The following is a 115,343-nucleotide window of genomic DNA, read 5'->3' on the forward strand; positions in this document are numbered from 1 at the left end:
ATAGACGGCTCAATAGCAAAAATACCAGCAATAGCAACTTTTCTTTGTTGCCCTTCGGATAATTTAAAAGGAGAATTTTCGAATAAATCTTCATCAATTCCGACTTGTTTTAAAGCTTTGACAGCTTTTTTTTTCGCTTCTAAATTATTCTTATTAAAATTTTTAGGACCAAACATAACATCTTTTAAAATAGTGTTTTCAAAAAGTTGATATTCTGGAAATTGAAAAACCAAACCTATTTTTTTTTTCAAAGAAGTTAAAATGTTTGGCGATGTCTTTTTATTTATTCTCTTCCCGAAAATATCTATATAACCTTCTGAAGGGACTAATAAACTATTCATTAATTGAACTAAAGTTGATTTTCCTGAACCTATTTTGCCAATTACAGCTATAAAATCGTTCTCAGGATTTATAGATAAATTGATATTACGTAAAGCTGCTTTTTTATTTTTATTATAATAAAAAGTTACATCTTTAAATTGTATTGCCACAAAAAATCCTTTAATTGTTCGATTTTTTTTTGATTTATCTCTGATAAATCTTTTTCTTTTTGTAAATCATAATAGAGTTTTAACTCTAAAGGAAAATGATTAGAATAATTTTGTAAAAATAAAGAATCTGTAATTAAATTAGAAGGTTTATCGTATTTAATTAAATCACCTTTATCTAAAACCATAATTTTATCACTTTTCAAAGCAAAAGATAAATCGTGAGTTATAGTGATCAAAATTTTATTTTTTTGTTTATGAATATCTTTGATAATATCATAAATTTCTTCTGATCCTTGTGGATCTAAAAAAGATGTAGACTCATCAAAAATAATAATATCTGGTTCCATAGATAAAACAGAAGCTATAGCCACTTTTTGTTTTTGGCCACCTGATAATTCTTGAGGTTTAGATTCTAATAAATGTTGAATATTCAACATATTAGAATATTTCAATATTTTAGATTCGATTGTGTCACGAGATAATAATTGATTTTCTAAACCGAAAGCAATATCACTCTTAACATCGAAACCTACAAATTGATAATCAGGATTTTGGAAAATGATACCAATTAAAGAACGTAATTCTGTTAAATTATTTTCATTTAATTCAATATTATTAATAAAAATTTGGCCTTTATTTTTTTTTAATAAACCAACTAATATTTTAGCTAAAGTAGTTTTTCCTGAACCATTATCTCCGATAATAGAAATCCATTCACCCGAAGAAATTTCAAAACTTAAATCATTAAAAATTTGTTTATCTTTATAATTAAAACTTAAATTTTTAACAATTATCATCTTTTATTCCTATTTTCTTTTAATTTAGAATATTTTTTGATTTTTTAAAAATATTAAACAAATAAAATAAGGGCCGTAGCAGCAGAATCGCCTCTTCGACATTCGCTTTTAATAATTCTTGTATAACCGCTTGTTCTATCTTTATATTTAACAGATATTTCTTTAAATAATTTCTGTAAAACAGTTTTATCTGAATCAATTCTTTTATTAAATAAAAAAGTTGAAGCTAATCTGTGAGCATCTAAAGTGTTTTTTTTGCTTAAAGTAATCACTTTATCAACTACTTTTCTAATTTCTTTAGCTCTAGATTCAGTAGTAAAAAGACGTTCGTTCATAATAAAACTAGCAACTAAATTTTTTAATAAAGATTTTCTATGAGATGTATCACATCTTAATTTACTATAAGCCATATTATTGCACCTTTTTAATTATTAAAAATATTTTTATATAACTCTTTATTTATAAAAAAATTATAAATTACTTTTTTTATAAATAAAAAATTCAAAAATATAAAACTTACTTAAATAAAAATAAAAAACTTTTTTGTATTTTATATTATTTGTATTATTTTCAAAATCAATTATTATCTTTAAAATGAAGATCTAATTCTTTCATTTTTTCTTTCAATTCTTCGAAAGATTTTTTTCCTAAACTATTTAATTTTAAAATATCTTTTTCATTTTGGTTCACTAATTCTTGAACCGTATTAATTCCTGATTTTTTTAAACTATTAAATAATCTAACTGATATTTCTAATTGATCTAACCTTAAATTCAAAGCATGATTATAACTTTCTAATGTAGGTTCATAAACAAAATCTTGATTTTGAACTTTATCACATAAATTAACTAAAACATTTAAATGATCAATTAAAATTTTAGACGCTATTGATAAAACTTCTTTAGATGAAACAGATTTATTTGTTTCTATTTCTATAACTAATTCTTCTTTACTATTGATTTTTTGTTCTATATTATAATTTACTTTTACAACTGGGGTGTATAAAGAATCAATTGCGATAACTCCAAATTGATTTTTACTATAAATTTTATTATCATCAGCAGATGAATAACCAATGCCTCTTTTGATAGTTACTTCCATTTTAAAAGAAACATCAGGAGATAAATGAGCTATTATTTGATCTTTATTACAAACATCAATTCCTTCAACAGTTTCGAAATCGGCAGCTGTTACTGCTTTTTCGCCAACAACATCTATTTTTAATTTTTCTTCAAAATCTTCTTCTTGTGAAGTAGTACTAATAACAACTTTTTTTAAATTTAAAATAATAGACATAACATCTTCGTAAACACCTGGTATTACGCTGAACTCATGATCTACGCCTTCGATTTTAACATTTACAATAGCAACTCCTGGTAAAGAAGATAATAAAACTCTTCTTAAAGAATTACCTATTGTAATCCCTAAACCTTTTTCTAAAGGTTGAATAATAAATTTACCAAAAGATAAATCTGAACCTTCTTGTTTGATATTCATGTTAGGTTTTATAAATTTCAATTTTTTCATTATAACATTAACCTCTTCAATAAGTTTGTTTTTTTATCCACGAGGACGTTTAGGGGGTCTGCAGCCATTATGCGGCACAGGAGTGACATCTCTTATAGCAGTAATTTCTAAATCAGATTCTTGTAAAGAACGAATAGAAATCTCTCTACCAACACCAGGTCCTTTAACAAAAACTTCAATTTGTTTCATTCCTTTATCTTTTGCCAAAGAAGAAACTTTTTTAGCTACTTGTTGAGCGATATATGAAGTAGATTTTTTACTATTTTTATAACCTAATAATCCTCCGCTGCACCAAGCGATAGTATTTCCTTCTAAATCTGTAATAGTTATAATAGTGTTATTAAAAGTAGCTTGAATATGAGCTATCCCTACAGGAACATTCTTTTTACTTTTTTTTACTTTAACTCTTTTTTTTGATTTAACTTTTTGAGACATAATTAAAACACTCTTCCTTTAAATTATTTAAATTTTTTATCTCCTGCGGAAGTTCTCTTACGACTTTTTTTAGCTGTTTTAGCGTTATTTCTAGTTTTTTGACCTCTCACCGGTAATCCTATACGATGACGGATTCCTCTCTCGCATCCTATTTCTTTTAATCTTTTGATATTTAAAGCAATTTTTCTTCTTAAATTACCTTCTATATCATATTTATTGCATTCACTTTTGATAAGAGTTATTTGTTTTTCGCTTATTTCATCTTGTTCGTTGATATTTAATTTTTGTAATATCTTTCTAACAGTTGCTGGACCGATACCGTATATACTTCTACTTAAATCGAAAACAATATTTCTCTTTTTTTTATCTTTTGATATCTTTGTCATTTACCAAACTCCTTTGTTTAACCTTGTCTTTGATTATGACGACGTTTTTTCTTATTTATAACGTAAACTCTTTTTTTACGACGTACAACGATATCATCGTCACTACGTTTTTTAACAGAAGCTTTAACTTTCATTTTACATTATCCTTTTGTAAAAAACGATAAATAATACGACCACTATGATCAACTTTCACTTTATCACCTAATTGTATATGAATTCTACGAGTACGTATTTTACCAGAGATAAATCCTTCAATGATTCTTTGATCAAGAAGTCGTAATTTAAATCTTGCATTAGGTAACTTACCAACAACTACAGCTATAGCATCAGTAGAAAAGTTATTATCAATCGTTTTAGAACTCTTATTATCTACCATTATTTAAGTATTTTCCTTTTTTATTCATTTTTATAATTAAAATTATTAATATTTATTTCGTTTTATATCTTTATGTTAAAATTTCATATCCTGTATCAGTAACTAAAACCGTATGTTCAAAATGAGCGCTTAAACTCAAATCAGAAGTAACAGCAGACCAACCATCTTTTAATATTTTAATCTCTTTAGTTCCTAAAGTGAACATAGGTTCGATACAAAAAGTCATACCTGGTTCCAAAACATAATCTTCCGGAGTAAAATCGAAATTAAAAATATAAGGTTCTTCATGTAATTTCTTTCCGATACCATGACCTGAAAAAACTTCTATGATGCCGTAATTATGTTTAGTGCCGATTTTACCAATAGCACGAGAAATATCTGAAATCTTATTACCAGGTTTCACTTGTTCTATTCCTAAAAATAAAGATTTTTTAGTATTTTCCATCAATTGCTGAACTTTATTTGAAACTGGACCCAAAGAATAAGTCCAAGCTGAATCTACACAATAACCTTTATGTTTGATACCTATATCTAAAGTGACAATATCACCTAATTTAAGAATTTTTGTTTTAGAAGGTATTCCATGAACTACAACTTCATTCACTGAAATACAAATATAACCCCTGAATCCTTGATAACCTTTAAAAGCAGAAATAACTCCGTTTTTTTTCATCAAATCAAAAGCAATCATATCTAAATCAAAGGTAGAAATATCTACTTTTAAAAATTTTAATAATTCTTTTCTTATGAAAGATAAAATCTTTCCTGCCTCTTTCATTATAACGATTTCATCTGATGATTTAATTGATAACATACAAAAAAATAAACAACCTCTAATTATTCTGATTAATTTTTTTTAAAATAAAAAAATTTATTTAAAAAAATTTATTATAAGTTCTTTTGACATTATTTTTCGCTTTCATATCTTGTATCGATTCTAAAGCGACACCGACAATAATTAAAAGACTAGTCCCGCCAAACGGAATATTTTGAGATATTGTACTTCCTGCTAAATAATTAATTATATCAGGTGTAGAAGCTAATAAAGTCAAAAAACAGCTTCCAAGGAAAGTAATTTTAAACATTTCGCGAACTATTTTTTTAACAGTAGGTAATCCAGGTTGAACATCTTTTAAATAAGCATTTTGTTTTGATAAATGTTCCGCGACATCTTTCGGATTGATAGTCATAAAAGATGAAAAAAACGAAAATAACATAATTAATAAAATATAAACAAAAAAATATATTCCTAATTCTGATCGTGATTCTACAAAAATCCCAATATATTCATTAACTTTTCCATTTTTCGAAAACAACATTGATATTTGTTGTATTACATTTAATAAAGTATCCGCAAGAATAATTGGTAAAATGCCAGATGTATTTAATTTAATAGGAATATATTTATCAATTTTATCATTATTTCTATTTATAGCGTAATTAATAGGTATTTTTAAATAAGCTGAAGATAGGATAATTGTTAATATTAATAAAACAAAATAAGAAATTAAAATTAATATACGCTGTGTTTCGAAACCATTTGAATTAGATAACAAATATTTAAAAGTTTTAAATAATTTATCTACCATCCCTACAGCTATTAATATAGAAATTCCATTTCCTAAACCCTTAGAAGTTATTAAATCAGCTAGCCAAATAGATATAAAAACCCCGACTGTTAAAAAAAAGAGTGTTGAAAACAGAAGAGAAGGTCCTAAAACGAATTTTTCAGTTTGACACAAAGCCCATCCATGACCTAAAGATAAAAAAATAGTTAAAACTCTAGTAACTATATTAATTTTACGTTTTCCTTTTTCTCCTTGTTCTTGCCATTCTTTCATAAAAGTGAATACCTTTTGACTCAATTGAATAACAATAGAAGCGGTAACATAAGGAATAACTCCCAAAGATAAAATACATAAAGAATTATTATTAGATAATAATGATTTATTGAATGATGATCCTAATTGTCGCAAAACAGAAATTGCTTGATATTCAGATTTACTTAAAAAAGGAATATAAATACTAGTACCAATAACATAAATAAAAATAATAAATAAAGTGAAAAAAATTTTGTTAATTATCTTTTTTTTATCTACTAAAAAATTAATTAATTTTGTCATATAAAGCTACCTTATTATTTCTATATTACCACCATTTTGTTCGATAATATCTTTTGCTTTTTTAGAAAATTTACAGGCTTGAACAGTTAATTTTTTAGTTAAATCACCTTTAGCTAAAACTTTAACCAATGACTTATTATTTTTAATTATTTTCTTTTTAAATAATAAATCTTTTGTTATTAAAGAACCATCTTCGAACAGTTCTAATTCTTTTAAATTAACTATACAATATTTAATTTTATTAAAATTATTAAATCCTCTTTTAGGAATTCTTTGAAAAAAAGGTGTTTGACCACCCTCGAAACCTAATCGAGTACCGCCACCAGTACGAGCTAACTGACCTTTATGACCTTTACCAGAGGTTTTACCGTTTCCGCTTCCAGGACCACGTCCTAAACGTTTAATTGTTTTTCTAGCGCCTTTAACAGGTTTTAATAAATGTAACATCTTAATTGCTCTCTTTATCAATAATTTCTTCAACTACAACTAAATGATGAATTTTTTTAATAATGCCTCTGATAACTTCAACATTATCTTTTATAACTTTTTGATTAATCTTTCTCAAACCTAAAACATTAGCGTTTTTAATTTGATTTGGCGTTCTTCCGATTAAACTTTTTTTTAATGTAATTGATAACTTTTTCATTTTTGTTTACCTTTAAATCTTGCTATCAAATTAATGCCTCTAGTTTTTTCTACATCCTTGATAGTTCTTAATTTTTGTAATCCAATCATTAAAGCTCTTAAAGTATTTATAGGTGTTCTTGAACCTAAAGATTTTGCTGAAATATCACGAATACCTACTAGTTCGAAAACAGTTCTAGCTGCTCCTCCAGCGATAATACCTGTACCTTTTGCTACAGGTTTTAATAAAGTTTTAGAGGCGCCGTACTCACCGACAACTTCATGAGGAATAGTAGTTCCTGCAAGCGGAATTTTAACCAAATTATTTTTTGCTTTTTCCAATGCTTTTTTTATAGCATCTAAAATTTCTTGAGCTTTAGCGCTTGCAAAACCTACTCTACCTTTTTTATCTCCAACAACAACTAAAGCAGAAAAACGTAAACGGCGTCCACCTTTTACAACTTTAGTAATTCTATTAATTAAAATTACTTTTTCTTGAAAAATACTATTTACTTTTTTAAAATTAGTTTTGTCTCTTGAATTGCTTGTATTAATCAAAATATTAATCCCTCTTCTCTTGCAACATTCGCTAAAGTTTTTATTCGTCCGTGATACAAACGTCCATCACGATCAAAAACAACTTTACTAATACCTTTTTGTAAAGCTTTACGAGCGATAATTCTTCCGATATCTGAAGCTACTTTATTATTAATTATACTAGCTTTAATCTCTTTACTATGAGCACTACATAAAGTAACTTTGTTTTTGTCATCGATTATCTGAACATAAAAATATTTTTTCGAATAAAAAACATTAAAACGAGGTCTTTCTGAAGTACCTATTATTTTTTTTCTTAAACGTAAATGACGTTTTTTACGTAAAGATGTTGATGATTCTTTATTTATCATTATGTAAATAAATATCCTTTCTTATTTTTTAGCACTTTTTCCTGCTTTACGATGAACATAAGCGCCAGCTAAACTAATTCCTTTACCTGTATAAGGTTCTGGTTTACGTAATTTTAATATTTTAGCGGCAACTTGTCCTACAAATTGTTTGTCTATACCTCGAATAATAATTTGTTTATTCTTTATAATCTCTATTTCGACATCAGAAGGAATAGGTAAAACAACAACATGAGAAAAACCTAAATTAAAAATTAAATTAGAATCTTCTTTTTTAACAACATAATCTAAACCAACAATTTCAATTTTTTTTACAAACAAATTAGTTAAACCTGAAATCATATTAAACAATAAAGCACGTGTAGTGCCATGAATTTTTTTCATAAAAACTTCATCAGTTGGCCTCGAAATTTTAATTAAATTATCTTTAATATCGATATTTAATGAAGGATTTATTTGATATTTTAATTTATGCGAAGAAGATGCGATATAAATTAAATTTTGTTCTCCAATTTCGACTTTGATTCCCTCAGGAATTAAAATGGATCTTTTTCCTATTCTTGACATTATAGTCCCCTTATATAAATTACCAAATATAAGCTAAAACTTCTCCACCTATATTATTAGCTAAAGCTTCATAATCTGTCAAAATACCCTTTGAAGTAGAAATTAAAGCTATTCCTAAACCATTTAAAACTCTAGGTATTTTTTTAACAGAAACATGTTTTGATACTCTTTTTAAACCTAAAATAGTTCTTTGTTTATTACCATGATATTTTAAAGAAATTGTAATATTTCTTCTTGATCCGTCTACAATAAAACCTTTAATAAAACCTTCTTTTCGTATAACTTCTAACATTTTTACTTTTAATTTAGAAAAAGGAACCGAAACTTTTTCATAACACATTGTATTAGCATTACGTATTCTTGTTAATAAATCAGCAATAGGATTCGTCATCATAATTTTTCTTATTCTCTCTTTTACCAACTAACTTTCTTAACGCCAGGTAATTCACCTTTGTTAGCTAATTCACGAAATTTAATTCTAGATAAACCAAATTTTCTAATATATCCTCTTGATCTACCATCAATTTGATCTATATTTTTAAGACGAACTGGCGAAGATTGGACTGGAAGTTTAGATAATCCTTTGTAATCTTTTTTTCGTCTTAATTCAAGACGTTTTTCTATATATTTCGCAAATATTTCTTTTTGTTTTTGATTTTTAACAATTTTAGATTTCTTTGCCATTCTATAACCCCTTATTTAATTTTTTTATATTTATTAAAAATTTTATTTTCTAAAAGGCATTCCATAAAATTCTAATAATTTTTTAGCATCTTTATCGTTTTTAGCTGTAGTAACAATACAAATATCCATACCACAAACTTTTTTAACTTTGTCTAAATCAATTTCAGGAAAAACAATTTGTTCTTTTAACCCTAATGAGTAATTTCCTCTACCATCGAAAGATTTAGAACTAATACCTCTAAAATCTCGAGTTCTTGGTAAAACTATTTTAATTAACTTATTTAAAAAAAATTCTTTTTTATGACCTCTTAAAGTAACTTTTAAACTAATAGGCATTCCTTCTCTTAATTTAAAATTAGAAATGGATTTTTTAGCTTTAATAATTACAGGTATCTGTCCGCTAATTAAAGTTAACTGTTCATACAATTCGTCTAAAATTTTAACATTAGAAATAGCTTCGCCTGCGCACATATTAATAACTATTTTTTCTATCTTAGGAACTTGCATTACTGATTTAAAATTAAAAATTTCTTTTAAAGCCAAAAATGAATTTTTTGCGGTCAAATCAATATTTTGTTTTTTCATTTATTATCTACCTTTTTTTATATTAGGATACATCCAACAAAACACCAGTTTTTTTTGAATAACGAACTTTTTTACCTGATTCATTACGAAATCCGACACGAGTTGGAATGTTTTTTTCAGGATCAATTAAAGCTACATTAGAAATATGAATAGGCATTTCTTCTTTAACTATATTTCCTTTTTTTTCATCTTTAGAAGGATTTTTATGTTTTGTAGCTATATTTACACCTTCCACTAAAACTTTTTGTTCTTTAAAAAAAATTTTTATTACTTTTCCAGTTTTAACAGTTTTATTACCTCTTTCATCAATAAAAAAACGATCTTTTCCAGAAATAATAGCTACTGTGTCTCCTACTTTAATATACATCATATTTCCTCATATTACAAAAACTTTTTCAGCTAAAGAAAGAAATTTAGAAAATTTACTATCTTTTAGTTTTTGATTTTTAACTACAGGTCCAAAAATCCTTGTCCCTTTTAAAGTCATATCATCTTTAATAATAACTACTGCGTTATCATCAAATTTAATATAAGAACCATTTTTCCCTGCTAAACCTTTTTTAGTACGTAAAATTAAAGCTTTAGATTTTTCTCCTGCTTTTACCATACCAGATGGGATACTTTTTTTAATAGCGACCACAACAACATCGCCTATCTGAGCATAACGTCTTTTACTTGAACCAGGAATATTAATAACTAAAACTTCTTTGGCACCACTATTATCAGCTACTTTTAAACGGCTATTTATTTGAATCATATTATTCTTTTACCTTATTTTTGCTCAAAATAACATTTAATAAACGAAATTTTTTAGTTTTAGATACAGGTCTTCTTTCTACAAAAGAAACAAGGTCACCTAGTTTAGCAATTTCATGTTCGTCATGAATATAAAATTTGCTAGTTTTTTTAATTCTTTTTTTGTATAACGGATCTTTGTTATAATAATTAACAGCTACAACAACTGTTTTTTGCATTTTATCAGAAACAACAACACCTGAAAAAACTTTTCTATTATTATCGCGCATAATTTCCTCTCTTTTTTTTAAAAATGTTTCAAAAATCAAAAATATATTAATTTATTTTTTTATTTATCAAGTATGTAAATAAAATTAAAATTCAAAAAATATTTTAATTTTATTTAACAAATTATTCATTTGAATAACAAATTATTCATTTGAATCGCTTGATACTGAATTTGTATTTAGATCGCTTGATGATGAACTTTCATTTAAATCGCTTGATACTGAATTTTTATTTAGATCACTTGATGCTGAACTTTCATTTGAATCGCTTGATACTAAACTTTTATTTAGATCACGTGATGATAAACTTTCATTTTTATTATTAATTTTAGAAATTTCTTTTTCACGAATAATTGTTTTAATTTGTCTAATATTTTTTTTTATCTTACGAATACGAGATGTATCTTTTAATTTAACTAAATTCAAATTTAATTTAGCATCAAATAATTCTTCTTTTAAATTAAGAATTTTTTTATCCATTTCGTCATCAGACATTTTACGAATTTCTTTGATCGTCATTATTCTTGACCTCTTTTAACTATTTTTGTAGTAATAGGTAATTTATGTGAAGCTAATCTTAAAGCTTCTATTTCCATTTTATCTAAATTATTAGCATCACTAACTTCGAATAGAACTTTTCCTTTTTTAACAACTGCAACCCATAATTCAGGATTACCTTTACCAGAACCCATTCGAACTTCTAAAGGTTTTCTTGTTAAAGATAAAAAAGGGAAAATATTAATCCAAACTTTTCCTTCTCTTTTCATATGACGTGTCATCGCTATACGAGCAGATTCTATTTGTTGACTAGTAATCCATGCTCCTTTTTTTGCAATCAAACCATAATTACCATTAATAATTCTATTTTGTCCTTTTGATTTGCCTTCGTAACTTATACGATGAGGACGACGATATTTAGTCTTTTTTGGCATTAACATAATATATTATGTACCTCTTTTGATTATATTAAGACGTGCTTTTTTTAAAATTTTTCTTATCAGCAAAATGTCTTTTATTATTATTTTTTTTATTTTCATATTGAGAAGAAAATATTTGTCTAGTATCTGCTATGGTTTTATTAGGTAAAACCTCACCATGATTAATAATTACTTTAACGCCTAAAACACCATAAGTAGTATGGGCTTCTTCAAAAGCGTAATCAATATCAGCTCTCAAAGTATTCAAAGGAACGACTCCCATCGAAATAGAATCTCTTCTGGCTTTTTCAGCTCCGCCTAAACGGCCTGTAATAATAATCTTAATGCCTTTAACGCCGCTTTTTAAAGCTTTTTGAATAGCTGATTTTAAAACAGCTTTATAAAAAGCTCTTTGTTGTAATTGCATAGCGATATTTTGAGCAACTAAAACAGCAATTTTATTAATTGCTTTTACTTCGAAAATATTAATTTGAACTTTTTTATTAATTAATTTTTCTATTTTATTAATTAAACTATTTTTATTCTTATTTTCTGGACCTTGAATGATACCTATTTTTGAAGTATATAAATCGATTTCAATAAATTCATCATTTGATTTTTTTAAACGTTTAATTTCTATTTGAGAAATAGTTGATTTAGGATAATGATTTTTAATCAAAGTTCTAATTTTAAAATCTTCACCGACTAAAAAAGGAACTTTTTTATCAACATCATACCATTTAGATTCCCAAGTCCTAATTATTCCTAATCTCAAACCATTAGGATTACTCTTTTGACCCATTTACTTACATCCCCTGAATTTCTTTTTTAAATGAAGAAAGAAATATTTTTACACGACTCATTCTTTTTTTTCTTTTATCTGTTTTACCTTTAGCTCTCGGAAACAAACGAGGTAAGCGTAAACCTTCATCAACAAATATTTCTTCGACAAATAAATCATCTTTATTAAAATTAAAATTATGAACAGCATTTGCAACAGCACTTTTTAATAACTTAAAAATAACAGGAGCGGCTGATTTAGAAGTAAACATTAAAATAGCTTCTGCTTCTTTAACATGCTTACCACGTATTAAATCAACAACTAAACGTGTTTTTCTGGGCGCAATAGGTATTTGACTTGCGACAGCTTTAACTTTCATATAAATACCTTCTTTAAATTATTTTTTTGAAACTTTTTTATCGCCTTTCGCATGACCGCGAAAAGTACGAGTACGCGAAAATTCTCCTAATTTATGATTAACCATATCTTCAGTAATAGAACAACTAATATACTCTTTACCGTTGTAAACATCAATTTTATGACCAACAAAAATAGGCAAAATCACGCTTCTACGAGAACGAGTTTTAATAGGTTTTTCAGTTTTATTTTTATTTTGTTTCATTACTTTAAGTAAAAGAGATTCATCACAAAAAGGTCCTTTTTTAATTGAACGAGTCATATTTTATACACCTATAAATCTATTTTTTAGAATTTTTTAAAATTAACTTATTAGAATTTTTATTTTTCTTACGTGTTTTAACACCGAGAGCTTTTTTACCCCAAGGAGTCATAGGCGCTTTGCGTCCTATAGGAGCGCGACCTTCACCACCACCATGCGGATGATCATTAGGATTCATCGCTGAACCTCTAACAGTAGGTCTTATAGATAAATAACGAGTTCTTCCAGCTTTACCATTACGAATTAATTTATGAAATTCATTTCCTAATGTTCCTATTGTAGCTCTACATTCAGATAAAAATTTTCTTGTTTGACCAGAAGATAAACTTAAAACAACATATTTACCCTCTTTTTTAATAATTTGAGCTGAAGTACCAGCGCTACGAGCTAATTGTCCGCCTTTACCAGGTTTTAATTCGATATTATGAACTAAAAAACCTTCAGGAATATTTTTTAAAGGTAAACTGTTTCCGACTCTAATATCAGATTTTTCTCCTGAAAAAATTTTATCTCCTACTTTAACATCTTTTGGAGTTAAAATATATCTTTTTTCTCCGTCAACATAATTAATTAAAGAAATATTACAATTACGATTAGGATCATATTCTATAGTAGATAAATTTCCAGGTATATTATCTTTATTACGTTTAAAATCAATAAGACGATATTTTTGTTTAACTCCGCCACCGCGATGTCGTACTGTTATTTTACCTTGGTTATTTCTTCCGCCTGTACTCTTTTGAGGAACTAATAAACTTTTTTCAGGAGTAGAAGTTGTAAGTTCTCTGAAATCTTGTAAACTCATGTTACGATGTCCATTAGAAGTAGGCTTATATTTTTTAATAGCCATAATAAGTTTCCTTTCTTTAAATTTAAAAATTATACTAAATTATTTTTGTTTTTCTTCATTAAAAACATTTATTCTTTGGCCTGGAACCAATTTAACAATTGCTTTTTTACAACCAGAAGTATAACCTTGAAATTTACCTTTTTTTTTAAATTTAGGTAATACATTAATAACATTAACAGAAAAAACTTTTACTTTAAAAATATGTTCTATAGCTTTTCTGATTTCTATTTTATTAGATTCTTTTTTAACCTTAAAAGTATATTCATTATTAATTTCCATTTTTTTACTAGTAGATTCAGTAATAATTGGATCATGAATCACATCATAATATTTAATCATTATCTAGCGGTCTCCTCTAAATAATCAATAGCTTTTTTATCTATAATAAGATGTTTAGCATTTAAAATTTGATAAACACTAACATGCATAACAGTTTCTAAAGTTACATTAGATAAATTATTAGTAGAACGAACTAAATTATCATTTAATTCATTAACTATTATTAAAACTTTGTTTTTACCAATTTTAATTTGTTCTAAACATTTTTGAAAATATTTTGTTTTATGACTTTCTATATTAAAAAAATCAATTACCATTAAATTATTTTGTTCTTTTTGTAAAGATAAAGCTGAGTTCATAGCTATTTTTCTAATCTTAGCATTAACTTTGAAAGAATATTTTCTTGGTTTCGGACCAAAAGCAACTCCTCCGCCTCTCCATAAAGGAGAACGAATAGAACCATGACGTGCATTACCTGTTCCTTTTTGAGCCCAAGGTTTTCTTCCTCCTCCTGAAACAACTGCTCTATTTTTGGTACAATGTGTACCTTGGCGCATCGCTCCTCTTTGTTGATTCACGACATCATACAAAACTTGTTGATTAATTTTGGCGCCGAAAACATTTTCAGATAAAGTGATCTCTGATACAATTTCACCTTGTTGATTAAATAAATTACATTTAGGCATCATGATACTTCCTTATTTTTTTTAACAGCAGATTTGATAATTACAAAACTTTTATTAGGGCCTGGAATGCTTCCTTTAATCAAAAATATTCCTTTATCTGAATCAACACTATAAAGAGTTAAATTTTGTAAAGTAACTTGTTCATGCCCTAATTGACCAGGTAATTTTTTACCTGTAATATTACCTTTAATAGGACCCATAGAACCCGGTCTTCTATGATATCTAGAACCATGACTTTCAGGACCGCGACTTTGATTATGTCTTTTAATAGAACCTGAAAAACCTTTTCCTTTGTTGATGCCTGTAACATCTATAATTTCTTTAGAAGAAAATAAGTTTTTTTCTAAAATAGTGCCTTCTGGTAAATCTGATAATTCATTAACTATATTAGAACCAAAAGAAATTTCTCTAACAAAATATTTAGGTTCGATTTGATTCTTTTTAAAATGTCCTAAAAGAGGTTTTGTCATTAATTTTTCTTTTTTAGAATCAAATCCTAATTGTGTTGCTTGATAACCATCTTTTTCCAAATTTTTTTGTTGTAAAACAACATTATTAGACACATCAACTACAGTAACAGGAATTAAAAATCCTTCTTCAGTGAAAACCTGAGTCATTCCTATTTTTTTTCCTAAAATTCCCTTAGCCATTTCATCCTCTTTCTTAAATTTAAAAAAACAAAAATTATTTTAAAAAATATTTTTAAATATTTTTCTTTAAAAAAATATTGACAGTAGAAGGTAATTTGATATGCGTTAAAGCATTTATTATTTCAGGACTAGGATTAACAATTTGAATTAAACGTTTATGAGTGAAACGTCCAAATTGTTCTCTACTATCTTTATTCACAAATGGAGAACGAATAACAGTAAAAATTTCTCTTTTTGTTGGTAATGGTATTGAACTTATTCTTTCAGCGCCTATTTTCGTAATACTATCAGTAATTTTTTGGGCCGCTTGATAAGTTACATTACTATCATAAGATTTTAAAATAATCTTTATAACTTCTTTATTTTGTACCTTTTCTTTAACCATTTTTCAATAACACCTTTCGTGGCAACTATGATTAAAATATAAAAAAATATGTAAACATTTTTTTAATTAAAAAAATAATTTATAATAAAAGTTTTCTTTAATAAATAATAAATAATTTTATATTTTTTAATATTTAATAAATTACAAAAAATTAAATATTACAAAATATAAAATAATATTTAACTCAAAAAAAATAAACTTATTAAAAAAAGACAATCATTTAGATTATATATTAAATAACATATCATTACAATATAAAAATTATTATTTATCATTATTAAAAGCTGTAAAAAAACATATCGTGTCTTAATATAACAAAATATAACAAAAAAATCTATTTAATGAAAAAATATTTTTAAAATTAACAAATTCATATTTAAAAATTTTTAACAGCAACTCTTAATTTGGCAGAACAACTTCTAGGATTAGATTTTATTTCTTCTTCGCTAGGATAAATAATTTTTTTATTAACAAGACTTAAAGGAGTGAGAGGGATATTTTTTTCTAAAAAAGGTAATTTAGGATGTATTTTAGATTGACTATTGTTTTTAAAAAATTTTTTAACTAAACGATCCTCTAAAGAATGAAAACTAATAACAACAATTCTACCATTTGGTTTTAATAAATCAAGACTTTGTTGTAAAGCTTCTTCTAAAAATTTTAATTCTTGATTGACTTCTATCCTTAATGATTGAAAAATTCTTTTGGCACTATGACCTCTCTTTTTTTTCATATATAAAGGGTAAAATTTATCTGTTATTTCTACTAATTCTAAAGTTTTAGTTAAAGGTCTTCTTTTGATAATTTCTCGAGCTATTAATCCAGCTTTATACTCTTCTCCATAAAATAAAAAAATTTTTTTTAATTCTGCAAAACTGTAATTATTAACAATATAAGAAGCATCTATTTTTTGTTTAATATCCATTCTCATATCTAACAAAGAGTTTTGTAAATAACTAAATCCTCTTGTGTTATCTTCTATTTGAAAAGAAGACAAACCTAAATCAAAAACAATACCATCAATTGAAGAAATATTTCTTTTTGATAATTCTTCTTTTAAAAAAGAAAAATTATTATGAATCAAAAATATTTGTTTTTTATTTTCAAATTTCTTTTGACATTTTTGAATTGCATAAAGATCGCGATCAAAAGAATACAAAAAACCTTCCTTAAGTTTATTTAAAATAGATTCACTATGACCGCCACCGCCCAAAGTAGCATCTACATAAATTCCTTTAGGATTTATATTTAAATATTCTATAATTTCTTTATTTAAAACTGGAATATGTTTTAATAATGACATTTTATACGACCTCTAAAAAATAATAATTTATTTTCGTTGAATTAAAATATATTTTTTTAATTAAAGGTAATATTAAAGTTTCCATTCACAATTTCTGATAAAGCTTTACTTAATATTTTATTACCTTCGATATCATCAACATTTAATTTATGTTCTTCTATAACATGGGCGATTTTACTAGACAAATAAGCTAATTTATATTTAGAATCAATTCTTTTTAATAATTCATCAATGGAAGGATAATTTAGACCTTCTTTTTTATTTTCAAACATAAAAATGTCAATTTCCTTTTTTTAAAATTTCTTTTGAATAAAAATTAATAATATTTTTTATTTTATGACGTTCGGCAGTAATAATAGACATAATGTTATTTACAGAGTTTTGAATTTCATCATTAAAAACAATATAATCACATTTGTAAGCTAATTTCATTTCTTCTGAAGCTCTCAATATTCTTTTTTCGAGTTCCTCTTCTGTTTCGGTATCTCTTTTTCTCAAACGTTCTTTCAAAACTTCTTTATCGAGGGGTGAAATGAAAATGAAAACACTATCTTTATTAATTTTATGTTTTTGAATTTTCAAAGCGCCTTCAATATCGATTTCTAAAAGAACTTCTTTACCTTCTTCTAATTTTTTTAAAGTTTCTTTATAAGGAGTACCATAATAATTATTTACAAATTCACTATGTTCTAAAAAAAAATTTTCTTTAATTTTTTTTTCAAAATCTACTTTATTTGTGAAAAAATAATCTTTTCCTTCTTGTTCTCCTTTTCTAGGTTTTCTTGTAGTATAAGAAACAGAATAACAAAAATTATTATTAACTTGATTTAATAAAGCTGTTTTAATCGATCCTTTCCCGACGCCAGATGGTCCTGAAATTACTATCATCAAACCTTTACTATGTAATTTCATATATAAACCTATTGTAATTTTCCTAATTTTTCAAATTAAATAACTAAATTTAATAATTTATTTTTAATATAAATAACTTTCAAAATTTTACGATCTTGAAGTAAAAAATTAATTTTAGAATTTTGTAAAGCGTTTTTTAAAATAACATCTTGTATTTCGTTTTTTAAAACAAAAATTTTTGATTTAAATTGTCCATTTATTTGAATAACAATCTCAACTTTTTCATTTTCTATCTCTATTTCTTGATAAGAAGGCCATTGAGAATAAACTAATTCTTCCGCAGAAGATAAAAATTTTTCATTTAACTCTTCTGTTAAATGTGGCGCAATAGGGTTCAATAATTTTAAAAAAATTAGAATTTGATTAGAATTTATTTTTTTATCTTTATAAACTTTATTAATAAAAATCATTAATTGACTAATAACTTTATTAAATTTTAATTTCTCATAATTCTCAGTTACTATTTTAATAGTTTGATTTAATATTGGTTCTAAAATAGAACAATCATCATCTATCAAAAACAATGAAAAAATATTATAAATCCTATTTAAAAAACGCTGAATTCCTTTGAAACCGCTTTCTGACCAAACCTTATTATCTTCTAAAGGTCCCAAAAACATAATATAAAGTCTTGTGACATCAGCGCCATATTTCTCTAAAACTAAAGAAGCATTAACACTGTTGTCTTTGGACTTGCTCATTTTGAGATTATCTTCGCCTAAAATCATTCCTTGATTAACTATTTTATGAAAAGGTTCTAAAGATGAAACTAATCCTAAATCATATAAAAATTTATGCCAAAAACGAGAATACAATAAATGTCCTACAGCATGTTCTTTTCCACCTATATAAAGATCTACAGGCAAAAAATAATCTAAAGCTTTTTTAGCCTCATCAGTATTAATATCTTGTATACCTAAAGTATTTCTTAAGATATATCCTATATAATACCAAGAACTACCAGCCGTTTGTGGCATAGTGTTAGAATCTCTTTTATATTTTTTACCATCTTTTTCAAAATATAACCATGAAATTACTTTGGATAAAGGAGATTGTTCATCGTTCGAATTTTCAATTTTATCTAATGAAGGAAGTTCTAAAGGAAAAGTTTTATCTTCTTCTAGGTAAATATTATTATTTGCGTCATAATAAACTGGGAAAGGTTCGCCCCAATATCTTTGACGAGAAAAAACCCAATCACGCATTTGATAAGCATAATGAACATGACCTAAATTATCTTTTTCAGATATTTCAATAATTTTATTATTAGCTTCTTCAACACTAAGACCGTTTAAAAAAGAACTATTTATAAATGTATCTTTTTCTGACATCGAACGATAATGATCAAAATTATTAACATTAGATTCTGATTCATCAAATTTTAAAATAGGAATTATTTCTAAATTATATTTTTTAGCAAAATAAAAATCTCTTTCATCGCAAAAAGGAACTGACATAATAGCTCCTGTAGCATAAGAAGGGAGGACGTAATCAGATATCCAAATAGGAATTTTTTTCTTATTAAAAGGATGAACAACGTAACTGCCAATAAAAACACCTGTTTTTTCCTTATTAATATTTCTGTTTAAATCTGTTTTTTTCTTTGTCTCTTCTAAATATAATTTAACAGAATCCATAAATTCTTTTTTAGTTAAAATATCAACTAAAGGATTTTCTGGCGCCAAAACTAAAGCGCTTACTCCAAAAATAGTACTTGGTTTAGTTGTGAAAACTTTTAAAAAATGATTATTTTCTGATAAAACAGGAAAGGAAAAAATAAAACCTTTTTTTTTACCTATCCAATTTTTTTGAATATCTTTTAATTGAACAGGCCAATCTAATAAATCTAAATCTTTTAGCAACCTATCGAGATAATTAGTAATTTTTAAAACCCATTGTTTTTTTTTCTTTTTGACGACTGGATAATTACCTCTTTCAGAAAAAATACCTTTTTCTGTAAAAATGATTTCATCATTAGCCAAAACTGTTCCTAATTTTTCACAAAAGTTAACTTCTACATCTTGTAAAACAGCTAATTTATGTTCATAAAATTTTTTAAAAAACCATTGAGTCCAACCATAAAAATAAGGATCTGAAGTAGATAATTCTTTATCCCAATTAACTCCTTTACCTAACATCTTTATTTGTTTTTTAAAATTTTCTATATTCTCATAAGTAAAATATTTAGGATTTTTTCCTGTTTTTAAAGCATACTGTTCAGCAGGTAATCCAAAAGAATCCCAACCAAAAGGATGAAAAACATTATATCCTTGCATTCTTTTAAATCTATTAATAATATCGCTGGCAGTATAACCTTCGATATGCCCAATATGTAATCCAGAAGAAGAAGGATAAGGAAACATATCTAAACAATAAAATTTTTTCTTACTAAAATCATAACTTGTTTTAAAAGTTTGTTTTTTTTCCCAATTCAACTGCCATTTTAATTCTATTTTACGAAAATCATAAATTAACATAATAAAACCTTTATTTTGATATTTATTTAAATAAATAAAATAATTAAATTATGATAAATTACTTTCGACATAACTAACGATATCTTTTACAATTTTAAATTGTTGCATAACTTCGTCACTAATTTTAAGATCAAAAATTTTTTCTAATTCAATTACTAATTCGACAGCATCGAAAGAATCTAAAGCTAAATCTTCTTTCAATCTAGTTTCTAAAAAAATTGTATCTTCTTTTATAGATTTTTTTTCACAAATAAGCTTCTTAATCTTATCAAAAATCATTTAAACTCCTATATAATATAAATAAATTATTACTTATTTAAATAAATTAAACAAAATAAAAAATTAAACATAAAACTATATAAAAAATTAATTATATATAATTATATAATATTTTTTATATATTTTTATATGTTTAATTGATATAATTAACATTTTTTAATTTATTTAACAAAAAATATATCTCATGATAAAAACAAAAATTTTTAATTATATAAATAATTAAAAAAAAAAAAAAATCAAAGTTTCTTTTTATTATTTTTTAATTGATTCAAAATTTGTTGTGCTTCTTTAAAAAGTTTATAAAAAATAAGACATTCTTCGTACATTTTTTCAATAAATATCGGATCTCTTTTGATCTCTTGCACTTTGGCATTTTGATAACTTTGGAATACCAAAAAAAAAGCTTTTTCAGAAGAAGAACAATACATCTGTGCTTGTACTTGTGCATAATAATACATAGGAATTTGATCTTTAAGAAAAAAATTTTGCCAAGTTTTAGAATTAAAAGATATGGGACATTTAATTTCTAATAAACTTTTTGTTTCGCTATTCCAACCATCTAAAGATGCTGAAAAAAATTCTTTAACACAAACTAAAGGTTTAAATTCTGTTTTATTCACGTCATTAAAAAAATTTCTAGCTTGCGGTTCTAAAGCTCTGCCATGACGCATAAAATCATTATCTTCTATTTTCTCATCAAAAAGTTTTCTTTTAAAAAGATTTTGTTTGTTTTCGAAAGGATTTAAACCCATAATTGTTGCTACTTCTGAAGCGTTAATATATTTTTTTCTATGTTCAAACCAATCGCTAGAATTTTGTTCTAAATCAAAACTATTCATAAAAAACCTTTCTTTTGCGTAATTTCAAAATTTATTAAAATAATAAAAATAATTCTAATTATAATATAAAATAAAAAAATATTTTAGACAAATTTATTTTTATTAAAAAATAATTAATATGTCTTTTAAAATTATTTTTTAATAATAAAAAATATAAAAAAAGAAAAAAATAAATAAAATATTTTTTTAAAAATAAAAAAATTAACTAAATTTTCTACATTTTTTCTAAAATAGGCACTCCTAAAATTTTTAATCCTTCTTTTAAAATAATTAAAAGACTTTTAATCAATAAAATATTAGCATATTGTAATTTTAAATCATTATTATTTAAAATTTTTTCTTTTTCATAAAATTTATTAGCATTTTTAGCTAATTGAAAAAGATATCTAGCTAAAATACTTGGCATATTAGACTCTTGAACTTTTTCTAATACAGAATCAAATTGATCCATTAATCTAATCAAAACATAATAATGAAATTTTTCATAATAAGGATTTAAATCATTTTTTGTTAATTCATTAATATTAAAATCTTGTTTTTGAATAATAGAATTTAGTCTAACTACCGTATATTGTAAATAAGGACCTGTATTACCTTCAAATTTTAACATTTTTTCTAAATCGAATTCTATATCTAAATGACGATCGTTTTTTAAATCATTAAAAATAATAGCTCCAATAGATATTTGACGAGATATTTCGTTTATCTTTTCTGGAAAAAAATTTCTATCTTTTATTATATTTTTAACTTCTATTTCTGCTTTATAAATTATATCTTTTAATCTAAAATTATTATTTTCTCTTGTAGATATTTTCATATTTTGAAATAAAATTAAACCAAAATTAACATGTTCTAATTGTAAATTTTCGTAACCAATCTTATTAATTACTAATTTTAATTGTTGATAATGTAATTTTTGTTCATTACCTACTACATATAAACATTTAGAAAAATTAAATTTTTGATAACGATATAAAACACATGCTATATCTCTTGTTAAATAAAGAGTACTTCCGTTTTTTTTCTGTATTAAAGCTGGTGATAAATCATTTTCTAAAGGAATAACATAAGCTTCATCATCTAATACAAGTATTTTTTTATTCTTTAGTTCTTCTAATAATTGAATCGCTTTATCATGAAAAAAAGATTCACCAATATAATAATCAAACGAAACACCTAATAAATCATAAATTTGATGAAATTCGTTTAAAGAAATTTCTTTAAAATATTTCCATAATTCATTTATTTCTTTATCTTTATTTTCCAAAAGATAAAAAATTTGTCTTGCTTGTTCATCTAATTGTGGATTTTTAATCTCTTCTTGATGAAATAAAATATAAACCCTTTGTAATTCATTAATAGGGTCTTTTAACATATTTTCTTTTTTGGCCCATTTTTGATAAGCTACAATTAATTTTCCAAATTGAGTGCCCCAATCGCCTAAATGGTTAATGCTAACAGTTTTAAAACCTAACTTTTGATAAACTTTTTTTAAAGCATTACCGATAACTGTAGAACGTAAATGTCCAATAGAGAAGTTTTTAGCTATATTCGGAGAAGAATAATCTAAAACTACTATTTGATTATTAAATTCTTTTTGACAATAACTCTCATCGCTATTTAAAATATTCAATAAAATGTTTTGAGTGATTTTTTTTCTATTTAATTTAATATTTAAAAAACCATTTTGAAAAAAAACATTTTCTATTTGTTCCAACTCTATTAAATCTTTTTTAAAAACTTCAAAAATTTCTAATAAATTTTTTTTTAAAATTTTAACATAACTAAACAAGGGTATAAAAAAATCAAATTTATCTTCATTCAAATTATTTTGTAAAAATATAGAGCAAACATATTTATCATTTAAAATTTTTTCTATTTTTGTTTTAATTTTTTTTAAATACATAAAAACTACCCTTGATTATTTATTATTTTATAATTTATTTAATTTGATTCTATTTTATTCAAAAATTCTTGAAACTGTAAAGGTAAAGAGGTTTCGAATTTTAATTTTTCACCAGTGAAAGGATGAGTAAATTCTAATTTTTTGGCATGTAATAACTGTTGTTGTAACGTTTGTTTTTTTGGACCATATAAACAATCACCGACAATAGGATGTTTTAGATAAGATAAATGAACTCTAATTTGATGCATCCTACCTGTTTCTAATTTTAATTCTAATAAAGAAAATTTTTCAAACTTCTTTAAAATTCGAAAATGAGTAATAGAAGGTTTTCCTTGTAAAGAAACTTCCATTTTTAAACGATTATGAATACTTCTTCTTATAGGAATATCACAGGTACCACAATCATAACCTAAAAAACCATAAATCAAAGCCCAATAAATTCTTTTTATTTCTCTCTTTTTAATTAATTTTTGCATTCTAATCACAGCTTCTTCTGTTTTTCCTACAACTATTAAACCTGTAGTATCTTTATCAAGACGATGAATAATTCCAGGTCTGTTTCCTTCTGAAAATTGAAAATCTTTAATTTGATAATATAATCCATTAATTAAAGTAACTCCAGAATAACTAAGAGAAGGGTGGACTATTAAATTTTGAGGTTTATCAATAACAACTAAATACTGATCCTCATAGATTATTTTTAATTTTAAATTAATAGGTTCAAAAATATTAGAAGAAAAATTTTTTTCAATATTAGGAACTTTTATTGTATCATTTGTTTTTAATAAATAACTTTTTTTAGATATTTTATCATTAACAATAATCTGACCAGAATCAATTAAAGAACCACAATATTTTCTGCTAATATTTAATTTTTGTGTCAAAAAAAGATCTAAACGTATATTTTTTTCTTTATCTTGAACGATTAATAATCTCATAATTCACCACAAAATTCCAAAAGAAATTCAATTTTACTAAAATAAAGAAAAAATGTACCATGTCAAAAAACATAAATACATTTTTTATTATAAAACTATCTCAATATCTAATTTAAAAGAAATATATTTTATATTTTTTTAAATTTATTAAATTATTTATTTATTTTTTTAATTCAATAATTTTCAATTTAATGAATTAATATCGTCTTTTGTATCTGAAAATTTTTTTGGATCAGAATCATTAATTTCATAAACTTTTTCTTCTTGTTTCTCTTCTTCTGATTGTCTTTCGATGTCTTTTTGTTTTTGTTCTTCTGCTTGTCTGTCTTGTTCTTTTTGTTTATCAAACCAGCTCAATTTATTCGTTTCTGCTATTTCTTGAATATCTTTTTTATTAAGAGTTTCGATCGCTAATAAATATTCTGTAATCTTAATAAATAATTCTTTATTTTCGGAAATTATTTTTTTAGCTTTCTCATAACAATTAAATATAATTTTTTGTATAGTTTGATCGATTTCTAAAGCTTTAGGATCTGAAAAGTTTTTATGAAAATTATTACCTTCTTCAAATTGAACTAAACCTAAATCACTCATTCCGAATATAGTAACCATTTTTTTAGCAATATTAGTTGCCATTTTAAAATCTTGATAAGCTCCATTAGAAACATCATCTAAAAATAATTCCTCTGCTGCGCGCCCACCTAAAAAAGAAGTAATTTCTGCTAATAATTGTTGTTTAGATGAAAAAAAGCTATCCTCTTCGCTAGAAAATAAATTATAACCACCCGAATTACCACGCGGAATAATAGTTACTTTTTCTACTTTTCGGGAATCTTTTAATTTTAAACCAATAATAGCATGTCCTGCTTCATGATAAGAAATCATTTTCTTTTCTTTTTCAGAATATTTAACGCTTTTTTTAGCTGGGCCCATTAAAATACGATCTATAGCTTCACTGATAGTTTTTTTATCGATAACATCAGCATTATTTCTAGTAGTTAATAAAGCTGCTTCGTTTAAAATACCTTCTAATTGGGCTCCACTAAAACCAGAGGTAACTCTAGCTACTTCTTCTAAATTAACATCAGGAGAAATTTTTTTATTTAAAGAATGTAATTTTAAAATAGCTTCTCTATCTTTAACGCTTGGTAAATTAACAATAAAACGACGTTCTAACCTTCCTGGTCTCAATAAAGCAGGATCTAAAAAATCAGGTTGATTTGTAGCAGCTACAACAATAACTCCTTGATTTTGATTATATCCATCTAATTCAATTAATAATTGATTTAAAGTTTGTTCTTGTTCACTATTACCGCCATAAGAATTCATTCCTCTTTTGCGAGCAAGTGTTTCGATTTCATCTATAAAAATAATACAAGGAGCATGTTCTTGAGCTGATTTAAATAAACTTCTAATACGTGCAGCTCCTAATCCTACAAACATTTCGACAAATTCTGAACCCGAAACAGCAAAAAAAGGTACTTTAGCTTCTCCGGCAAGAGCTTTCGCTAATAATGTTTTACCAGTTCCAGGAGGTCCAGATAATAAAACTCCTTTAGGAATTCTAGCGCCCATCAAATAATATTTTTTAGGATTTTTTAAAAAATCTACTAATTCGGCTAATTCTTCTTTTTCTTCTTCGGCGCCTGCGACATCTTTAAAAGTTAATGTAGGTTGTTTAAATGAACTTTTATTTTTTTGTGTTTTAATTTTATCTCTATCGGAAAAATGTTCAACTAATTGGCCTGTAGCACCAGTTAAATATTTTAATAAAAAATACACAATATAAACAGCAAAACATATACGCAATGCGCTTAACAAAGGTCCGAATCCTCGAAACTCTTGATATTCAATAGGTCCTTTGAATTTGTATTGGAATTTGTCTTGTAATTTTTCCTTTGCATCTGTTATAAATTTTTCATATTGGTCATTTGACACAAATTCGTAAATGTCTGTTGATTTCGAACTATTTTTATATTTAATATGTATATTGTAAATAGGATTAAAAGGACTAATTAAATAAGGTTGTATTTCTTTTATATCATCGAAATTCGAATATTGAAAAGAACTTATATCTTTATTTTGGTTTTTCCAAGTAACATTGTATAAAGAACATACAACACCTATTATTAAAATAATTCCAATTAAGCCCCAAACAGCTTTTGATAAATATTTTTTCATATTCATACTTTTTTTGTCCTTATAAATACAAGTTAATAATTATAAAATAAATTGATAAATTGATTTTTATTTAATCAAATCTATACCTATATAACTACGTAAAACTTCAGGTATAACAATATTTCCGTTTTCATTTTGATAATTTTCCATAATCGCCATCATTGTTCTACCTATAGCTAAAGCAGAACCGTTCAAAGTATGTAAATATTGTCTTTTTGTTTTTTTATCTCGAATAAATTTAATATTTGCTCTTCTAGATTGAAAATCTTCCGCATTGCTTATAGAAGCTATTTCACAATATTTTTGCTGTCCAGGTAACCATACTTCAATATCATAAGTTTTGCTCATACTAAAACCTAAATCACCAGTAGATAAAACAACCACTCTATATGGCAAATTCAATTGTTGTAAAATATATTCAGAATCTTTCAACATTTGTTCTAAAACTGCATAAGAATTATCAGGTTCTACCAATTGGACTAATTCTACTTTATTAAATTGTTTTTGTCTTAAAATGCCTCTTGTGTTTTTTCCAGCTGCTCCAGCTTCTTGCCTAAAACAAGTAGTATAACAAACATATTTTAAAGGTAATTGATTTACATCTAAAACATCATCTCGATGTAAATTAATCATAGGAACTTCACCTGTAGGATTTAAATACCAATTTTGTTTATCTAATTTTAATTGAAAAATTTCTTGTTTAAATTTTGGAAGTTGTCCTGAAGAAAACATAGATTTTTCGTTCACAATAAAAGGAGGAAAAATTTCTTTATATCCTTTTGATACATGAGTATCAATCATAAAGTTAATTAATGCTCTTTCTAATTTAGCGCCAATTCCTTTTAAAACAACAAATTTACTTCCTGTAATTTTAACAGCTTTTTCAAAGTCTAAAATATCTAGTTTCTTTCCTAACTCTAAATGATCTTTTATAGAAAAAGACATTTCTTTAGGTTCAGAAAAACGTAATATCTCAATATTATCTTCTGACGTAGTTCCAAAAGGGACAGAATCATGAGGCAAATTAGGAATATTTGATAAAATATCTAAAATTTGCTTTTCTACTTCTTGAAATTTTTGTTCAAATTCTTTTAAATTTTTTTTAAAAATTTGTTCTTTTTGAAAAAAATGTTCATCCAAATTATCTTTTAATTTCGATTCTGAAATTTCTTTTGATAAATTGTTTTTTTGAAATCTTATTTTTTCTATTTCATTAATTAATTTTTTTCTATCTTTATCTAAATGAATAAGTTGCTTTAAAAAAAATGAATCTGTTTGTCTTTTTTTCATTTTATCTAAAACTAAATCCATATTACTAAGAACAAATTTCAAATCTAACATAAAAAATCCTTTTTATTATGATAATTATTTTCTTTTTTTAATTAAAATTATTAAAAAAAGAAAAAAATTATCTTTATTTTAAAATACTATTTAATAATTTAGATATTTTAGATTTATTTCTAGATACAAAATTTTTATGATAAATTCCTTTAGATACACCTTTGTCTAAAGCTCCATTCATCTTATTAAAAAAAATAATAGCTTGTTCTTTATCCGCAGAAGCAATGAATTTATTAAAATTATTATCTAAAGTTCTCATTTTTGATTTATAAGATTTTCTTTTTAATCTGCGTTTCGCATCAGTTTTAACACGTTTTTTTTGTTGTTTAATATTTGCCATATTTTTATATCCTTTTTTTATAAAATTTAAATTATTAATACACACATTAATATTTTATAATATTAATATTAATTTATGATAATTAAATATTATATAACTATTATATTAAAAAGAATTATATAACTATTATATTAAAAAGAATTATATAACTATTATATTAAAAAGAATTATATAAAGAACTTTATATAACTATTTTTAATAACCTTTTTAGAAATAAAATAAATATTGTTTTAATCAATAAAAAATTAATAATAAATCTTTTTTTTAACAAACCAAAAAATAATTTTAATTTTTCAAAAAATCAAAATTATTTTGGAGAATTTATTTTCTTTTTCAAACGAAGAATACAATAAGATAAAAAATAAAAAACAATAGCTAATAAAAAAATATTTAAAAAGAGATAAGAATAACCTTGTTCTTTTCTATGCGATCCTAAAATATCTCCTAAAATTCCTTTTCGCTTAGGATTAATCATACCATAAGGATAATATTCTGACTTCCATAAAAAATTCGCAAACAAAAAAAAGAAAAAATAACATAAAGGATGAATTAAACCCAAATAAGTTTTTTTCAGACTTAAACCATGATTAATTTTAAAAAAATAAAAAAGAATATACAAAAAAGGAATAAAAGTATGTTGAAAATGTTTAATCTGGAAAGGTTTACTTATTAAATCATCTTTTTCTTCTGGTCGGTCAATAAAATGAGTAACAGTGCAAGTCAATAAAATATCAATTACAGCAACGAACATTAAAATAGAAAAAATTTTTTTACAACGAATTGAGGTGAAAAACAACAACATCACTATCAAAATCAAAATATTACTTTGAGAAGTAAAATGATGTATCAAACGGAAACAAAATGAAAATCTGTCTTTTTCATCATTTTGATAACATTTATAAAAACGAACAATAAAAGTAATTAAACAAATTAATGCTAAAACAAAAGCATAACACATAATTAAAAAATTATCATTTGTTTTAAATCTTTTAGTTATATCGTTTTTTTTAAATCTTTTTGTTTTCATATTATTTCTTATATACCTATTTAAATTTAGATTAAGCATTTAAAAATAAAAATATATTTATTTATAAAATAAATTATTTATACAATTACAATTTATTTTAACATAAAAAAATATATTTATCTTTAATTTGCGCTTTCATAAGTAAATTAAAAAAATTTTATTTTAATTTTAATAATACAATCAAAAAAAATATTTTATTAAATTATTTATTTTTACAAATACCTTAGCCCTAAAAACAACGAAATAATCCAAATTAATCCTAACAACCAAACTTAAATTTGGTTATATCGTTTTTTAAGCTAGAGATTATTAAAAAACATTATTTTAAAAAACCATAAAATAAGGTTATAAAATTTAAAAAATACCCAAAATAAATTAGGTATTTTTTAAATTAATTATATATTTGAATATTATTGTGTATTCTTGCTTTTCGTTTCCTTTACTAGATAATTGTTCTTATTTGATCATTAATATAAAATGAGAGATATGAAAATAAATAAAAAAACCAAAAAACAAAATTAAAGGGTCTATAATAAACATTGTTACACTTAATAACTTATCTTTTTGAAAAATTTTTTTGAATTTATTGTATTTCGAGATTATGAGATATTTCTTCTTTTGATATTTTGACTAGATTTTTAACTAATTCATCTTCTGTATCTGAGAATTTTTTGTTTACGTAAACATTATATAATTTAACTTGTAAAAAGTAATATAACAATAAAAAGAAAAAAAATAGGATTAATTCTGTTCGTTTGTTATTATTTATTTATTGATTTGTAATTAAAATTAATTCAATAATAAAAATTAAAATAAACATTAAAATAAGATTTATAATCAATAATCTTTATAACATTGTTTTTTTGATTAATAATTTTTTGTTGTTTGTTACGAATTTAAAAAGTTATTTCTATTTTTCTTTTTAAAGATTATTTTTGATTTTTTTAAATAAATATATTTTTTGTTAAATTAAGATAATTAATTTTAAACAAAATGATTAAATATTTTCGAAAAAATTATTTAATAAAAAAGTTCTTTAAATTTTAAATTTATATTTTAATATTTTATCTTTATATTCTTGATATTTTTCGTCTGATTCCAAAAATATTAATAAACACTTATTAAATAAATCAAATATTTCTTTTATATTTATCAATGTTTCTTCGATGGGCGTCATAAAATCATTAAATATATTTAAAAACTTTTCTATTTTGTCATATTCTTCCGAAATTTGTTTTATATTTTTAATTATGGTTTGTTGAGTTGCTGTATTATCATCTGTTTCACCTTTAGATAACAAAATTTTTGTTTGTGTTTTTGAAAAATTATCAAATAATTTAGTTACATGAGAATTTATTTGTTTTATCATTGCTCCTACGTAATTTGTAAGAGTTTCTTTAATTATTTTATTTATGTTTTTTTTTATTTTTTTATTTATCATAAAAAGATTTAAAAATTTGTTATTGTTTGGTTTTTGTCTTATTTCGTTAATTGTTTCGTTAATTTTTGTTTCCATGATACATTTGTCCGAAATTCCTTTGATTCTATTAATCAATAATTCTCGCAAGTTTATCATTTCCTTTTTATATATGTTTTCTATTTTTTTATCAATTTCATCTAATAAATTTAATTTATTGATTTGATCATCCGAATAATCTTTTATTATTTCTATTCTTTTATTTTTGGAATCTATTGTTTCTAGTATTATTTTATCTTTATAATGTTTTTTGTATATTTCATTATATGTTGTTTTTATGTTTTCTAAAAAATCTAATATTTCTTTTAATTGCGATGATGTTTCTTTATCTTTTTTTTCTATTATTTTGTCGTTCTCAATTTCGTATTTAACATCTGGTTTTAATTCCTCTATTAATTCCTCTATTTTTTTTCAATTGTTTCCTTTTGTTCATTTTCATCTTTTGTTTCATCTATATCGTTAAATATATCTATACAACATAAATATAACCTTCTTAGAAGGTATGAATTTGTATTTTCTTTTTTATTAGATTCTTTTTTATTCGAACATTCGAAAAAAATTTCTATAATTTTTTCTGCTATATGTTTTTTAACTGCTTCATTAGAAATTTTTTTATTAGAATACGATAATTCTTTTATATCTTTATTTTTATAAATTTGTTGAATTTTAAAATTAATTTCTGGATATTTATTATATAAATATTTCCATAATTCTTTATGTGGTTTTTCAATATCTTTTTGAATTTCTTCAATATCTTTTTGAATTTTTACATCTTGTTTTTGTAATTCTTTTATTTTTTCTGAATTTTTGCAATTCGAATAATTTATTTCTTCGGACCCAGATATAAAATCTATTCCATCATCATTAAATAATTTTTCAATTTTATTTTTTACATCTTGTTTGTTTAATTCTTTTATTTGTTCTAAATTTTTGTAATCAAAATATTTTTTTTCTTTAAACAAATATATGAAATTTATTTCATCATTATCATAATTTTCAGATATGTTTTTATATAATTTGTAAATATTTCTATAATTAACATTATTTTTTCATTATATACAAAATCTAAAATATCTTCATTGCTGGTATCTAAAACAATTTCTAAAATTTTTTTAATTATAGAAAAATCGTATTTTTTTATTTTTTCTTTTAAATTTGTTCTAGTTAAATTTATGCATTGTTTTAAAACAAATTTTTTTGAAACATCATTTGGCGAACATTCTTTGATTTGCTCTTTTAAATCTCTTTTGTATTCCGAATTGTTTTTAAATTCTATGTATTCTTTTAAAAAATCATTTAATGAATATTTTTTTAATTCATTTTTGGTATCATATTGCTTCATTTTTTCTATATAAAAAGTTTTATTATTATTATTTATATATTCATCATTAATTATTTTATAATTAGAAAGTTCGTTATTTATATGAACGACATCGCATCTTAATTGATAAAAATCTTTTGCTTTGGCAGACCAAAAAGCTTTTGATTCATTATTTGCAACAATGTTTTTAAAAACAACTTCATATTGGACACCATGATTTTTTTTATTTTGAATGAAAATATCCGGAATAATAACTATATTTAATAAAATATTAAAATAATTATTTGAAGATGTTTTGACTTTGAACATATTTTTGATATTTTTAATCATAAATATTAATATATTTCTTTGTTCGTTGAATAAATCTAATTTTTGAAATATATTATCTTCAACTGCGTCTTCCATTAAATATGCACAATCAGGATATTGATATTGATGTTTGTTTGATATCCATCGAATACATAATTTTTTATTTTCATTAATATCAAATTTAATACCAATGATTTTATAATTTATTTTTTCCCATTCTTCTTCATCCTTTTGCCGTTCTTCTTCGTCCTTTGCTCGTTCTTCTTCATTCTTTTTCCGTTTTTTTTTCGTGCTTTTCATAAATTGTTTTTAATTTATTAGGTAAGTTGTTGTTTTCGAGATTAATTTCAGACTTAAAATACCAATAACTATATTCTTTATTTTTTTCCAAATATTCTATAATATTTTTTTCCAAATGTTCTATAATTTCATCTATCTTATTTAAAGGTTTATTATCGTCATTAGAAAATAAATTTGCTTTTTGAAAGTGTTCTATAATATTTTTTTTAAAATGTTTTATAATTTCATATATATTATCTAAAGGTTTATTATCTAAAGATTTATTATCATTATTAGAAAATAAATTTGATTTTTGAAAGTGTTCTATAATATTTTTTTTAAAATGTTTTATAATTTCATATATATTATCTAAAGGTTTATTATCTAAAGATTTATTATCATTATTAGAAAATAAATTTGCTTTTTGAAAGTGTTCTATAATATTTTTTTTAAAATGTTTTATAATTTCATATATATTATCTAAAGGTTTATTATCTAAAGATTTATTATCATTATTAGAAAATAAATTTGCTTTTTGAAATTGTTCTGTAATTTCATCTATCTTATTTAAAAGTTTATCATTATCATTAGAAAATAAATTTGCTTTTTGAAATTGTTCTGACATATTTTTTACTCCATTTATTTTTTTAAAAATAAAAATAATATTCCATAATAATCAAAAAATAATATAATATAAAATTTATTATTTTTTAAATTTTATATTAAAAAAACAAAAAACAATTTTTATGTGCTGTTAATAAAAAACCAAACTTAATTTTAATAATTAAGTTTGGTTGTTATGTATAAACACGAATTAAGTTAAATTAAAAATCTTTAATTTTTCCGTCTTTTTTTACTTTGCTGATTGCAAAAAAGATCATACAAAGGATCAATAAATAGATTCAGCAACTGTTAAATTTTTTTGAATTAATAATTAAAATCATTTTCATTTATTTAGTGTTATTTTAATGATGAATAAAAAAATATTATAAACGCATAATTTTATAAAATATAATAAAATATAGTATATGTAATAAATTTCTATGAAAAAACTTTTTTCTTTAAAATTTATATAAAAAGGTAAAACAAATGCAATATAATGATTTTATAAAAATTGTTTCAAATTGTTTTATTTATTATTTAATAGGATCTATTCCGATGGGTTTAATAATAAGTAAAATTTTTAAAAATAAAGATTTACGTTTATTAGGTTCTAAAAATATAGGTTCTTCTAATGCAACTAGAATTTTAGGATTGAAATATGGTTTTGTTGTTTTTTTATTAGATTTTTTAAAAGGTTTTTTGGTTATTATAATTAAGCCAGATTATCGATTATTATGCGCGATAGCAACCATTTTAGGACATATGTTTTCTGTTTTTAACAAATTTAAAGGAGGCAAAGCGATAGCAACTTCTGTAGGCGTTGTTACAGTTATAGACCCTCTTATTGGAATCTTAGGAATCGTATTTTTTATTTTATTTATAAGAATTTCGGGTTATGCTTCTTTAGCTTCTTTATTATCGACTTCATTAGTTAATGTTTTTTTATGGATTTCGTATTTAATAAATAGAAACAAGATTAACATTGATTTTTGGACACTTTTAGGATTTCTCATTATAACTATTTTAATTTTTGTAAAACATTCTAGTAATATACAAAATTTAATCAAAGGAACAGAAAACAGATTTAATTTTGGTTCCAAAAATATTCTTAAAAAAATTAATAATAAAAATATTAGTTAATTTTTTTTAATATTTATCATTTTATTAATTTCATATTTAAAAATATTTCCATTTAAAAAAGCATTTTTGAAAAATCAAAATATATTCGATTTTTCAAAAATGCTTTTTATTTTATTATATAAATTATTTATAAATTAAAGATTAATTTTGGAGGCCCTGGGCGGATTTGAACCGTCGATCAAGCTTTTGCAGAGCCATGCCTTACCACTTGGCTACAGGGCCCCAATGTATCAAAATAAAAAATTTAAAATTTAATAAAAATATTTATTCTTGAATCATTAAAAGTTCGATATCTTCTGTTTTTCTAGGAATATTTTTAGTTAAATTAATATTACCATCTTTTTTGATTAAAATGTTATCTTCAATTCTAATACCTAAATTCAATTCTTCAAAATATAAACCGGGTTCTACAGTAATAACACTGTTTTCTTTGATAGGTTCGTAAACATTTCCCACATCATGAACATCTAAACCTAAATAATGACCTAATCCATGATAACAATATTTTTCTATATTCTCGTCTACTTTCATAAAGCCGTTTTTTTGCAATCTTGTTTTTAAAATATCTTTTCCAAATTGATTCATTTCTTGAAAAGTATATCCTGGTCTAATCCATTCAATAATTTTTCTATTAACTTCTAAAACTATATCATAAATAATTTTTTGTTGAGATGTAAATTTTCCACTAGCAGGGAAACAAAAAGAAATATCAGAAGCATAATTATTATATTTTACACCTAAATCTAGCAATACTAAATCATTTTGTTTAATTAGATCTTTTTGTTTATTATAATGCAAAATAATAGCATTCTTTCCAGAAGCTATAATAGTATTAAAAGAAGGATGTAAATCATGATTAGCTAAAAAATAATGATAAAATGCTGATATTTGATATTCATACATACCAGGTTTTAAAACTTTAGCAATTGCTCTTAAAGCTTTATCATTAAAAGCAATTGCTTTTTTTATCAAATCAATCTCTGTTTCGTTTTTAATAACTCTCATATTTATTAAAAAATTACAAGAATCATAAATATTTATATAAGGATAATTTTTTTGAATCCATTCGGCTCTCAATAAAGACAAATTAAATTTGTTATTTAAATCAGTATTTGATAAATCTAAATAAAAATTTTCAATAAGGCCATATTTAGAATTTTGAGCAGTATTCAATAAACGAGTTAAAAAAGAATTTAAAACATCAATATTTAAAATATTCATTAATGGAATACAACTTGCATTTGATGCTTTTTCAAAACTCAAACTTTCTCCATCCCATTTTTGTTTTAATACATCATGATATTTTAAAAATAAAAAAGATTCTTCATTACCATAACAATCCTTAATAATTAATAAAACAGAATTATCTTCTTCTATACCTGTCAAATAATGAAAATTTTTGTTTAAGGCAAAATTTAAATCAAGAGAAAAATCATTTAAATTCGAAAAGAATAAAGAGATACTACCTTTTTTCATTTTAGATAACAATAAAGAACGATTTTTTTGATAAAAAGACATTTTGTTAAAACTCCATTAAAATTTATTTTTTTTCTCTGTGGACAGTATGTTTGCGTAAAAAAGGACAATATTTTTTAAATTCTAAACGTCCAGGAGTTTTTTTCTTATTTTTATAAGTATGATAATTTTCTCTACCACATTCTGTACAAATTAATTTTACTAAATCACTCATTTTTTAAACCTTTTATTTTTGTTATTATTATATTTGTTTTCTAGGCGCAATTAGAAATTATTTTTTTTAAAATAAAAACTATAAAAAATCATTTACTCTAAAAATTTTCAAATATTTATTTTAAATTTCTTCCGAAGTTAAATCTTTAAATGTTTTGCTTATTTTAAATACTGGAACAAATCTAGCTGGAAGAGTTACAACTTTATCGCTTTTTGGAACTTTACATACTTTTTCTTTTCTATGTCTTAAATGTACTGCTCCTAAATTACCAATAACTACTTTAATTACTTTTGAATCAGGACTTTCTTGTCTCTCTTCTTTTAAGCTTTCTACCACAACATCACTTAAACAAGACAAAAATTCTCCTACTTGTTCTGCTTTAACATTTAACTTTTTAGACATCTTGCTAATTAATTGTAACTTATTCATTTTAATTCCTCTAATTTTCATTAATTTTTAAAAATTTTGTAAAATCTATTAGAATTTTAACATAAAAAAAAATATTATCAACATAAATATTACAATAAAAAAATATTTTTGTTATTTTAACATTTTTCAAAAATATTTAATAGAATAAAATCAACGGGTTTATGTTCAAAAATAACCTTATAAGCGCTTTCTATAATTGGTAAACAAATTTTATTTTTAATTGCTAAATTATAAAAAACTTTTAAATTATAAATTCCTTCGATTACTTGAGTAGCTTGATTCAAAATTTGATCTAAATTTTTGCCCATTTGAATTTTTTTGCCGGCTTGATAATTACGAGAATTTTCATTAAAAACAGTAACCGTCAAATCTCCTAATCCTGTCAAACTCAAAACAGTTTCGATAGAATTCGATTTAGAAAACAAAAATAAAATCTTTTTCATTTCAGCAATTCCGAAAGTAATAAACGCTGAACGAGCATTAGAAGCGAAATTAACGCCATCTAGCATGCCACTGACAAAAGCCAAAGCATTCTTAAAAGAAGCGCATATCTCAGAACCTATTACATCATTAGAGACAGAAACTTTTAAATAATTTTTATTAAAAAATATTTTAGCAATTTTTAAAGCAAATTCTTGATTTAAAGAAGAAGCTGTTAAAAAAGTAATTTTTCTCAAAATAACTTCTTCAGCGTGAGAAGGGCCAGCAAGAAAAACATAATTTTTAATTTTATCAGCAGATATTTCTTCTGTAATAATCTGAGAAATAATTTTATTACTTTGAAATTCGATACCTTTAGAAACATTGATAAAATTTTTACTTGAAATTAAAATATTATTAATTTTTTTGAATAAATTTCTCATATTTTGAGCAGGAACAGATAAAAAAATATAATCAGAATGGAAAAGCGCTTTTTCTAAATCATTAGTTGCTTTAATTTGATCAGATAAACGAACATCAAAAAAAGGATGTTTTTGTTCGTTTATTTTTTTAATATATTCAATGTTATTGTCATAAATTAATACTTTATTCGAATTATCATCTAAAACTTGAGCTAAAGTCGCTCCCCAAGCTCCGCCACCAATAATAGTAATTTTTTCCATTACAAAAAAACTTCTTTCTTTTTAAAAATTATTTTCAAAGGAATTCCGCTCAATTCTAAATTTAATCTTAATTGATTTTTTAAATATCTTTCGTAAGAAAAATGAATAAATTTAGGATCATTAACTAAACAAACAAATTCTGGACATTTCGTAGCTGTTTGTTTTAAATAATAAAATTTGGCTTTACCTTGATTAAAAAAAGATGGAGGATTAATTTGAGTAGCTTCGTGTAAAATATCATTTAATAAATGAGAAGAAAAAGTTTGTTTATAATTATTAAAAACTTTGTCTAAAGCTTGAAACAAAGTATGAATTCTTTTTATATTTTTCGCAGATAAAAACACTATTGGAACATGATTAAAAAATTTAAATTCTGTTTTAACCATTAATTCGAATTTTTTTATGTCTTTGTCAGAAGGTTCTAATAAATCCCATTTATTCAAAACAATAATACAAGGTTTTGAATAATTAAAAATAATAGCAGCGATATTTCTATCTTGCTCGGTAATATTATAACTTATATCTAACAAAAAACAAACAATATCGCTTCTTTGAATAGCATCCAAAGCTCTTAAAAAACTATACTTTTCATGTTTTTCATAAAATTTTTTTTTTCTTCGCATACCAGCGGTATCTATTATATGATATCTTTGATTATTTTTTTCAAATATAGTGTCAACGGCATCAGTTGTAGTCCCTGGTAATTCAGATACAATCATTCTTTCCTGCGACAACAAGGCATTAGTTAAAGTAGATTTTCCAACATTAGTACGACCTACTAAACAAAATCTTAAATCTTCTGTTTCATCATTTTCTATTTTTTTATTACGTGGCAAATAAGACACAACTTTATCTAATAATTTACCGATACCAATTCCATGTTGTGTACTAATTCCTATGATATCACTAAATCCCAAAGAATAAAATTCATAAACATTTTCATATAAATTTAAATTATCTATTTTATTAACAGCTATAATAACTTTTTTATGACTACTATATAACATTTTGGTTATTTCTAATTCTTCTTTAGTTAATGTAGTAGTTTGACCATCAGTAACCCAAATAATTAAATTAGATTCAGAAATAGCTAATTCGGCTTGATGTTTAATTTGTTGAATTAAAGGAACATTATCAAAAACAATTCCTCCAGTATCAATAATAAAAAATTTTTGATTTAACCATGTAGCTTCAGCATAAATACGATCTTTAGTCGTCCCGGCCTCTTCATAAACAATCGCTAATCTTTTATTTAAAATACGATTAAATAAGCTTGATTTGCCTACATTAGGTCTTCCTATAATAGCTACTTTAAAATTCATATTTTACTCTTATTAATGATTATTGTCAAAATATATTAAAATAAAAAATATCAAAATATTTTTATTTTTTATATCAAAAAAAATTATAAATAAATAAACTCAAAAATTTTTAAAAATTAAAAATTTTATTTAAATCAAACAACATATTAATTATATCTTTTTTTATATAATTCAAAAAAATTATAATATTCATCAAATCAAATTAAAAAACTTTGAAAAAATAAAAAAAATTATTTTAAATTATTTTTATTAATAAAAAATAATGACATAAAATTTTAATAAGCTCTAGCGAATAAAATAGTTTGATTAGCTTTCTTTTTAGTTACAGGGCATATTTTAGTAATTAATTTTTGTGAAACAATAACTCTAGCTGTCGCTCCTGTTTCTTCTTTGATAATTTTTTCTGCTTCATTCTCATAAACACTCATTTTAATATAGCCTTTATTTTTAAGATTTTTTTTAAAATCTTCATAAGTTTCAACTTCTAATATGTTTTCATTTAAAAAATTCAAAGCTTTTTGAAACATTTCTTGATGAATAGTTTTTAATAAAATACAAATTTCTTTCAATAAAGACTCTTCTTTGATTATTTTTTTTTGAAAATTATGTCTTGTAAAGATTGTAATGTTATTTTCTTTTAAATCTCTTAATCCTAATTCTATTCTCAATGGAATACCTTTTAATTCATAATGACTAAATTTCCAACCAATATTTTTATTTTGATTATCTAAAACAACTCTATATTTTTTAGATAATTGTTTATATAATTGATTAGTTTTTTCTAAAACTTCTTCGTTTTGAGATTGAACAGGAATAATAACTATTTGGATAGGGGCGATATAAGGAGGTAAAACTAAACCTTCATCATCTCCATGAATCATAATCATAGCTCCTATTAATCTTGTAGAAATCCCCCAAGAAGTTTGTTCAGCAAATTGAGTTTCTAAATTAGAATCTTGAAATTTAATTTGAAAATTTTTAGAAAATTTATTTCCTAAATAATGTGAAGTTCCGGCCTGAAGAGCTTGTTTATCGTGCATTAAAGCTTCAATAGAATAAGTCCATTCAGCACCTTTAAATTTTTCTAATTGTGTTTTTTTTCCTGAAACAAAAGGAATAGCTAATAATTCTTTTCCTAATTTTTTATATAAATTCAATATTGTAATAGTTTCTTTAATAGCTTCTTTTTTAGTGGCATGAACTGTATGTCCTTCTTGCCATAAAAATTCTTTACTTCTTAAAAATGGTTTAGTAGTTTTTTCCCAACGTACAACATTACACCATTGATTAAATAATTTTGGTAAATCACGATAAGAAAATATTTTTTTTGCATAATATTGAGAAAATAATACTTCTGAAGTAGGTCTTATAATTAATTTATCTAATAATTTTTCTTTATTAACTTCTTCAATTGTAATAACTTCTGGAGAAAAACCATCAATATGTTCTTTTTCTTTTTTAAATAAATTTTCAGTAAATAATAAAGGGAAATAAACATTTTGATGATTAAGTTTTTTTAATCTTTTATCTACGAATTCTCTAATAAATTCCCATATAGCATATCCATAAGGTAGATAAATAAAAAAACCTTTAATATCTGAATAGTCAAGCAATTCTGCTTTTAAACAAATTTCTTGATACCATTTGCCGAAATCAAGAGAACGTGGAGTTATCTCTTTAACAAATTTAGAATTTTTCATATAAAATAATTTCCTTTTTTATTATCAAAAATCAAATTAATTAAAAAATCAGAACAATATTTGCTGACTAAAGATATTAATCAAAAAAATTTCTAAATAATATAAATAATTTTTAAAAATAATTAATTAATTTTGTTCTTTCAATAATTTAGAAAAAAGAGGAACTTGATCTATTTTTTCCCAAGAAAATAAATTATCATTATGTCCAAAATGACCTTCACGAGAAGTTATTTGGAATAAAGGTTTTTTCAAATTTAATATTTTAATTATTCCTTGCGGAGTTAAATCAAAATTTTGTTCAATCGTTTCAAGAATTAAATTTTCCGGAACTTTGTTCGTGCCAAAAGTATTTATAAATAAACTAACAGGTTTATCAAAAGATATGATGTAAGATAGTTGTATTTCACACTTATCACATAAACCAGCAGCAACAATATTTTTAGCTAAATATCTAGCCATATAAGCACCACTTCTGTCAACTTTAGAAGCGTCTTTGCCGCTAAAACAACCGCCTCCATGACGCACTTCTCCACCATAAGCATCTTGAATTATTTTTCTTCCTGTTAAACCTGTATCAGCAGCGGGGCCTCCAATAACAAAACTTTTAGAAGGATTAATAAAAAAATTAGTTTTTTCATTAATTAAAACGGGATTAATTATCGGTTCGATAACATATTTTAAAATATTCTTTTTTAAAAATTCTTGTTCAATATTTTCTTCGTGTTGAGTAGACACAACAATAGAGTCTATATAAAGTGGATTATTATTTTCATCATAAACTAAAGTAATTTGAGTTTTACCATCTGGTCTTAAAAAAGGTAAGATTTGTTTTTCTCTAACTTCAGTTAATCTTAAAGATAAATTTCTAGCTAACAAAAAATTTAAAGGTAAAAAAAGATCAGTTTCTTTTGTTGCATAACCAAACATTAAACCTTGATCTCCTGCTCCTTTATTTTTGACAATTTTTGTTAATTCTCTTGATTGTTCATGAATAAAATTTAAAATAGATATTTTTTGATAACAAAAATTTTCGCTTTCTTTATTATATCCAATTTCTTTAACAACATTTTTGATAACATTTTCAATATATTCTGAATCAAACTTAAATAAAGTTTTTATTTCTCCTAAAACAATAACTATTTGTTTTGTTACTACGGTTTCGATCGCTACTTTAGATTCAGGATCTTCTTTTAAAAAAGAATCTAACAAAGCATCTGAAATTTGATCCGCTATTTTATCCGGATGACCTTTTGTAACTGATTCGCTACTAAATTTTTTCATAAAATATTCCTAATTATTTTAATTCTTTTTTTAATTAAAAAAAATTTTAATAAATTCTTTTTAATTAAAAAAAGATTCATTGAATCTTTTTTTAATTAAATATTAATTTTAATACAAAAATTAAACTACAACTATTAAACAAGCTTGTTCTTTACCATTTACTAATTTGATAAAAAATTCTACTTTATCATTTTCTTTTAATTTTTTATATTTGCTATTTTGATAATGTCCTGGAAGTGGTTCTGTATTACCTTGTACAATGTTATTAGAGTGACAAAATAAATCATCTTCTTCTCTTGCTCTTTTGTCAACTAACTGTTCTATTTCTGAATTGTCAATCCCAAATTGTTCAGCGATTTCGCTAAATGGTAATTCACCGATAGGTGTTACTGATTTAATAAAACCAAAACTTTTTTCGAAATTGTACCATTTTACGCAACCTTGCCATTGAACTTTTGTTTTATTTTTCATTAATTAATTTTAAAACTCCTTTTTTTATAATTAGATGAAACACCTTTTTTATTATATAATAAATACTAATAAAATAAACATTTTATTATATTTTAAATTCATTTAATATGATAAAATTAATTATAATTAATATTATAAACAAAAGCCTTTATAGTTTAATGGAAAAACATGTCAATGGTAATGACAAAATACAAGTTCGATTCTTGTTAAAGGCACCAGTATAATTTGATATTATAAAATATTTTTTTATGTTATAATTTAAAAGTAACCATTTTTATAAATTAAAAAATCGCGAATGTCGTATAGTGGCTATTACTTATGCTTGCCAAGCATAAGACGGGGGTTCGATTCCCCTCATTCGCTCCAAGAAATAAAAATAATAAAAAATAAAAATCATAATTATAAATAAAAAAGCTATCTTAAAATTTTAAGATAGCTTTTTTATTTATAATTTACTTTTAGATTTTAAATATTTAAGAAAAATAGTTCTTTTTTTATTTTTAGTTAACAAACCACGTTTAGAATGAAAATCAAATGGATGTTGTTTTAAATGTTTATTTAATTCTTCTATTTCATTAGATAATAAATCAATTTGTGCTTGTATGGAGCCAGTATTAATCTCAGAATTAGTAGCCTTTAAAATAATCTCTTTTTTTTGTTCTTTATTTAAAGCCATATATCATTTTTTCCTTTCAAAACTCTTCTATGCAATGAATTAAATTTATATTTTTAAAAATTGTTCTATATCTAAAATAAAAACAGTAACTCCTCCAATAGTAACTTCGGAAGATAAAGGAGCGAAAACACTCATTTCATTTAAAATATTATTAGGAATTAATTGTGTTTTAGTTTTAGAAAATTTTCTAAAAATATCTAAAACTTTTTCAACCTTTTCCTTTTTTATACCGATAACAAAAGTAGTATTAGTTTCTTTTAAAAAACCGCCTTTAGTAGTTAATCTAGTATTAAAAATATTTTCTTGATTTAAAGATGTTTGTACTTTATTAGCGTTTTCATTAGAAATTATAGCTATAATTAATTTCATTTCATTATCCATATTAATATTATATATTATTTTTTAAAATAAAACAATTCATTAAATTAGTTCAGTAACAAATGAATAGAATAAACATGACATAAATTACCTAAAATTACAAATAAATGCCAAATAAAATGATAATATTTTTTATATAATTCGTTATAAAATAAAATTCCGGCACTATAAAAAACACCTCCTAAAAATAAAAATAATAATATATTATTATCTTTCTTTACAATGTCCCATGAGTCGAATATAACCCATATACCACTCCAACCTAATAATAAAAATAAAATCAAATGAATTTTATCGCCTTTGTTAAATTGAAATATTTTCAAAAATATTCCGATCAATATTACAAAAGATTGCGAAATACAAAAAATTAAATTAAATAAATTTGTATTTTTTGAAGAAAATAAAAAAGGTAAAAAACTACCCCATATTAATAAATAAATACAAATATGATCGAATCTTTGAAAATGTCTTTTAGCTTTTGTAAAAGATAAAGAATGATATAAACAACTCATTAAATAAAGCATAAACATAGTAAATGTTAACAAAAATAAAGGAAATTGAAAACCTTTGTTATTACAAAAAACACAAAAAATAACAATACTAAAAGGAACCATTACACCATGAGAAACAGCATTAAAAATTTCTTCAAGTATAGTTTGTTTTTCGGTTTTTCTTTTTGGCCATTTCATAATTTTTTAAACCTTTTCAAAATTTTTTTATAATTTTTATTTAAAATTATAAATTTATTTTTCTAAATTCATACAGAATGTTTGTTACAATCGTTTGATAATCATTTTCTTTCATTTTATTAATATTATCAGGTAAAATAATTTTAATTTCATCACTAGAAAAACGAGGTAATAAATGAACGTGGTAATGGAATACTCTTTGCCCTGATATAAAACCATTATTATTTAACAAATTAATGCCCTGACAATTAAAAGTTTTAATTAAAATTTTACTTATTTTTTGGACCACGCCAAATAAATGTCGAAAAACATTTTCAGGAACTTCTTCAATAGTTACGTATTCCTCTTTAGTAACAACTAAAGTATGACCTTTAGTAGCTTGCATAATATCTAAAAAAGCAATAACTAATTCATCTTCATAAATAATGTAACCTTTAATTTCTTTTTTAATAATTTTAGTAAAAATAGTAGACATATTTATACCTCTAATTTTATATAAAAACTTTATTTTAATAAATAATAAAAATTATTTTTTTTATTATTTATTAAAATAATGTAAATTCATAATTACTTTTAAAATTTTGATATTTCAATTTCAATAAATAAAAATATTTTTTTATTTAAAATATCTTTTGATATTTTTAAAATTACATTTGGCTATTTTTTGAAAAAAAATAAATTCTTTATTTTTTTGATAAATTTCATTTATTTGTTGATCTACTGTATAACCTGCTCCTAAACGTAATTTTATACCTATTTTATTACTTAATTTATCCATTTCCTCTAAAAAAATATTTCTAGCTATAATAGAAGCTAAAGCTACACTTAAATATTTAGATTCGGCTTTAATTTCGAATATAATTTTTTTATATACTTTTTTTTCATTTTTTAAATAATTAAAATAATTTTGAGGACTAGCAAACTGATCTAATACAACCATTGCATCTTTATTTATTTTTTTTAAAAGATCTAAAATAGCTTTATTATGTAATAAAGCTTTGATATTATTTAAATTATATTTTTGATTTAAAATATTATATTCAGAAGGAGATAATATTTGAACTGAATAAGAAATTTTATCTTTTACCATCAACATTATTTGTTGAATTTTACAATTTGAAATTTTTTTAGAATCTCTTACCCCTATTTGTTGTAAAAAAGGAATCTGTTCTTTTGTTACCAAAGCGGAACAAACAATAATAGGACCAAAAACATCTCCTATTCCTACTTCATCTGAACCAATAATGTTTTTATCGTTTATATCATCTATTTCTTCATTAAAATGCATAATATCTTTATTATTTGGAATTTTAAAATTAGTCAAATTATTTAATGATTTATCAAAATTTAAATACAAAAGTTTTCTTATATATTCGATTTCATCACTAACATCATTTCCTTGAATTAAACAAGTGCCGTTATTATAACATGTTATTCTAATTTTTGATTTTTTTATTATTAAATAAATATCCTTTTGAGACCCAGACAAAATAAATTTTTCATAACTTTTTTTTAATGTTTCGAACTGTTCTAATTTTAAATTTTTAAAAACATGTACTCTTCTCATACAAAAACCACCTTTAAACAAATTAAGATAAATAATAAAGTTTTATTTTATTTATTCAAATCCCAATCAATAGGTAAGATTTTATTTTTGATTAAATAAGAATTAGTTTTAGAAAAAGGTTTAGAACCGAAAAAACCTTTATAAGCTGAAAGGGGTGAAGGATGCGGACTTTTTAAAATATAATTATTCTCTATATCAATATATTTAATATATTCTTGGGCTAATTTTCCCCACAAAATATAAACTATTTTTTCTTTTTTATTTAAAAATTTAAAAATATTTTTAGTAAACTCTTGCCATCCAATATTTTGATGACTTAAAGGTTTACCTGCTTCAACTGTTAAAATACTATTTAATAAAAAAACACCTCTTTTAGCCCATAAAGTTAAATTATTAGTTTTAGAGATTAAATTCACATCATCTCGTAATTCTTTAAAAATATTTTTCAAACTAGAAGGAGTTTTTTCATTTTTAACACTAAAAGATAAACCATGAGCTTGATTTATATTAAAATAAGGATCTTGCCCTAATATAACTACTTTAACATCTTTAAGAGGAGTCATAACAAAAGCTTCGAAAATGTTTTTCAAAGGAGGATAAATTTGTTTTTTTATTTCCGATTCAACTTCTAAAAAATTAATTATATTTCGAAAATATTTTTTTTGTCTTTCTTGATAAATGAATTCTTTCCACGTCATTTTATCACTATTATTTATAAAGATTATTTTTTTTCTTCGAACTTAAAAATAAATTTTTCAATAAAAAAGGCATATTAGAGAATATAAACAAAATCAAAAAGAAAAAACATAAAAATGTTTTAAAATAAGAAATAGTAAAAATATGTTTCGCTAAAATACCATCGTATTTCGTAGAGGAACTATCTTTCTTTTGATTATTATCTCCTTTTGTTTCAATTGTTTTTAATTTAGTATTATTGGATACAACCCTATGAATAATAGGTATACCATCAGTCATATTTTTATTTTGAAAAATGACAATATCGCCTATGACAATATTTTCTTTTTCTTTATCTGGAATTTTCTTAACTACAACAATATCCTCTTTTTTTATTAAAGGTTCCATACTTCCGCTTGCAACTTTATAATAATCAATTCTAAAAATGTCCAAAATTTTCTCAGGACCCCAATAGATTCTGCAAATAGATACCACAAATAAAAAAAGACAAAAAATATTTAAAATTAAATTAATAACAAACACGACGCTTCTTAAAAAATAATAAATATATTTTTTATAATCATTTGTATTTTGAAACATATATTTTTATTTCTACTTTCATAATCTAATTATATTAAATAAAAGATGTTAATATAAATAATTTAATAATATTTTTTCATAAATAATAAAAAAATTATTATTAAAAATAATATATCGAAAGTTAAAAAAGAAAAAATATCAAAAATAAATTCTAAAATTTATAATCTGAAATTCAATTTAACTACTTAAGCTAATCTATATTAAACTTTATAAAATAAAAAATAATTTAAATAATAAAAAATTAATATAAAAAAATAAATTTTTTTGTCTCAAAATTTAAATTATACAAATAAAATCATAATAACAAAAATAATTATATAAACATTTATAAAACAATATTAGAAATCTAAAAGTGAATATATTTTAAATTTCTTTTATAAAGTTTTCTACAATAGCATAATTTTTATCTTTAACAACAATTAAATTAGTTTTGACGTGAGGTAAAATATTGAAAATTCTTTGAGGAGGAATTGCAATAAAAAATTGTATTTTTAAACTATTGAAAAAAGACATCATAGCATCTATTCTATTTTCGTCCATATTATTAAAAGCTTCATCAAAAAATACTAAACATCCTTTGGATTCACCATTTTCTGCTAATAATTGTTCAAAACAAATAGCGATAATAATATAAAAAGGTACTTGAGTTTCTCCTCCTGATTTTTCTCTAAAAATTTTAGAAAAAAAAGAAAAATTACCATCTTTATCATAAATTTTAATATCATAATTTAAATAATTACGATAATCTAAAAATTGATAAGATATATTCTCATATTCTTGTTCAAAAGACATAATCTTTTGAAATAATTCATTCAAAACAATATCTTTATAAGATAAATTATTTTCATCCAATAAATCATTTTGTTCTAATTGATGTTCTTGTATATCTAATTTATTTTCTTGTATAAACAAAGAATAATATTTGTGATATTCAGGTTCCTCAGAAGGTTTAGTAATAATCTGATAATAATCTTCTCCGAAGGGTCTATTTTTTAAAATCTGATTTAAATTTTGAATTTGTTGTTGTGATTCTATAATACTTTTTTTTAATTTATTAATAAATTCTTCTTTAAAAATAATTTCTGTTTTTATAGTTAATTCTTTGGCTTCTTGTTCATATTTAACTAAATTTTTTGAACTAATTAAATTGTATTCTTTCGCGAAAAAATCAAAACTTTCTGGCTTAGCTTCGATATTTAACAAATTATAATTATCAATATATGTTTTCATAGCAAATATAAGATCAGTATTTAAAATATTTTTTTGTTTTTCGATGCTTTTTAAATTTTCTTGAATACTTTTAGAAATCATTTCATAATTATTCGGATATTCATTTAAATAATTATGAATTTGCACAGAAGCAGCTTCAATATTCAAAATTTCTTTTTTTTCTTCTTCAAATAATTGTTCTTTATAAAAAATTAACTCTTCTTCTAAATTATTAATTTGAACAATATTTATTTTTTCTTTATTTTGATATTCCGCAATTTGCAATAAAATTTGTTCTAATTTTTGAGTTTTTATTTTTTTTTCTTCTTGAGTTTCAAAGATATTATCTTCTAATTTAGTTAAATCAGGATTTAACTGTAATTGTGTTATTTTTTCTTCAATATTAACTATATTTTCCTCTTTTTCTTTTTGTTGTTGAAAAAAAGACGAAAAATCCCAATTAACAATAGAAGACATTTTACTTTTTTTTATAAAAGAAATAATATTTTCATTCTCTCTAAAATAATTTTGTTTATTTAAGAATTCTTCAGTTTGTAAATTTAACTCATTTAAAATAATATCCTTACGTATTTTAAAAGAATTAAAACCTATATAAGGAATTTTATAAATTTTAGGATTTAATTTTTTAGCAGTATAATTACTATAAATCATTCCAGAAGGAGTAATAGCTGTTTTATGATTTTTTAAATTCTCAATATTTAATTCACATTTTATATGTGATAATAATATCTTAACATACTTTAAAACATCTTTATTATCACTAGAAATATGTGAAGCCAAACTATCCAAATTATTAGGTATATCAGGTATTTTTTCGATATTAACTAAACCTACATCATAAATTTTCAAATCATCTTGTAATTTTTCATAAATTTTTAAAGCTGAATCGAAATAACGATGATCTATAATTAAATTGAATTTTCTAACACCTAAAAAACCTTCTATAGCGTTTCTCCATAACTCATCTTTGATTTCGATCAACTCGCACAAAGGATAAACAAAAATATTTTTATTATATTTATTTTTTAATTTTTCTTTTAATAAATTATTGATTTTAAAAAAATGATCATTTTTAGAAACATAATTTTGATTAATCATTTCTAATTCATAATTATTTTTATTAATTTTCTCTTTTAAAAGAATCATTTCTTTATTTAAAATATTTTGATTAATATTAATATTAATTATTTTTTGAGATAAATAATTAGATATTTCAGCAAAATCTTCTTTTAATATAAAATTTTTTTGTTGTCTAGAATTTTGCAAAAAAGAATTTATTTTTTGAATACTCTCTTTTAAAAAATTTTCTGGATTTAAAGCAAACAAATTTTCTAAAATGACAATTTCTTCTGCTAATTGTTTTTTTAAAATATCTATTTGTTCTTGACTTTCTTTAACAAATCTTTGATCCTTAGTTAAATCTTTTTGCAAAGAATATAAAACAGAGCCTAAATTATTTTGAATCTTATTAGTTTGTAATTTTAAAATATAATCATTTAAATATTCTATAGATTCATTATATTTTTTTTTATTCAATAATAATTCAGATAATTCTTTATTAATTAATTCTTTTGTTTTAATTGTATTTTCTAATTTTTTTTCATTTTTTTTAACTAAAACCATTTTTTCTGTTAAAAAATAAATTTTCACTTGAACATCTATTTTTTTCAAATTTTTATGAATTTCTATAATTTTAGCTAATTCTTTTAATTTTATTTTTTCTATTTCTATTTGAGATTCGATTTTTTTTAATTGTCTAACGTTATTTTTTAAACCACTAATATTAATAGGATTTTCTTCTAATAAAAAATCAAAAATAAATTTTTGTAAATTCAAAGCTTTAAAAGCTAAAGCTTTCGGTAATATTTTTAAGTATTTAGAAATATTAATTTGTAAATATTTACCAACTGCATTTTGATATTGTTTTTTAGTATCAAAGAAATTAAAATCTTTATTAAAAGTCCTTAAATAATCACGCATATCTTTAATATTTCTTATTTGATCATCAAATGAAAAAATATCTTTTTTTAAATTTATATTAGAGACAAGATAAAATTTTTCTTTTAATAAACCTCTATAAGGTAATTCCAAAACACAACCTAAAATAGTATATTCTTTTTGAGTTTCATCGTAAAATTCTAAAGCAATATGAGTAATAACATCATTATTTCTTACAAATTCTTTATTTTCAAGACCGATTTTGCCTTTAATATAACTTTCTAAAGAACGCTTTGCATTTTCGTTAGCAGCTATATTAAATTTAACACCATTTCTTTCGCCTATCAAAACATATTGTAAAGCGTCTAATAAAGTAGATTTACCTGACCCATTTTCCCCTGAAATTAAAATATTATCTTTAATTTCTATATCTTGATAAGAAAATAAATGCCAATTGATTAATTTTATTCTAGTTAATTTTTTCATTTTCAGCTTCATCAAAATCCGAATTTAATAATTTTTTATATTGTTCGACCATATCCAAATCAATGACATAAATAATAGAATTATAAATTGTTATGATCGAGTCATCAGATAAATCATTATCTATATAATTGATAATATTATATCTTCTAAATAACATTAAAATATTTCTTATTTTTTCTTTAGTTAATTTTTTAACTTCTTTATAAACAATACTGTTTAATTTATGATAAATATCTTGTAAATATATTGTAATAACATTACCATAATTAGATTTAATTTCTCTTTTTTGTTGAAATAAAATACGTAAAATTAATAAAATAAGGCTTTCTTCTTTTCTTAATTTTAATTTATTAAAATGATTTAAATTTTTAATCAAAATAACTTCATCGTATTTTTTAATTTCTAATTGAAAATCAGAAAGTTTAAAAAAAGAAGAAAATAATTCTTTATATAATAAAATAAAACGATAATCATTGGCGTCTTCTATTTTTTGAATAGTTAAATAATTAACTTGAAATAATTTATTCACAATTTTAGAAAAAATATTTTTCTCTTGTTCTTTTAAAATTTTAAATTTTTCTACAAAAATATAAAATTCTTTTGTCTTTTGATCCATTGAAAAAATCCTTCGCTAATTAATGAATAAGAAAAAAATTATAAAATAAAAATTTATTTCATAATTTTTTAAAATAATAAATTATTAAACTAAATCATGTTTTTTAAAAAAATCATACATTTTATCATCGATAATATAATCGGATATTAAATTCGCTTGTTGTCTAACTTCTTCATATTCGCAATTACCCATCGCGATACCTATATCAGCGCGTTCCAACATTTCTTTATCATTACAACCGTCTCCTACACAAATTACTTCGTAACCAGGATATTTTTCTTTAATTTTTTGAATTCCATGAAATTTATTAATATTTTTCATTGTCAAATCAACATGACTATCCCAATAATAAGTTTTGAACAAATCTAACTCATCTAAAAAAGATTTCATTTTTATTTTTTCTTCTCCGAACAAATTCAACATAAAAACTTTTTCTTTTAAATAAAATTCATTATCAACAGAAATATCGAATTTTGTTTGCCAATATTTAATAATTTCCGTTTGATGTAATTGATCTTGATAAAAACACGATGATTTATCCATGCTTATAGCCGCGCCTACAAGTTTATATTGAGAATGCAATTTAACTCCTTCTAAAAATTTTTTAATATAATCAACAGGAATCGGATTCTCATCAATAATTTGTTTATCTTCTAAAACTAAAGCGCCATTAATCAAAACTAAATATTTAAAACAAGGTAATAAATCACTAATAACATCTAAATTAGCATGATTTCTTCCAGTAGCGATACCTAAAACTATATTAGGATTTTTAGACAACTCCTCGATTAACTTCTTAGTTTGTGGTAAAACTCTTTTTTTTTCATTACAATACAAAGTATCATCTATATCAAAAAAAAATAATCTTTTTTTAATAATAATAAGGCCTCTTTCTTTTTATTAATTTTTTTATAATAATTTAAAATTATAACAAAAAATAACTTTTTTTGAATAAAAAAACAAAATTACTTTTAATAACTTATACTTCAACACGAACATATCTTGTTAAATTAATTTCAAATTTATTTCAGAATTAAAATTATTAAAAATAATTTTGTTTTATTTATTAATAAAATTTAAAATGTGGTGTGGATAATGAGACTCGAACTCATAAGAATAAAATTCACATATCCCTCAAACATGCGCGTATACCATTCCGCCATATCCACAAAAAAATAATAAAACAAAATCTTATTATTTTTTTAAAAATCTTAAAAATTTATATTTTATTAGCGAAAAAATAAATTCTAAGTATTCAAAATAAATCAAAAATTAATATTATTCTAACACAAAAACATAAGGATAAATATTATTATTATTTTTAATTTTCTCTATTTCTAAATTAGGAAATTCTTTTTCCAAAAATAATTCTATTTTTTCTAAATTTTTCTCAAATACATTTTCTTTATGATAAAAAATAGTCAAAAAATTATTTTTCGAACTAATCATTTTTTTTAATAAATTTTTAACTAATAAAATTAAATCTTTATCGCTTTCTATAGTTTTATTTTCGAAAATTGATGAAAAAATATCTAAATTAATTTGTTCTTTTTTAAAATTCAAAATCTTACCTAATTTAACCTTTTTCATATTTTTTTGAATATTATCCAAATTTTCTTTTAAAGAAATAGTTTTATTAAAAACTAAAAGAGCGCTATAAATTTCATGAATACTTTCGGTCGGTATAATTTGTATTTTAAGTTGAGGATATAATTTACAAACTTCCTCGATAATAGAGATTACTTTAGGTTCATTTGGAAATAATACTATATTTTCGGCATCAACTTTATTAATTATTTTGTTCAAATTTTCTATTGAAAAATCTTTTGTCTTTAAATTAATAACAAAATCAGATTGTAATTCTTTCAAAGTATCAAAAACTTCTTTCTCTTCGTATTCAGAAACAAAAGTAATAATAGAATATTTAACTAAATCTTCTTTATTTTCGTTTTTATTATTAGCAATAAATTCAGAATGTTGTTTTTTCATATCATCAACTTTTGATTTTATCAATTGACCATGCAATAATAAATTCTGTAAAACATCATCTGGATTATTAGTATGAATATGAATTTTTAATAAATCATTATTTTTAAATAAAATTAAAGAATCTCCATAATAACTCATTTGTTTTTTGTAATTATTAATATCGAATTTATCTAAATTATTTAATTTAATAATAAATTCTGTACAATACTGATTTTTGAAATCACTTATTTCATGAATATCATGATTCGATTTTAAATCAAAATCTTGAACATCATCATTTTCTAATTCAACATTATCTAAATATAATAACATTCCTTCTAAAATGAAAATAAAACCAGCCCCACCGCTATCAACTACTTTTGATTTTTTTAAAACAGGTAATAAATTAGGAGTTTTTTGTAAAGAAATTTTAGCATTTTCAATAGTTATTTGGATAACTTGCTTAATAGTTTTAATTTCTTCTTTTTGTTTTACAGTTTCTTCGATAGATTCTCTTAAAACAGTCAAAATAGTTCCTTCTACTGGTTCAATTACTGCTTCATAAGCTTTTTGGTAACCATTAACCAAAGAAGAAATAAATTCTTCAACATTAATTTTATTCTTTTGTAAACGATCAATGTAATCATGAATTCCAGAAAAAAATTGTGATAAAATAACTCCTGAATTTCCTTTCGAACCCATTAATAAAGCATCAGCTAAAACTTTAGTTACTGTAATAATAGAAGAATCATTTATTAATTGAAGTTTTTTAACTCCTTCCATCATAGTCATTTGCATATTAGTACCAGTATCGCCATCAGGAACAGGAAAAACGTTTAAATCATTGATTTGTTGGTGATTTTTTTTCAAATTAAAAGCGCCGTTTATAATCATTTTTTTAAATAAATCGCCATCTATAATTCTGTATTCTGTCATTTTATATTATAAAATCCTTTATTGTTTTGATAATTTATATTACTAATTATTTCGATAAATTAAAAATAATTATTTATATTATTTTAATTTTTTTAAATAAATAAAAACTAATTATATTATAACATAGTTGAAATATTTCAAAATATTGTTTTAAGATTGAATAAAACCTTATATATCTTAATTTATAAAAACTAAATATGTTTTTTTAATAAAAATATATTATAATAAGAGATATATTACAATTAAGATTAGAACAAGGATAAAAGTAAAAATATTATGAGTAAATGTTATATTACACAAAAAACAACATTATTCGGGAATAGACGTAGTCATGCAATGAACGCTACTAGAAGAACACAAAAAGCTAATTTGCAAAAAGTAAAAATTATAAATGAAAAGGGTGTAAAGATAAAAGTTTACATATCAGCCCGCGCATTAAAAAAATTAAAAGTACAAAGAGTTTAATTTTTTAAAAAAAATTCAAAATAAAAAATAAATAATATTTTTTTATTTTGAATTTTTTTATTTTTTAACTTATTATTTTAAAGAAATATTATTATATATATAAGGATAACTTAATAAACCTATAACACAAAAAGATAAAAATAATAAAGAATCAAAACGATCTAATAAACCGCCATGTCCTGGTATTATACTTCCGAAATCTTTAATTGAAAAATCTCTTTTCAATTTAGAAGAGATAAGATCTCCAAATTGAGACATAATGCAGCTAAAAAAAGTAAAAAACCAAAATGGTATCGTTTTAAATCCGAAACAACATAAAATAATAATAAACGAAACTATAACACCACAAAAAAAACCTTCCCAAGTTTTTTTAGGACTAACACTCGGATATAAAAGATTTTTACCAAATAAAATTCCGCCTAAAAAAGCGAAACTATCACTAGAAATAGTAATAATAAAAAGATAAAGAAACCATTTATAATCTAAACAAACTAAAGTAAAAAAACAAGCACTAGAAAAAACAATATATAATAAAATTAATAAAAAAAAATTTAAATTTTCTGTTCTAAACTTATGAATAAATAAAAAACATATCCATAAACAAATCAAAAAAAACAAAAAACAAAATAAAAAATATTCTTGCGCAAATATTTTTTGTAATAATTTTATAATCGGTTGTTCTTCAGACGAAAAAACCGATCCATCGTTCTTGTTATGAAAAAAATTCAACAAAAAAGATAAAAAATAACAAAAAAATAAAAAAACAAAAATAAACAAAATAATTTGTAAAAATTTACTTTTTGTTAATTTCGTCGCATTTAATACTTCTTTGACAGAACCTATCATAATTACAAAAATACCAAATAAACAAAAATTAGTAAAAAAATTTAGATCAGAAATACAATAAAAACATAAAGTTATTAAAAATAAAACTAATCCAATATAAATTTTGTTAAAAGATATTTGTTTTTTCATTTTTAAATTTTCAACAATTCATTTTTTTTCTTAATTGTATCTGTATCAACTAATTTAATAAATTTATTATTTAAATTTTGTATATCTTTAGAAAAATGATCTTCTAATGTATCTGTTTCATTTAATTTTGTTTTTTTACCTTGACGAATAATATTTCTTATTGAAATTTTAGCTTGTTCTGCTATTTTATCAACTTCTTTAATTAAAATTTTTCTTTTATCTTCTGTTGGCCGCGGAAAAACTAATTTTACAACTTGACCATCATCTTGTGGCGTTATTCCTAAATCAGAATTTAAAATAGCTTTAGAAATTTCTCCAATAATACTATTGTCAAATGGTTTAATATTAATTTGGTTTCCTTCTGAAACGCTAATAGTACTAATATTTTTTAAAGACATTTTTTCATTATAATAATCAATAGCTATTTTATCTAAAATTTTAGGATTAGCTATCCCTGTTCGAATATTAGTAAATTTAGATAACATTACTTCTTGAGCTTGTAACATTTTCTTTTCTAAATTTTCAAAAATTAACTTCGCTAAATCTTTCATTTTTATCCCTCTTAGAAGTGATCAAAGTACCTATTTTTTCTTTTAAAATAATTTTTTTAATATTTCCTTTTATATTCATATCAAAAACTAAAATATCAACCTTATTTTCCCAACACAAAGACACGGCAGTCATATCCATAATATTTAATCTTTGAGCTAAAATTTCTTTATAATCAATTTGTTTTAATAAAAAAGCATCTTTATGTTTTTTAGGATCTTTATTATAAACGCCTTCGACACCATTTTTTGCCATCAAAATAACATCTACATCCAATTCTACTGCTCTAAGAGCTGCAGCAGTATCTGTTGAAAAAAAAGGTAAACCTAGCCCAGTTCCTAAAATCAGAACTCTTCCTTTGTTTAAATGTCTTAAAGCTTTTTCTTTGATATATGGTTCTGCAACCGCAATAACAGGAAAAGATGTCATCACTCTTGTTTGAATTTTTAAATTATTTAAAGCATCTTGTAAAGCTAAAGAATTAATAAGAGTTCCTAGCATTCCCATATAATCAGAACGACTACGTTCCATTCCTAACTCTTGACCTACCAAACCACGCCAAATATTACCAGCACCAACAATAATTACAATTTCGATACCTAAGTTTTTAATTTCTTTTATTTCTTCAGCAATTGCCTTAACTATTTGAGGATTAATGTTAAAATCTTCTCCTTTTAATGCCTCTCCACTTAATTTTAAAAGAATCCTTTTGAACATTAATTTACTCCTTTTAAGATAAAAATTCTTTTCTTAATATTTATCTTATTTTTTTATAATAATAAACAAAAATTAATTAATTTTTAAAAATCATTTTTTTCCCACTTCGAAACAATAATAAGCAATAATATCAGTTTTGTTATGTGCTAAATATTCTCTTATGTTTTGATTACTTTCCATATAAAAAGGTTGTTCTAATAAACAATTTTTTTCGATTAAAGCGTTTAAATTATTTTCTATTATTTTTTCTAATAATTGATCCGTCAATGGTTTACGACTATTCTTTTGTTTAATTTGTTCTAATAAATTTTCTTTTTCTTTATTTATAAAATCGTTATCTACTGACTCTTTATTTAAAAATTTAGGTTTCATACCAACTATATGAACAGGCAAATGTTCTTCAGCGTCAGCAGAAGATTTAGTTAAATGAACTAAAGAAGAAATTTTTCCTCCTTGATGTTTATAAAAACCAAACCCTTCTTCGTCTTTTTTATAAATTATTTGAATGCGTGATAAAACAATTTGTTCTTTAATAATAAAAGTTTTTTCTGAAATTAATTCTTCAATGCTTTTTCCGTTCCATTGATATCTTAAAAAATCATCTAAATTTTTAATAGAAGAATCAGCTTCTAATAAAATTTTTTCTAATTGATTATATAAATCAATAAAATGTTCATTTTTAGCTACAAAATCTGTTTCAGTATTCAACTCATATAAAATAGCTTTATTGCCTTTAACAACGACATTCGTTAAACCTTCTAAAGTTTCTTTCTTTTTATCCGGATTATAAGAAAAAATACCTTTTTTTTTCAATAATTCAATTGCAGCTTCAATATCTCCTTGAGTCTCTTCTAAAGCTGTTTTACAATGAGTTATTCCTGCTTGTGTTTTTTGTCTTAATTCTTTGATCATTTTAAGTGTTATTTTCATAATTTTTTTATTTCCTTTTTTATTTTTTAAAAACTAAAAATTATTTTATTTTAAAATCGTAATTAAAAAATATTTTACTTAATTTTAGATCAAATTATAAAAAATTTACATAAAAAAAGATGTTATTAGACATCTTTTTTTATGTAATACATTTTAATTAAAATATAATTAAAAAACTTTAATGTAACATATAATAAAAAAATATTATTTTATACTTGGTTGTTTTGATTCTAATTTTTCTTTTTCTTTTGTATTTTGTAAATTAATTTTAGCATTATTCATGCTTGTCTCAGCTTCAACTACAGCATTCGCGATAATAGAAGTTACTAACTTAACTCCTTTGATAGCGTCATTATTAGCAGGAATAATATAATCAACTAAATCAGGGTCACAATCACTATCAATAATACCAAAAACTTTAATATTTAATTTACGTGCTTCAGTAATAGCTATTACATCTTTTTTAACATCTGCAACAAAAATAGCTTGCGGTAATTGATTCATATCTTTAATTCCGCCTAAAAATTTTTCTAATTTTTCTCTTTTTCTTGTTAAAGTCATAATTTCTTTTTTAGATAAACCAGACCATAAACCATCTTTTTCTTGTTTATATAAATCTTTTAAAAAATTAATTCTTTTAAAAATAGTTTGAAAATTAGTGAAAGTTCCGCCTAACCATCTATATGAAACATAATATTGTTTTGCTCTTTCAGCTTCTTGTTGAATAATTTCACGAATTTGTTTTTTTGTTCCTAAAAATAAAATTTTGCCATTATTTTTAATTAATTCTACTATTTTAACATAAACAGATTCAATGGCTTCAATTGATTTCCTAAGGTCTATAATATGGATTCTATTTCTTACAATAGGTACTCCGTTTTCGTTTGAAAAAAGAAAAGGTTTCATTTTATAGTGACATTTTCTTACTGCGCTACCAAAATGAATTCCTGATCCTAATAATTGTTTAATAGAAACGACAGATGACATAAAAGCGAAAATTAACTCCTATTTAGATTTTTATAAAAATTTAGAATATTTAAATTATCAATGATAAATAAATTTTTAAAAAAATTAAACTCATTATTAATCTAAAATCTTAAATAAAATTCAATTTATATTATTAATTTTATATTTTTTTAAAAAATATTTGTTTAATCCTAATCTAATTTATTTTAACATATTTTTATTTTTTTATAATTTAAATTTGAATTTATATTAAAATTTTCAATTAGTACTTCCGAATCCATTTTCACGAATCTTATTACTTTCGACTGAATCATCATTAGTCAAATAAAAATCTTGTAAAATTCCTTGCGCTATTCTTTCATTTTTTTCAATACTTACTTCTTCATTAGATAAATTATATAAAGGAATAAAAATATGTCCTTCATTTTTTAAATTATTATAATAATCACTATCTATAATGCCTACACTATTAGGCATAATTAACCTTTTTTTTAAATATAAAGAAGATCTAGGATAAATACACAAAACTTTATTCGAATCGAAGCAAGCTTTTATCCCTGTCGGAATCAAAACTAATTCTTTAGGTTTGATAATAATAGAAATAGCAGATTCGAAATCATATCCTGCGCTAAAAATAGTTTGTCTTCGAGGTAAATTAATACCTTTATCTTTAAAAGAAGTTACAATTTTGAAAAAAAATTTGACTTTATTATTCACATTAATTTACCTTTTTGTTTTTTTATTTATTTTTTTGTCAAAATTCCTAGGATGATTTTCTAAAAATTTATTTTTTAAAAAAATATCAGAAATATAAGTATAAATTTGAGTTGTTTTCAAATTAGCGTGCCCTAACAATTCTTGAACGACTCTTAAATCTGCTCCGTTATTTACTAAAATAGTAGCGAACGCATGTCTTAAAGCGTGAGGATATAACGCAACTTTTTCTCCGGTTTGAAGACTTAATTTATTTAAAATAAATCTAACTCCTTTACTGCTTAAAGGTGTACCTTTATAATTTATTAATAAAAAATCATTTTTTTGTTTATTCGATTTATTTTTTTCATCTACAAATTTATTTCTAACATTTGACAAATAATATTTTATCATTTTAACTAAATTTTTATGAAGAGGCAAAAATCTTTCTTTTTTTCCTTTACCATAAATTAAAATTTGACTATTATTCAAATAAACATTTTTTATTTTTAAATTAATTAATTCACTTATCCTCAAACCACAACTATAAAGTAAATCTAAAATAATATAATTTCTATAACCTAAAAGTTTTGTTATATCAATAGAATCAAATAATTTTTGGATAAAAGATTCAGATAAAATTGATGGTAATTTTCTAGGATTTTTTTTTAATTTAATTAATTTAAAAATATTATGTTTTATATTATATCTTTCAATTAAAAAATTATAAAAAGTTCTTAAGGAAGAAATTTTTCTCATAATGCTAATGTTAGAAAAATTTTCATTACTCAAATAAGAAACAAAATAACGAGCTTCATTTTCTTGAGATAATGTTGATAAATTAAATTCTATTTTTTTTTGAAACAAAAAATTTTGAAATTCTTTTACATCATGAATATAACTCTTAATAGTTAAAAACGAATAGTTGCATTCGATTCTTAAAAATAATTCAAATTCGTTAATAAAATCCAACTTTTTACATCCTATTACTATTTATTATAGTAAAATAATTAATCTAAATTAATTATAAAAATTATAATCTTGAATAATCATCTTTTGGATATTTAAATATAAATCAAATATTTTTGAAAATTATTCATAAAAAATAATAAATTTTACTTCTAATCGCTATTTATAAGAACATAAAAGTTTTAAATATTGAGATTTGAAAAATTTTAAAACATTAGAACCTTTAAATATTAAAAAAATAATAATCAAAAAAGGAGAAATCAATGATAAAACTTTCCACTTCCTCTTATCTATAATTTTTGATAATGGTATCTTTTTGACAACCTTATATAAAACATCTTCATAACTGATTTTTTTTTCGAAATCTAATATTTCTTTATTAGCAATGCCTTTAGTTGTAATAAATTTATCTGTTTTATTATTTTCTTGTATCTCATGCAATACGAAAGGATTTTGCTTCAATATATAATTTGTTCTAAATTGTTTATCGACATAAAAAACTACATGATCACGTGGTTTTAAATTTTCACACTCTTCAACGGTTAATTTTATAACAACGACTAAATCATTTTTTTTAATGTCTGGCGACATACTTCCGCTAGATACATAACAAATATTAAAAAACATAAATTTATGAGTGTACTTAGGAAAAAAATAATTACAAATATTCATAAAAATAAAATAAAAAACAATAAATAAAAAAAAATAATACAAAAAAGAAAACAACAAACTCAAAAATTTTATTAATTTAAAAAAAATCATCCTAAATACTCTTTTTTATCAAAAATTTCAAAAATAAATTACAAAGTTATAAAATTCTATTACAATTGTTCAACTTTATTCTTATATTAAATTATTTTTTACTATTTTTTACTATTTATTAAAATATTTTTAACTTTTCAATTATTACTCAATGAAATCAATTAGAATTAAAATAATTTTTAATTCTAGACATATAGTCATCATTTTGTTCTGTATTAAGATTATTTTGGATTATATATTGACGTAAATTTTTAGGCATAAAAATTCTAATATCTTCTTTATTATAACCTATAACAATAGATTTTTCATCATAAATAATAGGTTTTTTACAAATAGAAGGATTTTTTATAATAAATTTTTTGATTTCTTTAATAGTCATTGAAAATAAATCATTTTTTTGTTTTTTAAAAAGTTTAGAGCGAGTAGATATTATACTTGTAAAGTCTATATTATCATAATGTAAAATTACATCAATATCTTCTTCAGTTAATTGACAACTACTTAAATTCTTTTCTTGATAATGAACATGATGTAAATCTAGCCATTTCTTAGCTTTTTTACATGAAGAACAGCGATTACTAGTTAAAATACAAATCATAAATCATAAAAATTCTTTCTTGTTAAAACATTTCTTTGACAATTGTTTTAAAATTTTTTTAAAAACAATAAATATTAAATTTAAATATAATTTAAAATAAAAAAATAATTTTATAAAATAAAAAAATAATTATTTTAAAAAAAACTTCCCCTTACAATAAATATATTTTGCAAATGTCAACAACTAAAATATTCTTAATTATAGCAAATTTTATTAAATCAAGCAACAAAAATGATTTTTAACAAATTGTCCAACATAAAATAAAGATCTATTTTTTTATATTAGGAATAAATTTAAATTAAATAAAGGAAAAGTATAAATTTCTTTTAAAAAAATTATTATCTACCATTATAAAATCAAAAAGATAAAGACGATATAATTTTCGAAATATTCAAAAAAAATATCAAAGAAGTTAAAATCCAATTTAATAAAAATTTAAGAAATACAACAATTACTTTTCCCAACCTATAAAGAAACCAACCATAAACACTAAAATTAAAAATAATGAAACTAAAAAAGCACCTGTAGAATCAACTAACAATGTAAACAAAAAAACAAAATATATTAATAATAATATTTATAATCTTTATTTTTTTATATTTATAAATTTTATAAAATCAAAAGCAAAAGCCTTCATTAATTTGTCAAAATAAAACTTTTTCAAATTAATAATTTAAAAATTAAATCATTGATTTCAAAATAAATGATTTAATTTTTTTCTTTTATATGCAGATAAGATTAAAAATAAGATTTAAAAATTATCTTTTAAAAGGTACATATAAGTTTTTTTTTTTTTTTGAATACAATTCTTTTATACAACATGATACAACATGATATTTACTGCTTACATGATACAACAAAATTAAGATTATTATTTTAAAAATTAAATAAAATTTAAAAAAAATTAACATAAGTATTTGTTTAAACTATTTTAAACAAATACTTATGGGAGGATTACATCTAAAATGACATATCTAGAAAACCATAATCAAAATAATATTAAACATCGCTTCAAAAGGCCAAATGCCAAAATCACTAGCTGGTTATGGTTCTTCCGCTGATAACCAAGACGCTGACAAATTATTAAGGCGAAATTCATCAAATATTTCAAAAGATCGTGAACTATTAAAAAAAGAATGTCAACGATTAATCAAATTAAATGAAATTCCTTTAATCAAAATCGCTGAAAAGTTATTTTATCAAAAAAAACTTTCTCGAGCAGACGTTATTGAAATTATTAAGAATTATCCATTAAAAAAATAATTCGAACTAGGACAAAATTTGAGACTCGAACAAATACTAAAATAAAATTAAAAATATAGTTTTTTTAGTTTAATTCGTTCTTTCTTTTTCATTAAAAAGCTAAAATAAGTCTTATCGAAAACTTAAAAAATTAGATGGGGTGTATATATACAGTCTTCCCAAAAAAGATAAAAAAGACAAAGTGTATTTTTATACTATTTTATCAGATAAAAAGGTATTATTTATAAAAATAAATTGTAATTAATCTGTTAATTATTGATTTCCTGTTATTTGAAAAAGTTCGATAAAAAACAAAAAAATTTACAATTAAAAACATTATGAAAAAAATAGCAAAAAAAGTATTTGGTAAATCTATTAAGAATTTAAACGTTGATAATTTTGTAATTACTGGTGTTTCAGGGGTCGCTAGTGAAAATTTAACCAATCTTGTAGGTGATATTTTAGAACAAAATCCTGACGCTTTAGAAGTAGATAGTAAAATTATTAGTATTATTGAAGATTTTATGATGGGATGTATAGATTTTGTTGATGATATTCCAATAGTGAATAATTTAGCCAAAGCAGGATTAGAAGGTTTCAAAACTTTCGGAAAAGAAACTATTTATCCAGTAAATATTTTGAATGAAGTAGACAAAAATGTTTTTAATAAAGATAAATTATAAAGAAATTGAAAATCCTTTGGATATAGCAAAAAATATCAGTAAAGGAACAGCTATGGCAGCAGAAAGCGTTTTTAAAGCATCTGTTCATACGGTTAAAGATGTTAGTTATAGAATTATAGATACTTTTTCCAAATTAAAATTTTGGTAATGGGATAAAAAAAGTAAAAATTATGAAAAAAATAAAATTATTTAAATTAATATGTTTTTTTACGGTTATACTTTTGAATATTATCTTTATTATTTTATCAGTGCTACCCGAATATAATATATTCGCAGAAAATATATCTAAAACGAAATTACCTAATAAATATTTTATTTTTTTTATAAGATGGATTGTTTGTATAAATTTTTTCCTTGTTTTTATAGGAATACAAATATATATTGTTTTTAAAATTTGTAAAGGTAGTGAGCTTGTTTACAAAGATCCTAATAAAGGGGGGAACTCGAAAATATTAATGTTTCCGAATCTATATCCAATTTAAGAATTGGCCGAACTAAAGGCGAACCAACATCATTTTTTTTGATAATCATTTTTGCAATATATTGTTTTTATTAACTATTATATTTTTAATTATATCAATGATTCTTAAGTGTGTTTGGTTAGGAACTATTTTTATGTTTATTTTCGTTACATTAATGTTGTATGCCGCATTACGCAATAGTTTATCTAATCTTTGGGTTCTTTATGTTAAATTTTTCAAATGGTTAGGATTTTCTTAGTTTGAAAAAGATTTTAATAAAACAATAGCCAAAAATAATTATTTTCCTATAAGTGTATTTTATTATGAAAAACAAAAAGAAAAAGAAAAGATGAATAAAAAAATAAAAAAATTATATGTGTAAAATATTTTCGATAATTAAACCATTAAACCAGATTATAATATTCAAAAATAATCTGGTTTTTTTATTATTAAAAATAAAAAAATCTAAAATACTAAATAGCGAAGTTATTACCTTAATAATTTATTTTATAAAATTTAACTTAAAAGTTCTAACTTTAGAGAATATATCAAAATATTTTTCCAAAAATTTTCTAAATATTATTCAATAAAAAAACGTTTATTATTTTATTTATTATAAAAAAAATAATTTTTTTCATTTCCATCTTGGAAAAACATATTATAAATAATAAAATTTATCATTAAAAAATAAAAATTGAAACCATTATTTTTGATAGTTTGAACTCGTAATTTTATTATAATCTATATTATAAATGGCTTCAAATTTAGATGCATAACGATTCAATTTTGATTATTATGTTTGTATTGAGTTTTGGCGAATTATAATAATATGATTAAAAATTTTTTTATATTTAATAGTAAAAAAATTCTATATAAAAATTAAAATGTTTTTTTATATAGAATTTTTTGTTGTTAATATTTATTTTTTTGAGTTAAAAATATATCAGATTTCAAAAATTATTTTGTTATATCCATTCAAAAAAAATTCTAAAAATAATTTTAATTATTGTTTTATTTATGTTAAAATACAAACGTAAATTAAAAATTATTTTTTAAATTTATTTAAATTTTAAAAGTCAATTTTATAAAAACTGTTTAAAAAAATATAACAGCGCGCTATAACATCATATAAACGACACAACCCGAACGTCAAACTTTAATTTCTAATATTTATATCACATCGTTTTGCTTATGCTTATGATATAAACAATTTGTTTTAACATATCGCGAAACATTCAGTAATATGATATTTAAATATTGTAAAAATATTAACATATCAATATTTTTAACATTGTTTATATCATTTGAATTGTTGCTGTTAGTTATTTTTGTTTTCGTTTTTAATTTCTCCTTAAGAGTAATTAATACCAATATTAATAAAAAAATATAAATAATAAAAAAATATTTTAAAAAAATTTTATAAAGTTATCTTTTATATTAACAAACCGAATTTAAGGTCAATTACTAAGTTTCCTTGAAATAAATGATTTTACTTTTTTCTTTGACATAAGATAAAATTAAAAAAGATTCCCAAATTATTTATTGAAAAAGAATATATAAGTTATTTTTTTTACTACAATTCTTATATAAAATAATAAAAAAAATTCAAAATTTAATTTTAAAAATAAAAAACTTTTTTTTAAATAAAATTCAGTAAAGGAGAATACCTCAAATATGAAATCTCAAATCCAAAAAATATGTCTTTTAGCGGTAGTACCTACGATTATCATTGTAATTTTTATGATATTAAAATATTGGTTGGTTAATAAATTAAGGTTGGTTAATAAATTAACAACTCCAAACGCTCCTATTGCGGCAGGAGTAGTTGAAAAACAAAATAAAAAAGAAACGCCAAACAATGGCGCATCAGGAATACTAACTAATGATGAAGTTGAAAAATCTGGATTAATATTAATTGAAGAAAAAAACACAAAAGCACCTGAAACATCTAACATTGGAAAATATGGACAAACACCTAATGATGAAGTTGCAACATCTGGATTAATATTAATTGAAGAAACAAACACAAAAGTACCTGAAACATCTAACATTGGGAAATATGGGAAAACACCTAATAATGAAGTTGAAAAATCTGGAGCAATATTAATTGAAGAGACAAACGCAAAAGCGCCTGAAACATCTCACATTGGAACATCTGGAGCAATAGCGATTAAGGGAATAAACAAATCTAGAGCATCTAAAATTGACACATCTGGAACTAACAAAAACAATTCAAAAGGTAAAAAATATTTAAAATTTTACACCAAATTAAAACAAAAAGTAATGCAAAAAAACATTTATTTAAAAAAGTTCATCAAATTTAAATAATTAAATATCTTTTAAAGATCTTCGAATCGAAAGGTCTTTTTTTATATCTAAATATTATTAAAGGAGTATTCAAAACGAAATTAATCATTTTCAAATGAATTAATTGCTCTTTTTTAATGCAATTTGTAATTTTACAATTGAAATATCTTTTGAAAATAAGGGAACATTTTTAAATTTAAAAAAACATTTAAGTTTTTTAAATAATTTCTTATTTTCAAAAGATATTTATAAATATTATTTTCGCTCATCCGCTATATAATTAAGTCCAAAAAGGAACAAAAAAATTAATAAAATAAAAAAATATTATTTTTTTATATACAAATTTTATTTTTATAAAAAAGCATCCAATAAAAAAATCTTTTTGCCAAAGGTTTAAAATATTTTCATAAAATAAAAAAATTATTTGTTTCAAGTTTGAGAAGAATTAGACGACAATGAATAATTTAATTTAATTACAATATATTTATTATTACAAAAGAACAAATAATAATTAATTACTTTTGTATTTTTCAGTTTTTTTAATTTTAGTAATTATTTTTTGTAATAATTTAACTTTTTAATTAAGTTATTTTATTTTATGAATTAAATTCAGTAAGTTATTACTTTTATTCAACCTCAAATAACTTCTTGATAACCTTTAATTTAGTGTTATTATATATTCCGTCACAAATTCATTTAAACATTTTTTTAATTAATGTTATAATTAATTTTAATTATATATTTCGATTAGCATATAAAATATATATAATTAAATCGAGTTAGTACAAAATATTAGAGTTAGACAATTGCTAAAATAAAACAGAACTTGGAATTAATAAGTTATTTTGAGATAAAATTTTATTTTTTATTGCTTCTTCGGTCTATGATTTCAATTTTTATTAAAGTGTTTTTTAATTGTTCATCGGTTAAATTAAATAGTTTGAACAAGTTTTGATTTATTAGAATTATTTCTTTTTCGTTTTTTCTAACGCGTTTAAGAAATTTAAAATAAATTATAACATCCATAAACAAACTTATAGCAATAAATATTTCAATTATTAATTTTAATGTTTCTATTTCCATAATTATATCATCCCTTTCTTAGTTTTTAAAATAAAAAAACATTTTGTGATTAATTTTGAAATAATTTAATACTTTTATATTATAATAATTTACATAAAATTTATTATTTTAAACTTTTTTGTTTTTTTGTTAAATTTGTTTAATGATTTATATTGACAACATCGTTTTCATAAACAGCGTCCGCCTTCGCAATCATTAGAAATAATATATTTTTAACTTCTTCCCGCTGCTTTTTACCGCTTTGGAAAAATAAAACTTTTTTACAGTTATTAAGTTTTAAAAAACAAACTATTTATTTTTCAATAAATAGTTTGTTTTTTTTCTTTTATATGGAGGAAATTAAAAAAAGAAAAAAAGAGTATTAAAATTTTAAAAGCAATTCAAACAGTAGAAAAATTAACAAACAACAAAAGAATATCAAAATAACAAATTTAACATAAAAAATGACGACGACAAATCACAATTTAAAATTTTTTTAATATTTTGAAAAGAACCATTTTTGGCCTAGTTAGATTTTGTTTTATAAAATAACTTATAAAATTTGAATTAATATTAGTTAATCCAAATTATGACTTAATCCAAATTTTTGATTTTTTTGATATAAATATTTTCTTCCGTAATCAGTAATAATTAATTCTGTATTTTTATTTATTATATATCCTAATTTGATCGCTTTCTTTAAACATGTTTTGTAACGTTCTGAAGACCATTTTAAATCTTTTTTTACATCATTTATATAATTTTTTTTATTTTGTTGAAAATGATTTTCTAAATGCATTAATAAAATAATTATCAGAAAAGATTTTTTATACAAATAATGTTTAATAATTTTAGCTATAATGCCGTTTTTAGGTTCAAAATATAAAACAATCAAAAAAATAAATAAAATAACTACTGAAATTAATCCCGAAACAGGCAGATCAAAATAAATTCCTAAATAATAACCCAAACTAGTACTTACAAAAGATATCCATAAAGATAACCCCCAAGCTATTGATAATCTTTTAGTTAACAATATAGCTGTAGCGGCAGGACCAATCATACAAACAATAGCCATTATGGTACCAACTACATCAAAAGAAATAACAGCTGTCAAAGATGTTAAAGTCATCAAAGCATAATTAATAAAAAGAGAAGAAAATCCTAAAATATTAGCCAAAGAAGGATCAAAAATAAAAATTTTTAATTCTTTATAAAAAATAACAACAAAACATAAACTTAATATTAAAATAGGAATTATTTTATATAATTGTGAAATATGAGCTAATTCGATATGCCCTAAAAGAGCAGCGTCAGTATCTATATGAATATCTCTAATATATATACTAATAATAATAATTGCTAAAGAAAAGAAAAAAGTAAAAATAATTCCGATAGCTGAATCTTTTGAAATTTTACTATTTTTACTTATTAATTCTATTAAATAAAAAGTTAAAATTCCTATTAAAGTCGCTCCAATAATTAAAAAAGGAGAGTTCAAATCTTTTACTATCAAATAAGCAATTACGATTCCTAATAAAACACTATGACTAATAGCGTCTATAACCATAGAAACTTTCTTTAAAATCAAAAAAACACCTAAATTAGCTAAAGATAAAGAACAAAAAATTAAAATTAAAAAAATATCTATTTCGAAAGAATTTACAATCGTATCAATAAAATGCATAATCAAATGTCACCGTTTATTAAATTTTCCACTAAATTAATTCCTTTGGGAGTAATTTTAATTTTTCCAGATTCTTGTTGTAAATATTTCTCATCAAATAAAAACAAATCTATTTTTTGAAATTCATCGTATTCTTCGTTATGATAAAAATGTATTAATTGCCTAAATTTTGTAATTTTGTTTTGATATTTTTTTTGTTGCCAAATTTTTTTAAAAATTCCGTATTTAGGAGCAAATAAACAAGTTAAAAAAATAAAAAGAGTATTCACAACTATAATAATAGGTCCTGTTGGCATATTATGTATATTCAAGCTAATAATTATTCCGATAAAACTAGATAAAAAAGAAATTATAGAAACAATTATTATATTTGTTAATAATCTATCACTTATATAACGGGCTATTACTCCTGGCATAATTAAAAAAGCACTAGTTAAAATAATTCCTGTTATTTTTAAACTGATTATAATTAAACCTATTAACAAAGTATTTAAAATTAATTTTAAAATAATATTATTAAAACCTATACTTTGAGAAAAAGACTCATCAAAAGTAAAAACTTTTAATTCTTTCCATAAAAAGATGATAGTTAAAATAGTTAAACAAGTTATAACGCCGACCATTATAACATGTTCTTGCGAAATTAAAGCAATTTGGCCTAAAATAAATTTTTCCAAAACAGCAATAGAACAATCATCAGTTCCTTTTTGGGCATAAGCCATCAAAACATTTCCTAAACCAAAAAAAGAAGCTAGAATCAAAGATAAAACAGTATCTGATTTAATTTTAGAATATCTTTTGATCACTTCCATCAAAAATAAAGATACTAAAGAGGCTCCAAAAGCGCCTATCCAAATAACCCATTCACTAGTATCTCGAAAATAGATATAAGAAAGAGCGATCCCTGGAAGAACAGTATGTGAAAGAGCATCCCCTATTAAAGATTTTTTTTTCAAATTAATAAAAATACCCAATATACCAGATGTTATTCCTAATAAAAAAGAACCTATAAAAATTTTAAAAGCAGTATAAGTATTTAATAAAGAAAAAAACGATTTCACATCACCAATATTCATTTAATGTTTACTCCTTTTAAAAATATTATTTTTTTGCATTTGTTTTATTTATTTTTTTATTTAGTTGATAATTTTTATAAGTTTTTTTTATATTTTCTGAATTAAATACTTTATCAGTTTCGCCACTAGCTATTTTTTGAATATTTAATAAAATAACATGATCAAAATATTGTTTCACAGTTTCTAAATCATGATGAACTACAACAATAGTTTTTTGTTGCTTTTGTAATTCTTTCAAAACAGTTATAATTTTTTTTTCTGTTTGAATATCGACTCCTTGAAAAGGTTCATCCATTAAATAAATATCACCTTCTTGAGCTAAAGCTCTAGCTAAAAAAATTCTTTGTTGTTGCCCGCCCGAAAGTTCTGAAATTTGACGATCTTTAAGTTCTGTTATTCCCACTTTTTCTAAAGAATCTAAAACTATTTTTTTATCATAAAGAGTAGGTCTCTTAAACCATCCTAAATGTCCATATCTTCCCATCAAAACAACATCAAAAACAGTAGTAGGAAAATCCCAATCTACAGAATTTCTTTGCGGTACATAAGTTATTTTTTTTCTTATATTTTTATATTTTTCGTTATTAAATAAAACTTCTCCTGAGATTTTAGGAATCAATTCTATCAAAGTCTTAATTAAAGTAGATTTCCCTGCTCCATTAGGACCTAAAATAGCTGTCAAAGAACTTTTATAAATATCGATATCTATATCCCATAAAACAGGTTTCAAATGATAAGCAACAGTTAAATCTCTAATTTTAATTGATATTTTTTTTTTCATAATAAATATTTCTTTATAATTTTCATATTATTTAAAAACGCACCTACATAAGTAGAGTGTTTATAAGTGCAGCCGTTTAATGTTTCTTGTCCGTCTTTTCCTAAAGAATCAGAATATAATTCTGCATTTTTAGGAATCAAAATAGGGCCTAACCCTCTTTTGTTTCTAGATTTATCGACTTCTTCTTTTAAACTTTGTAAGGAATCTTTTGGCATTGAACTTTCTGTAAAAATAGCTTTGACATTGTTATTAGTTAATTTTTCTGCCAATTCTATTATGTCTTTCATATTCGCTTCTGTTTGCGTTGAAATCCCTTGTATAGAATGCAATTCAAATTCACATCCATGTCTTTTAGAAAATTTTTTCCAATAAGAAAAAGCATCATGAGCTGTCACTAAAATTAATTCATTATTATTTTGTTTTTTTGAATCTTTTAAATATTTTGTTTCTTTAATAATATATTGTTTTAAATTTTCTAATGATTTTGTAAATAATTTATAATTGTCGTCTAATTGTTTTTTATCGTCTGAGTTAGGTATTATTTCGTATAATTTATCTTTCAATTCATCAACTACTTTCAACCATAAATCGATATCAAACCAAATATGAGGATCACAATCTTCAGAATTTCCTTCTTGTAATATATCTTTTTGTTCTATATCTTTTTGTTTTAAAATATCGCCAATTGGGAATAATGTATCATCTTTGGATAAAAGTTTGAAAGCTTCGACCATTTTAGCTTCTAAATGTAAACCGTTAACAACTACCAAATCCGCTTTTTTAATTTTGCTGCGATCCGATAATTTAGTTTTATAATTATGCGGATCTATTCCTACTCCCATTAAAGGATCATTGCAAATAATACTTTCTATTTTTTTGTATCCAGAATCTTCATCTTTATCTACTTCGCCTATCAAATGCCTTATCGCGTCATCTAAAATAGTAGTTGTCGCTATAACAACAATTTCTTTTGTGTCCTTTTTAGGAGTTATTTTTAATAAAAAAGCTGAAACAGGAATTATTAAAATAAAACAAGTAATAAGAATAATAAAAAAAAATCTAAAATTTTTTTTAAATATTTTCAACATTATAATAATTTCCTTAATCTATAATTTTTTTAAATATTTTAACATTATAATAATTAACTTAATCTATTCACAATAAAAGAAAATTAAAATGATTATATTGAGTTTCGTTCGTTCTAAAAAATAATTAAAATTAACTATAAAAAAATTATTAATTCTAATGAAAAGAAAATTAAAATAATTATATTGGATTTCGTTCATTCTAAAAAAGAGTTAAAATTAACTATAAAACATTTATTAATTTTAATTAAGAGAAAATTAAAGCGATTATATTTGATTTCATTCGTTCTAAATTTGATAAAAATTTCATTTATAAATAGCTTAAAAAATAAATCAATTCAAAAATTATATATTAAAAAAAAAGATAGAATCAAAAACTAATGAAAATGGATTTCCCAAACATTAAATATTTGAAAAAAATAAATTTATAAAATAGTTTAATATATTTAGAAAAATTTAAAAATTAAAATTGTAAAATCTCGATTTTATAACTACACTTTAATTATAATATATTTTTAAATATATTGTCAAATTATATTTACAAAAATTTACCATTCCTGCTTTTTACTGCTCTTCACTGTTCTTTATTGCTTTAATGATTTAATACTTTTTTTAAAATTACTAAATTTGAAATATTCAAATTATTTACTTTATGTTTCAAAAATAAAATATCAAAAATAAAATAAAAATAATTTTCTAAAATTTTAAATACTAAATTTAGTATAAATAGTTAATAATATATATATATATATATATATATATAGTTATAAATAAAAAAACATCTATAAAATATATTTGTTCTATTTTTGAACATAATTTTCGAAATAAATCGAAAATAACGAAAGAGGTTTTAATATTGAAAATAAAAAATATTTTTTTATTTTTAATTATTCCCAGTATTATTCTTATTTTGATTATTTTTTTTATTTTTGCGATACAAAAAGAAAAACAAAACAAAAAAGAAACCATTATTTATGAACAAAAAAATTTTTTTAAAACTCCGAAAAAATTATTATCCAAATTTGACAATAATTATTCAAAAGCTTTAGCTTATTTAGGATTAAACCGATTTATTATAGGTTTACAAAATAATATATACGAATATAAAACGTTATGGATAGGCGATAAAGAAATATTTATAGAAAAAATTTTAAATGGTAATTTAGGGACAGCATCCTCTCCTTTAATATTTGGAACTATTAATTTTTTAGGAGAAAAATTGAATAAAAAAATAAACTTATTTATTAATGATTATCTAGCTTATAATTCTATAAATAAATCTAATTCTGAAACACAAACTTTCATATTAGAACTTAAAAATGATAAAAATCATTTTTTTATAAATGATTTCGAAGATACATTAGGAGATGGATATTGTTTTTTTAATGCTATTGTATTTTTATTAGATCAAGAAATAAATAATTGGAAAAATATAATTTTTTCAGATATCCCATATACACAAATTTTAACAGATAAAGAAATTTTACAAATTTCTGTAAATTTATAAATTTTTTTAATTATTTATTTATTTCCGAAATTTTTTAATAATACAATTATTCTTTTATATATTATTTCTTATATAATAAAAATGTTACAATTAAAAATTAGATTTAATTATTTTTTATTAAAATAAATTAAATTTATATTACGAAAGGAAATGTTCTTAAACTAATGAAAGACAATTTATTTGAATTGCCACAATTAAAATATGCATATGATTCTTTGGAACCTTTTATAGATGCAAAAACAATGGGAATTCATCACACTAAACATCACCAAACTTATATTAATAATCTTAATGCAGCTTTACAAAAACACCAAATAAATAATAAAGATTTAGAATTTTTATTAAAAAATTTATCTTCTTTACCAGTAGATATCCAACAAACTGTTCTAAATAACGGAGGAGGACATTTTAATCATTCTTTTTTTTGGACTATTTTAAAATTAAATGAGATATGTAATCCTTCTTTTAAAATAAATCATTTAATTCAAAAATATTTTGGCGATTTGGAAACTTTCAAAGATCGTTTTGCAGAAAGCGCAAAAAGTCTTTTTGGAAGTGGTTGGACATGGTTAATTTATGATTTTCAAAATAATTTAAAAATCGTCAATACTCCTAATCAAAATACAGTTTTAGATATAGGACATCCTCTCTTAGGTTTAGATCTATGGGAACATTCTTATTATTTAAATTATCAAAACCGCCGTCCAGATTATATAGAAGCTTTTTATAATGTTATCAATTGGAGTCAAGTCGAAAAATATTTGAAAAAAGCTATTGAAAATAATTCATCTTCGAAAAAATAATTTTTTCATTTCAAGATGAATTAATAGATGTAAAAAAACGAGCTCTTTTTAAAAGCTCGTTTTAATTATTTTTTTTATATAATTATTATATATTTCAATGTTTTTTGATATATTTCCATATTTCGATTACAAATATAATTATAGATGGCAAGGCTAAAATTAAAATTAAACAGAAAAAGAAAATCCTTGATTTCCAAGACATATTTTGTTGTTTTATAAACGGATGTTTAATTTGTTCTTTGTTTGATTTTTTATCTTTTTTAGAATTTATTTTTTTTTTCACTACTAAACCTCTTTTTAAAAAAAATTTTTATATTAATTCTTTAGTAAAGAATCAAAAAAATATTGAATTATATATTAATTATATATAAAAAATATTTAAAAAATAATATTTTCAATTATTTCATTTTATAATAAGGACATGAGAATGGAAAATTATATTAAACAAAAATTAAAACAATTAAATTTTGAAAAAGTAACACCTATTCAAAAAGAAGTATTCGAAAATTTTTCGAAACCTTTTCATTTAGTAGGAAGTGCTCCTACAGGGACAGGAAAAACTCATGCTTATTTATTGCCGATTCTAAGTCAAATTGATTGGAATAAAAATATTATTCAAGCGGTTATTATTGTACCGACTAATGAATTAATTTTTCAAGTATTTAAAATGATCAAAGAAATAGAACAAAGAACTTCTCAAGTAAAAATTTTTTACGGAGGTATGGATAAACAAAAAATTTTAACAAGTTTAGAAAAAAAACAACCTCCTTTGATTATAACTACTTTAAATAAATTAATGGAATATACTACTGTTTTTAAAAAACTTAATATTTTTAAATCTTCTTTTTTAGTTATAGACGAAGCAGATACTTTATTTGAACAAAATTCATTATCTTTATTAGATGTTTTATTAGCGAAATGGAAACCTAAAATTTTATTATTTTCTGCTTCCATCACGAATAATATGAATCCTTTTATACAAAAATATTTCGGAAAATCATTATTTTTAGATGTTCATTCTCAACAAAAATTAAATTTAACATATTATCTTTTACAAAGTTCTCCTGATAAACGTTTGAACGATTTAATTCATTTCATGAAAAATTTAAATCCTTATTCAGCTTTAATTTTTGTTTCTAAAAAAGAAGAACAATCCAAAATATATGAATATTTAAAGAGTTCTAATTTTAATATTTTAAATTTCTCCTCTGATTTAAATGTTAAAAAAAGAAAATATTTAATGACAGAAATTAAAAAAAACAAATACCAATATATTTTGACTAGTGATTTATGCGCTAGAGGCCTAGACTTAGATATTGAATGGGTTATTCACTATAATTTGCCTTCAAAAAATTTAGAATTTTTTCAACATCGTAGCGGAAGAACAGGAAGAATGGGAAAAGAAGGTAAAGTAGTTCTTTTTTACGATGATAAAGAACAAGCTTCTTTAACAACAATTCAAAAAAATTATAATATTGTTTTTAAAAAAATAGCTTTAACTGCTAATGGTTTTAGTGAAATAAAAACAACAAATTCACAAAATATTAATAATAAGAAAAATAATATTAATAAGAAAACTTTTTCTTTTTCGAAAAAGAAAAAGTTTATTTCGAAAACAAAAACAAATTCTACAATTAATAAAAAGAAAGTTATTTTTTCAAGAAAAAAATGATTAAAATAGGTAGCCATGTATCATTTAAAAAACCTTTTTTTTACTTAGATTCTTTTAAACAAGCTTTATCGTTTGGTTCTAATACTTTTATGATTTACACTGGAGCACCTCAAAATACTCAAAGAACAAATATATCTCAAACTTACATACAAGAAGCATTAAAAGAAATGAAAATAAAAAATTTTGAATTAAATGATTTAGTAGGACACGCTCCTTATATTATTAATTTAGCTAATCCTTCTTTAGAAAAAAGAAATTTTGCTATCTCTTTTTTAACAGAAGAATTAAAAAGATTTTCTCAATTACAAATTCCACAAATGGTTTTGCATCCAGGAAATCATCTTGAACAAACTAAAAAAGAAGCAATTAAATTAATCGCTATAGGAATTAATCAAATTTTAAGAAATACAAATTCTTTACAAATTAAAATCATTTTAGAAACTATGGCTGGGAAAGGAACAGAAATAGGTTCTTGTTTTCGGGAATTAAAAGAAATTATTGATTTAATCGATAACAAAGATAGAATAGGTGTTTGCTTTGATACTTGTCATGTTTTTGACGCAGGTTATGACATTAAAAATAATTTTCAAAAAGTAATAGAAGAATTTGATAACATTATCGGATTAAAATATTTAACTGTTCTTCATATTAATGATTCTAAAAATAATTTAGGCAGTAGAAAAGATAGACATGAAAATATAGGTTACGGAAAAATAGGTTTTGGCGCTCTTATCAAAATTATTTATTATTATCCTTTTGCGCATTTACCTAAAATATTAGAAACTCCTTTTATCAATAATATGCCTCCTTATCAAAAAGAAATTGAAATGATAAAACAAAATAAATTTAACTCTTATTTAAAGGAAATGTAATATTTTTATTTTATAACACAAAAATATTTATAAACAACAAAATTCTATCTAATATATTACTATAAAATTAAAAAATAATTTTTTTATTAAAATATTAAATAATTATTAACGAAATATTAATAAATTATAAGAAATATACTTAAAATAAATAATTTGTTATAATATTTGCTAATATTCAATTAGGATTAAATTTAAATTTAATTTAGTAAAAAAATCAGAGTTGTATTTAATTAATCTCGATTTATATTTAATAATAAATAATTCTTTGTTTTATTATTAAAATATTATTTATATATTATAAAGATATGAGATAATTTTATTATGAAAAAAAATATAAAAAATATTCAATTAACAAAAATACTTTTAGCTTCTCTTGTAATTTCGGTTTCATTAGTATTATTTCAAATCAATTCCGTTTATTTAGATAAAAAATTTAAGATGCCTATTATTTATTCTAATTATTGGAATTTTTGGCATCTTCCTTTAATTTTTCTATGTTTATTTTTTTCATTAAAAGATACTTTGTTTTTTCTTTTTGTATATATGATATTAGACATTAGTTTATATTCGTGGCCTAAATATGCAATGAGTATACCATATATGTTAGATAAAAGCGGAGGAGCTACAAAGACAACTGCTTTTTTAGTTTTTTATGGTAACTTTATTCCTGTTTTAGCTTATATTTTTATTGCTATTTTTATGGATCTTCGCAAAAATAATTTTAAAAAAATAATAATGTGTTTTATTTTGATTGTTTTAGTACAAAGTATATCAAGAGGATTAAGTGGATACTTATATTGGTACAACGACATTATAAAAACATTACAAAAAAACAATTACACAAAATTATTAAATTGGCTTCAAGATACTCCTAAAATGCAATTTATGACTATTTGGGTATTAAATTTAATTCCTGTTTTGACATCCAATATTACTAATTTTATTGTATTTTTTATTATAAAAAAAAGAGTTATTAAAACTTACGATCTTTATTCTGAAAATTATTCTTTTAAGCAAAATATTTCTAAAAGTTAATATTTAATTTTAACTGTAGGACGCACACGTACTGTTTACTGTTATAAAATTTTATAAATAAATTCATTTTTAATACTGAAAAGACTAGTTAAACAAACTAGTCTTTTTTTTGTTTTTAGTAAAAAGAGGTTTTAAAAATGAAGAATTTTAGACAACATGTAGCGGAAATTGAATCATGTTATTTTAATTTATTTTTTAATCTTCGCTGTATCTCGCTCCATCAACAACAATTAAATTTAAATTATACACTAAGTTATTTTTTATTACTTAAATTTAACTCCATTTTTCAATTAGTTATTGTTTATCAAAAAGTAAATAAAGAAAGAAATTTTAAAAAAAGAGATGAAATTTAAGACTTAAAAACGAATTAATCGATAAGATGGCGTTAATTATATTACTCTTATCAATAAGAGCGATAAAGACTCAATTTTAAAAAAAATAAAGAATTATTTTTTAATTAACAATAACATAATAATTAAAAAAACATTTAAAAAAAGAGTTACTAAACATTTAGTTTAGGTTTCGATGCGACAATGATTATATAACAAATTATCAAATCGGAAATATAACAAGAGAAAGAATTAATTATTTATCAATTAAATTTTAATTAATTAAGAAATGAAAATACAAAATAAAAACAAAATCAAAAACAAGAATTAGTTATTAAAAATGAATTAAAAAAACATTTACATTTTTTTAAAACATTCTATTGTTTTATAAATTATATTATTTGTTTCAAAAACTTGACATTTTATTGAATTAATAATATAATAATAAACAATAATCATATATATTAGCAAAATATTTATTTAATGAAAAAAATATATATTTAGATTAAAAAACCTGTTTTTATATAGGTATTTATTTATCATAAAAAATTTTTTATTAATTTTAAAATATGGAGGTTTTTATGTCTTTAAATGTTATTCCAAATTTAAAAGTTAAATTATTATTTTGTTTATTTCCTTTTATCTTATTTATGATATCTAATCAAGTGTTGGCTTATGAAGACAATGAAATTTACGAAAGAACGATTAGGGGAACTGAGATTGTTCATGTTCTTTTAGATAAAAAAGCTAATAATGATAATGTTTCGAATTATATTAAAAATCATTTTAATTCTTCTTTTGATAATAATGTTTCTAACACTCCTTCTTATAATAAAGAAAGAAATGGCAGTATTCATTGGTATATTAAAGATAATGATAATGATTTATTAGCTGTTTATTTTGATGGTGGTTCTCGTAATGGCAGAAATGAGAATTATGATTTTATCGATCTGAGATGGTTAGGTAACGGTTCTCCTCATATGTATTGTTTTTGGAAAACACCAGAAGTTGATCTTTTACAACATAATGATATTTTGAAAGCAGAACACGCTAAAAATAATGAAAATTTAGGAATTTATTTAATATGGAAAATACCAGGATTAAAAAAAATTACTACCAAAAACATTATGAAAAAAATAGCAAAAAAAGTATCTAGTAAAGCTATTAAGGATTTGAGCGTTGGTAATTTTATAATTACTGGTTTTTCAGAATTAACTAGTGAAAAATTAACGGATCGTGTAGGTGACATTTTAGAACAAAATCCTGACGCTTTAGAAGTAGCTAGTACGATTATTAGTAAATTAGAAAATTTTATAATGGGTTGTACTGACGTAGTTGATGATATTCCGGGAGTGAATAATTTAGCCAAAGGAGGTTTAGAGGGTTGGAAAACCGTAGGAAAAGCTAAAAGTTATCCAGCAAATTTTTTGGAAGGTATTATAAAAGGTGACAAAAATCAAGATTATAAAGAAGTAGAAAATCCCTTAGATTTAGCAGAAAATCTAGCCAAGGGAGCGACTGGAGCTGTAGAAGGGGTTGCCAAAGGCGACTGTAAATACAATTAAAGATATAGGTTATGGCATCGGTGATACTTTATGTAAATTAAAATGGTGGTAAGAAAGTTTTTTTGAAATAAAAGATGAGAAAAATAAATAAAAAAAAATTAATCAAAGATATTATTGTTTTTTTGATTTTGACTTTTATTTTCATTATTGGTGCCTTTGATCATAAAATAGAAAATAAATTCACTTTTATAAGTGTGATAGTCAATATTTCAAAGTTTTTATCAGGATTAATGGCAATCGGATTATTGTCTTATATTTGTTTTAAAATTATGAAAGGAAAAACAATTATTTATAAAGATCCTAACAAAGCTAAAACATTAGACAATATTGCTTTTGGAGAGACTTTTCCCGGTGGTGGACGAAAACCCTTATACTCAAAATATGATATATATGACAAAGAATTTCCTTTAAACAAAAATTATTTTTTACGTAAATTCATGATTTGTATTTCATCTTTGTTATCACTTGTCATTATTTTATTTATGATTAATATTTTTTATAAAATTAATTATTATAAAATTTCTGATAAATTATTAATTTTACTTGTTGTTCTTGTTTTATTATTAGCAATATATGTTATGTTAGAGTTTTTTAGCGATTTATGGTGTTTTTATGTTAAATTTTTTAAATGGCTAAGAATTTTATCATTTTTAGAAAAAGATTTTAATAAAACTATAAACTCACATAATTATTTCATTATCAGTGTTTTTTATTACGAAAAACAAACAAAACAAACAAAATTAAATTATATAATACGTTGTTTTATACTTATATTTATTACAATTCTATTTTTATGGTTTATTGTATAAGTTAAAGCGAAATATTAAAAAAAATAAAAATAATAAATGTTAAAAATTTTAGTTTTTTATATTATAAGTCGTACTGTTATAAATTTTTATAAATAAATTCATTTTTAATACCAAACAGACTAGTTAAAAAACTAGTCTTTTTTTGTTTTTAGTAAAAAAAGAAAATACTCAACTATACCATTTCGTTAAACTATTAAATTAATAACAATTTTATTGTTCTTAATTTATTTAAATAAAAAAAGAAAGTAGAAAATTTTTGAAATTAATATATAAAATAAAAACAAGAATTAGTTATTAAAAATGAATCAAAAAAACATTTACAATTTTTTAAAACATTCTATTTTTTTATAAATTATATTATTTGTTTCAAAAAAATCAACATTTTAAAAATAATAGGTGATAATAGGGCAAAATTACTTTTTTATTATTTAATATTAAAAAAATTATTTTATTAAATTTTTGAAAGAATATAAAAAATGGCAAGAAAAAAATAGAGGCTTTGGAAATTTTTTGACATATTGAGTGCTTCCTGTTACCGCTATTGCTATATCTTTTATGTGGTATTTAGCTAAACAAGATTATTTAAATTTTTTATTTTCGCCTAAAACAACAAAACCAAACATAACAATACTAAGCGCTAAACTAATAATTTTCTATATTATTATATTAATTCATTTTTATAAAAAACTCAAAATCAAAAAAGATCTTTTTTTATTATCGGATCAAATTAATTCATTTATAAAAAAATATAATTTATATCATTCTATTTTTTATTAATTACAAAAAATAAATCAAACTATTTTTTGGATAAATAGTTTGATTTAAATATAACTTTTTAACTAATTCTATTTTAATGAAGTAGGACATTTTAAAATTATTATAAAACTTAGTTTATGATCAACTATGTTTTTTTATTTCGTAAATGAAATAAAAAAATAAATGAATTTAAAATCAATATTTATCCATATATTTTAAATTATTATTCGAATTTTAAAATTGGATTCAACAATTAATATTATATATTTTGGTTTTGTTAAAAAATAATGTATAATATTATGAAAGATATTTAATTAACTTAGAAATATAGAAATTGTAAATTTATTATTTTTTTGTTGCCTGAAATTAATATTTTTGGATTATAGCGATGTAGAGTTTGTTATTGGTTGATATAGAATAAATTTATTTTAAATTAAAATAAAATATATTATTTTTCCTAAAAAAATTTATTTATATTATTTTCAGAAATGCAATTTTAGATAATAAAATTTAATATTAATAAAATTTTATTTTATTTTTTTATTCTTTTCAGTAATAAAAAGAATAAAAAATTTCAAAATAATTTTTTTATTACAAATGAATTACTAAATATTTTTAATGAAAATAAATATTTTTATTTTTAATAATTAGCAAGGGAAAAATGAAATGAGTATTTTATTCAAAGATTTAAATTTATTAAAACAAATCCAAGACGCTTTAGAAGAGTTAAATTTTGCGACTCCTACACCAATTCAAGCTTTAGTTATTCCAGAAATTATAGAAGGGCACGATATAATAGCTCAATCACAAACAGGAACAGGTAAAACCTTTTCTTTTGCTATTCCTATTATTGAAAAGATTGACCCTAAAGTAAAAAAAGTTCAATCTTTAATATTATGTCCTACAAGAGAATTAGCATTACAAGTATTTTTAGAAATTCAAAAATTATTAAAATTTTATTCTGAAATGAAAACGATTGTTGTTTATGGTGGAGAAAGTTATATAAAACAATTTCAAGAGTTAGACAAAAAACCACAAATTATTATTGCTACTCCTGGAAGAATAATAGATCTATTAGAAAGAAAAAAAGTAGAATTATCATCAGTAAAAATCTTAACTTTAGATGAAGCTGATGAAATGTTAAAAATGGGTTTTCAACAAGCTGTCGAAACTATTTTATCTAAGATTCCAGCAGAAAAACAAACTATTTTATTTTCGGCTACAATGCCTGATGCTATTCGTGAAATAGCTTTTAAATATCAAAAAAATCCTAAAATTTTAAAAGCTAAACAAGATCAAATTGTTGTCAAATCAATTGAACAATTTTATTTTGTTATAAAAGAATTTGATAAAAATAAACTTTTAGTAAGGCTTTTAGATCAAAAAAATCCTGATTCAGTAATTATTTTCGCTAATACTAAAAGAGATGTAGATACGATTTTAAATTATTTACAAGATAAAGATTTTTTAGTAGATGCTATTCATGGTGATTTAAAACAAAACCAAAGACAATATGTCATGAATAACTTTAGAAAAAAAAATATTAAAATTTTAGTTGCTACCGATGTTGCTGCTAGAGGTATAGATATTTCTGATATTAAAATGGTTATTAATTATGATTTGCCTCACGAAGAAGAAGTTTATGTTCACAGAATCGGTAGAACAGGAAGAGCTGGAAAAACAGGTTCAGCTTATACTTTTGTCGGTTTAAGAAAAGTTTTTCAATTCAAGAAACTAATGAATTATTTAAAAGAAACAATAACTTATTTAAATGTTCCGACGGTAGAAGCGATTCAACAAGAACAAAATAAATTTTTCGAAGAACAAATTTTACATTTAATACAAGAAAATCAAAAAACAGAAACAAAAGAAAATCCTTTTATTGATACTTTATTAAAAGACAAAGAACCTAAAGAAATTATTTCTGCTCTTTTACAACATTTAGCTCCAAAAAATAAAAATTACGAACATATATCAGAACCAAAAATTTGGAAAGGAAATGATTTTAAAAATTCTTATTCTAAATCAAATAATTTTTCAAATGACTTTAATAAAACAAATAATAATTACAACAACAGTTACAATAAATTTAATAAAAAACCAATGACAGAGTTAATTATTAATTTAGGAAAAAATGACGGTATCAATCCTTCATTGCTTTTAAAATTATTAAAAGATAAATTTAATATTTATAGCAAAAATATTGGAAATATAAAACATTTTCATAATAAGACTGTTTTCGAAATTCCTATGAATTTAGCTAAACAAGTTCAATCTCAAAATAATGTTTCTTATAATAATAAAATTTTGCAAATTCAAATGAAATAAAAAATACCAATTTATTTAAAATAATTAAATTAATTTTTAAGATTAAATAAAATAAAAATATTATTTATTTATAAAAAAATAAATAAAATTATAAAAATTAAAGGAAATTATTTTTATGTTATCAAAAAATGAAATTCAAGAGATTTTACAAATAGGATTGAATAAAGGTTTTGATTTTATTGAATTATTTTTTGAAGATAATATCTCGAATTCCTTAATAATTATAGATAAAGAAGTGGTGAGTTACCGTACAAACTATATTTTTGGATTAGGTATACGTTTATTAAACAAAATGGATGAAATTTATATTTATACTAATAAAATAGAATATAAATATATAGTTTCTTTAATAGAAGAACAAAAAAATGTTAATAATGGCGAAGTAATTACAAAAATAATTCCGCTTGGAGAATCTAAAAACATAAACAATAATATAAAAATTAATTTTAATAATTGGACTATTTCTGATAAAATTAATAAAATGATGAAATTATCCAGAATTATGAAAGAATATGATTCTAAAATTATTCAAAGTATAGTTAATTTTGAAGAAAAAGAACAAAATATTTTAGTTACTAATTCTAAAGGTGTTTATCAAAAAGATTTTCGACCTTATATTATGTGTTCTATGACAGCTGTTGCTAAAGATGAAAAAAATATGGAAGAATTTAATGAACATCATGGACGTTCTATGGGTTTAGAAATTTTCGATCTTATAGATTTTGAAAATACAGCTACAAAAACAGCTAAAAAGGCAATTATGTTATTAACGGCCGAAACAATTAAACCTCAAACTATGACTTTAGTTATTAAAGGTGGTTCAGGAGGAGTTATTTTTCATGAAGCTTGCGGTCACTCTTTAGAAGCGACTGCTATCGCTAGAGGATTATCCCCTTTCTGTGATAAAATAAATAAAAAAATAGCTTCAGATGTTGTAACTGCTTATGATGATGGTACTATTCAAAATTCTTGGGGAAAATTAAATTTTGACGATGAAGGCCACCCAACACAAAAAAATATTTTAATTGAAAACGGAATATTAAGAAATTATTTAATAGATTATCGTAATAGCTTAAAAATGAAAATGAAAGCTACTGGTTCATCCAGAAGACAATCTTATAAATATTCACCTACTTCTCGAATGAATTCTACTTACATTGCTGCTGGCAAAGATACACCAGAACAAATTATTAAAGATACTAAAAAAGGTTTATATGCTGAAAGTTTTGGTGGCGGAACAGTTATGACTACTACAGGAGAATTTAATTTCATGGTTAAATCTGGATATTTAATCGAAGACGGAAAATTAACTAAGTTTGTTAAAGGAATGATATTAATAGGAAAAGGACAAGATGTTTTATTAAAAATTGACCGTGTCGCTAATGATTTAGATTTGGATCAAGGATATTGTGGTTCTGTTTCTGGATATGTACCTGTAGATTTAGGTCAACCGACTATTAGAGTTCAAGATATGATTGTCGGAGGAAGTCAAAAAAAATGATTAACAATAATAATATAAATTATAAAAAATGGTTTAATACAGCTTTATCTCAAAATTTTGAAGCTTTAGAAATTTTAACTGATAGAAAAAAAAGCATAACTGTAAATTTAGAAGATGGTAAAATTCACGAACATGTTCAAAATGATGTTTTAGGAACAACTATTAAAGGTTTATTCCAAAACAAAAAGTCTTCTATGTATTTAGAAAAAATAGATGAAACTAAAATGGAAGATATTTTAGAAAATCTTAGAAATCAAATTTCAGTTTTAAATATTAAAGAAAAAGATATTATTTTTGAAGGTTCTCCTTCTTATCCTATGGTTAATAATTCTAATTTTGATTTTTCACAAATTAATATTCAAAAAAAATATGATTTATTATTTCAATTAGAAAAAGAATTATTAAAAAGTGTTTTATTAAAAAAAATCGATACTATTTCTTATGACGAAACTTACTTAGAAAATAAAATAGTTAATTCTAAAGGGTTAAATTTAGAAGAAAAATTAAGTTTTTTAACTATTTCTGTTTCTTGTGTTTTTCAAAAAAATGAAGATATAGAAGAAATTTATGAATATTTTGTAGTTAAAGAATTTGACAAATTTGATATTCAAAAATACGCTGAAAAAATAATATCTTTAGGAGAATCGAAATTAACATCTCAATCTTTAAAATCTAAAACTTATCCAGTTGTTTTTTCAAATAAAATTTTTGCTAATTTTTTAAAAAATTTTAGTTCTATTTTTAACGGTATGAACGCTTATCGTAATTTAACTAAATTAAAAGATAAACAAGGCACTACAATAGCTTCTCCAAAAGTTACTTTGATTGACGATCCTTTATGTAAAGAAGCGCTTTGTCAATATAAATTTGATGATGAAGGAGTGGCTTGTTATACCAAAAAAATTATTGATAAAGGTGTTTTTCAACAATTTATTCATAATTTAAAAACATCACTTATTTTTGATGTTAAACCTACTGGTAACGGTTTTGATAATTCTATTTCAATGACTAATATGTATTTAGAAAAAGGAACCAAAACTTTCGAAGAAATGATTTCTTCTATCGACGAAGGTGTTTATATCGATTATATCATTGGTTTTCATGCAGGAATTAATGATATAAGCGGAGATTTTAGTCTCCAAGCGGCTGGTTTTAAAATAGAAAAAGGTAAAATCACTAAACCTGTTAAAATGATTATTGTTTCTGGTAATTTTTTTGATATTTTATTAAATTTAAAAGAAATAGCTAACGATTTAGTATTTCAAGTTTCAGGTTTCGGAAGTCCTAGTGTTTATGCTGGAGATTTAACTATTGCTGGTGAAAATTAATTAATTAAGTGTTTTTATAAATTTTAATTTTTTTTAATTATTAATATATAATTATGTCATAATTTAATATATAGCGTTTTAAATAAAACATTTTATAAATTAAAATTAAAAATGTTCAAAATATTTTTTAAAATTATTATAAAAGGATTTTTTTTAGCAAAAAAAGATATGAATTATCAAGCCTTATATCGAAAACATAGACCTAAAAATTTGAAAAATATAGTCGGACAAAATATAATTATACAAGTTTTAAAAAATGCTATTAAATATCAAAAAATTCATCATTGTTATTTATTTAGTGGCGATAAGGGGATCGGAAAAACTACTTTAGCTAAAGTTTTTTCTAAAGCTATTAATTGTTCTTGTTTCCTTGCAAAAGAAGATTGTTGCGCAAATAATAATAAAGATGTTTGTAAATCATGCGCCGCCATTGATCAACAAGCTACTTTAGATGTTGTCGAAATTGACGGCGCTTCTTATAGCGGTGTAGATGATATTAGAGAATTAAAAAAACAACTACATTATAAATCTAATTTATTAAAATATAAAATTTATATTATTGATGAAATTCATGTATTATCTTCTAACGCTTTTAACGCTTTATTGCAAATATTAGAAGAACCATCTTCTAATGTAGTAGTTTTTATTTTAATTACTAGTGAATTTAATAAAATTCCTAAAAATATTTTATCTCGCGCTCAACATTTTCGTTTAAATAATATTTCTTACGAAGATATACAAAATAGATTAAAATTAATAGTTTCTATAGAAAATATAAATATATCGGAAGAAGCTTTACAAAAAATCTCTTTTTATTCTAATGGTAGTTTAAGAGATTCTATTAATTTATTAGATCAAGTTCGTTCTTATAAAAATGATATTATCGAAGAAAAAGATATTGTAGAAATATTAAGCATAATTTCTGAAAAAAAAATCGCAAAATTATTTCATCTTTTATTCCAAAATGATGTAAAAATTCTTATTTCTTTTTTACAAGAAATTTTAGAATCTAACATAAATTATGTTCTTTTTTTAAATGATTTTATTAATTTTGCTTTCAAAAAAATAATTAATTGTTATGAAAATCCTGAAGAAAATTTTCATTTTTTAAAAAAATTGAATTTTCAAACCAAAGAAAAATTTTTCCAAAAATTATCAGAATCACAAAATAATTTAAAATCATCCGAACATAAAAAATATTTATTAATTATTTGTTTCATTCAAATTCATGATTTATTAACAACACAAATAAATGTTCCTAAAATAGAAAATTTGAACAAAATTAATAATAATTCGTTAATAAAAACAAAAGATACAAATTTTAAAAAAGAATTATTTCCGAAAAATAATTATAATTATAATAATATAGAAAAAAAAGAAAAAACATTTAAACAAGCTTTTTTAAATGATATTATTAATATTTTGATTTCGCCTAATAATGAAGAAATAAATTTAATTTGTAAAGGATGGAAAAAATTAGAAAATTATCCTATTCCTAAATTAGCTGGTATTGCTAGATTATTATACCAATCGAAAGCATTATTAATAAATTTTAATAAAGAGTTTCTTTTATCATGTGAAAACGAAGAAGATTATAAAATATTATTAAAAAACGATAGTAGAATACAAATTGAACAAATTTTAAATGCTAAAAGAAAATTAATCAATAAATATTTTGTTATTTTAAATAAAGATTGGGAAAAAATAATAAAACCTGTTTATTTAAAATTTTTAGAAACTAAAAATAAGGAAGATTTAAACTTAAATTCTTTTGAAACCGATTTTTATGAAAAAAATTCAACATTAAAATTAAACGAAGGAATTTTTATAGAAAAAGCTAAAGAATTATTTACTAGTGAAAAAGTAAAAATTATTCATGAATAGGATTTTATATATGAAAATGTTTGATAAATTAAAAAAAATTCAAGAAAACATAGATAAAGAACAAAAAAAATTAGAATTAAGAGAATTTACTTCAAAAGTAGGCGATATCGTTATCATTATGCAAGGAACAAAACAAGTAATTGATGTTTCTATCAATAATTCAGATTTAATTAATAATTTAGATTTAATTCAAGAAAGTATTTTATTATCTTTCAATGATGTTTTAAAGCAAGTAGAAAAAGCTTCTCAAGATTTACTTATAAAAGCTGCGAAAGATTATGATTTTTAATTTTTATAAAATAAATAAAAAAATAATTTTTAAAAGAGGTTATTAATTTTGGCAAAAAATAATAAAAAAATTGATTCATCAAGTCCTATGATTGATATTTCTTATCAAATTTTATCTCAAAACAAAGAACCCATGCATATCCAACAAATAATAGAAGAAGTTTTCAAAATTAAAAAACTAGATATAAATAATAAAGACATTTGCGTTCAATTATATTTAGACATTGTTTCTAGTGGTTGTTTTGTTTTTTGTGGAGATGATCTATGGAATATTAAAGCGAATAATTTGCATTTTTGGGATAAAGATGTTTTTGTCAACCCAAATGAACAAAAAATAGAAATTCCAAAAAATTTAGAAAAAGAAATTTTAGATTTTAATGAATTTGATTTAAAACCAAAATCAAATGAAGAAAATAACGAAAACGAAGAAGAAAAATTAAACGATATACCTTTAGATAGTTTAGATATAAATGACGAAAAAGAAGAAGTAGAAATTGATGATATCGAAAAAAATAAAAACAACGAAGAAGAAGATGAATATATAAATGATTATGAAGAATATTTTTATAAATAATAATTTAAAATTATTAAATTTTTTATTTACTTAATTAAACAAATTATATTTAAATTAAAAAATTTAATAATGGAGAATTTATTATGTTTTTAGGTTTTTATAATTACGCTGTTTATTTAACTTATTTAAACGCATCATTTAGTTTATTAGGAATGTTTTGCCTTGTTTATCAAAAATTTGATCCTGAATCTATAAAATTAGCTTCTATTTGTATATTATTATCTGGTATTTGTGATATGTTCGATGGAAAAATAAGTAATTTACAAAAAAAACGTTCTATACGAGAAAAAAAATATGGCATTCAAATAGATTCTTTAGCAGATGTTATTAGTTTTGGTATTTTACCTATTTTTATAGGATATGGATTATTCTATAATATAAAAAAAATAAATCATAATTTCTTATACTTATTTATCTTTATAAGTATTTGTTATATTTTAACTGTTTTAACTAGATTAGCTTATTTCAATGTTCTTGCTGAAGAAAATTCTGACGATAAAAAACCAAAAACAAATTTAAATTTTTTTGTAGGTGTCCCAGTCACTTTATCTTCTGTTATTTTTCCTTGTTTAATTTTATTTCAAAATATAATATTGACAAAAACAAATTATGACACAAATAAAATTTCGAAAATATTTTTCGCAACATATTTATTTATTATGTGCCTATTGTCTTTTTTATTTATTTTTGCAAAAATTAAATTTCCGAAAATTAAAAATATTATTTTTTTAATATTTACATGTTTATTATTTTTTGTAATAATATTAAATTTAATCATATTTAAAAAAACATAAGAAAGAGGGATTAGTTTCTTTATAAAAAACATAATTATGAAACCACATTTTTTATATTATAATTTGCATAAAAGTTTTTGGAAAAGAATATTTTTAAGAATTTGTGTTTCTAAAATGATTACTTATTTAACAGGTTTTTATGTAAAATCTTTTGTTTCAAAAATACATATTAAAAAAGCAGTTACAAGAAATAACATAGATTTAAATTTATTTCGAAAAACAACATTTTCTTCTTATAATGATTTTTTTACACGTCAATATAAAAATATAACTTTTTGTAAAGAAACTTCTTTTTTTATAAGCCCTGGCGAAGGAAAAATAACTATTCTTCCAATTAATAAAGATAGTATTTATTCTATTAAACAAGTTAATTATCATTTAAGCGATCTTTTAAAAAATAACACTTTGCCTTCTTTATTTATGGATGGTCATTTCATAATTTTAAGATTAAGACCTATCGATTATCATCGTTATATTTTCATTGATGAAGGTATTCAAAAAAAAGAAAATTTTAAAAAAATTAAAGGTAAATTTCATACTGTACATCCTATTGCTTTTAAATATTTTAATGTTTTTTGCGAAAATACCAGAGAATATAATATTTTAGAAACGAAAAATTTTGGCACAATAATTCAAATTGAAATCGGAGCTTTATTAGTGGGGAGAATTCATAATCATCCTATTACTAATTTTAATAAGGGGCAAGAAAAGGGTTTTTTTTCTTTTGGTGGTTCCACTATTGTTTTATTAGTCCAAAAAAACAAAGTAATTTTCGATCCAATTATTATGGAAAATAGTCGTAACAAAATAGAAACAAAAATAAATTTAGGAGAAAAAATAGGTTTTAAAATAAATATTTAATTAATACTTTTTTAAATTTTTATTTTAAAATTTTTCAAGAAAGAAATTAAAAATGGATAACAAAAAAAAAGAACAAAAATTTATTTTTATTACTGGAGGAGTAGTTTCTGGCTTAGGAAAAGGTATTATTGGTGCTGCTGTAGGTCAAATTTTAAAAAAACGCGGATTAAAAATTTTTATGAAAAAAATCGATCCTTATATCAATATTGATTCTGGTACTATGAATCCTATTCAACACGGAGAAGTTTTTGTAACTAATGATGGGGCTGAAACAGATTTAGATTTGGGCCATTATGAAAGATTTTTAGATGAAGATTTATCAAGAGAATCTAATGTGACTACAGGACAAGTTTATCAACATGTAATCAATAAAGAAAGACAAGGAGAATATTTAGGACAAACTATCCAAGTTATTCCTCATATTACTAATGAAATCAAAAAAAGAATTTTAGAAATAAAAAACACTACTAATGATTATGATATTATTATTGTCGAAATCGGCGGTACAGTAGGTGATATCGAATCCTTGCCTTTTTTAGAGTCTATTAGACAAATTCGTTATGACATAGGGTTTCATAATACTCTTTATATTCATAACACTTTAATTCCTTATTTAAAAACCTCTAAAGAAACAAAAACTAAACCTACTCAACACAGTATTAAAGAATTAAGATCTTTAGGCATTCAACCTCAAATTTTAATTTTGAGAAGTGAACAAACTATTTCCGAAGAAATAAAGAAAAAAATTTCTATTTTATGTGATGTAAGAGAAAATGCTATTTTCGAGAATATTGACGTAGATATTTTATATAAAATTATTATTAATTTAAATAAACAAAAAATAGATGATTTTATTTTAGATCATTTTCAAATAACAAACTTAAAACAATCAGATATATCTTCATGGACAAATTTAATTCATAAAATTGAAAATTTAAAAAATAAAATTACTATCGGTTTAGTAGGTAAGTATATTTCAGTACATGACTCTTATTTATCTATAATAGAGGCTTTAAAACACGCCTCTTACTATAATAATACTCAGATCGAAATTAAATGGATTGATGCAGAAAATGTCAATGATAAAAATATAGTTTCTTTATTAAGTGATTGCCATGGTATTTTAATTCCAGGAGGTTTTGGATCAAGAGCTTGCCAAGGGAAAATACAAGCTATTCAGTACGCTCGTATAAATAATATTCCTATTTTTGGTATTTGTTTAGGAATGCAATTAATGGTTATTGAATATGCTAGAAATGTTTTCAAATTAGAAAAAGCTAATTCTACAGAAATCGATATTAACACTTCGCTTCCTGTGATAACTCAAAAAATAAAAGGCCCTTTATTAGGAGGAACTTTAAGATTAGGTTCATACCCTTGTTGTTTAAAGAAAAATACTAAAAGTTATGAAATTTTTCAAAAAGAAATCATTCATGAAAGACATAGACATCGTTATGAGATGAATATGAAGTATATTTCGCTTTTTGAGAAAGATGATAATTTTATTATTTCAGGAATGAATAATGAAGAAAAATTACCTGAAATTATAGAATTAAAAAAACATATTTGGTTTATAGGAGTTCAATTTCATTCTGAATTTTTATCAAGACCTTTTAAACCGCATCCTTTATTTAAAGATTTTATAAGAGCATCTTTACAATTTTATTCAAATATAAAATAAAAAAAACATTCAAAATATTTAATTTTGAATGTTTTTTTTATTTTTAAATAACATTAATTAATATTATTTGTTAATAACTGCAATTGCTGCTTTTAAGTAAGTATCTAAGGCTGTAACTGCTGTTTGTAATTTAGTTGTGTCCTCTGGTGTAATAGCTGTTGTTTTTGCTTTTAACGCTGCAAGTTGATTTTTAACTTCATTTATTTGGTCAAAACCAATTTTTTTAGTACCTTCATTTGCATCGTCTAGTTTTTTATTAACTTTGTTTACTTTATCTGTTATAAATTTTTCTAATACGTCATGTTTTTCAGCCGCTGTTTTAGTGCCATTTAAGTCGTTTGTTAAATCTTTTACATTTGTCTCAGTAATTTTTGGACCGAATGGCCAAACTTCTTTATACCAACAAAGTAATAAAATAGATAATAATAAAACAATTGAACCAGTAACTGAACCAACAACTATTTTGCCTTTTTTAGTTTTTAAAAAACTTTCTTTTTGTTGCATTTTCTTCTTTCCTCTCATTAAAATTATGATTTATACAGTATCCAAAATGTAGATACACTTTTATTAAATCTGTTCTTAGATTCAATACAAATATTATAACATATTTTATTATATTTATTATAATTTAAATTATTTAATTTTATTAAAAATTTTATAAAGAATTTGATCTGCTTTATCGTTATTTTCTATTTTTAAATTATTTTCATTACTTAAAATTCTCTCTATATAATAAATTGATTTTTTTTGATTTGCGCAAGCTATATTTATAGATCTTTTTATATCTTTGTCAGAATATTTTTTTTCTAAATACCAATTTTTAATAATTTCTAGCTCATATGCAGCTAAATTTTCGCCTTTTAATTTTTCTATTTGTTCTATAGTTTCGGTTATATATTTATTTTGTTTTTTAATTTGAACATTTTTATCTTTTTCTAAATAAAGTTGTTCTAATTTAGAAAAAGTATTATCTAAATTAAAAACTTCTATTAATTTATCATTTTTTGTCTCTTGTGATAAGCAAAAAAAATCTTTTTGAATTAATTCTTCTAAAATATTTTCTACTTCATTTTTAGACAAATTAATTTTTTTGGCTAAAAATACAGAAGAAAAATGTTTATGTTCATAACAATCAAATAAACAAATTAAAACCATCGTTTCTTGAAATGTTAAATTCATTTTATGATATTCACGAATTAAAATTTTTTCAATATTTAAATAACCTTCTTCATAAAGCATTTTAAACATTCGGTATATTCCTTTCTTTTTCTATTTTCAGTAAAGCTTCTTGGGCCGCTTTTTGTTCAGAAGCTTTTTTAGTTTTTCCTAAACCTCGTCCTAAAAATTTATTTTCCAAATATACTTCCGTTATAAATTCTTTTTCATGGGCTAAACCTTTTTCAGAAATAATTTTATAATGAATATTTTGTTTATTAGTTTGAATTAATTCTTGTAATTTAGTTTTAAAATCTATAATATTGATAATTTTTTTTAAATAAGGTAAGATAATATATTGAAAAGTTTTTTCTGCTTGATCGTATCCTAAATCTAAATAAATAGCTCCAAATAAAGCTTCGAAAGCGTCTGCTATAATAGAATAATTATTATCATATCTTTTCTTTTCGCCTTTACCTAACAAAATATAATTCTTTAATTCTATTTCTTTAGCGTAAATTAATAAAGAATCGATACAAACAGCTTGCGCTCTTTTTTTGGTCATAATACCTTCATTATCTTTATTTTTTTTATATAAATAACTGGCCATTAAAAAATTAATAACAGCGTCTCCTAAAAATTCTAATCTTTCGTTATTATTTTTTCTAAAATGATGTTCATTAGCGTAAGAACTATGTGTTAAAGCGTTTATATATATCTTAATATTTTTAGGTTTAATATTTAATCTTCTAAATAATTTTTTTAAATGCATAATTACTCTTTTTTATATTAATTTTTTTGTAATTTTAGTTAAAAAATTTTTTTCAATTAAAATTTTAGCTTGCAAAATTGCTTTGCAAAAAGCATAATCATTAGAATCGCCATGCGCTTTAATTACAATTTTATTTAAACCTAACAAGATCGCTCCACCTATTTCTTTAGAATCTATTTTTTGTTTTATGTTTTTTAATTTTTTAGAAAATAACATTTTACTCATAATTTTTTTGAACCAATTTTCAGTCATAACTTCTTTAATAGATTGAAATAAATTTTTAAAAGCTCCTTCATAACTTTTTAAAATCATATTAGATGTAAAAGCATCGCTTAATAAAACATCTGCTTCAGTATTAAAAACATTTTTAGATTCTTCATTTCCTTTAAAAATTATTTGATCATCTTTTTCTAATAAATCATAAAGCTTTCTTTCGAAATCTCTTCCTTTATTTTTTTCAATCCCTATATTTAATAATTTTACTATAGGTTGATCAATTTCTAAAAATTCTTTAGCTACTAATGAAGCATAAACAGCAAATTTTGCTAAATTTTCTGGTTCAATTTCGATATTCGCTCCTGCATCTATTAAAATTTTTGTTTTATTATCGAAAGTTTTAAAAAAAGGGGCTAAAGCTATTCTGGAAACTGCCTTCATAGTTCTGATTATTAAAAAACTTGATAAAACTAAAGCCTGAGTAGGCCCTGCTGAAACAACTCCATCTACTTCGTTTTCTTTAGCTGCTTTTAAAGCTAAAAACATAGAATGGTTAGGACAATCTCTAAATTCTTCTCTTATATTTTTTATATCCATTTGAAGAAAAAAAGGAGTATGAATAACATTTATCCGATCTTTTACCGTTTTATAAACTGAAGAGGGAATTTTATTTTCTATTATGCAATTTATTTTTTCTTGATCGCCATACAAACAAATATATAAATTTGTTTCTTGAGATAAAGCCATTACAATTCCTTGAACCACTGTCTCAGGAGCTAAATCTCCGCCCATAGCATCTATTGCTAATTTAATCATGTTTATTAATATACCTTTTATTATTTAATTTGATAAATATTCAAAATCTTTTTTAATTTGATTTAAAATCATATAATCTTTTGTTATATTTAAAAATTGAAATTTAAAAAAACCGCTTTGTTCTTTTCCTAAAAAATCTCCTGGGCCTCTCGTACAAAGATCAAAATCACTTAATTTAGCGACATTATTTTCTTTTTCTAATATTTTTAAACGTTCGTTATCTTTGGTAGAAACTAAAAAACAATAATTTTGTTTATTATTTCTCCCAACTCTTCCTCTTAATTGATGTAACTGACTTAGACCAAAATATTCCGCTCCTAAAATGATAATAGTTGTAACGTTTTCGATATCAATTCCTACTTCAATAATAGAAGTAGATAACAAAATACCTTGTTTATTTTTAATAAAATTTTGAATATTTTCTTCTTGTTGTTCTGTTGTTTGTTTGCTATGCAAAATATAAAGATGCTCTATTTTTTGTTTCTCTAAAAAAACAGTCATATTTTCAATATTAAAATTTTTTTTATTATCTTTTATAGCGGGAACTGTAATATAACTTTGCTCATTACGCAACTGATTTTGTTTTAACAAAGGTATAATCATTTCAAAAGAACATTTTTTAGTAATAATATTATGTTTATTATGAGGTTTTTCAATTAATAAAGAAATATTTAATAAACCAGAATAAATAAGGGCTAAAGTCTTAGGAATAGGCGTTGCTGTAAGATATAAAATATCTGATGTTAAACCTTGAGCAATAGTTTTATTTTTGAGATCTGTTCCAAATTTATGAGTTTCATCGATCACAATCAAACCTAATTGAAAAAAATCTATATTAGCTAATAAATGGGTCCCAAAAATCATTTTATATTTATTTTGTTTAATTTGTTCTTGGTCAAATTTCTTAGTTTTACTTTTAGAAGTTATAATAATAGATTCTATTTCAGGAAACAGTTTTTTAAAATTTAAATAATGTTGTTTGGCTAAAATTTCTGTAGGAGCCATCATTAACACTTGTTTATTTAAATTAATTATTCCTAAAGCGGCTATAAAAACTGTAATTGTTTTTCCAGAACCAACATCCCCTTGAATTAATCTTTGAGTAGGATAATCTTTTTTAAAATCAGAATAAATTTCATTAACTATTTTTTTTTGATTCAAAGTTAATTGAAAAGGAATTGTCTTAATCATTTGCTTTACATAACTTATATTACACTTAATAGGAGTTTTATAAGGTAATTGTTCTTTTTTTCGAAACCATTTTTTAATTATAATAAAAGCTTCTTCGTATTTAAATCTTTGAATCGCTTTATACAACATTTGTTTATTGTCAGGAAGATGAAGATTTCGGAAAGCCTCTTTCCTATTGATTAAATTATATTTTGTTACAATTCTTATATCTAAATTTTCTTTAATTTGCAATTTAGAAGATTGAAAAATTTTTTGTATTAATTTTTGCAAAGACTCATCAGAAATATCTTTTAAATTATAAATAGGTTTCACTTTGTTTTCTATATTAGCTTCTAAAGTAGCAAAAGAAGCTATAATTGTATTATATCTATTATAATAAGTACCTTTAATAAATATTTTTTTATTATATTCTAAAATTTTAAAAAAAAAATTATTAAAAATAATTACTTTGAATTCTGTATTTTGACTTGTTAATATATGAAACATTTTAGCATTTTTTTTAAAAAAATTTCTTACAAAGACAGGTCCTTTTATTATAATTCCGTATAAATTAACTTTTGTTTTATCTGTTATTTTATTTAATTCAGTTAAAGCAAAATCTTGATATTTTTTAGGCTTTTTGAAAATAAGTTCTTTTACATTTTTGATATTATTCTTTAATAATTGAGAATATAAATCAGAATTTTCAAAAATTTGTTCTAAATCAGATGTCATTTATTCACCTCGGTTCATTAATTATATTTTTGAATTTTAAAATAAATTATGGCATTTAATTATAGAAATTATATTATTAAAAAAGTAATATTAATTTTATTAAAAAATTTGACAAATGTTACAAAAATTAATATTACTTTTTTAAATAAAAAAATTATTTCTTTTTTGAAATATTATGTTTCTTAATAAATTATAACATATTTACGATTTTTCTTTTTCTCCTTTTTATGAAATTGTTATTATTTTTTTACAGAAATCCTTACAAAAAATAAAAAAAACTTATAAAACCTAGTTTTAAAAGACAGGTTTTATAAGTGCGAATTAATTTAAATTTCTTTTTGCGACAATATTAAGTTTTAAATTACCAAAATCTCTTTTATAAAATTAAATTTTTTTTCGAAAAAACATTTTACAACCAAAAACGATTAAAACAAATTTTAACCAATAAAAATTTTCTGAAATCATCGCAAAGAAATCTTTTGAATCTGTCTTCTCACTTATTTTATAATTCAAAACAAAAGATTTTATTTTATCGTGTATTTGTTTTTCTTTAATATTTTCTTTTTTTAATTCATCCTTAGCGATAACAAAAGCTGCTTCTTTAATTAAGTCTATTTCTTGATTAGATATTTTTTGATTCAATACATTATCTATTAATATATATCTATTTATATTATCAGATATTTTTTTCTTTAAATTATTTTCTAAATGTTTAATATTCTTTTCAATTTCTTCGTTAAGAAACTTAATTATTTTTTCTAATTCTAAATCATTATAAAATAATTCTTTTTTGGTTTTTTCTTCTAATAAATTTATTATTTTATCTTTTTCTAAATTACAATTAATATTTAATTGTTTTAATATAGTTTGCCAATATCGATCAAAAAGTTCTTTATTAACTTGATTTTCTGTCTTATAAATTTGATTTTGGATATCTTTTAAGGAATATTTGTTTTGTATTACAAAATAATTATAAACATCTTGATTTATTTGTTTTTTAATTTGATCTATTTCTAAATAGTTAAATACTTTTGTATTAAAAGTTATCGCATTTATTAAATTTAAAATTTTATCGCGTAAATTATTTTCTTTATTTTGTATTAATTTACCTTTAATATTAGACAAAACTTCATTTTTGATTCCTTTTAAAAATAAAAAATTATTTTGTTGAAATACTTTGTTTATTTGTTTTGTAATATCTCTTTTTAATTCAAAAGAATCTTCTAAAATAATTAGTTCATTTTGTTGAGTAATTTCATCATAAATATTATCAGTTAATTTTTCTTTAATTTCTTCAATATACTGTAATATTATTTTTTCAAATTCTATTTCATTATTTTCCGTTACTTGAGACATTTCTAATAATTTAGTTTTTAAATTGTCATCTGATGTTAAAAAATGGAATTCGTTTGTATATTTTCGCATTAAACCTTCTATTTGCATTTTATTATGTTTAATTTTGTCAATATTCCAAATAAAATAAATTTGCTTCGCTTTTGCTTCAATTGCTACATTTAAAATTGATTCTAAATTAGAAGTTTTTTTCATTTCTTGTATTTCTTTGCTTTCGGTTCCTTCTTTGAAATAAAACCCTAATAATTCGTCAGGAAAAGGATTATCCGAAGAATAAAAATTTTTTATTCTTTTTAAATTATCGGAATCGACTTCAAATTCTACTGTTTTTCCTTGAGAATTTTTATTATAAACTAATTTTTGATGTAACATATAATCTGTTTGAATTAATTGAAAATATTTTTTTTCTTCATCATTAAAAGAACTATCAATAAAAAGATGTTTTATCGGGGTATTTTTATATTCTTGAATTGTATATAATTGTTCTAAGGAAGGTTTTATATGATCATGTTCTTCCCAATTAATAACATTTTGTTTATTTGTGAACCTATCCATTACCAATTGCAAATCTATTGGTAAAATATTCAAATGTTTATGTTCATAAAACGCAACATTTATTGATTGTTCAAACAATTCTATCATCTTCCTAGGTGTTCTTAATTCGTCTAACCCTGAATTAATTATTTGTTTTGATATTTTATCTAAATATTGATAAGCTCTTATATCTAAATTATATTTTTTAGAAATTTGTTTTAAAAAAATATTTATATTTTTTTCATTCCAAAAATCAATTTCTATTAATTTATTAAATCTACTTAAAATAGAATTATCAATATCATCTTTAAAATTAGTTGTTGCTATAACAAAAACTGGTTTGTTTTTATCTGTATAAGTACCATCTATTTGAGATAAAAAAGAAATAACAACGTTTCCATGATCAGAATTTAAACCGTCACTGTGACGTTTTTTAAATACCGCTTCGCATTCATCTATTAAAATAATACTCGGTGAGTGTTTTCTAGCTTCATCAAAAATATTTTTAACCAATCTTGGAGATTCGCCGACATATGTTTTAGAAAAATCAGAAGATGTTATAGAAAAAAAAGGTAATCTTGATTCTTTAGCAAAAGCTTTAGCTAAATAAGTTTTCCCCGTACCAGGAGGGCCATATAATAAAATACCTTTAGGGGGCTCGTTATTACCCTTCGTTTTATATTCTGACGTCTCGCCAGTTAATTGAGTTAAACTTTCTTTTAATTGTTTTTTAGCTTCTTCATTGCCTATAACTTCTTTAAAAGTCGGAAAGTTATCTGTTTTTTTCAAAAACATTTTGACATTTTCTGATTCATCTTTTTTTTTAATTTCTTGTTCCTGTCTCATTTTTTGAAAAAAATCCAAAGTTTCTCTATTCATTGTATTCATATGAGACATAGCTTCTATAAGTAAATAATTAAACATATTATTATTTTGTAAAGATACTTCTATTTTTTGTTTATATTTATCTAATTGTGATTTTAAATTTTCTAAAGAATTTATATGATGTCTGATATCTTGTTTTAATTGATTTTTTTCCTTTTGATTTAAAATTTGATTTTGTTTAATTTGTTCTTCTTGCATTTCTAAATTTGCTTGCAAATAATTAATTTTTTTATTAGATCTCTCGATAAATTCTTCTTTTTGAGACATTTGTTCTTGTAAATTTTTTATTTGTTTTTTAATTTGATTAATTTTTTCGCTTAAAAATCTCTGTTCTTCTTGAGATAAAAATTTATTTTTTATTAATTCTTGAACTTTTAAATTTACATCTTGTTCTAAATTTGCTATTTTTTGAGACAAATTTTCTATACTAGATTCTTTTTGTTTAATATTTTTTTCTAAAATGGAAATTTGTTTTTGCTTATTATCAATAATATCTGTTTGCTCTTCAACTGTTTTTTTTAATTTATCAATATTTTCATAAGCAATATCTAAATCATTTTCCAGTTTATCTAAAGATTTTGTTTGTGTTTTTATATAATTTTTTAATTCGTTTTTTTCTTCCTCGTTTAAATTTTTAATAAAAATAATCTCATCTTTTTGTTCTTGCAATTGATTTCGCAAAATATTAATTTCTTCTTGTGTTTGAATTAAAAAATTTTCTTTAGAATATAATTGGTTTTTCAAATCTAAAATTAATTTTTCTTTTTCATCAATTTGATTTTGTAATTTTTGTTTTTCTTGAGTCGTTAAAAATTTATTTTCTTCAAGTTGTTCTTTTTTATTTTTAATTTCTTGTTCAACTTTTATAATTCGATCGTTCAAAGAATTGATAATATTTTCTTTTATTTTCATATTTTGTTCTAAATTTGCAATTTTATTTTGTTTTTTTTCAATAATATTTTTTTGTTCCTCGATGGTTTGCCTTAATTCAGTTATTGTGTTTTGAGCAATATCTAAATTCTTTTTTATTTCTATTAATTGTTGTTTGTTCTCTTCTATATCATCTTTTAATTCTTGTTTTTCCAATGCATTTAAATTTTTCATTTCAATGATTTCGTTATTTTTTTCTTCTAATTGTTGAAGAAGATTTGTAATTTGTTCTTTATTGCTTTCTAAAATGAACTTATGAGAAATTAATTTTTCTCTTAATGCATTAATATCTTTTGTAAGTGATGAAATTTCTGTATTCAATATTTTTTGTTGGCTTTCAGATAATAAATTATTTGTTTTTATTTTATCTTGTAAATTTTTAGTTATTTTGTTAATTTCTTCATTTAAATACAAAATTTGTTTCTTATTATCTGCAACGCTTATCTCCAGCATTTTAATCTTTTCATTTTTATTTTGAATTATTTTTTGTTGTTCTTCTTTGGTTTCAGCTAATCTATCAATACTTCTTTGAGATGATTCCAATTTATCTTTCAAAACGTTTAATTTTTCGATTTGATTTTTTAAATCTTTTTGAAATTCTAATTTTTCTGCCTCTTGTAATATTTTATCGTCGGCAATTTTTTGATTATTTTTTTTTAATTCAAAAATTAAAAATTGAATCTCTTGTTCTTTAGATTTAATTAATTCTTCTTGTTTTTGAGATTCTTTTTTTATTTGTTCAATTTTAATTTGTGCCCCCATAGATTCTGTTTTTTCTTTTAACCATTTTTTATTATTTATTTCTATTAAGGATTTTTGTTGATTTAGTTCATTTTCCAAAGTAAAAACTTTACTATTTTGCTCTTCGATATTTTGTGTTAAAATATCTATTTTTTTATTTTTATTTAATATATCTATTTCTTGTTTTTTGAATAAATCAATATATGTATTTATTTTCGTTTGCAAAAAAGAAATTTGCGCCTCTATTTGTTGAATATTTTTTTGTTTATTCAAATTTGCTTTTTTTTCAGCTTCTAAAATCATAATTTCTTCAAAAGTATCTACTAAAAATTGAATGTCTTTTTTAGATAAAAATTCAATATTTTTAGGAGACCACATGCTCCACGAATAACCTTTATTTCCCTGAAAATTTTGTTTTTTATAATCTAGATATATTCTATAATTATCGAAATCTATTTTATTACCTAGAAACACAAAGACATATTCATTTTTATCGAAAACAGTTTGTGCAATTGTATTTTCAAATTTATCTATTATATTATATTTTTCTAATAAACTAATTCGTTCTTCAATAGTCGTTTTCGTTTCACCCATATAATAAGGTTTATCAAATTCTTCTAATATTTTAGTTAAAACTTTTTTTAATAAATTATTATTTTTTAATTTAGGATAAATTTGTTGTAATTTTAAAATAACTTTATAATTTTGATATCCTTCTATTTGAATATCATTTAAATTAGAATTAAGCGCTTTTATAACAGGTTTTATATTTAAAAAAATTAACATTATCAATATTAATAAATTAATATTTAATAATATTTTACATTTTGTCTTCATTTTAGAAAACTTTCTAATCCAAATTACTTTATTAAAATAATTTATTTGATAAATATTAAACACTTTGATAAGAAAAAATTTTATTTAAGCATTTTAACTTATTTTATTTTATTAAATTGAAATTTTATTTTAATTTTTCAATTATTAATTCTCTTTTGTATAAAAAAATTTTTTCTATTTATTTTTATTCAATAAATAGAAAAAATTTTTTTATTTTATATCCGATATTTCTTTTAATATAATTTCAGTAATATCTTTAATTGATTTAGGACTTTCATCTACTTTAATTTCTGTTAATTTATTATTTTTTTGGTAATATTCAATTAAAGGAAAAGTTTCTTTTTTATAAACTAATAAACGTTTTTTAAAAGTATTTAAATTATCGTCTTTTCTTTGAATTAAATAAGTATTGTCATTATCGCAAAAACCATATTTTTCAGGAGATTTATTTTCTTTATGATAAATTTCTCCGCATTGAGGGCAAACAATTCTTCCCATAATTCTTTTTTCTAATAACTTCTCACTAACATTAAAATAAAAAACTTTATTTAAAAAAATTTGTTTATTAGCTAATTCTTCAGTTAAAAAACTAGCTTGTTCCAAATTACGAGGATAACCATCTAAAATAAATCCTTTATTAATATTTTCGTTAGTTAAATATTTACTTATCATAGAATTAGTTATTTTATCAGGGACCAATAAACCTTTATTAATATAAGATTTAACTATCTTACCTAAATCCGTTTTGTTTCTTAAATTTTCTCTAAAAATATCTCCTATCGAAATATGAGGGATATTTAAATGTTTCGATAAAATTAAAGATTGAGTACCTTTGCCAGACGCCGGAGGGCCTATTAAAATTATATTCATGTATTCACCCTTATTATATAATTAAATAATAGAATTATGAAAATTAAAAAATAATTTTTTTACAATTTATTCCGATTTAATTATTAGTAAAAATAAAATTCTTAAAACTGAAAAAATTTTTAAAAAATTATATTTCGATAATATAATTATATTTTATAAATATTTTATTTAATAAAATATTCGAAAATAAAAAAAATAATACTTAATACTTTAACATATAAAACGTTATAATTTTCAATAAAAATTTTAAATATTTATTAAATTTCATAAATATTATGGATTGAAAATTGTTTTATTATTTCGTTAAACATAAATTATTATTATATATCTTTTTAATTTGATGTATCATTTACAACCCACTATTAACCGAATATAAAAAATATGAGTGTTTTAATCCAATAATGATTTTATCCTGTATTTTTATAAATATATACAATAATTTTATCAAATTTTTGATTATTTAAAATGAAAATATAACAAAAAACTATTTGCGATCCAAAATAATACTCAAAGGATAAGGATTTTTCCTAAATAATTTATTTATGTGATATTTTATCGTTAACATATTTATAAATAATGGATATAAATAAGATAATAAAAAATAAAATATTAAATTGATTACGAAATGTATTTTCAACTTTTCTAATAAAAAAGTATCAGCATCATTATTAAAATAAGCAAAATAACAAATGACCAAAGTTAAATGCACTCCTAAACTTTGAAAAAATGACAATTTAAAAGAAAATATCCTAAATATTTTTTTGATATCTTTTTTAAAAGCACCTAAGGATTGTAAAATACCAATTTCTTTTTTCTTAAATTCCATTCTGTTTTTTATAATATAATTCAATTGAAACAAAGAATTTAAAAACAAAATTAAATAAAAAACAAAAAATAAAAAATAATGGGCCATCGTAAGCTCATCACGCAAATCACGAAAATTTTTATCAATAAAAAGATTAAAAAATAATATCGTCGATATAATTAATAAACATCCAGGAAAACCTATAGACATAATGGCTCTAAAATATAATTTTTTACTATTTTTGAAAGTATTTTTTGTAAAAGAAATTGCTGATGAAAATGTAAGATAAGATTCGGAAGAAACATTATCAAGTGAATTAGAAAAATCTTTTACATCAGAAGAGAATATTTTTATTGGTGTTTTTTCAAAATTAGCTTTTTCTTCTAAAATATCTTTATTTTTTAATAATTCTAACATTTCTTCTTTAGTATAATATTTTTTATCATTATCAACAATAGGTTCTACATTTAATTTTTTTGAAATATCTTTAATAATAGAACCATTTTTTAATTCTATCAAACGATCTCCGTATTTAAGAGCATTTTCTTTGTCATGAGTATTTACGATAACTAACTTGTCTTTAGATATTTCTTTGAATAAATCAAAAACTTGCTGTCCCGTTTGTTCATCTAAATTAGAAGTAGGTTCGTCAACCAAAATCATTTTAGAATTTTTCAGTAAAGCGCGTACGATACCTACTCTTTGTTTCTGACCTCCAGAAAGTTGATTAATTTTCCTGAATTTCAAATTATTTATTTCTAATTTTTGTAATATTTGTTCTATTTTGTCAGTATCAATATTTTTATTTTGTAGCTCACATGTTATTTTAATATTATCATAAACAGTTAATTCTTCTAAAAGATTAAATTCTTGAAAAATAAAACTGACAAAATTATTCCTATAAGAATTTAATTTTTCATTATTAAATTTTTGAGTAATGTTCAAATCATGAACATAAATATCTCCTCGACTAGAACTATCTAATCCGCCTAATAAATATAATAAAGTAGATTTTCCAGAACCAGATGCCCCTGTTATAAAAACCAATCCTTTATCAGGGACATTAAAAGAAATATTTTTTAATATTTGTTCATCTTTAAAAATTTTACATAAATTTTGTATTTTTAACATATTCTCTATTTATTAAACCTTTTGTGATATCTATTTTAAACAATATTTAATTTATTATAAATCTTATTTATATCCTAAAAATTTGTAATTAAAACAAAAAAAATGTTTAATTTTATTGAAAATTTTATTGAAAAAATTAATATAAATCGAAAAATAAAAATTTGTTCAAACATGAATTAAACTTATTTTTTATAATCAAATTGAAATACTTAATTATATTAATTATAACATAAAAAAATTATAAAAAAATATGTAATAAAATATGAAAATATAATAAAAAACTCTTTTTTTAAAAAAATAATAAAAAACATTATTTTATTATTATAAAACAACTAAAAATAAATCTAAAAATTTTGTAATTTTAAACTAAATTAATGCATTTAAAAGTATCAATTTAATTCCAAAGCGCACAAAAATAAATTACAACATATAAAAATCAACTTTTTATAAATTTAATGTATAATATATTTGTTAATTATTGTTTATTAATAGAATTATATAGACTAAAAAACTATCAATTGATATATTTTTTTATTTCGCTTTTAATAATGATAGAAAGGAAATATTTATGTTAATTAAACCTTTAAAAGATTATGTCGTTATAAAAAATAAAGAAGAAAAAAAGAACACAAATTCAATTATTTTAAAATTACAAAATCAAAAACAAGAAAATAATTGTACAGGCATTGTGGTAAGTTGTGGTCCTGAAGCATCCAAAGAAATTCAGCCGAATTATGAAGTGGTTTACGAAAATTATGCTGGAACCAAAATTACAATTGAAAAAGAAGAATATTTAATTCTAAAAACTGATAAAATAATAGCTTTATTAGTTTAAATTAAATAAAAACTAATAATTTTAAAAAATGAAATAAAAATTTAATAGGGGGATTTAATTTAATATATGACAGCTAAATCAATTCTTTTTGGCAAAGAGGCTAGAAAAGAAATTTTAAATGGAGTGGACATTTTAGCAAATACTGTCAAACTTACTTTAGGCCCTAAAGGAAACAATGTTGCTTTAGAAAAAAGCCACGGATTACCTGTTATTGTTAATGATGGCGTTACAATCGCTAAAGAAATAAAATTAACAGAACCTTTTCAAAATATGGGCGCACAATTACTACGTGAGGCTGCTACAAAAACTAACGATAATGCAGGAGACGGAACGACAACAGCAATTGTTTTAGCTCAAAGTATGATTCATAAAGGTTTTCAATTTGTTAATTCTGGCGCTAAATCTGTTCTAGTTAAAAAAGGTATTCTTGTGGCTTCAAAAAAAGTAATAGAACAAATTTTAAAAAAATCTAAACCAATTTCTACACAAGAAGAAATAGCTAATATCGCTACACTTTCTTCAGGCAGCAAAGAAATAGGTGAAATTATAGTTTCTGCAATGAACAAAGTTACTCAAAAGGGAATAATTAGTATAGGCGAATCTAAAGGTTTAGAAACTGAATTAGAAGTTGTCGAAGGAATGCAATATGATAAAGGTTATTTATCAAGTATTTTCGTTAATAAATTGTCCAATATGTCAGTCGAATTAGAAAGAGCATTAATTTTAGTAACTGATCATAAAATTAATAACATTAACGAAATTAATCATTTATTAGAAGAAGTTAAAGCGAAATCTCAACCTTTGTTAATTATAGCTAATTCCTTTGATAACGATGTAATTAATATTTTAGCACTAAATAAATTTCATGGTATTTTAAATATAGCTGCTACTGAAGCGCCTGATTTCGGAGATAATCAAAAAGAATTATTAAAAGATATCGCTATTTTAACTAAAGCTAATTTTATTTCTAAAGATTTAGATATGCAATTACAAAATATCAAAATCGAAGATTTAGGACAAATTAAAAAAGCAATTATCAAACAAGATAATACAATATTAATGGGTACAGATAAAAGCTCAGATTTAACCAAAAGAATTGAAGAAATAGAAAATCATATTCAAAATACAAATAATGAACATGAATTAAAAAATTTAAAATCTCGTTTAGCTAAATTATCTGGCGGAGTAGCTGTTATTAAAGTAGGGGCAGCTACAGAAATAGAACTAAAAGAACGAAAATTAAGACTTGAAGACGCTTTAAATGCTGCTCAAGCAGCTGTTACCGAAGGTATTTTAGTTGGCGGTGGAAAAACTTTAGTAGAAATTTATAAAGTTTTAAAAGAAACTTTAAAAGATTCTAATTCTGACATTCAAAAAGGAATAAACGTTGTTTTAGATAGTTTATTAACTCCGACTTATCAAATTTCCGAAAATGCAGGTTTTAATGGAAATTCAGTTGTTATAGAACAATTAAAACAAAAAGAAAATTTTGGATTCAATGCTGAAACAGGAGAATATGTTGATTTATTGAAAGAAGGAATCGTTGATCCTACTAAAGTGACAAAACAAGCTATTTTAAATTCTGCATCTATCGCTTCTATGTTTGTCACTACTGAAGCGGCTGTTACTTCTATTAAAGAAAAAAAAGATTTTTCTCCGATTCCAGATAATAATCTTTTTTAAAAAAATAATCATTTTATAAAATCAAATTAATAAAAAAATAGTTTTCTTATTTATAAAGAAAACTATTTTTTTATTATGACACAAATAATAAAAAATGTTATAATTGCTAATAATATACGATTTATTTTAATTTATTAATTTTTTTGTTTTATTTTAATTTGTTTTGAATATATTAAAAGAAAGTAAGTTTTGAAGTATTAATTATATGAAATTAATTTTGAAATATATTTTTAAATATAAAAAGCTTCTTTTATTAAATATTTTCTCTTTTTTATTAATAATTATCGGAGAATTATTAATTCCCTATGTCATAGGTGAATATATTGTAAATCCTAAACTTAAAACACAATTTATAAATGTTTTTTTATTTTTATGCATAATAGTTTTGATGGTTATTGTAGGCAATTTCGTTATAACTTTTTGTATTTCTAAAATTGCATCTTTGGTTTTTAAAGATTTAAGCACAGATTTATTCAAAAAAACACAAACTTTTTCTTTTATAGATATGCAAAAATTAGGAGTTTCCGCTATTGTAAGCAGAATTACCTATAATGTTTATCAAATAATGAATTTTGTAATTGCTTTTTATAAAACGGTTGTTTCTATGCCTATTATGTTAGTTTCTTGTTTTGTCATAATTTACAAGATTCATCCTTCGTTATCTTATGGTATATTAGCTATAATGTTTTGTTTTATCTTTATTTTAATTTTTATTATTGCGAAAAATTATTCTTTATCAATTGAACAACACAATCTTTTAGAAGAAATGAATTATAAAATTAGATCTGGCATTACAGGAGTGAAAATAATTCGAACTTTAAATCAAGAAGAAAATGAAGAAAAAAAATTCGGAAAAATAAATATATCTTTTAGAGATTCAATTATTAAATTATTTAATTCTATTCTTTCAATCGAACCTTTATTTTATTTCTTATTAAACCTGTCTATTATTATCACTATTAAACTTGCTTCTGATTTAATTCTAGAAGGAGCAATAGATATTGGCAAATTATATATTTGTATAACTTATAATGTTCATATTTTATCTTCTATTTTGAGTTTTTTATTATTATTTATGATGCTTCCGAAAACTTTAGTGGCTTTAGCTAAAATTCAATATTTATTTAATATTAAACCTTCTATTAATAGAAACACAATAAATTCAGAATTTTTAGAAAATATTCAAACATTAGAATTTAAAAATGTTTGTTATCGACACCCTGATAATTCTAAATTAATCTTAGAAAATATTAATTTTAAGTTGAAAAAATCAGAAATAATTGCTTTCGTAGGAAAAACAGGATCAGGAAAAACTACTTTAATGAATTTGATTCCTCGTTTGATCGATCCTACTCAAGGAATTATAGAAATTAATGGGATAGATATTCAAAATTATGATTTTAAAAATTTAAGAGATAAAATTGGTTTTGTTTCTCAAAAAAATATTTTATTTAAAGGAACTATTTTTAGTAATTTATTATTTGGCAAAGAAAATGCGGATATCGAAGAAATGTTGGAAAAATCTAAAATAAGCCAATCATATCAATTTATCCAAAATAAAACTCATAAATTAGAAGAACCTGTAAGCGAATTAGGAGCAAATTTCTCTGGCGGTCAAAAACAAAGACTTTCTATCACAAGAGCTTTATTAAAACAACCAGATATTTATATTTTTGATGATTCCTTTTCTGCTTTAGATTATGAAACTGATTTAGCTATTAGACAATCTTTTTTAGCTCAAAAAAAGAAAGATTCTATAGTAATAATAGTGGCGCAAAGGTTAACGTCTATTTTGAATGCTGATCAAATTATTGTTTTAGATAATGGAAAAATAGTAAGCATCGGAACACATAAAGAATTGATGAACAAATGCCCTGTTTATCAAAAAATCGCTTTTTCTCAAAAAATTGAAGAGGTCTTGTAAAATGCAAAAGATGTATAAATATTTACGTCCTTTTAAAAAAAAAATAATAATTAGTATTATTTTAATTTTTTTAATTGCTGTAATTCAATGTTACATTCCTTTATTTGAAGGAGAAAAAATTTTAAACTTTATTAATAATAAAAACAATCATAAAGATCAAAACGCTTATAAAAAACATATATTGTTTTTTTTAAGCATAAATGTCGTTTTATATTTATTATGCGCAATAAGCAAATTTATTTATAACAAATTTTTGATCAATTCCATCCATAAAGGAATTAAAAATATGCGCCAAGATATTTATAAAAAAATTAATAGATTACCTATTAAATTTTTCGATCAAAATACTGTTGGCGATGTTATGAATAAAATGACTAATAATGTCGATATCATTTCGAATGGATTACAACAAACTTTTGCTTCTATTATTTGTGCGTTTTTTAATATAGCTATTTTATTAGTTTGTATGTTGTTAGTTAATTGGCGTTTAGGTTTTGTTATTTCTTTAATGATTCCTTTTTCACTTATTGTGATCTTTATTATTAACAGAAAATCTCGTCATATTTTTATTCAAAGATTCGATAAAACATCTGAATATAATGGTTTTTTACAAGAAAAATTTAACGGTCATAAAGAAATTATTTTATATAATCAACAAAAAAACATTATTAAAGAATTTAAAGATATTAACCAAGATTTATCTAAAATGATTTTTAAATCCAATTTTTTTTCTAGTTTAGCCATTCCTATTATTAATTCTTTTACATATATTATATTAACTATTGTTATTGTTATGGGGTATTACTTAATGCTTCCTATTGATGATAAAGGTTTTTTATTTACTTTAGGTTTTTGCACAATTCAATTAGGGATGTTCGAAGCTTTTATTCAATATGTTTGGCGTTTAGGAAATCCTATTAATGATTTAAGTCAAATTTTTGTCGTTATTCAATCAACTAAAGCTGCTATCCAAAAAGTTTTTGACTTTTTATATGAAACCGAAGAAAAAGAAGATGAACCTAATTGTATTACTTTAGATAAAGTAGAAGGTTTTGTTTCTTTTTCAAATGTTTCGTTTGGTTATTATAAAGATTCGCCTGTTCTTAAAAATATTAATTTAGATGTTTATAAAAATCAAACAGTAGCTGTTGTTGGTTCTACTGGTTCAGGAAAAACAACTTTAATCAATTTATTAACTAGATTTTATGACATTGATGAAGGTTCTATAACAATTGATGGAGTAGATATTAGACAATTACAAAAAAAATATTTAAGAAAAATTTTAGGATTAGTTTTACAAGATGTTTGGCTTTTTAAAGGTACTATTTTAGAAAATATTCAATATGGTAACGAAAGCAAAACAAAAGAAGAAATTATAGAAGTAGCAAAACAAACTCAAATTCATGATTTTATCATGGCCAAAGAAGAAGGTTATCAAACCATCATTAACGAAGAATCAGATAATTTATCACAAGGCGAAAAACAGTTAATTACGATAACTAGAACTTTATTAAATAACCCTTCTATTTTAATTTTAGATGAAGCTACTTCGGCTATTGATACTCAAATGGAAATGATTTGTCAAAAGTCTATTCAAAAATTATGCGAAAACAAAACATCTTTTATAATTGCGCATCGTTTATCTACAATTATAAATGCTGATATTATCGTAGTATTAAAAAATGGTGTTATCATTGAAAAAGGTAAACATAATGAATTACTTGAATTAAAAGGATTCTATTATAACCTTTATCATAGTCAATTTAAAAAATAATAATAAAAAATATACATTATCTTTTTTAAATAAAATATTAAAATAAAAAAAGACTATCTCTGAAAGATGGTCTTTTTTTATTTTATAAAATATTATTTTTTTATTATTTAAAATTTACTTTTGAAATTGTAACAATTTGAAAAAATAATTTGTACTATTAATAATTACTTTTGACGGTAATTTTAAAAAACATTTATTTTAGATCAATCCCAATATTTATTTTAAAAAATTATTTTTTTTTTTTTTTAAAAGAGCGTTTTATTTATTTTAGATTGTTTTTAAACTAATAAATCTATCTCTTCTTTATTAATAGTTTCTTTTTCTAATAATAAATTAACTATTTTATCTAATAAAGATTTATTTTCTTTAATCACTTTTTGACATTCTTGATAACATTGATCTATTATTTTTTTAATTTCTGTATCAATCGCTTTTTTATCAGAAAAATCAGAATCTTGAGAAACACCTAAATCACTCATTCCATATTTAGTCACCATTAAACTAGCTATTTTAGTAGCTTGTTTAAAATCCTCACAAGCTCCATTAGAAACATCGTCAAAAACTAATTCTTCAGCTACTCTACCGCCTAAATAAGAAATAATATTCGCTAACATTCTTTTTTTAGAAGAAAAGAAAGTTTCTTTTTCAGGTAACATTAAATTATAACCACCAGCTGAACCTCTTGGGATAATAGTAATCTTTTGAACTTTTTGAGCGTGTTCTAATTTTAAACCAATAACGGCGTGTCCAGCTTCATGGTAAGCCACCATTTTTCTTTCTTCTTCTGTATATTTAATTGATTTTTTGGCTGGACCCATTAAAACGCGATCAATCGCTTCTTCTAAATCTTCCATAGTAATCATTTCTTTTTGATTTCTTACTGTTAAAATAGAAGCTTCATTTAAAACTGCTTCTAATTGAGCGCCACTCATACCTGGAGTTTGTTTCGCTAATTGATTAAAATTAATATCAGGAGAAATATTTTTATTACGAACATGAACTTTTAAAATAGCTTCTCTAGCTTTAACATCAGGCAAACCAACTAAAACTTTACGATCGAATCTTCCTGGTCTTAATAAAGCTGAATCTAACATATCCGCTCTATTAGTAGCTCCAACAACAATAATTCCTTTTGATTTAGTAAAACCATCCATTTCAGTTAAAAGTTGGTTAATAATACTACCATCATCATTTTTGATATCGCCTCTTTGTCTTCCGATAGTATCTATTTCATCAATAAACACCACACAAGGAGCGTTGTTAATAGCTTCTTTAAATAAACTTTTAACTCTAGAAGCTCCAACGCCAAAATATTGATCTTTAAATTCAGAACCAGCTACAGCGTAAAAAGGAACATTAGCTTCTCCAGCTAAAGCTTTCGCTAATAAGGTTTTACCTGTTCCTGGCGGCCCTTCTAATAAAACACCTTTAGGTATTTTAGCTCCTACAGAAGTATACTTTTGAGGTCTTTTTAAAAAATCAATTAATTCCTTCATTTCTTCTTTTTCTTCTTCGTTGCCGGCAACATCTTCGAAAGTAAAGTAAGATTTTTGTTTGGAAGATATAAGAGGGTTAGAATTTAATTTACCTTTTTCGCGATTGATAGCAAGAATAATGTAAATAGAAAATATCAAACTAGAGAACAACTGAATTTGATTAAAACAAAATGCTAAAATATCTAAAAACCAACTGAAAGGTCTAATATCTAACCATTGATAAAATACTTTATGTCTAGGTATTAATTCAAAACTAATCTCATCTTTAGTATTTTTAATAATATCTGAACAAAATGTTTCTCCCTGTTTAGTTTTCAATTCTATTTTATAAATTTGTCTTATTTGATAAAATGGTTTATCTTGAAGAAACATTGTTTTATATTTGCTATATTTTATGCTTTCGCTAATATAGCTACGTGATATTTTAGAAATCATTTCCGTTTCAGAAATTTGTTTTCCTTCTGGTTGAAATTTTCCGAATGGAGCAAAATTTAAAATTATTAACAAAATAATAATAATAAATAATTTTAATATATTTTTTATTGAATTCGAAAACATTATTTGCCTCTCTTTGTTTTTAAAAAAAATTATTTTATTTAAATTAATTTAAAGAATCATACGATTGATTTTTAAATCCAAAAATTGAATAATATTTATTAAATTCAGTTTCTACATTTTTTAAAAAATTGACTTGTTTCGGTTGATATAATGGTATCATAAATAAATTTTGATAAACTTTTTTTTCTAATTCCGGTATTTGTTTGTTTTGTTCTGAACTTAATTTATATGTTCTTCTTGTGCTACTATTGTCTTGTATTCGTTTTTTCTCTTCTTCAGATATAAAACATTCTGGGTTACGTCCTGCTACTTTAATATTAATATCTGAACTTGAAAAATCATTTAGTTTATATTCTATCTTAATTTTATGATTACCATCATTAGATATTTTTTCTATTTGTTCTTTTAATTGTCCGATAATTTTTTCATTTGTAATTACGCCATCTCTAGTTGCTAAAAATAATATAATATCACCCTGTGAATTTGTTTCTGTGATATATTTGTGAAAAAACATTTTTGCTAATTCTTGGTCATAACCTAAATTATTTTTTAAATTAATAATTTTTTGTTCTATATTTTCTGTATTTATGTGTAAATCTAATAAATCTTTTCGGAAACATTCCAAAATATTGTTTTGATGTTTTTCGGTTTTGTTATAAGGGAAAATAGAAGTGTTTTTATCACAATATGTATCGTTCATATAATCCAATGTAGGATGTAAAAAAACATTAGTAATGGATTTTTTATCAATCCCATAAAATAAAGCTTTTTTTAAATTTATATTTTTTACTCTTTCACCTTCTAAATTAATAGTTAAAGAATATTCTTCAGGTGCGCAAAATAAATCTTTTTGAAATTTATTAAAAAAATTATCATCTAATTCAGCTCCATGTTCTACTACGTATAAACTAAGTTCGCCTTTTTCAAATAGTTCTTTTTCTCTAATTGCGTTTCCACTATTGTGTTCTATCAGTATTTTAATTGTTTCATAATCTGAATGCGAATTAAATGGTTCAAAATGTTCTGGATTTCTTTCGAAAATCCATTTTGAATCGTTATAACCAGTTTTAACTTTAAATGGGCCATAAGAAACTAAAGGATGATCCAAACTTGTACCATATTTTATTTCTTCTCTATTTCCTTCATTAACACAAGATCTTTCGAAACTGTTTTTTTCTAATAAAACAATGTAATTCAAAAATTTAATAACTTCATATAAACTTTTATTATTTTGTAAAATCAATTCAAATTTATAATTTTCATTGGGGAAAATTTTTAATTCCTCGAAACCTATAATTTCTTTAAAATCTCCAAATTTGGAATTATAAGTATCAAAAGTATATTTTATTGTA

116 protein-coding genes and 4 tRNA genes (1 of these 120 running past the window's edge) are annotated in these 115,343 nt (G+C 22.2%); 29 read left to right on the forward strand and 91 right to left on the reverse strand.

Annotation, left to right across the window (positions count from 1 at the left end; all coding sequences use genetic code 11):
* The 47 genes from CWO85_RS00005 to CWO85_RS00235 all read right to left on the reverse strand — a co-directional run.
* Positions 1-491 (reverse strand): ATP-binding cassette domain-containing protein (locus CWO85_RS00005; protein WP_121463665.1); only part of this gene is annotated, 491 nt, incomplete at its 3' end.
* The gene (locus CWO85_RS00010; protein ID WP_121463666.1) at positions 467-1,288 is read right to left on the reverse strand and encodes an energy-coupling factor ABC transporter ATP-binding protein; all 822 of its coding nucleotides are present in this window, start codon (positions 1,286-1,288) and stop codon (positions 467-469) included. The genes CWO85_RS00010 and CWO85_RS00005, both read right to left, overlap by 25 nt.
* Before the next feature lie 53 nt (positions 1,289-1,341).
* Positions 1,342-1,698, reverse strand: coding sequence for a 50S ribosomal protein L17 (gene rplQ, locus CWO85_RS00015; protein WP_121463667.1), 357 nt, complete (start codon positions 1,696-1,698; stop codon positions 1,342-1,344).
* Between the two features lie 166 nt (positions 1,699-1,864).
* On the reverse strand, positions 1,865-2,815 hold the full coding sequence (locus CWO85_RS00020) for a DNA-directed RNA polymerase subunit alpha (RefSeq protein WP_121463668.1): 951 nt from the start codon (positions 2,813-2,815) through the stop codon (positions 1,865-1,867).
* A gap of 33 nt (positions 2,816-2,848) precedes the next feature.
* A complete protein-coding gene (rpsK, locus tag CWO85_RS00025) occupies positions 2,849-3,250 on the reverse strand; it encodes a 30S ribosomal protein S11 (RefSeq protein ID WP_121463669.1) in 402 nt (133 codons plus the stop codon).
* 23 nt (positions 3,251-3,273) lie between these two features.
* On the reverse strand, positions 3,274-3,636 hold the full coding sequence (gene rpsM / locus CWO85_RS00030) for a 30S ribosomal protein S13 (protein ID WP_121463670.1): 363 nt from the start codon (positions 3,634-3,636) through the stop codon (positions 3,274-3,276).
* Positions 3,637-3,653: 17 nt separating this feature from the next.
* A complete protein-coding gene (rpmJ, locus tag CWO85_RS00035) occupies positions 3,654-3,770 on the reverse strand; it encodes a 50S ribosomal protein L36 (protein WP_121463671.1) in 117 nt (38 codons plus the stop codon).
* Positions 3,767-4,012, reverse strand: coding sequence for a S1 domain-containing protein (locus CWO85_RS00040; RefSeq protein ID WP_121463672.1), 246 nt, complete (start codon positions 4,010-4,012; stop codon positions 3,767-3,769). Before CWO85_RS00040 ends, rpmJ begins: the two co-directional genes overlap by 4 nt.
* A 70-nt stretch (positions 4,013-4,082) precedes the next feature.
* Positions 4,083-4,826 (reverse strand): type I methionyl aminopeptidase, encoded by a 744-nt coding sequence (gene map, locus CWO85_RS00045; RefSeq protein WP_121463673.1) that lies wholly within the window; start codon positions 4,824-4,826, stop codon positions 4,083-4,085.
* Between the two features lie 61 nt (positions 4,827-4,887).
* Positions 4,888-6,135 carry a preprotein translocase subunit SecY gene (gene secY / locus CWO85_RS00050; protein WP_121463674.1) on the reverse strand — a complete coding sequence of 416 codons (1,248 nt, stop codon included), beginning with the start codon at positions 6,133-6,135 and terminating at the stop codon, positions 4,888-4,890.
* Positions 6,136-6,141: 6 nt separating this feature from the next.
* On the reverse strand, positions 6,142-6,582 hold the full coding sequence (gene rplO, locus CWO85_RS00055; protein WP_121463675.1) for a 50S ribosomal protein L15: 441 nt from the start codon (positions 6,580-6,582) through the stop codon (positions 6,142-6,144).
* 1 nt (position 6,583) lies between these two features.
* On the reverse strand, positions 6,584-6,781 hold the full coding sequence (gene rpmD, locus CWO85_RS00060; RefSeq protein ID WP_121463676.1) for a 50S ribosomal protein L30: 198 nt from the start codon (positions 6,779-6,781) through the stop codon (positions 6,584-6,586).
* Positions 6,778-7,314, reverse strand: coding sequence for a 30S ribosomal protein S5 (rpsE, locus tag CWO85_RS00065; RefSeq protein WP_121464236.1), 537 nt, complete (start codon positions 7,312-7,314; stop codon positions 6,778-6,780). The genes rpmD and rpsE overlap by 4 nt, the downstream gene beginning before the upstream one ends.
* Positions 7,314-7,667, reverse strand: a complete 354-nt coding sequence (gene rplR / locus CWO85_RS00070; protein ID WP_121463677.1) for a 50S ribosomal protein L18 — start codon at positions 7,665-7,667, stop codon at positions 7,314-7,316. Before rplR ends, rpsE begins: the two co-directional genes overlap by 1 nt.
* Positions 7,668-7,688: 21 nt before the next feature.
* On the reverse strand, positions 7,689-8,231 hold the full coding sequence (rplF, locus tag CWO85_RS00075; RefSeq protein ID WP_121463678.1) for a 50S ribosomal protein L6: 543 nt from the start codon (positions 8,229-8,231) through the stop codon (positions 7,689-7,691).
* A gap of 19 nt (positions 8,232-8,250) precedes the next feature.
* On the reverse strand, positions 8,251-8,628 hold the full coding sequence (gene rpsH / locus CWO85_RS00080) for a 30S ribosomal protein S8 (RefSeq protein ID WP_121464237.1): 378 nt from the start codon (positions 8,626-8,628) through the stop codon (positions 8,251-8,253).
* Between the two features lie 17 nt (positions 8,629-8,645).
* Positions 8,646-8,915, reverse strand: a complete 270-nt coding sequence (gene rpsN, locus CWO85_RS00085; RefSeq protein ID WP_121463679.1) for a 30S ribosomal protein S14 — start codon at positions 8,913-8,915, stop codon at positions 8,646-8,648.
* Positions 8,916-8,957: 42 nt separating this feature from the next.
* Complete coding sequence (rplE, locus tag CWO85_RS00090; protein WP_121463680.1) at positions 8,958-9,500, reverse strand: 50S ribosomal protein L5; 543 nt, start codon at positions 9,498-9,500, stop codon at positions 8,958-8,960.
* A 22-nt stretch (positions 9,501-9,522) separates the two neighbouring features.
* Positions 9,523-9,867, reverse strand: coding sequence for a 50S ribosomal protein L24 (gene rplX / locus CWO85_RS00095; protein WP_121463681.1), 345 nt, complete (start codon positions 9,865-9,867; stop codon positions 9,523-9,525).
* A gap of 9 nt (positions 9,868-9,876) precedes the next feature.
* The gene (gene rplN / locus CWO85_RS00100; protein WP_121463682.1) at positions 9,877-10,257 is read right to left on the reverse strand and encodes a 50S ribosomal protein L14; all 381 of its coding nucleotides are present in this window, start codon (positions 10,255-10,257) and stop codon (positions 9,877-9,879) included.
* 1 nt (position 10,258) lies between these two features.
* Positions 10,259-10,525, reverse strand: a complete 267-nt coding sequence (gene rpsQ / locus CWO85_RS00105) for a 30S ribosomal protein S17 (RefSeq protein WP_121463683.1) — start codon at positions 10,523-10,525, stop codon at positions 10,259-10,261.
* Between the two features lie 141 nt (positions 10,526-10,666).
* Positions 10,667-11,041 (reverse strand): 50S ribosomal protein L29, encoded by a 375-nt coding sequence (gene rpmC / locus CWO85_RS00110; protein WP_121463684.1) that lies wholly within the window; start codon positions 11,039-11,041, stop codon positions 10,667-10,669.
* Positions 11,041-11,460 (reverse strand): 50S ribosomal protein L16, encoded by a 420-nt coding sequence (gene rplP, locus CWO85_RS00115; protein ID WP_121463685.1) that lies wholly within the window; start codon positions 11,458-11,460, stop codon positions 11,041-11,043. Before rplP ends, rpmC begins: the two co-directional genes overlap by 1 nt.
* A gap of 28 nt (positions 11,461-11,488) precedes the next feature.
* Positions 11,489-12,241, reverse strand: coding sequence for a 30S ribosomal protein S3 (rpsC, locus tag CWO85_RS00120; protein WP_121463686.1), 753 nt, complete (start codon positions 12,239-12,241; stop codon positions 11,489-11,491).
* Positions 12,242-12,245: 4 nt separating this feature from the next.
* The gene (rplV, locus tag CWO85_RS00125) at positions 12,246-12,599 is read right to left on the reverse strand and encodes a 50S ribosomal protein L22 (protein WP_121463687.1); all 354 of its coding nucleotides are present in this window, start codon (positions 12,597-12,599) and stop codon (positions 12,246-12,248) included.
* Between the two features lie 18 nt (positions 12,600-12,617).
* Positions 12,618-12,899, reverse strand: a complete 282-nt coding sequence (gene rpsS / locus CWO85_RS00130; RefSeq protein ID WP_121463688.1) for a 30S ribosomal protein S19 — start codon at positions 12,897-12,899, stop codon at positions 12,618-12,620.
* A gap of 19 nt (positions 12,900-12,918) precedes the next feature.
* Positions 12,919-13,749, reverse strand: coding sequence for a 50S ribosomal protein L2 (gene rplB, locus CWO85_RS00135; protein WP_121463689.1), 831 nt, complete (start codon positions 13,747-13,749; stop codon positions 12,919-12,921).
* A 39-nt stretch (positions 13,750-13,788) separates the two neighbouring features.
* Entirely contained in the window at positions 13,789-14,088 is a 300-nt protein-coding gene (gene rplW, locus CWO85_RS00140) for a 50S ribosomal protein L23 (RefSeq protein WP_121463690.1), read from the reverse strand.
* Positions 14,088-14,714, reverse strand: a complete 627-nt coding sequence (rplD, locus tag CWO85_RS00145; RefSeq protein WP_121463691.1) for a 50S ribosomal protein L4 — start codon at positions 14,712-14,714, stop codon at positions 14,088-14,090. Before rplD ends, rplW begins: the two co-directional genes overlap by 1 nt.
* Complete coding sequence (gene rplC, locus CWO85_RS00150) at positions 14,714-15,364, reverse strand: 50S ribosomal protein L3 (RefSeq protein WP_121463692.1); 651 nt, start codon at positions 15,362-15,364, stop codon at positions 14,714-14,716. Before rplC ends, rplD begins: the two co-directional genes overlap by 1 nt.
* A gap of 52 nt (positions 15,365-15,416) precedes the next feature.
* Positions 15,417-15,749, reverse strand: a complete 333-nt coding sequence (rpsJ, locus tag CWO85_RS00155; RefSeq protein ID WP_121463693.1) for a 30S ribosomal protein S10 — start codon at positions 15,747-15,749, stop codon at positions 15,417-15,419.
* Between the two features lie 376 nt (positions 15,750-16,125).
* The gene (gene rsmH, locus CWO85_RS00160) at positions 16,126-17,052 is read right to left on the reverse strand and encodes a 16S rRNA (cytosine(1402)-N(4))-methyltransferase RsmH (protein WP_121463694.1); all 927 of its coding nucleotides are present in this window, start codon (positions 17,050-17,052) and stop codon (positions 16,126-16,128) included.
* Between the two features lie 56 nt (positions 17,053-17,108).
* Positions 17,109-17,324, reverse strand: coding sequence for a DNA-directed RNA polymerase subunit omega (gene rpoZ, locus CWO85_RS00165; protein ID WP_121463695.1), 216 nt, complete (start codon positions 17,322-17,324; stop codon positions 17,109-17,111).
* Between the two features lie 7 nt (positions 17,325-17,331).
* Positions 17,332-17,964 (reverse strand): guanylate kinase, encoded by a 633-nt coding sequence (gene gmk, locus CWO85_RS00170; protein WP_121463696.1) that lies wholly within the window; start codon positions 17,962-17,964, stop codon positions 17,332-17,334.
* Between the two features lie 35 nt (positions 17,965-17,999).
* Positions 18,000-20,441 carry a leucine--tRNA ligase gene (gene leuS, locus CWO85_RS00175; RefSeq protein WP_121463697.1) on the reverse strand — a complete coding sequence of 814 codons (2,442 nt, stop codon included), beginning with the start codon at positions 20,439-20,441 and terminating at the stop codon, positions 18,000-18,002.
* Positions 20,442-20,489: 48 nt separating this feature from the next.
* Complete coding sequence (locus tag CWO85_RS00180) at positions 20,490-20,720, reverse strand: acyl carrier protein (protein WP_201736598.1); 231 nt, start codon at positions 20,718-20,720, stop codon at positions 20,490-20,492.
* 236 nt (positions 20,721-20,956) lie between these two features.
* Positions 20,957-21,559: a lambda-exonuclease family protein gene (locus CWO85_RS00185; protein ID WP_121463698.1), complete on the reverse strand. Its 603-nt coding sequence runs from the start codon at positions 21,557-21,559 to the stop codon at positions 20,957-20,959.
* A gap of 214 nt (positions 21,560-21,773) precedes the next feature.
* A complete protein-coding gene (gene argS / locus CWO85_RS00190) occupies positions 21,774-23,465 on the reverse strand; it encodes an arginine--tRNA ligase (protein WP_121463699.1) in 1,692 nt (563 codons plus the stop codon).
* Between the two features lie 38 nt (positions 23,466-23,503).
* Positions 23,504-24,403, reverse strand: coding sequence for an RluA family pseudouridine synthase (locus tag CWO85_RS00195; RefSeq protein WP_121463700.1), 900 nt, complete (start codon positions 24,401-24,403; stop codon positions 23,504-23,506).
* A 183-nt stretch (positions 24,404-24,586) separates the two neighbouring features.
* Positions 24,587-26,590 (reverse strand): ATP-dependent zinc metalloprotease FtsH, encoded by a 2,004-nt coding sequence (gene ftsH, locus CWO85_RS00200; RefSeq protein ID WP_236628331.1) that lies wholly within the window; start codon positions 26,588-26,590, stop codon positions 24,587-24,589.
* 60 nt (positions 26,591-26,650) lie between these two features.
* Positions 26,651-27,925 carry a serine--tRNA ligase gene (serS, locus tag CWO85_RS00205; protein ID WP_121463701.1) on the reverse strand — a complete coding sequence of 425 codons (1,275 nt, stop codon included), beginning with the start codon at positions 27,923-27,925 and terminating at the stop codon, positions 26,651-26,653.
* A 73-nt stretch (positions 27,926-27,998) separates the two neighbouring features.
* Positions 27,999-28,265, reverse strand: a complete 267-nt coding sequence (gene rpsT / locus CWO85_RS00210) for a 30S ribosomal protein S20 (RefSeq protein ID WP_121463702.1) — start codon at positions 28,263-28,265, stop codon at positions 27,999-28,001.
* 307 nt (positions 28,266-28,572) lie between these two features.
* Positions 28,573-29,292, reverse strand: a complete 720-nt coding sequence (locus tag CWO85_RS00215) for a hypothetical protein (RefSeq protein ID WP_121463703.1) — start codon at positions 29,290-29,292, stop codon at positions 28,573-28,575.
* A gap of 1,036 nt (positions 29,293-30,328) precedes the next feature.
* Complete coding sequence (locus tag CWO85_RS00220) at positions 30,329-30,868, reverse strand: hypothetical protein (protein ID WP_152031096.1); 540 nt, start codon at positions 30,866-30,868, stop codon at positions 30,329-30,331.
* Positions 30,869-31,170: 302 nt separating this feature from the next.
* Positions 31,171-31,731, reverse strand: a complete 561-nt coding sequence (locus CWO85_RS00225; RefSeq protein WP_121463705.1) for a hypothetical protein — start codon at positions 31,729-31,731, stop codon at positions 31,171-31,173.
* 11 nt (positions 31,732-31,742) lie between these two features.
* Positions 31,743-32,699, reverse strand: a complete 957-nt coding sequence (locus tag CWO85_RS00230; RefSeq protein ID WP_121463706.1) for a hypothetical protein — start codon at positions 32,697-32,699, stop codon at positions 31,743-31,745.
* A complete protein-coding gene (locus CWO85_RS00235) occupies positions 32,665-33,303 on the reverse strand; it encodes a hypothetical protein (RefSeq protein WP_121463707.1) in 639 nt (212 codons plus the stop codon). Before CWO85_RS00235 ends, CWO85_RS00230 begins: the two co-directional genes overlap by 35 nt.
* A 464-nt stretch (positions 33,304-33,767) precedes the next feature.
* On the opposite strand from CWO85_RS00235, the gene plsY reads away from it, so the two are divergent.
* Positions 33,768-34,421 carry a glycerol-3-phosphate 1-O-acyltransferase PlsY gene (gene plsY / locus CWO85_RS00240; RefSeq protein WP_121463708.1) on the forward strand — a complete coding sequence of 218 codons (654 nt, stop codon included), beginning with the start codon at positions 33,768-33,770 and terminating at the stop codon, positions 34,419-34,421.
* A gap of 148 nt (positions 34,422-34,569) precedes the next feature.
* On the opposite strand, the gene CWO85_RS00245 is transcribed toward plsY, so the two are convergent.
* The 9 genes from CWO85_RS00245 to CWO85_RS00285 form a co-directional block, all read right to left on the reverse strand.
* Positions 34,570-34,643: transfer RNA gene (locus CWO85_RS00245), tRNA-Cys, on the reverse strand.
* A 42-nt stretch (positions 34,644-34,685) separates the two neighbouring features.
* A complete protein-coding gene (locus tag CWO85_RS00250; RefSeq protein WP_121463709.1) occupies positions 34,686-35,939 on the reverse strand; it encodes an aminopeptidase P N-terminal domain-containing protein in 1,254 nt (417 codons plus the stop codon).
* Positions 35,940-35,961: 22 nt separating this feature from the next.
* A complete protein-coding gene (rpmG, locus tag CWO85_RS00255; RefSeq protein WP_121463710.1) occupies positions 35,962-36,111 on the reverse strand; it encodes a 50S ribosomal protein L33 in 150 nt (49 codons plus the stop codon).
* Positions 36,112-36,231: 120 nt separating this feature from the next.
* Positions 36,232-36,540 carry an HU family DNA-binding protein gene (locus CWO85_RS00260; protein WP_161554961.1) on the reverse strand — a complete coding sequence of 103 codons (309 nt, stop codon included), beginning with the start codon at positions 36,538-36,540 and terminating at the stop codon, positions 36,232-36,234.
* 116 nt (positions 36,541-36,656) lie between these two features.
* Entirely contained in the window at positions 36,657-37,643 is a 987-nt protein-coding gene (locus tag CWO85_RS00265) for an NAD(P)H-dependent glycerol-3-phosphate dehydrogenase (RefSeq protein ID WP_121463712.1), read from the reverse strand.
* The gene (gene der / locus CWO85_RS00270) at positions 37,643-38,965 is read right to left on the reverse strand and encodes a ribosome biogenesis GTPase Der (RefSeq protein ID WP_121463713.1); all 1,323 of its coding nucleotides are present in this window, start codon (positions 38,963-38,965) and stop codon (positions 37,643-37,645) included. The genes CWO85_RS00265 and der overlap by 1 nt, the downstream gene beginning before the upstream one ends.
* Positions 38,966-39,240: 275 nt before the next feature.
* A complete protein-coding gene (gene proS, locus CWO85_RS00275; RefSeq protein ID WP_121463714.1) occupies positions 39,241-40,665 on the reverse strand; it encodes a proline--tRNA ligase in 1,425 nt (474 codons plus the stop codon).
* Between the two features lie 126 nt (positions 40,666-40,791).
* Positions 40,792-41,946: a methionine adenosyltransferase gene (gene metK / locus CWO85_RS00280; RefSeq protein ID WP_121463715.1), complete on the reverse strand. Its 1,155-nt coding sequence runs from the start codon at positions 41,944-41,946 to the stop codon at positions 40,792-40,794.
* Between the two features lie 120 nt (positions 41,947-42,066).
* The gene (locus CWO85_RS00285) at positions 42,067-42,417 is read right to left on the reverse strand and encodes a S1 domain-containing protein (protein ID WP_121463716.1); all 351 of its coding nucleotides are present in this window, start codon (positions 42,415-42,417) and stop codon (positions 42,067-42,069) included.
* A 144-nt stretch (positions 42,418-42,561) separates the two neighbouring features.
* Between CWO85_RS00285 and CWO85_RS00290 the strand changes: the two genes are divergently transcribed.
* Positions 42,562-42,635 (forward strand) — tRNA-Thr (locus CWO85_RS00290).
* A 73-nt stretch (positions 42,636-42,708) separates the two neighbouring features.
* A tRNA-Gly gene (locus tag CWO85_RS00295) sits at positions 42,709-42,783 on the forward strand.
* Positions 42,784-42,862: 79 nt separating this feature from the next.
* On the opposite strand, the gene rpsO is transcribed toward CWO85_RS00295, so the two are convergent.
* The 12 genes from rpsO to CWO85_RS00355 all read right to left on the reverse strand — a co-directional run bounded on the left by rpsO (position 42,863) and on the right by CWO85_RS00355 (position 54,176).
* Positions 42,863-43,093 carry a 30S ribosomal protein S15 gene (gene rpsO, locus CWO85_RS00300; RefSeq protein WP_121463717.1) on the reverse strand — a complete coding sequence of 77 codons (231 nt, stop codon included), beginning with the start codon at positions 43,091-43,093 and terminating at the stop codon, positions 42,863-42,865.
* Between the two features lie 45 nt (positions 43,094-43,138).
* Positions 43,139-43,462, reverse strand: a complete 324-nt coding sequence (locus CWO85_RS00305) for a cyclic-di-AMP receptor (protein ID WP_121464240.1) — start codon at positions 43,460-43,462, stop codon at positions 43,139-43,141.
* A 56-nt stretch (positions 43,463-43,518) separates the two neighbouring features.
* Positions 43,519-44,160 carry a PAQR family membrane homeostasis protein TrhA gene (gene trhA / locus CWO85_RS00310; RefSeq protein WP_121463718.1) on the reverse strand — a complete coding sequence of 214 codons (642 nt, stop codon included), beginning with the start codon at positions 44,158-44,160 and terminating at the stop codon, positions 43,519-43,521.
* Positions 44,161-44,206: 46 nt separating this feature from the next.
* Entirely contained in the window at positions 44,207-44,635 is a 429-nt protein-coding gene (locus CWO85_RS00315; protein WP_121463719.1) for an HIT family protein, read from the reverse strand.
* Positions 44,636-44,776: 141 nt separating this feature from the next.
* The gene (gene rnhC, locus CWO85_RS00320) at positions 44,777-45,727 is read right to left on the reverse strand and encodes a ribonuclease HIII (protein ID WP_121463720.1); all 951 of its coding nucleotides are present in this window, start codon (positions 45,725-45,727) and stop codon (positions 44,777-44,779) included.
* Between the two features lie 47 nt (positions 45,728-45,774).
* A complete protein-coding gene (locus CWO85_RS00325) occupies positions 45,775-46,425 on the reverse strand; it encodes a uracil-DNA glycosylase (protein ID WP_121463721.1) in 651 nt (216 codons plus the stop codon).
* 10 nt (positions 46,426-46,435) lie between these two features.
* Complete coding sequence (locus tag CWO85_RS00330) at positions 46,436-47,002, reverse strand: signal peptidase I (RefSeq protein WP_121463722.1); 567 nt, start codon at positions 47,000-47,002, stop codon at positions 46,436-46,438.
* A 363-nt stretch (positions 47,003-47,365) separates the two neighbouring features.
* Positions 47,366-50,656: an ATP-binding protein gene (locus CWO85_RS00335; RefSeq protein WP_121463723.1), complete on the reverse strand. Its 3,291-nt coding sequence runs from the start codon at positions 50,654-50,656 to the stop codon at positions 47,366-47,368.
* Positions 50,640-51,272 carry a DUF4194 domain-containing protein gene (locus CWO85_RS00340; RefSeq protein ID WP_121463724.1) on the reverse strand — a complete coding sequence of 211 codons (633 nt, stop codon included), beginning with the start codon at positions 51,270-51,272 and terminating at the stop codon, positions 50,640-50,642. Before CWO85_RS00340 ends, CWO85_RS00335 begins: the two co-directional genes overlap by 17 nt.
* An 84-nt stretch (positions 51,273-51,356) precedes the next feature.
* Positions 51,357-52,154 (reverse strand): HAD family hydrolase, encoded by a 798-nt coding sequence (locus CWO85_RS00345; protein WP_121463725.1) that lies wholly within the window; start codon positions 52,152-52,154, stop codon positions 51,357-51,359.
* Between the two features lie 202 nt (positions 52,155-52,356).
* Positions 52,357-52,441, reverse strand: a tRNA-Leu gene (locus CWO85_RS00350).
* A gap of 109 nt (positions 52,442-52,550) precedes the next feature.
* The gene (locus CWO85_RS00355) at positions 52,551-54,176 is read right to left on the reverse strand and encodes a DAK2 domain-containing protein (protein ID WP_121463726.1); all 1,626 of its coding nucleotides are present in this window, start codon (positions 54,174-54,176) and stop codon (positions 52,551-52,553) included.
* A gap of 276 nt (positions 54,177-54,452) precedes the next feature.
* Between CWO85_RS00355 and rpmB the strand changes: the two genes are divergently transcribed.
* Entirely contained in the window at positions 54,453-54,641 is a 189-nt protein-coding gene (gene rpmB, locus CWO85_RS00360) for a 50S ribosomal protein L28 (RefSeq protein ID WP_121463727.1), read from the forward strand.
* 72 nt (positions 54,642-54,713) lie between these two features.
* On the opposite strand, the gene CWO85_RS00365 is transcribed toward rpmB, so the two are convergent.
* The 9 genes from CWO85_RS00365 to CWO85_RS00405 form a co-directional block, all read right to left on the reverse strand.
* Complete coding sequence (locus CWO85_RS00365; protein ID WP_121463728.1) at positions 54,714-55,616, reverse strand: phosphatidate cytidylyltransferase; 903 nt, start codon at positions 55,614-55,616, stop codon at positions 54,714-54,716.
* Positions 55,617-55,618: 2 nt separating this feature from the next.
* Entirely contained in the window at positions 55,619-56,167 is a 549-nt protein-coding gene (locus tag CWO85_RS00370) for a ribosome-recycling factor (protein WP_121463729.1), read from the reverse strand.
* A complete protein-coding gene (pyrH, locus tag CWO85_RS00375) occupies positions 56,139-56,882 on the reverse strand; it encodes a UMP kinase (RefSeq protein ID WP_121463730.1) in 744 nt (247 codons plus the stop codon). Before pyrH ends, CWO85_RS00370 begins: the two co-directional genes overlap by 29 nt.
* Positions 56,883-56,972: 90 nt before the next feature.
* The gene (tsf, locus tag CWO85_RS00380) at positions 56,973-57,812 is read right to left on the reverse strand and encodes a translation elongation factor Ts (protein WP_121463731.1); all 840 of its coding nucleotides are present in this window, start codon (positions 57,810-57,812) and stop codon (positions 56,973-56,975) included.
* A 204-nt stretch (positions 57,813-58,016) separates the two neighbouring features.
* The gene (rpsB, locus tag CWO85_RS00385) at positions 58,017-58,799 is read right to left on the reverse strand and encodes a 30S ribosomal protein S2 (RefSeq protein ID WP_121463732.1); all 783 of its coding nucleotides are present in this window, start codon (positions 58,797-58,799) and stop codon (positions 58,017-58,019) included.
* A 237-nt stretch (positions 58,800-59,036) separates the two neighbouring features.
* Positions 59,037-59,495 carry a dCTP deaminase/dUTPase family protein gene (locus CWO85_RS00390; protein WP_121463733.1) on the reverse strand — a complete coding sequence of 153 codons (459 nt, stop codon included), beginning with the start codon at positions 59,493-59,495 and terminating at the stop codon, positions 59,037-59,039.
* 6 nt (positions 59,496-59,501) lie between these two features.
* Complete coding sequence (locus tag CWO85_RS00395; RefSeq protein WP_121463734.1) at positions 59,502-60,443, reverse strand: tyrosine-type recombinase/integrase; 942 nt, start codon at positions 60,441-60,443, stop codon at positions 59,502-59,504.
* Between the two features lie 156 nt (positions 60,444-60,599).
* Complete coding sequence (locus tag CWO85_RS00400) at positions 60,600-61,067, reverse strand: S24/S26 family peptidase (protein WP_161554963.1); 468 nt, start codon at positions 61,065-61,067, stop codon at positions 60,600-60,602.
* 292 nt (positions 61,068-61,359) lie between these two features.
* Positions 61,360-61,800, reverse strand: coding sequence for a Spx/MgsR family RNA polymerase-binding regulatory protein (locus tag CWO85_RS00405; protein WP_121463736.1), 441 nt, complete (start codon positions 61,798-61,800; stop codon positions 61,360-61,362).
* 1,023 nt (positions 61,801-62,823) lie between these two features.
* Here CWO85_RS00405 and CWO85_RS00410 point away from each other — a divergent pair.
* From CWO85_RS00410 to CWO85_RS00435, 4 genes are all read left to right on the forward strand, one after another.
* Positions 62,824-63,063, forward strand: a complete 240-nt coding sequence (locus CWO85_RS00410; RefSeq protein WP_121463737.1) for a hypothetical protein — start codon at positions 62,824-62,826, stop codon at positions 63,061-63,063.
* Between the two features lie 317 nt (positions 63,064-63,380).
* Positions 63,381-63,725, forward strand: a complete 345-nt coding sequence (locus CWO85_RS00415; protein ID WP_121463738.1) for a hypothetical protein — start codon at positions 63,381-63,383, stop codon at positions 63,723-63,725.
* The gene (locus CWO85_RS03590) at positions 63,700-63,873 is read left to right on the forward strand and encodes a hypothetical protein (protein ID WP_161554964.1); all 174 of its coding nucleotides are present in this window, start codon (positions 63,700-63,702) and stop codon (positions 63,871-63,873) included. Before CWO85_RS00415 ends, CWO85_RS03590 begins: the two co-directional genes overlap by 26 nt.
* A 1,987-nt stretch (positions 63,874-65,860) precedes the next feature.
* Positions 65,861-66,514, forward strand: coding sequence for a hypothetical protein (locus CWO85_RS00435; protein WP_121463741.1), 654 nt, complete (start codon positions 65,861-65,863; stop codon positions 66,512-66,514).
* Positions 66,515-68,132: 1,618 nt separating this feature from the next.
* On the opposite strand, the gene CWO85_RS00445 is transcribed toward CWO85_RS00435, so the two are convergent.
* From CWO85_RS00445 to CWO85_RS00460, 4 genes are read right to left on the reverse strand one after another with little or no spacing between them, the layout of a single operon-like run.
* Complete coding sequence (locus CWO85_RS00445) at positions 68,133-69,242, reverse strand: metal ABC transporter permease (RefSeq protein ID WP_121463743.1); 1,110 nt, start codon at positions 69,240-69,242, stop codon at positions 68,133-68,135.
* A gap of 2 nt (positions 69,243-69,244) precedes the next feature.
* Positions 69,245-70,318 (reverse strand): metal ABC transporter permease, encoded by a 1,074-nt coding sequence (locus CWO85_RS00450; RefSeq protein ID WP_121463744.1) that lies wholly within the window; start codon positions 70,316-70,318, stop codon positions 69,245-69,247.
* A 25-nt stretch (positions 70,319-70,343) separates the two neighbouring features.
* The gene (locus CWO85_RS00455; protein ID WP_121463745.1) at positions 70,344-71,099 is read right to left on the reverse strand and encodes a metal ABC transporter ATP-binding protein; all 756 of its coding nucleotides are present in this window, start codon (positions 71,097-71,099) and stop codon (positions 70,344-70,346) included.
* Positions 71,096-72,187, reverse strand: a complete 1,092-nt coding sequence (locus tag CWO85_RS00460) for a metal ABC transporter solute-binding protein, Zn/Mn family (protein ID WP_121463746.1) — start codon at positions 72,185-72,187, stop codon at positions 71,096-71,098. Before CWO85_RS00460 ends, CWO85_RS00455 begins: the two co-directional genes overlap by 4 nt.
* Positions 72,188-73,040: 853 nt before the next feature.
* Here CWO85_RS00460 and CWO85_RS00470 point away from each other — a divergent pair.
* From CWO85_RS00470 to CWO85_RS00560, 17 genes are all read left to right on the forward strand, one after another.
* On the forward strand, positions 73,041-73,691 hold the full coding sequence (locus CWO85_RS00470; protein ID WP_121463748.1) for a hypothetical protein: 651 nt from the start codon (positions 73,041-73,043) through the stop codon (positions 73,689-73,691).
* 164 nt (positions 73,692-73,855) lie between these two features.
* Positions 73,856-74,494, forward strand: a complete 639-nt coding sequence (locus tag CWO85_RS00475) for a superoxide dismutase (RefSeq protein ID WP_121463749.1) — start codon at positions 73,856-73,858, stop codon at positions 74,492-74,494.
* A 427-nt stretch (positions 74,495-74,921) separates the two neighbouring features.
* The gene (locus tag CWO85_RS00485; protein WP_121463751.1) at positions 74,922-76,166 is read left to right on the forward strand and encodes a DEAD/DEAH box helicase; all 1,245 of its coding nucleotides are present in this window, start codon (positions 74,922-74,924) and stop codon (positions 76,164-76,166) included.
* Entirely contained in the window at positions 76,163-77,038 is an 876-nt protein-coding gene (locus CWO85_RS00490; RefSeq protein WP_121463752.1) for a deoxyribonuclease IV, read from the forward strand. The genes CWO85_RS00485 and CWO85_RS00490 overlap by 4 nt, the downstream gene beginning before the upstream one ends.
* Positions 77,039-77,359: 321 nt before the next feature.
* The gene (locus CWO85_RS00495) at positions 77,360-78,073 is read left to right on the forward strand and encodes a hypothetical protein (protein WP_121463753.1); all 714 of its coding nucleotides are present in this window, start codon (positions 77,360-77,362) and stop codon (positions 78,071-78,073) included.
* A gap of 137 nt (positions 78,074-78,210) precedes the next feature.
* The gene (locus CWO85_RS00500; protein ID WP_121463754.1) at positions 78,211-78,426 is read left to right on the forward strand and encodes a hypothetical protein; all 216 of its coding nucleotides are present in this window, start codon (positions 78,211-78,213) and stop codon (positions 78,424-78,426) included.
* A 557-nt stretch (positions 78,427-78,983) separates the two neighbouring features.
* On the forward strand, positions 78,984-79,967 hold the full coding sequence (locus CWO85_RS03690; protein WP_201736621.1) for a hypothetical protein: 984 nt from the start codon (positions 78,984-78,986) through the stop codon (positions 79,965-79,967).
* A 74-nt stretch (positions 79,968-80,041) separates the two neighbouring features.
* Positions 80,042-80,776 (forward strand): hypothetical protein, encoded by a 735-nt coding sequence (locus CWO85_RS00510; RefSeq protein WP_201736599.1) that lies wholly within the window; start codon positions 80,042-80,044, stop codon positions 80,774-80,776.
* 1,422 nt (positions 80,777-82,198) lie between these two features.
* Positions 82,199-83,860: a DEAD/DEAH box helicase gene (locus tag CWO85_RS00520; protein WP_121463756.1), complete on the forward strand. Its 1,662-nt coding sequence runs from the start codon at positions 82,199-82,201 to the stop codon at positions 83,858-83,860.
* Positions 83,861-83,975: 115 nt separating this feature from the next.
* Positions 83,976-85,361 carry a TldD/PmbA family protein gene (locus CWO85_RS00525; protein WP_121463757.1) on the forward strand — a complete coding sequence of 462 codons (1,386 nt, stop codon included), beginning with the start codon at positions 83,976-83,978 and terminating at the stop codon, positions 85,359-85,361.
* A complete protein-coding gene (locus tag CWO85_RS00530; RefSeq protein ID WP_121463758.1) occupies positions 85,358-86,689 on the forward strand; it encodes a TldD/PmbA family protein in 1,332 nt (443 codons plus the stop codon). Before CWO85_RS00525 ends, CWO85_RS00530 begins: the two co-directional genes overlap by 4 nt.
* Positions 86,690-86,857: 168 nt before the next feature.
* Complete coding sequence (gene dnaX / locus CWO85_RS00535; RefSeq protein ID WP_161554965.1) at positions 86,858-88,573, forward strand: DNA polymerase III subunit gamma/tau; 1,716 nt, start codon at positions 86,858-86,860, stop codon at positions 88,571-88,573.
* A gap of 16 nt (positions 88,574-88,589) precedes the next feature.
* On the forward strand, positions 88,590-88,862 hold the full coding sequence (locus tag CWO85_RS00540; RefSeq protein ID WP_236628332.1) for a YbaB/EbfC family nucleoid-associated protein: 273 nt from the start codon (positions 88,590-88,592) through the stop codon (positions 88,860-88,862).
* Between the two features lie 48 nt (positions 88,863-88,910).
* Positions 88,911-89,435: a DNA-directed RNA polymerase subunit delta gene (gene rpoE, locus CWO85_RS00545; RefSeq protein ID WP_121463761.1), complete on the forward strand. Its 525-nt coding sequence runs from the start codon at positions 88,911-88,913 to the stop codon at positions 89,433-89,435.
* Between the two features lie 83 nt (positions 89,436-89,518).
* Positions 89,519-90,229, forward strand: a complete 711-nt coding sequence (locus CWO85_RS00550) for a CDP-alcohol phosphatidyltransferase family protein (protein ID WP_121463762.1) — start codon at positions 89,519-89,521, stop codon at positions 90,227-90,229.
* A gap of 36 nt (positions 90,230-90,265) precedes the next feature.
* On the forward strand, positions 90,266-91,090 hold the full coding sequence (locus CWO85_RS00555) for a phosphatidylserine decarboxylase (protein ID WP_121463763.1): 825 nt from the start codon (positions 90,266-90,268) through the stop codon (positions 91,088-91,090).
* A gap of 52 nt (positions 91,091-91,142) precedes the next feature.
* Positions 91,143-92,771, forward strand: a complete 1,629-nt coding sequence (locus tag CWO85_RS00560) for a CTP synthase (RefSeq protein WP_121463764.1) — start codon at positions 91,143-91,145, stop codon at positions 92,769-92,771.
* A 63-nt stretch (positions 92,772-92,834) separates the two neighbouring features.
* Here CWO85_RS00560 and CWO85_RS00565 read toward each other — a convergent pair whose 3' ends face one another.
* The 8 genes from CWO85_RS00565 to CWO85_RS00600 form a co-directional block, all read right to left on the reverse strand.
* The gene (locus CWO85_RS00565) at positions 92,835-93,275 is read right to left on the reverse strand and encodes a hypothetical protein (RefSeq protein ID WP_121463765.1); all 441 of its coding nucleotides are present in this window, start codon (positions 93,273-93,275) and stop codon (positions 92,835-92,837) included.
* Between the two features lie 129 nt (positions 93,276-93,404).
* Positions 93,405-94,019 carry a DnaD domain protein gene (locus CWO85_RS00570; protein WP_121463766.1) on the reverse strand — a complete coding sequence of 205 codons (615 nt, stop codon included), beginning with the start codon at positions 94,017-94,019 and terminating at the stop codon, positions 93,405-93,407.
* Positions 94,012-94,698 (reverse strand): ribonuclease III, encoded by a 687-nt coding sequence (rnc, locus tag CWO85_RS00575; RefSeq protein WP_121463767.1) that lies wholly within the window; start codon positions 94,696-94,698, stop codon positions 94,012-94,014. Before rnc ends, CWO85_RS00570 begins: the two co-directional genes overlap by 8 nt.
* Positions 94,699-94,710: 12 nt before the next feature.
* Positions 94,711-95,730 carry a phosphate acyltransferase PlsX gene (plsX, locus tag CWO85_RS00580; RefSeq protein WP_121463768.1) on the reverse strand — a complete coding sequence of 340 codons (1,020 nt, stop codon included), beginning with the start codon at positions 95,728-95,730 and terminating at the stop codon, positions 94,711-94,713.
* 24 nt (positions 95,731-95,754) lie between these two features.
* Positions 95,755-97,635 (reverse strand): DEAD/DEAH box helicase, encoded by a 1,881-nt coding sequence (locus CWO85_RS00585; protein ID WP_121463769.1) that lies wholly within the window; start codon positions 97,633-97,635, stop codon positions 95,755-95,757.
* Positions 97,636-98,019: 384 nt separating this feature from the next.
* Entirely contained in the window at positions 98,020-102,915 is a 4,896-nt protein-coding gene (locus CWO85_RS00590) for an AAA family ATPase (protein WP_121463770.1), read from the reverse strand.
* A gap of 210 nt (positions 102,916-103,125) precedes the next feature.
* Positions 103,126-103,785 carry an adenylate kinase gene (locus tag CWO85_RS00595; RefSeq protein WP_121463771.1) on the reverse strand — a complete coding sequence of 220 codons (660 nt, stop codon included), beginning with the start codon at positions 103,783-103,785 and terminating at the stop codon, positions 103,126-103,128.
* A gap of 484 nt (positions 103,786-104,269) precedes the next feature.
* Complete coding sequence (locus CWO85_RS00600; RefSeq protein ID WP_121463772.1) at positions 104,270-105,721, reverse strand: ABC transporter ATP-binding protein/permease; 1,452 nt, start codon at positions 105,719-105,721, stop codon at positions 104,270-104,272.
* Positions 105,722-106,289: 568 nt separating this feature from the next.
* Here CWO85_RS00600 and CWO85_RS00605 point away from each other — a divergent pair.
* From CWO85_RS00605 to CWO85_RS00620, 4 genes are all read left to right on the forward strand, one after another.
* Positions 106,290-106,556 carry a co-chaperone GroES gene (locus CWO85_RS00605; protein ID WP_121463773.1) on the forward strand — a complete coding sequence of 89 codons (267 nt, stop codon included), beginning with the start codon at positions 106,290-106,292 and terminating at the stop codon, positions 106,554-106,556.
* 66 nt (positions 106,557-106,622) lie between these two features.
* A complete protein-coding gene (gene groL / locus CWO85_RS00610; protein WP_121463774.1) occupies positions 106,623-108,239 on the forward strand; it encodes a chaperonin GroEL in 1,617 nt (538 codons plus the stop codon).
* 205 nt (positions 108,240-108,444) lie between these two features.
* Positions 108,445-110,163, forward strand: a complete 1,719-nt coding sequence (locus CWO85_RS00615; RefSeq protein ID WP_121463775.1) for an ABC transporter ATP-binding protein — start codon at positions 108,445-108,447, stop codon at positions 110,161-110,163.
* A 1-nt stretch (position 110,164) separates the two neighbouring features.
* The gene (locus tag CWO85_RS00620) at positions 110,165-111,937 is read left to right on the forward strand and encodes an ABC transporter ATP-binding protein (RefSeq protein ID WP_121463776.1); all 1,773 of its coding nucleotides are present in this window, start codon (positions 110,165-110,167) and stop codon (positions 111,935-111,937) included.
* 278 nt (positions 111,938-112,215) lie between these two features.
* Here CWO85_RS00620 and ftsH (CWO85_RS00625) read toward each other — a convergent pair whose 3' ends face one another.
* A complete protein-coding gene (ftsH, locus tag CWO85_RS00625; RefSeq protein WP_201736600.1) occupies positions 112,216-113,991 on the reverse strand; it encodes an ATP-dependent zinc metalloprotease FtsH in 1,776 nt (591 codons plus the stop codon).
* 43 nt (positions 113,992-114,034) lie between these two features.
* Positions 114,035-115,343: the 3' portion of an ABC transporter substrate-binding protein gene (locus CWO85_RS00630; RefSeq protein ID WP_121463777.1), read on the reverse strand. Its footprint extends 566 nt past the window's final position; only the last 1,309 of its 1,875 coding nucleotides appear in the window; its start codon lies off the right edge, out of view; it ends in the stop codon at positions 114,035-114,037.

This window comes from Candidatus Phytoplasma ziziphi (assembly GCF_003640545.1).
Lineage (GTDB): Bacteria > Bacillota_I > Bacilli_A > Acholeplasmatales > Acholeplasmataceae > Phytoplasma > Phytoplasma ziziphi.

Bases quoted from the DNA above. Each gene is read 5' to 3' on its own strand.
- CWO85_RS00010 (WP_121463666.1), bottom strand. From the start codon at position 1,288: ATGATAATTGTTAAAAATTTAAGTTTTAATTATAAAGATAAACAAATT.
- rplQ (WP_121463667.1), bottom strand. From the start codon at position 1,698: ATGGCTTATAGTAAATTAAGATGTGATACATCTCATAGAAAATCTTTA.
- CWO85_RS00020 (WP_121463668.1), bottom strand. From the start codon at position 2,815: ATGAAAAAATTGAAATTTATAAAACCTAACATGAATATCAAACAAGAA.
- rpsK (WP_121463669.1), bottom strand. From the start codon at position 3,250: ATGTCTCAAAAAGTTAAATCAAAAAAAAGAGTTAAAGTAAAAAAAAGT.
- rpsM (WP_121463670.1), bottom strand. From the start codon at position 3,636: ATGACAAAGATATCAAAAGATAAAAAAAAGAGAAATATTGTTTTCGAT.
- rpmJ (WP_121463671.1), bottom strand. From the start codon at position 3,770: ATGAAAGTTAAAGCTTCTGTTAAAAAACGTAGTGACGATGATATCGTT.
- CWO85_RS00040 (WP_121463672.1), bottom strand. From the start codon at position 4,012: ATGGTAGATAATAAGAGTTCTAAAACGATTGATAATAACTTTTCTACT.
- map (WP_121463673.1), bottom strand. From the start codon at position 4,826: ATGTTATCAATTAAATCATCAGATGAAATCGTTATAATGAAAGAGGCA.
- secY (WP_121463674.1), bottom strand. From the start codon at position 6,135: ATGACAAAATTAATTAATTTTTTAGTAGATAAAAAAAAGATAATTAAC.
- rplO (WP_121463675.1), bottom strand. From the start codon at position 6,582: ATGTTACATTTATTAAAACCTGTTAAAGGCGCTAGAAAAACAATTAAA.
- rpmD (WP_121463676.1), bottom strand. From the start codon at position 6,781: ATGAAAAAGTTATCAATTACATTAAAAAAAAGTTTAATCGGAAGAACG.
- rplR (WP_121463677.1), bottom strand. From the start codon at position 7,667: ATGATAAATAAAGAATCATCAACATCTTTACGTAAAAAACGTCATTTA.
- rplF (WP_121463678.1), bottom strand. From the start codon at position 8,231: ATGTCAAGAATAGGAAAAAGATCCATTTTAATTCCTGAGGGAATCAAA.
- rpsN (WP_121463679.1), bottom strand. From the start codon at position 8,915: ATGGCAAAGAAATCTAAAATTGTTAAAAATCAAAAACAAAAAGAAATA.
- rplE (WP_121463680.1), bottom strand. From the start codon at position 9,500: ATGAAAAAACAAAATATTGATTTGACCGCAAAAAATTCATTTTTGGCT.
- rplX (WP_121463681.1), bottom strand. From the start codon at position 9,867: ATGTATATTAAAGTAGGAGACACAGTAGCTATTATTTCTGGAAAAGAT.
- rplN (WP_121463682.1), bottom strand. From the start codon at position 10,257: ATGATTCAAATAAATAGCCGTTTAAAAGTAGCTGATAATAGTGGTGCC.
- rpsQ (WP_121463683.1), bottom strand. From the start codon at position 10,525: ATGCGCGATAATAATAGAAAAGTTTTTTCAGGTGTTGTTGTTTCTGAT.
- rpmC (WP_121463684.1), bottom strand. From the start codon at position 11,041: ATGACGATCAAAGAAATTCGTAAAATGTCTGATGACGAAATGGATAAA.
- rplP (WP_121463685.1), bottom strand. From the start codon at position 11,460: ATGTTAATGCCAAAAAAGACTAAATATCGTCGTCCTCATCGTATAAGT.
- rpsC (WP_121463686.1), bottom strand. From the start codon at position 12,241: ATGGGTCAAAAGAGTAATCCTAATGGTTTGAGATTAGGAATAATTAGG.
- rplV (WP_121463687.1), bottom strand. From the start codon at position 12,599: ATGAAAGTTAAAGCTGTCGCAAGTCAAATACCTATTGCGCCCAGAAAA.
- rpsS (WP_121463688.1), bottom strand. From the start codon at position 12,899: ATGACTCGTTCAATTAAAAAAGGACCTTTTTGTGATGAATCTCTTTTA.
- rplB (WP_121463689.1), bottom strand. From the start codon at position 13,749: ATGGCTATTAAAAAATATAAGCCTACTTCTAATGGACATCGTAACATG.
- rplW (WP_121463690.1), bottom strand. From the start codon at position 14,088: ATGATTAAATATTATGATGTGATTCATGATCCAATTATTACTGAATCT.
- rplD (WP_121463691.1), bottom strand. From the start codon at position 14,714: ATGCCTAAATGTAATTTATTTAATCAACAAGGTGAAATTGTATCAGAG.
- rplC (WP_121463692.1), bottom strand. From the start codon at position 15,364: ATGGCTAAGGGAATTTTAGGAAAAAAAATAGGAATGACTCAGGTTTTC.
- rpsJ (WP_121463693.1), bottom strand. From the start codon at position 15,749: ATGGTTAAAGAAAAGGTACAAAATAAAGAAGTTATAAAGATTATTTTA.
- rsmH (WP_121463694.1), bottom strand. From the start codon at position 17,052: ATGTCATTATTAAAACATATTCCAGTTTTAAATAAAGAAATTATAGAA.
- rpoZ (WP_121463695.1), bottom strand. From the start codon at position 17,324: ATGTTTGAAAATAAAAAAGAAGGTCTAAATTATCCTTCCATTGATGAA.
- gmk (WP_121463696.1), bottom strand. From the start codon at position 17,964: ATGAAATTACATAGTAAAGGTTTGATGATAGTAATTTCAGGACCATCT.
- leuS (WP_121463697.1), bottom strand. From the start codon at position 20,441: ATGTTAATTTATGATTTTCGTAAAATAGAATTAAAATGGCAGTTGAAT.
- CWO85_RS00180 (WP_201736598.1), bottom strand. From the start codon at position 20,720: ATGATTTTTGATAAGATTAAGAAGCTTATTTGTGAAAAAAAATCTATA.
- CWO85_RS00185 (WP_121463698.1), bottom strand. From the start codon at position 21,559: ATGAATAGTTTTGATTTAGAACAAAATTCTAGCGATTGGTTTGAACAT.
- argS (WP_121463699.1), bottom strand. From the start codon at position 23,465: ATGTATTTAAAAAAAATTAAAACAAAAATAGAAAAAATTTTAAATGAT.
- CWO85_RS00195 (WP_121463700.1), bottom strand. From the start codon at position 24,403: ATGAGATTATTAATCGTTCAAGATAAAGAAAAAAATATACGTTTAGAT.
- ftsH (WP_236628331.1), bottom strand. From the start codon at position 26,590: ATGAATATGAAAAAATATTTATCAAAAGCTGTTTGGGGCTTAATTGGA.
- serS (WP_121463701.1), bottom strand. From the start codon at position 27,925: ATGTTAGATTTGAAATTTGTTCTTAGTAATATGGATTTAGTTTTAGAT.
- rpsT (WP_121463702.1), bottom strand. From the start codon at position 28,265: ATGGCAAATATTAAACAACAAAAAAAACGTGTTAAAACTGATGCGAAA.
- CWO85_RS00215 (WP_121463703.1), bottom strand. From the start codon at position 29,292: ATGAAAACAAAAAGATTTAAAAAAAACGATATAACTAAAAGATTTAAA.
- CWO85_RS00220 (WP_152031096.1), bottom strand. From the start codon at position 30,868: ATGATAAACTTGCGAGAATTATTGATTAATAGAATCAAAGGAATTTCG.
- CWO85_RS00230 (WP_121463706.1), bottom strand. From the start codon at position 32,699: ATGAAAAGCACGAAAAAAAAACGGAAAAAGAATGAAGAAGAACGAGCA.
- CWO85_RS00235 (WP_121463707.1), bottom strand. From the start codon at position 33,303: ATGTCAGAACAATTTCAAAAAGCAAATTTATTTTCTAATGATAATGAT.
- plsY (WP_121463708.1), top strand. From the start codon at position 33,768: ATGCAATATAATGATTTTATAAAAATTGTTTCAAATTGTTTTATTTAT.
- CWO85_RS00250 (WP_121463709.1), bottom strand. From the start codon at position 35,939: ATGTCTTTTTATCAAAAAAATCGTTCTTTATTGTTATCTAAAATGAAA.
- rpmG (WP_121463710.1), bottom strand. From the start codon at position 36,111: ATGAGTGATTTAGTAAAATTAATTTGTACAGAATGTGGTAGAGAAAAT.
- CWO85_RS00260 (WP_161554961.1), bottom strand. From the start codon at position 36,540: ATGAATAAGTTACAATTAATTAGCAAGATGTCTAAAAAGTTAAATGTT.
- CWO85_RS00265 (WP_121463712.1), bottom strand. From the start codon at position 37,643: ATGGAAAAAATTACTATTATTGGTGGCGGAGCTTGGGGAGCGACTTTA.
- der (WP_121463713.1), bottom strand. From the start codon at position 38,965: ATGAATTTTAAAGTAGCTATTATAGGAAGACCTAATGTAGGCAAATCA.
- proS (WP_121463714.1), bottom strand. From the start codon at position 40,665: ATGAAAAATTCTAAATTTGTTAAAGAGATAACTCCACGTTCTCTTGAT.
- metK (WP_121463715.1), bottom strand. From the start codon at position 41,946: ATGAAAAAATTTAGTAGCGAATCAGTTACAAAAGGTCATCCGGATAAA.
- CWO85_RS00285 (WP_121463716.1), bottom strand. From the start codon at position 42,417: ATGAAAAATAAAACAAAAGTTCAATGGCAAGGTTGCGTAAAATGGTAC.
- rpsO (WP_121463717.1), bottom strand. From the start codon at position 43,093: ATGGCTTTAAATAAAGAACAAAAAAAAGAGATTATTTTAAAGGCTACT.
- CWO85_RS00305 (WP_121464240.1), bottom strand. From the start codon at position 43,462: ATGAAATTAATTATAGCTATAATTTCTAATGAAAACGCTAATAAAGTA.
- trhA (WP_121463718.1), bottom strand. From the start codon at position 44,160: ATGAAATGGCCAAAAAGAAAAACCGAAAAACAAACTATACTTGAAGAA.
- CWO85_RS00315 (WP_121463719.1), bottom strand. From the start codon at position 44,635: ATGTCTACTATTTTTACTAAAATTATTAAAAAAGAAATTAAAGGTTAC.
- rnhC (WP_121463720.1), bottom strand. From the start codon at position 45,727: ATGAGAAGAGTACATGTTTTTAAAAATTTAAAATTAGAACAGTTCGAA.
- CWO85_RS00325 (WP_121463721.1), bottom strand. From the start codon at position 46,425: ATGACGTGGAAAGAATTCATTTATCAAGAAAGACAAAAAAAATATTTT.
- CWO85_RS00330 (WP_121463722.1), bottom strand. From the start codon at position 47,002: ATGTTTCAAAATACAAATGATTATAAAAAATATATTTATTATTTTTTA.
- CWO85_RS00335 (WP_121463723.1), bottom strand. From the start codon at position 50,656: ATGAAAAAATTAACTAGAATAAAATTAATCAATTGGCATTTATTTTCT.
- CWO85_RS00340 (WP_121463724.1), bottom strand. From the start codon at position 51,272: ATGGATCAAAAGACAAAAGAATTTTATATTTTTGTAGAAAAATTTAAA.
- CWO85_RS00355 (WP_121463726.1), bottom strand. From the start codon at position 54,176: ATGACAGAATACAGAATTATAGATGGCGATTTATTTAAAAAAATGATT.
- rpmB (WP_121463727.1), top strand. From the start codon at position 54,453: ATGAGTAAATGTTATATTACACAAAAAACAACATTATTCGGGAATAGA.
- CWO85_RS00365 (WP_121463728.1), bottom strand. From the start codon at position 55,616: ATGAAAAAACAAATATCTTTTAACAAAATTTATATTGGATTAGTTTTA.
- CWO85_RS00370 (WP_121463729.1), bottom strand. From the start codon at position 56,167: ATGAAAGATTTAGCGAAGTTAATTTTTGAAAATTTAGAAAAGAAAATG.
- pyrH (WP_121463730.1), bottom strand. From the start codon at position 56,882: ATGTTCAAAAGGATTCTTTTAAAATTAAGTGGAGAGGCATTAAAAGGA.
- tsf (WP_121463731.1), bottom strand. From the start codon at position 57,812: ATGAAAATAACACTTAAAATGATCAAAGAATTAAGACAAAAAACACAA.
- rpsB (WP_121463732.1), bottom strand. From the start codon at position 58,799: ATGTCATCTGTCGTTTCTATTAAACAATTATTAGGATCAGGAATTCAT.
- CWO85_RS00400 (WP_161554963.1), bottom strand. From the start codon at position 61,067: ATGTTTTTTAATATTTGTTATGTATCTAGCGGAAGTATGTCGCCAGAC.
- CWO85_RS00405 (WP_121463736.1), bottom strand. From the start codon at position 61,800: ATGATTTGTATTTTAACTAGTAATCGCTGTTCTTCATGTAAAAAAGCT.
- CWO85_RS00410 (WP_121463737.1), top strand. From the start codon at position 62,824: ATGCCAAAATCACTAGCTGGTTATGGTTCTTCCGCTGATAACCAAGAC.
- CWO85_RS00415 (WP_121463738.1), top strand. From the start codon at position 63,381: ATGAAAAAAATAGCAAAAAAAGTATTTGGTAAATCTATTAAGAATTTA.
- CWO85_RS03590 (WP_161554964.1), top strand. From the start codon at position 63,700: ATGTTTTTAATAAAGATAAATTATAAAGAAATTGAAAATCCTTTGGAT.
- CWO85_RS00435 (WP_121463741.1), top strand. From the start codon at position 65,861: ATGAAATCTCAAATCCAAAAAATATGTCTTTTAGCGGTAGTACCTACG.
- CWO85_RS00445 (WP_121463743.1), bottom strand. From the start codon at position 69,242: ATGCATTTTATTGATACGATTGTAAATTCTTTCGAAATAGATATTTTT.
- CWO85_RS00450 (WP_121463744.1), bottom strand. From the start codon at position 70,318: ATGAATATTGGTGATGTGAAATCGTTTTTTTCTTTATTAAATACTTAT.
- CWO85_RS00455 (WP_121463745.1), bottom strand. From the start codon at position 71,099: ATGAAAAAAAAAATATCAATTAAAATTAGAGATTTAACTGTTGCTTAT.
- CWO85_RS00460 (WP_121463746.1), bottom strand. From the start codon at position 72,187: ATGTTGAAAATATTTAAAAAAAATTTTAGATTTTTTTTTATTATTCTT.
- CWO85_RS00475 (WP_121463749.1), top strand. From the start codon at position 73,856: ATGAAAGACAATTTATTTGAATTGCCACAATTAAAATATGCATATGAT.
- CWO85_RS00485 (WP_121463751.1), top strand. From the start codon at position 74,922: ATGGAAAATTATATTAAACAAAAATTAAAACAATTAAATTTTGAAAAA.
- CWO85_RS00490 (WP_121463752.1), top strand. From the start codon at position 76,163: ATGATTAAAATAGGTAGCCATGTATCATTTAAAAAACCTTTTTTTTAC.
- CWO85_RS00495 (WP_121463753.1), top strand. From the start codon at position 77,360: ATGAAAAAAAATATAAAAAATATTCAATTAACAAAAATACTTTTAGCT.
- CWO85_RS00500 (WP_121463754.1), top strand. From the start codon at position 78,211: ATGAAGAATTTTAGACAACATGTAGCGGAAATTGAATCATGTTATTTT.
- CWO85_RS03690 (WP_201736621.1), top strand. From the start codon at position 78,984: ATGTCTTTAAATGTTATTCCAAATTTAAAAGTTAAATTATTATTTTGT.
- CWO85_RS00510 (WP_201736599.1), top strand. From the start codon at position 80,042: ATGAGAAAAATAAATAAAAAAAAATTAATCAAAGATATTATTGTTTTT.
- CWO85_RS00520 (WP_121463756.1), top strand. From the start codon at position 82,199: ATGAGTATTTTATTCAAAGATTTAAATTTATTAAAACAAATCCAAGAC.
- CWO85_RS00525 (WP_121463757.1), top strand. From the start codon at position 83,976: ATGTTATCAAAAAATGAAATTCAAGAGATTTTACAAATAGGATTGAAT.
- CWO85_RS00530 (WP_121463758.1), top strand. From the start codon at position 85,358: ATGATTAACAATAATAATATAAATTATAAAAAATGGTTTAATACAGCT.
- dnaX (WP_161554965.1), top strand. From the start codon at position 86,858: ATGAATTATCAAGCCTTATATCGAAAACATAGACCTAAAAATTTGAAA.
- CWO85_RS00540 (WP_236628332.1), top strand. From the start codon at position 88,590: ATGTTTGATAAATTAAAAAAAATTCAAGAAAACATAGATAAAGAACAA.
- CWO85_RS00550 (WP_121463762.1), top strand. From the start codon at position 89,519: ATGTTTTTAGGTTTTTATAATTACGCTGTTTATTTAACTTATTTAAAC.
- CWO85_RS00555 (WP_121463763.1), top strand. From the start codon at position 90,266: ATGAAACCACATTTTTTATATTATAATTTGCATAAAAGTTTTTGGAAA.
- CWO85_RS00560 (WP_121463764.1), top strand. From the start codon at position 91,143: ATGGATAACAAAAAAAAAGAACAAAAATTTATTTTTATTACTGGAGGA.
- CWO85_RS00565 (WP_121463765.1), bottom strand. From the start codon at position 93,275: ATGCAACAAAAAGAAAGTTTTTTAAAAACTAAAAAAGGCAAAATAGTT.
- CWO85_RS00570 (WP_121463766.1), bottom strand. From the start codon at position 94,019: ATGTTTAAAATGCTTTATGAAGAAGGTTATTTAAATATTGAAAAAATT.
- rnc (WP_121463767.1), bottom strand. From the start codon at position 94,698: ATGCATTTAAAAAAATTATTTAGAAGATTAAATATTAAACCTAAAAAT.
- plsX (WP_121463768.1), bottom strand. From the start codon at position 95,730: ATGATTAAATTAGCAATAGATGCTATGGGCGGAGATTTAGCTCCTGAG.
- CWO85_RS00585 (WP_121463769.1), bottom strand. From the start codon at position 97,635: ATGACATCTGATTTAGAACAAATTTTTGAAAATTCTGATTTATATTCT.
- CWO85_RS00590 (WP_121463770.1), bottom strand. From the start codon at position 102,915: ATGAAGACAAAATGTAAAATATTATTAAATATTAATTTATTAATATTG.
- CWO85_RS00595 (WP_121463771.1), bottom strand. From the start codon at position 103,785: ATGAATATAATTTTAATAGGCCCTCCGGCGTCTGGCAAAGGTACTCAA.
- CWO85_RS00600 (WP_121463772.1), bottom strand. From the start codon at position 105,721: ATGTTAAAAATACAAAATTTATGTAAAATTTTTAAAGATGAACAAATA.
- CWO85_RS00605 (WP_121463773.1), top strand. From the start codon at position 106,290: ATGTTAATTAAACCTTTAAAAGATTATGTCGTTATAAAAAATAAAGAA.
- groL (WP_121463774.1), top strand. From the start codon at position 106,623: ATGACAGCTAAATCAATTCTTTTTGGCAAAGAGGCTAGAAAAGAAATT.
- CWO85_RS00615 (WP_121463775.1), top strand. From the start codon at position 108,445: ATGAAATTAATTTTGAAATATATTTTTAAATATAAAAAGCTTCTTTTA.
- CWO85_RS00620 (WP_121463776.1), top strand. From the start codon at position 110,165: ATGCAAAAGATGTATAAATATTTACGTCCTTTTAAAAAAAAAATAATA.
- ftsH (WP_201736600.1), bottom strand. From the start codon at position 113,991: ATGTTTTCGAATTCAATAAAAAATATATTAAAATTATTTATTATTATT.